The sequence below is a fragment of the Sphingomonas sp. 179-A 2A2 NHS genome, from assembly GCF_045371305.1.
GTDB lineage: Bacteria > Pseudomonadota > Alphaproteobacteria > Sphingomonadales > Sphingomonadaceae > Sphingomonas.
Genome location: NZ_JBIQDE010000004.1, coordinates 330,203 through 440,996 on the forward strand (window position 1 = coordinate 330,203; position 110,794 = coordinate 440,996).

At 65.5% G+C, this 110,794-nt stretch carries 106 protein-coding genes and 3 tRNA genes (2 of these 109 cut by a window edge); 63 read left to right on the top strand and 46 right to left on the bottom strand.

Translation table 11 applies throughout. The annotated features are described in order from the left end of the window. Positions 1-527: the 3' portion of a CTP synthase gene (locus tag ACH0AE_RS11060; RefSeq protein WP_294442765.1), read on the top strand. Its footprint begins 1,108 nt before the window's first position; only the last 527 of its 1,635 coding nucleotides appear in the window; the start codon falls outside the window, past its left edge; its stop codon occupies positions 525-527. After that, positions 520-1,089: an NUDIX hydrolase gene (locus ACH0AE_RS11065; RefSeq protein WP_294442764.1), complete on the top strand. Its 570-nt coding sequence runs from the start codon at positions 520-522 to the stop codon at positions 1,087-1,089. Before ACH0AE_RS11060 ends, ACH0AE_RS11065 begins: the two co-directional genes overlap by 8 nt. A gap of 173 nt (positions 1,090-1,262) precedes the next feature. Here ACH0AE_RS11065 and ACH0AE_RS11070 read toward each other — a convergent pair whose 3' ends face one another. Further along, on the bottom strand, positions 1,263-1,730 hold the full coding sequence (locus ACH0AE_RS11070; RefSeq protein WP_294442763.1) for an Hsp20 family protein: 468 nt from the start codon (positions 1,728-1,730) through the stop codon (positions 1,263-1,265). 213 nt (positions 1,731-1,943) lie between these two features. On the opposite strand from ACH0AE_RS11070, the gene ACH0AE_RS11075 reads away from it, so the two are divergent. The 5 genes from ACH0AE_RS11075 to ACH0AE_RS11095 all read left to right on the top strand — a co-directional run bounded on the left by ACH0AE_RS11075 (position 1,944) and on the right by ACH0AE_RS11095 (position 7,734). Then, on the top strand, positions 1,944-4,385 hold the full coding sequence (locus ACH0AE_RS11075; protein ID WP_294442762.1) for a TonB-dependent receptor: 2,442 nt from the start codon (positions 1,944-1,946) through the stop codon (positions 4,383-4,385). Between the two features lie 362 nt (positions 4,386-4,747). Further along, complete coding sequence (locus ACH0AE_RS11080; RefSeq protein WP_294442761.1) at positions 4,748-5,998, top strand: lipoprotein-releasing ABC transporter permease subunit; 1,251 nt, start codon at positions 4,748-4,750, stop codon at positions 5,996-5,998. Further along, on the top strand, positions 5,991-6,665 hold the full coding sequence (locus ACH0AE_RS11085; protein ID WP_294442760.1) for an ABC transporter ATP-binding protein: 675 nt from the start codon (positions 5,991-5,993) through the stop codon (positions 6,663-6,665). The genes ACH0AE_RS11080 and ACH0AE_RS11085 overlap by 8 nt, the downstream gene beginning before the upstream one ends. Further along, positions 6,662-7,258, top strand: coding sequence for a GNAT family N-acetyltransferase (locus tag ACH0AE_RS11090; protein ID WP_294442758.1), 597 nt, complete (start codon positions 6,662-6,664; stop codon positions 7,256-7,258). Before ACH0AE_RS11085 ends, ACH0AE_RS11090 begins: the two co-directional genes overlap by 4 nt. Next, positions 7,255-7,734: a glutathione peroxidase gene (locus ACH0AE_RS11095; protein ID WP_294442757.1), complete on the top strand. Its 480-nt coding sequence runs from the start codon at positions 7,255-7,257 to the stop codon at positions 7,732-7,734. Before ACH0AE_RS11090 ends, ACH0AE_RS11095 begins: the two co-directional genes overlap by 4 nt. Positions 7,735-7,787: 53 nt before the next feature. Here ACH0AE_RS11095 and ACH0AE_RS11100 read toward each other — a convergent pair whose 3' ends face one another. After that, entirely contained in the window at positions 7,788-8,363 is a 576-nt protein-coding gene (locus tag ACH0AE_RS11100) for an HdeD family acid-resistance protein (protein ID WP_294442756.1), read from the bottom strand. A gap of 89 nt (positions 8,364-8,452) precedes the next feature. Here ACH0AE_RS11100 and dnaE point away from each other — a divergent pair, with 89 nt between their 5' ends. Then, positions 8,453-11,944, top strand: a complete 3,492-nt coding sequence (gene dnaE, locus ACH0AE_RS11105; protein WP_294442755.1) for a DNA polymerase III subunit alpha — start codon at positions 8,453-8,455, stop codon at positions 11,942-11,944. Positions 11,945-12,022: 78 nt separating this feature from the next. Next, positions 12,023-12,868, top strand: coding sequence for a transporter (locus ACH0AE_RS11110; RefSeq protein WP_294442754.1), 846 nt, complete (start codon positions 12,023-12,025; stop codon positions 12,866-12,868). A gap of 14 nt (positions 12,869-12,882) precedes the next feature. Here the strand turns inward: ACH0AE_RS11110 and ACH0AE_RS11115 are convergent, their stop codons facing one another. From ACH0AE_RS11115 to ACH0AE_RS11135, 5 genes are all read right to left on the bottom strand, one after another. Continuing rightward, entirely contained in the window at positions 12,883-13,980 is a 1,098-nt protein-coding gene (locus ACH0AE_RS11115) for a PA0069 family radical SAM protein (RefSeq protein WP_294442753.1), read from the bottom strand. Positions 13,981-14,012: 32 nt separating this feature from the next. Next, entirely contained in the window at positions 14,013-14,219 is a 207-nt protein-coding gene (locus ACH0AE_RS11120) for a DUF2842 domain-containing protein (protein WP_294442752.1), read from the bottom strand. Further along, entirely contained in the window at positions 14,216-14,776 is a 561-nt protein-coding gene (locus ACH0AE_RS11125) for a 5-formyltetrahydrofolate cyclo-ligase (protein WP_294442751.1), read from the bottom strand. The genes ACH0AE_RS11120 and ACH0AE_RS11125 overlap by 4 nt, the downstream gene beginning before the upstream one ends. Positions 14,777-14,928: 152 nt before the next feature. Then, positions 14,929-15,255 (bottom strand): cell division protein ZapA, encoded by a 327-nt coding sequence (locus ACH0AE_RS11130; protein WP_294442750.1) that lies wholly within the window; start codon positions 15,253-15,255, stop codon positions 14,929-14,931. Next, positions 15,255-15,413 (bottom strand): hypothetical protein, encoded by a 159-nt coding sequence (locus ACH0AE_RS11135; protein ID WP_294442748.1) that lies wholly within the window; start codon positions 15,411-15,413, stop codon positions 15,255-15,257. The genes ACH0AE_RS11130 and ACH0AE_RS11135 overlap by 1 nt, the downstream gene beginning before the upstream one ends. A 150-nt stretch (positions 15,414-15,563) precedes the next feature. Between ACH0AE_RS11135 and gap the strand changes: the two genes are divergently transcribed. The 3 genes from gap (at position 15,564) to ACH0AE_RS11150 (ending at position 18,269) form a co-directional block, all read left to right on the top strand. After that, complete coding sequence (gene gap, locus ACH0AE_RS11140; protein WP_294442747.1) at positions 15,564-16,568, top strand: type I glyceraldehyde-3-phosphate dehydrogenase; 1,005 nt, start codon at positions 15,564-15,566, stop codon at positions 16,566-16,568. A 103-nt stretch (positions 16,569-16,671) separates the two neighbouring features. After that, positions 16,672-17,151 carry an MOSC domain-containing protein gene (locus ACH0AE_RS11145; protein WP_406875741.1) on the top strand — a complete coding sequence of 160 codons (480 nt, stop codon included), beginning with the start codon at positions 16,672-16,674 and terminating at the stop codon, positions 17,149-17,151. Next, complete coding sequence (locus ACH0AE_RS11150; protein WP_294442744.1) at positions 17,076-18,269, top strand: phosphoglycerate kinase; 1,194 nt, start codon at positions 17,076-17,078, stop codon at positions 18,267-18,269. Before ACH0AE_RS11145 ends, ACH0AE_RS11150 begins: the two co-directional genes overlap by 76 nt. 67 nt (positions 18,270-18,336) lie before the next feature. Here the strand turns inward: ACH0AE_RS11150 and ACH0AE_RS11155 are convergent, their stop codons facing one another. The 3 genes from ACH0AE_RS11155 to ACH0AE_RS11165 form a co-directional block, all read right to left on the bottom strand. After that, positions 18,337-19,953, bottom strand: a complete 1,617-nt coding sequence (locus ACH0AE_RS11155; RefSeq protein ID WP_294442743.1) for a choline dehydrogenase — start codon at positions 19,951-19,953, stop codon at positions 18,337-18,339. 106 nt (positions 19,954-20,059) lie between these two features. Next, positions 20,060-21,007, bottom strand: coding sequence for an NADPH:quinone oxidoreductase family protein (locus tag ACH0AE_RS11160; RefSeq protein ID WP_365927824.1), 948 nt, complete (start codon positions 21,005-21,007; stop codon positions 20,060-20,062). A gap of 8 nt (positions 21,008-21,015) precedes the next feature. Then, positions 21,016-21,621, bottom strand: a complete 606-nt coding sequence (locus tag ACH0AE_RS11165; protein WP_406875742.1) for a TetR/AcrR family transcriptional regulator — start codon at positions 21,619-21,621, stop codon at positions 21,016-21,018. Positions 21,622-21,695: 74 nt separating this feature from the next. On the opposite strand from ACH0AE_RS11165, the gene ACH0AE_RS11170 reads away from it, so the two are divergent. From ACH0AE_RS11170 to ACH0AE_RS11185, 4 genes are all read left to right on the top strand, one after another. Continuing rightward, positions 21,696-22,955, top strand: a complete 1,260-nt coding sequence (locus tag ACH0AE_RS11170) for an acetyl-CoA C-acetyltransferase (protein WP_294442740.1) — start codon at positions 21,696-21,698, stop codon at positions 22,953-22,955. Between the two features lie 58 nt (positions 22,956-23,013). Continuing rightward, on the top strand, positions 23,014-24,612 hold the full coding sequence (locus ACH0AE_RS11175; RefSeq protein WP_294442739.1) for an acyl-CoA synthetase: 1,599 nt from the start codon (positions 23,014-23,016) through the stop codon (positions 24,610-24,612). Continuing rightward, entirely contained in the window at positions 24,609-26,201 is a 1,593-nt protein-coding gene (locus ACH0AE_RS11180; protein WP_294442738.1) for an AMP-binding protein, read from the top strand. Before ACH0AE_RS11175 ends, ACH0AE_RS11180 begins: the two co-directional genes overlap by 4 nt. 119 nt (positions 26,202-26,320) lie before the next feature. Then, positions 26,321-27,268 carry an RcnB family protein gene (locus ACH0AE_RS11185; protein ID WP_406875743.1) on the top strand — a complete coding sequence of 316 codons (948 nt, stop codon included), beginning with the start codon at positions 26,321-26,323 and terminating at the stop codon, positions 27,266-27,268. Positions 27,269-27,337: 69 nt separating this feature from the next. Here the strand turns inward: ACH0AE_RS11185 and ACH0AE_RS11190 are convergent, their stop codons facing one another. Next, positions 27,338-28,126, bottom strand: a complete 789-nt coding sequence (locus tag ACH0AE_RS11190; RefSeq protein WP_294442736.1) for an SDR family oxidoreductase — start codon at positions 28,124-28,126, stop codon at positions 27,338-27,340. 140 nt (positions 28,127-28,266) lie between these two features. Here ACH0AE_RS11190 and ACH0AE_RS11195 point away from each other — a divergent pair, with 140 nt between their 5' ends. From ACH0AE_RS11195 to ACH0AE_RS11205, 3 genes are all read left to right on the top strand, one after another. Then, a complete protein-coding gene (locus tag ACH0AE_RS11195; protein WP_294442735.1) occupies positions 28,267-29,094 on the top strand; it encodes an SDR family NAD(P)-dependent oxidoreductase in 828 nt (275 codons plus the stop codon). Then, on the top strand, positions 29,091-30,611 hold the full coding sequence (locus ACH0AE_RS11200; protein WP_365927815.1) for an MFS transporter: 1,521 nt from the start codon (positions 29,091-29,093) through the stop codon (positions 30,609-30,611). Before ACH0AE_RS11195 ends, ACH0AE_RS11200 begins: the two co-directional genes overlap by 4 nt. A gap of 158 nt (positions 30,612-30,769) precedes the next feature. Beyond that, on the top strand, positions 30,770-31,342 hold the full coding sequence (locus ACH0AE_RS11205; RefSeq protein ID WP_406875744.1) for a CHAP domain-containing protein: 573 nt from the start codon (positions 30,770-30,772) through the stop codon (positions 31,340-31,342). Between the two features lie 6 nt (positions 31,343-31,348). Here ACH0AE_RS11205 and msrB read toward each other — a convergent pair whose 3' ends face one another. Next, positions 31,349-31,846, bottom strand: coding sequence for a peptide-methionine (R)-S-oxide reductase MsrB (msrB, locus tag ACH0AE_RS11210; RefSeq protein WP_294442776.1), 498 nt, complete (start codon positions 31,844-31,846; stop codon positions 31,349-31,351). Positions 31,847-31,937: 91 nt separating this feature from the next. On the opposite strand from msrB, the gene ACH0AE_RS11215 reads away from it, so the two are divergent. After that, a complete protein-coding gene (locus ACH0AE_RS11215) occupies positions 31,938-33,197 on the top strand; it encodes a glutamate-5-semialdehyde dehydrogenase (protein ID WP_294442734.1) in 1,260 nt (419 codons plus the stop codon). A gap of 19 nt (positions 33,198-33,216) precedes the next feature. Here the strand turns inward: ACH0AE_RS11215 and ACH0AE_RS11220 are convergent, their stop codons facing one another. Together ACH0AE_RS11220 and ACH0AE_RS11225 are read right to left on the bottom strand one after the other, a co-directional pair. Beyond that, complete coding sequence (locus tag ACH0AE_RS11220; RefSeq protein WP_406875745.1) at positions 33,217-33,663, bottom strand: PaaI family thioesterase; 447 nt, start codon at positions 33,661-33,663, stop codon at positions 33,217-33,219. Between the two features lie 39 nt (positions 33,664-33,702). Then, positions 33,703-34,485, bottom strand: coding sequence for an SDR family oxidoreductase (locus tag ACH0AE_RS11225; protein WP_294442732.1), 783 nt, complete (start codon positions 34,483-34,485; stop codon positions 33,703-33,705). Between the two features lie 171 nt (positions 34,486-34,656). Between ACH0AE_RS11225 and ACH0AE_RS11230 the strand changes: the two genes are divergently transcribed. Continuing rightward, the gene (locus ACH0AE_RS11230; protein ID WP_406875746.1) at positions 34,657-35,298 is read left to right on the top strand and encodes a TetR/AcrR family transcriptional regulator; all 642 of its coding nucleotides are present in this window, start codon (positions 34,657-34,659) and stop codon (positions 35,296-35,298) included. Here the strand turns inward: ACH0AE_RS11230 and ACH0AE_RS11235 are convergent. Then, entirely contained in the window at positions 35,281-36,591 is a 1,311-nt protein-coding gene (locus tag ACH0AE_RS11235; protein ID WP_294442730.1) for an isoprenylcysteine carboxylmethyltransferase family protein, read from the bottom strand. The genes ACH0AE_RS11230 and ACH0AE_RS11235 overlap by 18 nt on opposite strands. Before the next feature lie 84 nt (positions 36,592-36,675). On the opposite strand from ACH0AE_RS11235, the gene ACH0AE_RS11240 reads away from it, so the two are divergent. Then, positions 36,676-37,158: a GAF domain-containing protein gene (locus ACH0AE_RS11240; protein WP_294442775.1), complete on the top strand. Its 483-nt coding sequence runs from the start codon at positions 36,676-36,678 to the stop codon at positions 37,156-37,158. 3 nt (positions 37,159-37,161) lie between these two features. On the opposite strand, the gene ACH0AE_RS11245 is transcribed toward ACH0AE_RS11240, so the two are convergent. Beyond that, a complete protein-coding gene (locus ACH0AE_RS11245) occupies positions 37,162-37,830 on the bottom strand; it encodes a glutathione S-transferase family protein (RefSeq protein ID WP_294442729.1) in 669 nt (222 codons plus the stop codon). Between the two features lie 159 nt (positions 37,831-37,989). Here ACH0AE_RS11245 and ACH0AE_RS11250 point away from each other — a divergent pair, with 159 nt between their 5' ends. After that, positions 37,990-39,183: an RcnB family protein gene (locus ACH0AE_RS11250; protein ID WP_294442728.1), complete on the top strand. Its 1,194-nt coding sequence runs from the start codon at positions 37,990-37,992 to the stop codon at positions 39,181-39,183. Positions 39,184-39,304: 121 nt separating this feature from the next. Here ACH0AE_RS11250 and ACH0AE_RS11255 read toward each other — a convergent pair whose 3' ends face one another. Next, positions 39,305-40,612, bottom strand: a complete 1,308-nt coding sequence (locus tag ACH0AE_RS11255; protein WP_406875747.1) for a M20/M25/M40 family metallo-hydrolase — start codon at positions 40,610-40,612, stop codon at positions 39,305-39,307. Between the two features lie 130 nt (positions 40,613-40,742). On the opposite strand from ACH0AE_RS11255, the gene ACH0AE_RS11260 reads away from it, so the two are divergent. Further along, on the top strand, positions 40,743-41,540 hold the full coding sequence (locus ACH0AE_RS11260) for a hypothetical protein (RefSeq protein ID WP_294442726.1): 798 nt from the start codon (positions 40,743-40,745) through the stop codon (positions 41,538-41,540). A 53-nt stretch (positions 41,541-41,593) separates the two neighbouring features. Here ACH0AE_RS11260 and ACH0AE_RS11265 read toward each other — a convergent pair whose 3' ends face one another. Then, positions 41,594-42,046 carry a universal stress protein gene (locus ACH0AE_RS11265; RefSeq protein ID WP_294442725.1) on the bottom strand — a complete coding sequence of 151 codons (453 nt, stop codon included), beginning with the start codon at positions 42,044-42,046 and terminating at the stop codon, positions 41,594-41,596. 109 nt (positions 42,047-42,155) lie between these two features. On the opposite strand from ACH0AE_RS11265, the gene ACH0AE_RS11270 reads away from it, so the two are divergent. The 5 genes from ACH0AE_RS11270 (at position 42,156) to ACH0AE_RS11290 (ending at position 46,921) form a co-directional block, all read left to right on the top strand. Next, positions 42,156-43,523, top strand: a complete 1,368-nt coding sequence (locus ACH0AE_RS11270) for a pyruvate dehydrogenase complex dihydrolipoamide acetyltransferase (protein WP_294442724.1) — start codon at positions 42,156-42,158, stop codon at positions 43,521-43,523. Between the two features lies 1 nt (position 43,524). Next, complete coding sequence (locus ACH0AE_RS11275; protein WP_294442723.1) at positions 43,525-43,722, top strand: hypothetical protein; 198 nt, start codon at positions 43,525-43,527, stop codon at positions 43,720-43,722. Positions 43,723-43,725: 3 nt separating this feature from the next. Further along, entirely contained in the window at positions 43,726-45,126 is a 1,401-nt protein-coding gene (gene lpdA, locus ACH0AE_RS11280) for a dihydrolipoyl dehydrogenase (protein ID WP_294442722.1), read from the top strand. A gap of 146 nt (positions 45,127-45,272) precedes the next feature. Then, entirely contained in the window at positions 45,273-46,193 is a 921-nt protein-coding gene (locus ACH0AE_RS11285) for an aminotransferase class IV (RefSeq protein WP_294442721.1), read from the top strand. After that, positions 46,190-46,921 (top strand): HAD family hydrolase, encoded by a 732-nt coding sequence (locus ACH0AE_RS11290; RefSeq protein ID WP_294442720.1) that lies wholly within the window; start codon positions 46,190-46,192, stop codon positions 46,919-46,921. Before ACH0AE_RS11285 ends, ACH0AE_RS11290 begins: the two co-directional genes overlap by 4 nt. A 27-nt stretch (positions 46,922-46,948) precedes the next feature. Here the strand turns inward: ACH0AE_RS11290 and ACH0AE_RS11295 are convergent, their stop codons facing one another. Continuing rightward, a complete protein-coding gene (locus tag ACH0AE_RS11295) occupies positions 46,949-47,992 on the bottom strand; it encodes a COX15/CtaA family protein (RefSeq protein WP_294442719.1) in 1,044 nt (347 codons plus the stop codon). A 107-nt stretch (positions 47,993-48,099) separates the two neighbouring features. On the opposite strand from ACH0AE_RS11295, the gene ACH0AE_RS11300 reads away from it, so the two are divergent. Continuing rightward, positions 48,100-48,489, top strand: a complete 390-nt coding sequence (locus ACH0AE_RS11300; RefSeq protein ID WP_406875748.1) for a MerC domain-containing protein — start codon at positions 48,100-48,102, stop codon at positions 48,487-48,489. A gap of 3 nt (positions 48,490-48,492) precedes the next feature. On the opposite strand, the gene ACH0AE_RS11305 is transcribed toward ACH0AE_RS11300, so the two are convergent. Further along, a complete protein-coding gene (locus ACH0AE_RS11305) occupies positions 48,493-49,338 on the bottom strand; it encodes a class I SAM-dependent methyltransferase (RefSeq protein WP_294442715.1) in 846 nt (281 codons plus the stop codon). A gap of 44 nt (positions 49,339-49,382) precedes the next feature. Between ACH0AE_RS11305 and ACH0AE_RS11310 the strand changes: the two genes are divergently transcribed. The 5 genes from ACH0AE_RS11310 (at position 49,383) to ACH0AE_RS11330 (ending at position 51,794) form a co-directional block, all read left to right on the top strand. Beyond that, entirely contained in the window at positions 49,383-50,111 is a 729-nt protein-coding gene (locus tag ACH0AE_RS11310; RefSeq protein ID WP_294442714.1) for a ComF family protein, read from the top strand. 31 nt (positions 50,112-50,142) lie between these two features. Further along, positions 50,143-50,403 (top strand): glutaredoxin 3, encoded by a 261-nt coding sequence (gene grxC / locus ACH0AE_RS11315; RefSeq protein WP_294442712.1) that lies wholly within the window; start codon positions 50,143-50,145, stop codon positions 50,401-50,403. Then, positions 50,400-51,224, top strand: coding sequence for a carbon-nitrogen hydrolase family protein (locus ACH0AE_RS11320; protein ID WP_294442711.1), 825 nt, complete (start codon positions 50,400-50,402; stop codon positions 51,222-51,224). Before grxC ends, ACH0AE_RS11320 begins: the two co-directional genes overlap by 4 nt. Beyond that, positions 51,221-51,649, top strand: a complete 429-nt coding sequence (locus ACH0AE_RS11325) for a DUF1178 family protein (RefSeq protein ID WP_294442710.1) — start codon at positions 51,221-51,223, stop codon at positions 51,647-51,649. Before ACH0AE_RS11320 ends, ACH0AE_RS11325 begins: the two co-directional genes overlap by 4 nt. Positions 51,650-51,717: 68 nt before the next feature. Next, positions 51,718-51,794, top strand: a tRNA-Arg gene (locus ACH0AE_RS11330). A gap of 157 nt (positions 51,795-51,951) precedes the next feature. On the opposite strand, the gene ACH0AE_RS11335 is transcribed toward ACH0AE_RS11330, so the two are convergent. Continuing rightward, positions 51,952-52,359 (bottom strand): PRC-barrel domain-containing protein, encoded by a 408-nt coding sequence (locus tag ACH0AE_RS11335; protein ID WP_294442709.1) that lies wholly within the window; start codon positions 52,357-52,359, stop codon positions 51,952-51,954. 192 nt (positions 52,360-52,551) lie between these two features. Further along, entirely contained in the window at positions 52,552-52,872 is a 321-nt protein-coding gene (locus ACH0AE_RS11340) for an SWIB/MDM2 domain-containing protein (protein ID WP_294442708.1), read from the bottom strand. 179 nt (positions 52,873-53,051) lie between these two features. On the opposite strand from ACH0AE_RS11340, the gene fghA reads away from it, so the two are divergent. After that, positions 53,052-53,885 carry an S-formylglutathione hydrolase gene (gene fghA, locus ACH0AE_RS11345; RefSeq protein ID WP_294442707.1) on the top strand — a complete coding sequence of 278 codons (834 nt, stop codon included), beginning with the start codon at positions 53,052-53,054 and terminating at the stop codon, positions 53,883-53,885. 91 nt (positions 53,886-53,976) lie between these two features. On the opposite strand, the gene ACH0AE_RS11350 is transcribed toward fghA, so the two are convergent. Next, positions 53,977-56,964, bottom strand: a complete 2,988-nt coding sequence (locus ACH0AE_RS11350) for a TonB-dependent receptor (RefSeq protein ID WP_406875749.1) — start codon at positions 56,962-56,964, stop codon at positions 53,977-53,979. Positions 56,965-57,182: 218 nt separating this feature from the next. Here ACH0AE_RS11350 and folE point away from each other — a divergent pair, with 218 nt between their 5' ends. Genes folE through ACH0AE_RS11365 form a run of 3 tightly spaced genes read left to right on the top strand, consistent with a single transcriptional unit; the run spans position 57,183 to position 58,943 of the window. Then, positions 57,183-57,812, top strand: a complete 630-nt coding sequence (folE, locus tag ACH0AE_RS11355; protein ID WP_294441626.1) for a GTP cyclohydrolase I FolE — start codon at positions 57,183-57,185, stop codon at positions 57,810-57,812. A 41-nt stretch (positions 57,813-57,853) separates the two neighbouring features. Beyond that, the gene (locus ACH0AE_RS11360; protein ID WP_406875760.1) at positions 57,854-58,600 is read left to right on the top strand and encodes an SDR family oxidoreductase; all 747 of its coding nucleotides are present in this window, start codon (positions 57,854-57,856) and stop codon (positions 58,598-58,600) included. Then, positions 58,593-58,943: a dihydroneopterin aldolase gene (locus ACH0AE_RS11365; protein ID WP_294441625.1), complete on the top strand. Its 351-nt coding sequence runs from the start codon at positions 58,593-58,595 to the stop codon at positions 58,941-58,943. Before ACH0AE_RS11360 ends, ACH0AE_RS11365 begins: the two co-directional genes overlap by 8 nt. 4 nt (positions 58,944-58,947) lie before the next feature. On the opposite strand, the gene ACH0AE_RS11370 is transcribed toward ACH0AE_RS11365, so the two are convergent. Together ACH0AE_RS11370 and leuA are read right to left on the bottom strand one after the other, a co-directional pair. Further along, positions 58,948-59,550, bottom strand: a complete 603-nt coding sequence (locus tag ACH0AE_RS11370; protein ID WP_294441624.1) for a hypothetical protein — start codon at positions 59,548-59,550, stop codon at positions 58,948-58,950. Between the two features lie 248 nt (positions 59,551-59,798). Then, positions 59,799-61,457, bottom strand: a complete 1,659-nt coding sequence (gene leuA, locus ACH0AE_RS11375) for a 2-isopropylmalate synthase (RefSeq protein ID WP_294441623.1) — start codon at positions 61,455-61,457, stop codon at positions 59,799-59,801. Between the two features lie 266 nt (positions 61,458-61,723). Between leuA and ACH0AE_RS11380 the strand changes: the two genes are divergently transcribed. Further along, positions 61,724-62,119 carry a BLUF domain-containing protein gene (locus tag ACH0AE_RS11380; protein ID WP_294441622.1) on the top strand — a complete coding sequence of 132 codons (396 nt, stop codon included), beginning with the start codon at positions 61,724-61,726 and terminating at the stop codon, positions 62,117-62,119. 18 nt (positions 62,120-62,137) lie between these two features. Here ACH0AE_RS11380 and ACH0AE_RS11385 read toward each other — a convergent pair whose 3' ends face one another. The 6 genes from ACH0AE_RS11385 to miaA form a co-directional block, all read right to left on the bottom strand. Next, positions 62,138-62,773 carry a YceI family protein gene (locus tag ACH0AE_RS11385; protein WP_294441621.1) on the bottom strand — a complete coding sequence of 212 codons (636 nt, stop codon included), beginning with the start codon at positions 62,771-62,773 and terminating at the stop codon, positions 62,138-62,140. Positions 62,774-62,863: 90 nt separating this feature from the next. Beyond that, positions 62,864-63,574, bottom strand: a complete 711-nt coding sequence (locus ACH0AE_RS11390; protein WP_294441620.1) for a hypothetical protein — start codon at positions 63,572-63,574, stop codon at positions 62,864-62,866. A 129-nt stretch (positions 63,575-63,703) separates the two neighbouring features. Continuing rightward, positions 63,704-64,723 carry a ketol-acid reductoisomerase gene (ilvC, locus tag ACH0AE_RS11395; RefSeq protein ID WP_294441619.1) on the bottom strand — a complete coding sequence of 340 codons (1,020 nt, stop codon included), beginning with the start codon at positions 64,721-64,723 and terminating at the stop codon, positions 63,704-63,706. 134 nt (positions 64,724-64,857) lie between these two features. Further along, positions 64,858-65,373, bottom strand: coding sequence for an acetolactate synthase small subunit (ilvN, locus tag ACH0AE_RS11400; RefSeq protein ID WP_294441618.1), 516 nt, complete (start codon positions 65,371-65,373; stop codon positions 64,858-64,860). A 127-nt stretch (positions 65,374-65,500) separates the two neighbouring features. Beyond that, complete coding sequence (locus ACH0AE_RS11405; protein WP_294441617.1) at positions 65,501-67,246, bottom strand: acetolactate synthase 3 large subunit; 1,746 nt, start codon at positions 67,244-67,246, stop codon at positions 65,501-65,503. Positions 67,247-67,324: 78 nt separating this feature from the next. After that, the gene (miaA, locus tag ACH0AE_RS11410) at positions 67,325-68,251 is read right to left on the bottom strand and encodes a tRNA (adenosine(37)-N6)-dimethylallyltransferase MiaA (protein WP_294441616.1); all 927 of its coding nucleotides are present in this window, start codon (positions 68,249-68,251) and stop codon (positions 67,325-67,327) included. On the opposite strand from miaA, the gene serB reads away from it, so the two are divergent. Together serB and ACH0AE_RS11420 are read left to right on the top strand one after the other, a co-directional pair. Then, the gene (gene serB, locus ACH0AE_RS11415; RefSeq protein WP_294441615.1) at positions 68,244-69,125 is read left to right on the top strand and encodes a phosphoserine phosphatase SerB; all 882 of its coding nucleotides are present in this window, start codon (positions 68,244-68,246) and stop codon (positions 69,123-69,125) included. The two genes, miaA and serB, sit on opposite strands and share 8 nt — an antisense overlap. 34 nt (positions 69,126-69,159) lie before the next feature. After that, positions 69,160-70,488 carry an MFS transporter gene (locus tag ACH0AE_RS11420; protein WP_406875750.1) on the top strand — a complete coding sequence of 443 codons (1,329 nt, stop codon included), beginning with the start codon at positions 69,160-69,162 and terminating at the stop codon, positions 70,486-70,488. Positions 70,489-70,545: 57 nt separating this feature from the next. Here the strand turns inward: ACH0AE_RS11420 and ACH0AE_RS11425 are convergent, their stop codons facing one another. Further along, positions 70,546-72,825, bottom strand: a complete 2,280-nt coding sequence (locus ACH0AE_RS11425; RefSeq protein WP_294441613.1) for a glycoside hydrolase family 3 N-terminal domain-containing protein — start codon at positions 72,823-72,825, stop codon at positions 70,546-70,548. 152 nt (positions 72,826-72,977) lie between these two features. On the opposite strand from ACH0AE_RS11425, the gene ACH0AE_RS11430 reads away from it, so the two are divergent. The 7 genes from ACH0AE_RS11430 to ACH0AE_RS11460 all read left to right on the top strand — a co-directional run bounded on the left by ACH0AE_RS11430 (position 72,978) and on the right by ACH0AE_RS11460 (position 83,457). Beyond that, the gene (locus ACH0AE_RS11430) at positions 72,978-73,979 is read left to right on the top strand and encodes a LacI family DNA-binding transcriptional regulator (RefSeq protein WP_406875751.1); all 1,002 of its coding nucleotides are present in this window, start codon (positions 72,978-72,980) and stop codon (positions 73,977-73,979) included. After that, a complete protein-coding gene (locus tag ACH0AE_RS11435; protein WP_294441611.1) occupies positions 73,976-75,397 on the top strand; it encodes a glucoamylase family protein in 1,422 nt (473 codons plus the stop codon). Before ACH0AE_RS11430 ends, ACH0AE_RS11435 begins: the two co-directional genes overlap by 4 nt. Then, positions 75,394-76,923: a tryptophan halogenase family protein gene (locus ACH0AE_RS11440; RefSeq protein WP_294441610.1), complete on the top strand. Its 1,530-nt coding sequence runs from the start codon at positions 75,394-75,396 to the stop codon at positions 76,921-76,923. The genes ACH0AE_RS11435 and ACH0AE_RS11440 overlap by 4 nt, the downstream gene beginning before the upstream one ends. 118 nt (positions 76,924-77,041) lie before the next feature. Beyond that, entirely contained in the window at positions 77,042-80,137 is a 3,096-nt protein-coding gene (locus ACH0AE_RS11445; RefSeq protein ID WP_294441609.1) for a TonB-dependent receptor domain-containing protein, read from the top strand. A 26-nt stretch (positions 80,138-80,163) separates the two neighbouring features. After that, positions 80,164-80,841, top strand: a complete 678-nt coding sequence (locus ACH0AE_RS11450; protein ID WP_294441608.1) for a DUF6445 family protein — start codon at positions 80,164-80,166, stop codon at positions 80,839-80,841. Positions 80,842-80,844: 3 nt separating this feature from the next. Continuing rightward, positions 80,845-82,662, top strand: a complete 1,818-nt coding sequence (locus tag ACH0AE_RS11455; protein ID WP_294441607.1) for a family 43 glycosylhydrolase — start codon at positions 80,845-80,847, stop codon at positions 82,660-82,662. A gap of 66 nt (positions 82,663-82,728) precedes the next feature. After that, complete coding sequence (locus tag ACH0AE_RS11460; protein ID WP_294441606.1) at positions 82,729-83,457, top strand: SDR family NAD(P)-dependent oxidoreductase; 729 nt, start codon at positions 82,729-82,731, stop codon at positions 83,455-83,457. Positions 83,458-83,475: 18 nt separating this feature from the next. Here the strand turns inward: ACH0AE_RS11460 and ACH0AE_RS11465 are convergent, their stop codons facing one another. The 3 genes from ACH0AE_RS11465 to ACH0AE_RS11475 form a co-directional block, all read right to left on the bottom strand. Then, complete coding sequence (locus tag ACH0AE_RS11465; protein ID WP_294441605.1) at positions 83,476-83,907, bottom strand: PaaI family thioesterase; 432 nt, start codon at positions 83,905-83,907, stop codon at positions 83,476-83,478. A 68-nt stretch (positions 83,908-83,975) separates the two neighbouring features. Next, positions 83,976-85,739 (bottom strand): sensor domain-containing diguanylate cyclase, encoded by a 1,764-nt coding sequence (locus tag ACH0AE_RS11470; protein ID WP_294441604.1) that lies wholly within the window; start codon positions 85,737-85,739, stop codon positions 83,976-83,978. A 50-nt stretch (positions 85,740-85,789) separates the two neighbouring features. After that, positions 85,790-87,844 carry an NAD(+) synthase gene (locus ACH0AE_RS11475; protein WP_294441603.1) on the bottom strand — a complete coding sequence of 685 codons (2,055 nt, stop codon included), beginning with the start codon at positions 87,842-87,844 and terminating at the stop codon, positions 85,790-85,792. Between the two features lie 131 nt (positions 87,845-87,975). On the opposite strand from ACH0AE_RS11475, the gene ACH0AE_RS11480 reads away from it, so the two are divergent. The 3 genes from ACH0AE_RS11480 (at position 87,976) to ACH0AE_RS11490 (ending at position 91,722) form a co-directional block, all read left to right on the top strand. Further along, entirely contained in the window at positions 87,976-90,063 is a 2,088-nt protein-coding gene (locus ACH0AE_RS11480) for a glycoside hydrolase family 97 protein (RefSeq protein WP_294441602.1), read from the top strand. A gap of 77 nt (positions 90,064-90,140) precedes the next feature. Then, complete coding sequence (locus tag ACH0AE_RS11485; protein WP_294441601.1) at positions 90,141-91,052, top strand: fructose bisphosphate aldolase; 912 nt, start codon at positions 90,141-90,143, stop codon at positions 91,050-91,052. A gap of 4 nt (positions 91,053-91,056) precedes the next feature. Next, entirely contained in the window at positions 91,057-91,722 is a 666-nt protein-coding gene (locus ACH0AE_RS11490; RefSeq protein ID WP_294441600.1) for an O-methyltransferase, read from the top strand. A 25-nt stretch (positions 91,723-91,747) separates the two neighbouring features. On the opposite strand, the gene ACH0AE_RS11495 is transcribed toward ACH0AE_RS11490, so the two are convergent. Continuing rightward, a tRNA-Gly gene (locus ACH0AE_RS11495) sits at positions 91,748-91,821 on the bottom strand. Between the two features lie 269 nt (positions 91,822-92,090). Next, positions 92,091-92,176: transfer RNA gene (locus ACH0AE_RS11500), tRNA-Tyr, on the bottom strand. A 147-nt stretch (positions 92,177-92,323) separates the two neighbouring features. On the opposite strand from ACH0AE_RS11500, the gene ACH0AE_RS11505 reads away from it, so the two are divergent. Together ACH0AE_RS11505 and rlmB are read left to right on the top strand one after the other, a co-directional pair. Continuing rightward, positions 92,324-93,925 carry a M20/M25/M40 family metallo-hydrolase gene (locus ACH0AE_RS11505; protein ID WP_294441599.1) on the top strand — a complete coding sequence of 534 codons (1,602 nt, stop codon included), beginning with the start codon at positions 92,324-92,326 and terminating at the stop codon, positions 93,923-93,925. Beyond that, positions 93,925-94,668: a 23S rRNA (guanosine(2251)-2'-O)-methyltransferase RlmB gene (gene rlmB / locus ACH0AE_RS11510; protein WP_294441598.1), complete on the top strand. Its 744-nt coding sequence runs from the start codon at positions 93,925-93,927 to the stop codon at positions 94,666-94,668. Before ACH0AE_RS11505 ends, rlmB begins: the two co-directional genes overlap by 1 nt. Positions 94,669-94,744: 76 nt before the next feature. Here rlmB and ACH0AE_RS11515 read toward each other — a convergent pair whose 3' ends face one another. Then, complete coding sequence (locus ACH0AE_RS11515; RefSeq protein WP_294441597.1) at positions 94,745-95,062, bottom strand: 2Fe-2S iron-sulfur cluster-binding protein; 318 nt, start codon at positions 95,060-95,062, stop codon at positions 94,745-94,747. A 54-nt stretch (positions 95,063-95,116) separates the two neighbouring features. On the opposite strand from ACH0AE_RS11515, the gene ACH0AE_RS11520 reads away from it, so the two are divergent. After that, positions 95,117-95,746, top strand: a complete 630-nt coding sequence (locus tag ACH0AE_RS11520; RefSeq protein WP_294441596.1) for a DNA-3-methyladenine glycosylase — start codon at positions 95,117-95,119, stop codon at positions 95,744-95,746. Between the two features lie 17 nt (positions 95,747-95,763). Here ACH0AE_RS11520 and ACH0AE_RS11525 read toward each other — a convergent pair whose 3' ends face one another. After that, entirely contained in the window at positions 95,764-96,180 is a 417-nt protein-coding gene (locus tag ACH0AE_RS11525) for a DUF2147 domain-containing protein (RefSeq protein WP_294441595.1), read from the bottom strand. 24 nt (positions 96,181-96,204) lie between these two features. On the opposite strand from ACH0AE_RS11525, the gene mtnP reads away from it, so the two are divergent. Together mtnP and ACH0AE_RS11535 are read left to right on the top strand one after the other, a co-directional pair. Continuing rightward, the gene (gene mtnP, locus ACH0AE_RS11530) at positions 96,205-97,074 is read left to right on the top strand and encodes an S-methyl-5'-thioadenosine phosphorylase (protein WP_294441594.1); all 870 of its coding nucleotides are present in this window, start codon (positions 96,205-96,207) and stop codon (positions 97,072-97,074) included. 32 nt (positions 97,075-97,106) lie between these two features. Next, a complete protein-coding gene (locus ACH0AE_RS11535) occupies positions 97,107-98,423 on the top strand; it encodes an Nramp family divalent metal transporter (RefSeq protein ID WP_294441593.1) in 1,317 nt (438 codons plus the stop codon). Positions 98,424-98,448: 25 nt separating this feature from the next. On the opposite strand, the gene ACH0AE_RS11540 is transcribed toward ACH0AE_RS11535, so the two are convergent. From ACH0AE_RS11540 to ACH0AE_RS11550, 3 genes are all read right to left on the bottom strand, one after another. Continuing rightward, on the bottom strand, positions 98,449-99,228 hold the full coding sequence (locus tag ACH0AE_RS11540; RefSeq protein ID WP_406875752.1) for a tyrosine-protein phosphatase: 780 nt from the start codon (positions 99,226-99,228) through the stop codon (positions 98,449-98,451). A gap of 70 nt (positions 99,229-99,298) precedes the next feature. Then, the gene (locus ACH0AE_RS11545; RefSeq protein WP_294441591.1) at positions 99,299-100,024 is read right to left on the bottom strand and encodes a hypothetical protein; all 726 of its coding nucleotides are present in this window, start codon (positions 100,022-100,024) and stop codon (positions 99,299-99,301) included. Next, positions 100,021-101,232 carry a toxic anion resistance protein gene (locus ACH0AE_RS11550; protein ID WP_294441590.1) on the bottom strand — a complete coding sequence of 404 codons (1,212 nt, stop codon included), beginning with the start codon at positions 101,230-101,232 and terminating at the stop codon, positions 100,021-100,023. Before ACH0AE_RS11550 ends, ACH0AE_RS11545 begins: the two co-directional genes overlap by 4 nt. Before the next feature lie 202 nt (positions 101,233-101,434). Here ACH0AE_RS11550 and ACH0AE_RS11555 point away from each other — a divergent pair, with 202 nt between their 5' ends. Then, positions 101,435-103,822 (top strand): TonB-dependent receptor, encoded by a 2,388-nt coding sequence (locus ACH0AE_RS11555; RefSeq protein ID WP_406875753.1) that lies wholly within the window; start codon positions 101,435-101,437, stop codon positions 103,820-103,822. A 67-nt stretch (positions 103,823-103,889) separates the two neighbouring features. On the opposite strand, the gene ACH0AE_RS11560 is transcribed toward ACH0AE_RS11555, so the two are convergent. Further along, entirely contained in the window at positions 103,890-104,039 is a 150-nt protein-coding gene (locus ACH0AE_RS11560; RefSeq protein WP_294441635.1) for a hypothetical protein, read from the bottom strand. Here ACH0AE_RS11560 and typA point away from each other — a divergent pair. The 3 genes from typA to ACH0AE_RS11575 are packed head-to-tail and all read left to right on the top strand — an operon-like array spanning position 103,968 to position 107,614. Beyond that, a complete protein-coding gene (typA, locus tag ACH0AE_RS11565) occupies positions 103,968-105,785 on the top strand; it encodes a translational GTPase TypA (protein ID WP_294441633.1) in 1,818 nt (605 codons plus the stop codon). The two genes, ACH0AE_RS11560 and typA, sit on opposite strands and share 72 nt — an antisense overlap. Next, positions 105,785-106,849 (top strand): oxidoreductase, encoded by a 1,065-nt coding sequence (locus ACH0AE_RS11570; protein WP_294441587.1) that lies wholly within the window; start codon positions 105,785-105,787, stop codon positions 106,847-106,849. The genes typA and ACH0AE_RS11570 overlap by 1 nt, the downstream gene beginning before the upstream one ends. Positions 106,850-106,909: 60 nt before the next feature. Further along, on the top strand, positions 106,910-107,614 hold the full coding sequence (locus ACH0AE_RS11575) for a hypothetical protein (RefSeq protein WP_294441586.1): 705 nt from the start codon (positions 106,910-106,912) through the stop codon (positions 107,612-107,614). A 22-nt stretch (positions 107,615-107,636) separates the two neighbouring features. On the opposite strand, the gene ACH0AE_RS11580 is transcribed toward ACH0AE_RS11575, so the two are convergent. Then, the gene (locus ACH0AE_RS11580; protein ID WP_294441584.1) at positions 107,637-108,041 is read right to left on the bottom strand and encodes an EVE domain-containing protein; all 405 of its coding nucleotides are present in this window, start codon (positions 108,039-108,041) and stop codon (positions 107,637-107,639) included. A gap of 140 nt (positions 108,042-108,181) precedes the next feature. Here ACH0AE_RS11580 and ACH0AE_RS11585 point away from each other — a divergent pair, with 140 nt between their 5' ends. After that, entirely contained in the window at positions 108,182-108,538 is a 357-nt protein-coding gene (locus ACH0AE_RS11585; RefSeq protein ID WP_294441583.1) for a hypothetical protein, read from the top strand. A gap of 97 nt (positions 108,539-108,635) precedes the next feature. Next, positions 108,636-108,902 (top strand): DUF3297 family protein, encoded by a 267-nt coding sequence (locus tag ACH0AE_RS11590; protein WP_294441581.1) that lies wholly within the window; start codon positions 108,636-108,638, stop codon positions 108,900-108,902. A gap of 134 nt (positions 108,903-109,036) precedes the next feature. Here ACH0AE_RS11590 and ACH0AE_RS11595 read toward each other — a convergent pair whose 3' ends face one another. After that, entirely contained in the window at positions 109,037-110,014 is a 978-nt protein-coding gene (locus ACH0AE_RS11595) for a nitronate monooxygenase family protein (RefSeq protein WP_294441580.1), read from the bottom strand. 8 nt (positions 110,015-110,022) lie between these two features. Next, positions 110,023-110,794: the 3' portion of a LysR family transcriptional regulator gene (locus ACH0AE_RS11600; RefSeq protein WP_294441579.1), read on the bottom strand. It continues 137 nt past the right edge of the window; 772 of the gene's 909 nt are visible here — the last part of the coding sequence; the start codon falls outside the window, past its right edge; the stop codon is at positions 110,023-110,025.

A 110,794-nucleotide genomic window follows, 5' to 3' on the forward strand; every position in this document is an offset into this window, starting at 1 on the left:
TCGCGCGCGAGCGCGAGATTCCCTATTTCGGCATCTGCTTCGGCATGCAGATGGCGTGCATCGAGGGTGCGCGCGACCTTGGCGGTATCGAAGATGCGTCCTCGACCGAGTTTGGGCCTACCGAGGAACCGGTGGTCGGCCTGATCACCGAGTGGATGGGCCGCGACGGACTGGAGAAGCGCGAGGCCGAGGGTGATCTTGGCGGCACGATGCGGCTTGGTGCCTATGAAGCGAAGCTGGCGGGGAATAGCGTCGTCGCGTCGATCTATGGCGATACAACCATCTTCGAGCGTCATCGTCACCGCTACGAGGTGAACACGCACTACAAGGACGTGCTGGAGAAGGGCGGCCTCGTGTTCTCTGGGATGTCGCCGGACGGGACGCTGCCGGAGATTGTCGAGCGGCCGGACCATCCTTGGTTCGTTGGCGTTCAGTTCCATCCGGAGCTGAAGTCCAAGCCGTTCGATCCGCATCCGCTTTTCGCAAGCTTCATTGGCGCCGCGGTGAAGCAGAGCCGCCTTGTCTGACGATCCCGACCTGCCCGCGTGGCGGGTCGAGCGTTCGCGGCTGGCGTTCGATCATCGCTGGCTGCGGGTGCGCGCAGATGATTGCGTCACAGCGGAAGGGGTACGGGTCGCTCCGTTCTTCGTGACGGAGCACCCTGATTGGGCGATCGTCGTTGCTCTGGACGCGGATGGGCAGCTGCTGCTGGTCGATCAATATCGCCACGGCTGGGGGGTCGTCTCGCGGGAGCTGCCGACAGGCGCCGTCGATCCGGACGATGCGAACGCGATCGCTGCCGCCAAACGCGAGCTGCGCGAAGAGACCGGCTATGGTGGGGGCGAGTGGCGGCTGATCGCGACGCTCGCGCCTAATCCGTCGAACCAGTCGAACCGTTGCCATGTGGTACTGGCGACTGGCGTGGCCAAGGTCGGCGAACCGCAGAACGAGCCGACAGAACGCCTGCGGCTGGTTCGCCTACCCCTGAACGAGGCTATGTCACTCGCCCGATCCGGGGGCATCATCCAAGCGATGCACGTCGCAGCCCTCGCGATGGCATTGCCTGATCGCTGGAGCGCAGCCAGTTGAGCCGGGCCCGGCAAGGCATCTAAAGACTAAACGTGGCCGGCGGCGTGGGTGCCCGAACCATTAGCGACCCACTCCCGATAAGAAGTTAAGGCGCCCGAGCCTTCCGGCCCGGACGCCCCACGACGCCTCGAAAAGGGAGCAAAGAGGCGCCGAACAGTCAGGCGCTAAGCCTGTTAAGCGGCCTGTGCAGCCTCGTCGCGCTTGTCTTCCACGACCGTGGGCTTCGGGCCGGTCTTGATCGAGATGCTCTTCGGCTTCATCGCCTCGGGCACTTCGCGAACCAGATCGATGACCAGCAGGCCATCGTTCATCCGCGCGTCCTCGACGAACACGAAGTCAGCAAGCTCGAAGCGGCGTTCAAAGCTTCGGGTGGCGATGCCGACATGCAGGAAGTTCGGGCCGGTTGCCTTCTCATCCTTCTTGCCAGCGACAAGCAGCAGGTTCTGCTGGGCCGTGATCTCGATTTCGTCGCGCGAGAAGCCGGCCACCGCCAGCGTGATACGGTAGCGATCGTCGGCAAGACGCTCGAGATTGAACGGGGGATAGTTTTCCGAAGCCGTACGCGAATTGGCTTCGATGAGATCGAACAGCCGATCGAAACCGATGGTCGAGCGGCGATAAGGGGTCAGATCGAGACGCATCTTCAAGTCCTCCAGTGAGCGAGTTGAAAATCCGACGACGTGCGAATCGCCACGTTGCCGGTTGCGCGGCCCGTCAGCGGCACCGCGCAGAGCGAATTTTGGTGCGGTCAAGCGACTTTTCAAGAGGCTCGCACGATCAGCATTACATGGCGCTCGCGCACATATCCGACTAAACAGATGGGGATAGTGAGGATCTATGTAGAAGGGGGGATCATGAGGTTGACGTTCGTTTCGTTTCTGCTGCTCGCCGGCACGTCCACTGCGGCCCTGGCGCAGGAGGCTAATCCACCGCTGATCGATCCCACCCCCGGTTCCGATGATCGCACGGAGGAGACGGTGCAGCGGAGTTCGGTGGCGTCGGACATCGTCGTCACGGCGCGTCGCAGGCAGGAACAGGTTCAGGATGTGCCGATCCCGATCTCCGTCGTTGGGGTAAAGGAACTCGACAACACCGGCAGCTTCAACGTCTCTCGGCTTCAGCAACTGCAGCCGTCGCTGCAATTCTATTCCACCAACCCGCGCAACTCATCGGTGAACATCCGCGGGCTTGGCGCGCCGCTGGGCCTTACCAATGACGGCATCGACCAGGGCGTCGGTGTTTATATCGACCAGGTGTACCTCAGCCGCGTTGCCGCCGCGACGCTCGATTTCCTCGACGTGCAGCAGATCGAAACGCTGCGCGGCCCGCAGGGAACGCTTTATGGCAAGAACACCGTTGCGGGCGCGATCAACATCACGAGCAAGGCGCCCAGCTTCGAGTTCGAGGGACGTGCCGAGGTCTCTGTCGGCAATCTTGAGTTCAAGCAGGGCAAGGCATCGATATCCGGGCCGCTGAGCGACAATGTCGCGGTACGGCTTGGCACCGCCGTCACATCCCGCCGTGGCGCGATCTTCAACGTGGCGACGGGCAATTACGTGAACGAGCAGGACAACCTTGGCGTCCGCGGCGCCTTGCTGTGGCGGGCAGGCGACAACATGAATTTCACGCTGTCAGGCGATTACAGCCGGCAGAACCCGGAATGCTGCGCGCAGATCTTCGTTCGGCTGGGTTCCACCCAGCGGCCGCTCAACCGCCAGTTCGACGCGCTTGCAGCGGCGTTCGGCTATGAACCGGTAAGCCGTAATCCGTTTGACCGGCTGACTGATCTGGATGCCGACTTGAATGCGCTGAACGTGCTCGGCGGGGTCTCGCTCCGCGGCGAGATCGGCCTTGGCTCCGGTACGCTTACTAGCGTTACGGCATGGCGTTTCTGGGATTGGGGGCCAGCGAACGACCGCGACTTCACGGGACTGCCGGTCACGACCAAGTCGAACAACCCGACCAAGCAGAACCAATATACCCAGGAGTTCCGATACGCGGGAGAGGGGAAGAGCTTCGACTATGTCCTGGGCGTTTTCGCCTTCTACCAGGACATTCATACGACCGGCATTCAGCAGCAGGGGCCTGCGGCCAGCCGCTGGCTGATCAACCCGACCAATCCGCTGTCGAACGACCCCTCGGTGCTGAACGGCCTGACCGCGAACAACGACATTCGGCTAAAGAATTTCAGCGGCGCGATCTTTGGCAAACTCAACTGGAAGATCACGGACGCGTTGACGCTCTCGCCGGGCGTCCGCCTGAACTACGACGACAAGGTCGGCAGCTACGTCAGCATCGTGACCGACGGGCAGGGCAACCTGGTGCCCTATAGCGGCGGCACGGCGCGGCAGGCGGCACAGCGCGACGCGATCCAACCGCAGGCGTTCCGTGACGAGGCGTTCCGTGAATGGAACGTCTCTTATGACGGCACGATCTCGTACAAGCTTGCGCCCGATGTGCTGCTGTACGGCACCTATGCGCACACGTTCAAATCAGGCGGGCTGAACCTGAACGGCGTCCCGGTGGTGAATGGCGTCGTGCAGACCCAGTTGGCGCAGATCGCGCCCGAGAAGGTCGACCATTTCGAGATCGGCGTGAAATCACAGTTCTGGGATCGCCGCGTCACCTTCAACGTAACCGGCTTCTGGACCGACATCAAGGACTATCAGGCGATCGTCAACAATAGCTCGACCTCCACGCTTCGCGGCTATCTCGCGAATGCCGGCAAGGTACGGGTGCGCGGAATCGAGGCCGATCTGTCCGTTCAGCCGACTAGCGGCTTCACCTTCTACATCAACGGCGCCTTCAACGATCACGAATATGTCGACTTCAAGAATGCCCCGTGCCCGCCCGAGCTGTCGGGAGGCGGCACCGGGGCGGTGATCGGCGCTCCTGGGGTGCCCGGCGCGAACAGCCCGATCGTCTGCGACATTTCCGGCCAGTGGCTGCCGGGCATATCGAAATGGGCATTCTCCTATGGGGCGGAATATAGCGCCCCGGCCACGATCTTCGGCGAGCCGGGTGAGAGCTATGTCGCATTCGATGCCAACTCGAGAACGAAGTTCTCATCGAACGCCTCCCGCTCCATCTACACCGATATCGATGGGTATACGCTGGCCAATGCGCGGGTCGGCTTTCGTACGGACAACAAGCTCAACGCCTTCCTGTGGATGCGAAACGTCTTCGACAAGAAGTACTTCGATGTGCTCGCCACGACACCTGGCAACACCGGCCTCATCGCAGGCAACGTCGGCGACCCGCGGACCTACGGCCTGACGATCGGCATCAGCTTCTGAAGAAGCGGAACGGAACTGGATCCCGGCGGCAGCCGGGGTCCAGACGCAGCTGCTCGCCGATTGCCAAAAGACTCCGGATCTGGACAAGCAAACGCCCGGATCGTTTCCGACCCGGGCGCCTGCGTGACGATCACTCGTCAGCCCCCTTGTCGCCCCTCGTCCGCACGCCCATATCTAGGCGGGACTGAAGAGCGTTTTCCCCGAACCACGGCCTTTGCCTGTGTGCCAGTGATGTATGGCTATGTGTCTACGCCGGGCGCGTCCACGAAAATGAACGCCAGCTAAACCGATTGCCCACCTCCTGTGACGATTCCGCAACAGCAGCGTTGCCAGCCTTCGTCGCCGCCGGTAGAGCGCTGCCCATGATCCTGTCGCGCTACGAACGAACGATCGCGCGGCGCTATCTTCTTCCCGGGCGCGGCGAGCGGTTCATCGTTCTCGTCGCCGGCTTCAGCCTCGGCGCAGTGATGCTGGGTGTGGCCGCGCTCGTGATTGTGATGAGCGTCATGAATGGCTTCCGGGCCGAGCTCTTCGACAAGATTGTCGGGCTGAACGGCCATGCCGTGGTACAGGGGGTCGGCGGCCGATTGGCGGACTGGCGCGACGTGGTGCGCGCGGCGGAAGCAACGCCCGGCGTCACCAGCGCAGTGCCGTTGGTCGAACAGCCGCTGATGTCGACCTATAACGGACGTGTCGAAGCGGTACTGGTGCGGGGCATGCGGGTGCAGGATATCCGTTCCAATACCGCGATTGGCAGCAAGGTGATCATGGGCACAATCAGCTCGCTGACACCTGGGTCGAACCGGGTCGCGCTAGGCTCGCGGTTGGCGGAATCACTTGGGGCGACCGTCGGATCCGAAATCACGCTGATCAACCCGGCGGGCCAATCGACGCCGTTCGGCACCGTCCCGCGCTACGTCAATTATACCGTCGCCGCCATTTTCGAGATCGGCGTGTATGATTTCGACAAGGCTTATGTGATCATGCCGATGGAGGACGCCCAGACGCTGCTCCTCCTCGGTGACGCAGTGGGCATGATCGAACTGGAGACGGTGGATGCCGATCGCGTCGGCCAGATCCTTGCGCCGCTCGCCGACAAGGTCGGCCGCGTCGGTGTGATCAATGACTGGCGGCAGATGAATGCGCAGCTGTTCGAGGCGCTTGCGGTTGAGCGCGTCGCGATGTTCGTCGTGCTGTGCATCATCATTCTCGTCGCGGCGTTCAACATCGCCTCGTCTCTGATCATGCTGGTTCGAGCCAAGACGCGCGACATCGCGATCCTGCGGACAATGGGCGCGACACGCGGGGCAATGATGCGGATCTTCATGACGGTCGGTGTCACGATCGGTGCGCTCGGTATTGTTGCCGGCCTGATCCTGGGCGCGATCTTCCTCTTCTACCGCCAGGCAGTGGTGAACTTCGTCCAGTTCGTGACCGGCCAGAACCTGTGGGATCCTTCGATCCGGTACCTGACGGAGCTGCCGTCAAAGCCGGATCCCGTGGAAATCGTTGCGATCGTCGTGATCACCGCTCTCATGACCCTGCTGGCGACCGTGTATCCGGCGTACAAGGCGGCAAGCACCGATCCCGTTCAGGTGCTGCGCTATGAGTGAGCCGGTTCTTGAGACGCGCGGGCTTTCGCGTAGCTTCACCCAGGGTGGCGAGACCATTGAGGTCCTTCGCGGGGTGAACCTTTCGGTTGGCCCTGGTGAGATCGTGGCGCTGCTGGGCCCGTCGGGCTCGGGCAAGTCGACGCTGCTTCAGGCGGTAGGCCTCCTCGAAGGCGGCTTCGACGGATCGATCCGCATCGCCGGTGAGGAAGCGGCAAACCTCGATGCACATGGCCGCACGATGGTCCGGCGCGACCGGCTTGGGTTCGTGTATCAGTTCCATCACCTGCTGCCGGACTTCAACGCGCTGGAGAATGTGGTGCTGCCGCAGCTGATCCACGGGGCGGAGCGGGCGCCGGCCGAAGCGCGCGCGACGACCCTTCTGTCAGCGCTTGGCTTGTCGCATCGGTTGACACACCGGCCGAGCCAATTGTCCGGCGGCGAGCAGCAGCGGGTCGCCGTCGCGCGCGCGCTTGCCAATCGACCGGCACTCGTCCTCGCCGATGAGCCGACCGGCAATCTCGACGAGAATACCGCGGATCGCGTGCTCGGTGAGTTCCTTCGCCTCGTGCGTGAGGAAGGATCGGCGGCGCTGGTCGCGACCCATAATGAGCGGCTGGCCGCGAAGATGGATCGCGTTGTCCGCCTGCACGAGGGCATCCTGGAATGAACCCGTGGCGTGATCCGCCGGTGCTCGTCGGCCGGCACGTCACGCTGCGACCGCTTCTACCGGAACACCGGGACGCGCTCGCGGCTGCCGCAGCCGGGCTTACCGATCTCTTCTACGCCAACGTCTCGAACATGGCGGATCCCGACCAGTTCATGGCGGCGGCCTTCAAGGAGCGCGATTTCGGCCGATCGATGCCGTTCGTTGTTGAGTTGCCCGAGGGCAAGATCGTCGGCCTTACCCGCTATATGCGGATGAACGAGGCGCATCGGCGCGTCGAAGTCGGCGGCACCTTCTATGCGAAATCGGTGCAGCGCACCGGCGTCAATACCGAGGCGAAGCTGCTTCTGCTTCGGCACGCATTCGAGGTGCTCCAATGCAACGCGGTGCAGATCCGAACCGATTGGTTCAACCGCGCCTCGCAGCGCGCGATCGAGCGATTGGGGGCGAAACGGGACGGCGTTCTGCGTTCTCACCAAGTGATGGATGGGCGTGTGCGCGACATCGTGGTCTATTCGATTATCGCTTGCGAATGGCCGGGGGTTCGCCAGAATCTCGAGCATCTTTTGTCACGGCACGAGGAGGAGGGACGATGACCGCGATCACCGATTTCGAGGTGAAGGCCGCGGACGGCAGCGTCGCGTCTCTCGAAAACTATCGCGGCAAGGTGCTGTTGATCGTCAATACGGCGTCAAAGTGCGGCTTCACCCCGCAATATGAAGGATTGGAGTCGCTGCATCGCGAGTTCGGCGATCGCGGCTTCGAAGTACTGGCGTTCCCCTGCAACCAGTTTGGTGCGCAGGAGCCGGGGGATGCCGCCGAGATCGCCAACTTCTGCTCACTCACTTATGACGTCACGTTCCCGGTGTTCGCCAAAATCGACGTGAACGGCCCGCAGGCCGATCCCTTGTTCGAGGAATTGAAGGCCGCCGCGCCGGGGCTTCTCGGTTCCAAGGCGATCAAGTGGAACTTCACGAAGTTCCTGGTCGACCGGGAGGGCAGGGTCGTGTCGCGCTACGCGCCGACGACCAAACCCGAGGACATCCGCAAGGATATCGAAAAGCTGCTGTAAGCCGCCCACGAACGGATTTCGGCTGTGCTCGTGAGCCGGGCGGGGATCTCAGGTCAGAAACGGAAAGCTGTTGTTCCCGATTTCTGATCCACCCCAGCCATGATCGCCACCACGCCGCCGAACAGGAAGCTCATGCCCAGGATGAAGCCGGGGATGGTAAGCGCGGAGAGCGGCACGGTTGCGACAACCATTAGAGCGAGGAGAATGTTCACCACGCCGTAGAGCAGCATCATCCAACGTCGACGACGCATGCGGAAGGCGTACGCGATCTCGGTGATGCCGCGGACCAACAGCCAGGCGGCAAGCACAAGCGTTAAGGAGATTGCGCCGGTCAGTGGCCAGCCGACCGTGATGACGCCCGCTACAATTGAGATCAGGCCGAGAATGATCGTGTAACCACGGCTTTCCGCGCCGGTGCCACGAACTCCCGCGATAAGCGCGACGATCCCTGAGACGACGAAGGCGACGCCGATGAGCAGCGTCGCCGCAAGTGTTGCTGGGAAGGGCCAGATGAGCGCCAAGGCGCCGAATATGATTGAGATGACGCCGTATCCGATCATCCATCCCCAACCCGGGCCCGAGGATGACGCAAAACGACCGCCTGCTTCGCTCCGCCCGATATCGGTCATGGCAGATGCTCCTGTGCTGGCAGGCAAAACGAGCAAAGGGTGCGGCGGTTCCGCTGGTCGAATCATGCCGATCGGCGTAGCGTCCGTTGATGGCGCATTCCGGGTTCGTTCCGCTTCGTATCTTCTCCTCGTACACCATGCTCGACGGTGCGATCGAGCCGAAGGCGATCGCGAAGCGCGCGGCGCAGCTTGGTTTCCCCGCCGCCGCGCTGACGGATCGCAACGGGCTTTACGCGGCGATGGCCTATTCCGACGCTTGCTTCGACGCCGGGGTTCAGCCGGTTATCGGAACCATGCTGGGCGTCGCGCGACCTGACATGCCGGAAGGCGTGGCGCCGATCGTCGACTGGATCGCGCTCTATGCCCAGGACGAGCGTGGCTATGACAATCTATGCGAGCTGGTCAGTCGCGCTCATCTCGATCGGCCGATCGATCTTCCGCCGCATGTCAGCTTCCAGTCTCTCAGCGAATTCACCGACGGATTGATCGCCCTGACCGCGGGCGGGGAAGGCGGACTGGCCCGGTTGCTTGCGGAGGACCAGCCAGATCGCGCCGGGGCGTATCTTGATCGATTGGGTCGGCTCTTCCCCGACCGGCTGTACATTGAACTTGCCCGCCGGGGCGATGAAACCGAGGAGCGGGCCGAGGCCGCGCTCGTCGATCTAGCTTATGCGCGGGATCTGCCGCTCGTCGCCACCAATCCCTGTTGCTTCGCGGAAAAGACCTTCGGCAAGGCGCATGACGCGATGCTGTGCATTGCCAACTCCACCTATGTCGAAACCGAGGACCGGCCGAGGAGCTCGCCGGACGCCTGGATGAAGCCCGCTGACGAAATGCGCGCTTTGTTCGAGGATCTGCCCGAAGCAATCGCAAATACCATGGTGGTGGCGCAACGTTGTGCGGTGGCAGCGCCCAAGCGGAAACCGATCCTGCCCAGCCTCGCCGGTGACCGCGAGGGTGAGGCGGCGATGCTGCGCGAGGAGGCGCATGCAGGCCTCGACGCGCGCCTCAAACGGATCGCGGAACTTGCTACCGAGCCGCTTGGTGACGGCTGGCAGGATGCTTACCGTAAGCGTCTCGATTTCGAACTCGACGTCATCATCCAGATGGGATTCCCTGGCTATTTTCTGATCGTTGCGGACTTCATTAAATGGGCGAAGATGCACGATATCCCGGTTGGCCCAGGTCGTGGGTCTGGCGCCGGCTCGGTCGTCGCCTGGGCGTTGACCATTACGGATCTCGACCCGCTGCAGCTTGGCCTGCTGTTCGAGCGCTTTCTCAACCCCGAGCGCGTCTCGATGCCGGACTTCGACATCGACTTCTGCGAAACACGGCGCGGCGAAGTGATCCGCTACGTGCAGGAGAAGTACGGCCGTGATCAGGTGGCGCAGATCATCACCTTCGGTAAGCTCAAGGCGCGGGCCGTGCTGAAGGACACCGGCCGCGTGCTTCAGATGAGCTACGGTCAAGTCGATCGCCTGGCGAAGCTCGTGCCCAATCATCCGACCGACCCCTGGACGTTGAAGCGTGCCATCGATGGCGTGGCGGAACTCCATCGCGAGTACGCCAATGACAATCAGGTCCGGAACCTGCTGGACCTCGCGATGCAGCTTGAAGGGCTGCCGCGACATTCGTCGACCCACGCCGCCGGTGTGGTCATTGGGGATCGGCCGCTTTCCCAGTTGGTGCCGCTTTACCGCGATCCGCGATCCGACATGCCGGTGACCCAATTCGACATGAAATTTGTCGAAGGTGCGGGGCTGGTGAAGTTCGACTTCCTGGGCCTGAAGACGCTATCGGTTCTGAAGCGCGCCCTTCAACTGCTTGAGAAGCGCGGCATCCACGTGGATCTTGACGCTCTCTCCTGGGATGACGAGGCTGTCTACGCCCTGCTGCAGAAGGGCGATACGGTCGGCGTGTTCCAGCTGGAATCGGAGGGCATGCGCCGGACGCTGTCGGCCGTAAGGCCAACCAATTTCGGCGACATCATCGCCCTCGTCTCGCTCTACCGTCCCGGCCCGATGGACAACATCCCATCGTTCGGCCGCCGAAAGCAGGGGACTGAGCCAATCGAGTACCCCCACCCGTTGCTGGAGCCGATCCTCGCCGAAACTTACGGTATCTTCGTGTATCAGGAACAGGTGATGCAGGCGGCCCAGGTGCTGGCCGGGTACTCGCTTGGAGGCGCAGATCTTCTGCGCCGTGCCATGGGCAAGAAGATCAAGGCGGAGATGGACGCTCAGCGCGCGACCTTCGTTGAGGGCTGCGCCAAGCATAATCAAATTCCCAAGGATCGCGCGAACGCGCTGTTCGACTTGATCGACAAGTTTGCGGGCTATGGCTTCAACAAGAGCCACGCCGCTGCCTATGCGCTGCTCGCCTATCAGACGGCCTGGCTGAAGGCACATCACCCGCACGAGTTCTTTGCCGCGTCGATGGCCTACGACATCCATCAGACGGACAAGCTCGCCATCTTCTGTGACGACATGCGAAGAATGCAGGTCAAGTACCTGCCGCCAGACATAAATCGCAGTCAGGCTGACTTCGACGTGGAAGTGGATGAGGACGGTCCTGCCGTCCGCTATGCGTTGGCCGCGCTGAAGTCGGTGGGTGAAGGCGCAATGGAGAAGCTGGTCGCAGAGCGCCAGGAGAATGGCGCCTTTCAGCGGCTGGACGATCTGGCACACCGGGTTGATCCGCGGCTTATCAACAAGCGACAACTCGAAACGCTCGCCGCCGCCGGAGCCTTCGACGGGATCGAGCCCAACCGCGCCGGTGTGTTCGCCGTCGCCGAAACGATCCTGGCTGTTGCCGCGCGACAGCACGAGGCGCGCACGAGCGGGCAGCACGGACTGTTCGGCGATGCGGAGCCAGCCGGGGATGCAATCAAGCTGCCTAACGCTCGCTGGAGCATGTCCGAGCGGATTGAGCAGGAGAAAGAGGCGTTCGGCTTCTATTTCTCGGCGCATCCGGTGGATCGGCACGCCCACCTCGCCAAGGCGCACGGCGCGCGGCTCTATACGGCGCTCGCGGAACTCGCGATCCCTGATGACGGTACCCGAGCCGGTGCCACCATGGCGGTACTGGTGGAAGATGCACGGTGGCGTACCTCAGCGCGCGGAAAACGCTATCTGATGGCGACGCTCAGCGACCAGAGCGGGCAGTTCATCGCGACCTGCTTTGACGATGCGGTGGCGGCAGATCTGGAGGAAGCAGCACGCGCGGGCGGCTGCGGGCTCGCGACCGTCGAACTGGATCGGCGCCCAGGCGAAGAAACGCCTCGAGTGACGGTTAAAAGGCTACAACCGTTCGAGACGCTGGCGTCGATGGCCCGCTTCGTCATCGAGGTTGCGGTCAGCGAGCCAAGCGCGCTGCAGGCGCTGGCAGCGTTGCTTGAGCATCAGCGAGGTGCGCGCGGCGAGGTGATCGTTCGGGCACCGGTGGACGGCGGGGAGGCCACCGTGTTGCTAGGGCGCGACTTCTTGCTGGATCTGGAACTGGTGCACCGGATCGAAGACTTGTCCGGAGTGCGCGAAGTGGCGATGCGACAATCCGAAACCCGGCTTGCCCTCGTCAGTTGAGGCTCACATGGCGCTGAAGCTGTTCGGCACCATGTACGCCGGTTGAGCGCTCTGGCCCGAGCGGCGTGGGAGGGGACGATGCTGATCCTGCTTGCGGCGCTAGCCAATGCTTCGGTCATCCCGGTCGAAAAGGAGTCACTTGATCCGCCGGTAGAAATGGGCGCATCCGACCGAGCGTCCGAGGCAGCGCGTCAGCGCGAATTCACGACGGATCGGCCCGACGTCACTGACAATCCCTACACAATCGACACCGGCCGATTGCAGATCGAACTCAGCGCCGCGGAATACACGCTTGAGCGCGACCGCGCCCAAACTGTCGATGTGATGCCGCTCAGCATCCAATACGGCCTAAGCAGCAATGTCGATGTGCAGCTACTTTTCACGCCGTACCAGCGCCGTGCGGAAGGGGCAGGAGTGGATCGGGAGGTCACCCGCGGATTTGGTGACGAAACGATGCTTCGTCTCAAGATCAACCTGCAAGGTAATGATCATGACGGACTTGCTTTGGGGGTAATCCCCTATGTCAAGCTGCCGACGGGCAGCGGCGGCCTCTCCAACCATCATGTCGAGGGGGGCCTTATCATGCCCGTCGCCGTTGATCTGGCCAAGGACATCACTTTAGGCGGGATGATCGAGGCCGATCTCGTATATCACGACGAGACTGGCGATTACGGTGTGGACCTGATCCATAGCATCGCGCTCGAGCATCCCGTTTCCGGGCCGGTGAGCGCCTATGTGGAATATGTCGGCACGATCCCCAGCAATGCACCCGCCGGGCGGGCCAGTCATTATCAGGCGCTCGGGTCAGCCGGTCTTATACTCGAGGTGCAGGATGATCTTGCGCTGGATCTTGGCGCGCGCATCGGCTTCAGCGGGGATGCGGATCGTGCCGCGGTATTCGTAGGTGCGTCGAAGAGACTCTGACGCGCGTCGTGTGATCAGAACAGTTCGCCCTGTGCGCCAGGCGGTGGTTTGAACAGATCAGTGCGCAAGGCTATCCGCGCCGCGCGCTGCTCGATCCCATTTTTGCGTCGCGCGATAGCGAAGCGGGTTCTCAGCAGTTCGGCCCACGGGCCCTGGCCGCGCATTCGGCTGAAGAAGCCGGGATCATTGTCCTTGCCGCCACGAAGCGACTGGATGGTCGCCATCACCTTGCCGGCGCGATCCGGGAAATGCGTGTCGAGCCAAGCGCGAAACAGCGGCGCCACTTCCCATGGTAACCGGACCGGTATGAACGACACGTCTCGCGCGCCCGCCTCCGCCGCTCGTGCTACGATGGCCTCCACCTCATGGTCAGTGACAGCGGGGATCACCGGGGCCATGTTGACGTAGACGGGCACGCCGGCGTCAGCGAGGCGGCGGACGGCGAGAAGACGGCGCTCCGGATGGGGAGCGCGGGGCTCCAAGGTCATCGCAACACGGGGATCCAGCGACGTTACGGAAATGGCGACACCTGCCAGCCCTTTCTCGGCCATCGGCGTGAGAAGATCGAGATCGCGGACCACGCGATCCGACTTGGTCGTGATCACCAGCGGATGATCGCATTCCGCCAGCACCTCGATGATACTGCGGGTGATCCGCCACTTGCCCTCGATCGGCTGATAGGGATCAGTGTTCGTTCCCAGCGCCATCGGCTGGCACACGTAACTGCGCTCCCCTAGCTCGGCGCGTAGCAGCGCGGCGGCATCCGGCTTGGCGAAGAGCTTCGTCTCAAAATCCAGCCCGGGCGAGAGATCATGGAACGCGTGGCTTGGCCGGGCGAAGCAATAGATGCATCCGTGCTCGCAGCCGCGATACGGGTTGATCGAGCGATCGAACGGGATATCGGGAGAGCTGTTGCGCGTGATGATGGTTTTCGATCGTTCGATCGTCACCGTTGTACGGAGCGGGGGCGGGGCGCCATCGATCTCCTCTCGCACGTCCAGCCAATCACCGTCAGCCTCGGTTTGGGAGAGGTTGAAGCGCGTGCTTTCGGCATTCAGCGTCGCACCGCGCACCGCTCTTTTTCCCGTAACTTGTCCGCCGACCTGCGCCATCCGCGGAACATATAGCGAACATCAGTTGCGCGTCAACGCCAGTGGCCGAGTTCCATCCAGCGCAGCAGCGGCTTCAACGGTGTGATCCAGATGATCCCGGTCACGAGGTAGAACACCAACTGGAGCGCCCAATGCCACGCGCCGACCGTGCTCGAGAAACTGATAATCAGCGCGCACCACAGGGTGATGAGCGCCAGGATGATGAGCATGCCGACGGGTTTGCGCCAGGAGGCGTTCATGGCGTGATCCATTCCTTTTCGGTGACGATGGCGTGCAGTGGCACATCCCACGGATCAGCCGGGGTTTGCGCCACTTCCTGCACGGAGTAAGCGATGCCGACGCGAAACGCCTGTGGAAAATGTGCGAAGGCACGATCGTAATATCCCGCACCCTGGCCGACGCGGCCCAGACCACGGTCAAACGCCACTAGTGGAGTAATGATGAGGTCGGGCGCCACCTCAGCGGCGTCGGATGACGGCTGCTGCAACCCATACGGTCCGGCAGCGAGCAAGTCGCCGTGATTCCACGAGAGGAACCGCATCCGCGTGGCGCGATCGACAACATAGGGCAAAGCGATCGTGCAGCCGGCTTCGAGAGCGGCTTGGGCGAGTGGCGAAGGATCAGCTTCGCTACCGAACGGTACGTAGCTCGCAACGATCATGCCGGGCCGTAGCAAGCTGCGAAACGCCGCGGGCACGACGATCGCCGGACGGTCTTGGCCCAACGCGTCCCGCGCAGCGCGAGCGACGGCACGGATCGTGCGCTTGTCAGAAGGAAAGGGTGACGGGACCGCCATGGCCGTTTGCCGGGATATCCTCTGACGCCCAGTACGTCAGGTGGGGACCATGTACGTCGGGCCAGGGCCCGGGCAGGGACAGCCCCCGTGGATGATGAATAGCCTCAGGGATATGTTCAGGCTCGCACCGGGCAGTTCCCGTCGCGACCGATCTAGTCACTCGCGGGCTCGTGCTCAAGAGCTTCGGCGAGCTCTTCGAGGATATCGGCAACACTGGCCAGTACCGCGCCATCCGACGCAGGCTGCGCGGCGCGTTCCTGAGCCTGAGAAAGGTGACCCTGCGTCTCCACCAAGTCGTCAGCGAGCATCAGCGCGATCAGCAGCAGGACGCGCGCAGTGCCGCCGTCACCGGCGGCGCGCTGCGCCTGCTCCCAGCGTTCGTCGAGCATAGCGCCGAGCCGCTGAACCTGAGGCTCCTCACCATCGCGGCAATTCACCGGCCAGCGACTGCCACCGATTTCGAGCATTACGCGCGCCATCAGCGGGCATCCTTCGCGACCAGATCGTCGATTTCGGCGATGGCGGCAGCCACCTCCTCGCGCAGCACCTCGTGGCGCTGACGCAGGGCTGCAGTCTCCTGCGCACGGCGGTTGACCGCCGCCTCAATGCGCCTGATCGCGGCGTCGATCCGCGTCACAGCGTCACTTTCCGTCATTATCCCGGATTAGGATCGCGCCCGGGTAACGGCAAGCCCTCACCGCGTTATGAGGGCGACCACTGGTTGACGCGCGGCGCCTCCGGCGCTCAAAGGCGCGCGAGAATTCCGCGCCAAGGGAGAGTCGGCGAGATGACGAAGGTTGCGATCAACGGTTTCGGGCGCATCGGCCGCCTGGTGGCGCGCGCGATGCTGGAGCGGGGCGGCAGCGATCTGGAGCTGGTGACGATCAACGATCTCGCTGACGCCAAGTCGAACGCCTGGCTGTTCAGCCGCGATAGCGTCCACGGCAAGTATCCGGGCACCGTCGAGGCCGACGGCAACGACCTGGTGATCGACGGCAAGCACATCCGCGTGACCGCAGAGCGTGACCCGGCGAACCTGCCGCACAAGGAACTGGGCGTCGACCTGGTGCTGGAGTGCACCGGCTTCTTCACCGATCGTGCATCGTGCGAGAAGCACATTGCCGCCGGCGCCAAGAAGGTGCTGATCTCCGCCCCCGGCAAGAACGTCGACCTGACCGTCGTGTACGGCGTGAACCACGACAAGCTGGAGGCCGGGCACACGATCGTGTCCAACGCATCGTGTACCACCAACTGCCTGGCGCCGGTCGCCAAGGTGCTGAACGATGCGATCGGCATCGAGCGCGGCCTGATGACCACCGTGCACGCCTATACCAACGACCAGAAGATCCTCGACCAGATCCACCCGGACCTGCGCCGCGCCCGCGCCGCAGCGATGAGCATGATCCCGACCACCACGGGCGCGGCGCGCGCGGTGGGCGAGGTGCTGCCGGAGCTGAAGGGCAAGCTGGACGGTTCGGCGATCCGCGTCCCGACCCCGGACGGCAGCCTCGTCGACCTGACCTTCACCCCCGGCCGCGACACCAGTGTCGAGGAAGTCAATTCGCTGCTGAAGGCGGCCGCCGAGGGTCCGATGAAGGGCGTGCTGCACTTCACCGACGAGCCGCTGGTTTCGATCGACATCGTTCACACGCCTTATTCGTCGACCGTCGACAGCCTGGAGACGGCGGTGATCGACGGCAAGCTGGTGCGTGTCGTCAGCTGGTACGACAATGAATGGGGCTTCTCCAACCGCATGGTCGACACCGCCACGCTGATGGCGAAGCTGGGCTGATCCGTCGGGTCGCCCTGGTGTCACGCCGGGGCGATCACGCGATATGCGCATGGCAAACGGGATACTTGTCGGAATCGCGCGCCATGCGCGATCGCGAGCACCCATGGAGGTGCTGACCAATGCCGAGGTGACGCCCGAGGGCGGCATCGTCGGTGATTTTCGCGGCGCAATGAAGGGCAAGCCGTACAGGCGGCAGATCACCCTGATCGAGCGCGGCGACTGGGACCGGGCAATGGCGGATGTCGCGCACGCCATCAGCTGGGAAGAGCGGCGCGCGAACCTGCTGGTCGACGGCCTCGACCTGCCGCAGACGGCGGGTTGCCGGGTGCGGATCGGCGCGCACGTGGTCCTGGAGATCACGCGCGAATGCGATCCGTGCGAGCGGATGGAGGCGCTGGCCGATGGATTGCGCGCGGCGCTGACCCCCGACTGGCGCGGCGGCGCCTGCGCGATGGTAATAAGCGGCGGCCATATTGCCGTCGGTGATGAAATCAGGATCGAGGAATCATGGCCAAGTCATTCCGAACGCTCGACGACATCGGTGACATCCGCGGCAAAAAGGTACTCGTCCGCGAGGACCTGAACGTCCCGTTCGCCGACGGGCATGTCACCGACGACACGCGGCTTCGCGCCACCGTTCCGACCGTTAGCGAACTCGCCGACAAGGGCGCGATCGTGCTGATCCTGGCGCATTTCGGCCGCCCCAAGGGCGTGCCGAGCCCCGAATTGTCGCTGGCGCAGATCGTCAAGCCCTATGAGGCGGTGCTGGGTCGCCCGGTGCGCTACATCGACTGGGAAGGCGACGCGGCGAATGTCGCGATGCTGCAGCCGGGCGATATCGCGGTGCTGGAGAACACGCGCTTCTTCGGCGGCGAGGAAAAGAACGATCCGGCGGTGGTCGACCGCTTTGCTGCGCTGGGCGACATCTACGTCAACGACGCTTTTTCGGCGGCGCACCGCGCGCATGCCTCGACCGAGGGGCTGGCGCACAAGCTGCCGGACTATGCGGGGCGCGCGATGGAGGCGGAGCTCGACGCGCTGCAAAAGGCGCTGGGCGAGCCGGAGCATCCGGTGGCCGCGGTGGTCGGCGGCGCCAAGGTGTCGACGAAGCTCGCCGTGCTGAAGCACCTCGTCGGCAAGGTCGATCACCTGATCATCGGTGGCGGGATGGCCAACACCTTCCTGGCGGCGCGCGGCGTCAATGTCGGCAAGAGCCTGTGCGAGCATGACCTGACCGGCACCGCCGACGAGATCATGGAAGCGGCCGATCGCGCCGGCTGCACCGTCCATCTGCCCTATGACGTCGTGGTCGCGACGGAGTTCAAGCCCAACCCGCCGACGCGCACCGTGAACGTGCATGAGGTGGCCGCGGACGAGATGATCCTCGACGTCGGGCCGGCCGCCGTCGAGGCGCTGGGCGACGTGCTGAAGAATTGCCGGACGCTGGTGTGGAACGGGCCGCTGGGCGCGTTCGAGACGCCGCCGTTCGATGCGGCAACGGTGGCGCTGGCCAAGACGGCGGCAGCGCTGACAGTGGACGGCAGCCTGGTATCGGTCGCCGGTGGCGGCGACACGGTGGCGGCGCTGAACCACGCCGGCGTGGCGGACGATTTCACTTTCGTCTCGACGGCGGGCGGCGCGTTCCTGGAATGGATGGAAGGGCGCGAGCTGCCCGGCGTCGCGGCGCTGATGCGGAAGTAACTCTCCCGCGACGACGCTGAACCGCGAAAAGGCTCCCGTTCCGCCGCAGGAACGGGAGCCTTTTCGTTCAGGCGGCGAGGGCGCTTGGCTTCGACACCCCACGGATCATGTCTGCTGCCTTTTCGGCAATCATGATGGTCGGTGCGTTGGTGTTCGACCCGACCAGCGTCGGCATGACCGACGCGTCTACGACCCGGAGCCCTTGCAGCCCACGAACCCGGAGCTGCTCGTCCACCACGGCCATCTTGTCTCCGTCGGTGCCCATTTTGCAGGTACCCACCGGATGATAGATGGTCTCGGCGTTCGCCCGGACCCATGCATCGATCTCATCGTCCGACTGAACCGAGCGGCCTGGCGCAAATTCCTCGCCCCGATAGGGATCGAGAGCTGCCTGGTAGGCGACCTCCCGGCCGATGTGGACGCAGTCGCGCATGACTCGCCGGTCGACCTCGCTCGCTAGATAATTGGCATAGATGAGCGGATCGGCAATCGGATCACTGGACCCTAGCGTGATCCGACCCCGGCTTTCCGGTCGAAGCTGGCAGAGGTGAAGCGAGAAGCCGTCAGCCTTCACGCGAGTCTTGCCATGATCCTTCATGATTGCGAGCACGCCGTGGATCTGGACATCAGGACGCGACAAGCCTTCGCGCGAGCAGATGAACGCGCCTGATTCCAGGAACTGCTGGCGGCCGAGCCCCGTGCCGCGGGTGAGATATTCCAAGCCGACGCGCAGCTGCCGCAGCCCCTTGGTAGAGGAGAAAGCGGTCATCAGCCCGCGGCTGTACCAACTCATGATGATGTCGAGGTGGTCCTGCAGATTTTCGCCGACGCCATGGAGGTCATGGACCGGCTTTACGCCAACGTCGCGGAGAGCGGCGCCGTTGCCGATGCCGGACAGTTGCAGGATGTGCGGGCTCTGCACTGCACCGGCGCACAAAATAGCTTCGCCGTCGACCTCGACGCGCTGGATCGTCTTGTCCTTGATATAGTCCACTGCCACAGCGCGGCCGCCCGACGTGACCACTCCCATGGTGCGCGCATCGGTGATGACCGTCAGGTTCTTGCGCTCCGAAACAGGCCGCAGATAAGCGGCGGCCGTCGACCAGCGCTGCCCGTTGGCGATCGTCAGGTCGTAACGGCCAAAGCCCTCCTGATTGGCGCCGTTGAAATTGTCGCAGACCGGGTAGCCGGCCTGGCGCCCTGCCTCGATCAGCGCGTCATGAAAGGGGCTGTCGCTTTCCCCGCCGGAGATCGTCAGCGGGCCGTCTGCGCCATGCAAGTCGTCGATCCGGTGGTGACCCTCCAGCTTGCGGAAATAAGGAAGCACATCCTCCCATGACCACCCGGTGAGCCCAAGCTGCCGCCATTCGTCGAAATCCTGTGGGTGTCCGCGGGTGTAGACCATGCCGTTGATCGAGGACGAGCCGCCCAGGCCGCGGCCGCGCGGCCACCATAAGCGGCGGTTATTGAGGTGCGGCTCCGGCTCGGTCCAGAAGCCCCAGTTGTGCTTGCCCTTGGCCTTGATGAGGCTGCCAACGCCCGCCGGCATCCGGACCAGAAGTTCCTTGTTCGCGCCGCCGGCCTCAAGTAGGCAGACGCTAACGGCCGGATCCTCGCTCAGGCGTGCCGCGAGCGTGCAGCCGGCCGAGCCACCGCCGATGATGACATAATCAAAACCCGGCATCTTCCCCTCCACTTTGCATTATTCCCTCCTGATTCCGGGGGACTGCTATGACCTTGATGGTAACCGAGATCGACCTGCCTCCGCCACCCTGACAGGTTGGCGGGCTCTATGGCGTGAGGACGATCTTGCCGACCATCTGGCTGTGCTTCATTGCCTCGAACGCGGCACGCCAGTCAGCAAGCGGATACTCGGCGTGTACACGGGGACGGATCCGCCCTTCTTCCGCCAAGCGCCAGATGGCGTCCTGATTTTCCCGACCCTTATCCGGAAACTGACGGCCATACTCTCCCGCCCGAACGCCGATAACGGAAAAGCCCTTGATCAGCGGCATGTTCGTGGAGACGGTTGCGATCCGCCCCGAGGTGAAGCCCACCACGCATAGACGCCCGCCAAAGGCGATCGCGCGCACCGACTCGTCGAACACGTCGCCGCCGACGGGATCATAGATGACATCCGCGCCCTGGCCGGTCAGTTCCTTTACCGCGTCACGAAAGCCGGGGGCGGGCAGGGTGGCGTCTACCGGGTAGGATTGCTGAAGGATCCGCAGCTTCTCCTCTGACCGGGATGTTGCGATCACCCTGGCGCCGAGGGCCCTTGCAAGATCCACTGCCGCGAGGCCGACACCGCCAGTCGCGCCGTGAACCAGCACCCATTCGCCGGGCTCGACCTTAGCCAGGCGCACAAGCGCGACGTAGGCGGTTAGATACGCCGCGCCGACACCGGCGGCCTCCGCGAAGGAGAGATGCGCCGGCTTGCGCCGCACGGCGGTCGCATCAACAGAGACGAGTTCTGCAAATCCCCCGAGCCGAGTGCCAGCGACGACAGCTGCGCCCGGCTCGAATCCGTCGCCTGCCAGTACCTCGCCAGCGATCTCCATACCCGGCGAGAATGGAAGCGGCGGCTTCAGCTGGTATTCGCCCCGCGTCATCAACAGGTCGGGAAAGTTGAGCGCTGCCGCTTTCACGCGGATCAGAACCTGCCCGGGCGCGGGCGCAGGCTCCGGAACGTCGACAAGCCCGGTGCCGGAGAGATCCGGCGACAGGTTCGATACCACCAGTGCTCTCATGCCGATTCAGGCTTCGCGACCATGATATCGAGCAGCGAGTCGAACAACGTGCCCATGTCGAGATGGGGAGCGTGCACCTTGCTCAAGCCCAGGGTGATGAGGCCGTAGGCGCGAACCTCCGCTTCTGCCCGGGTGAAGCCGATCTGCATCAGATTACGAGCGAGGAAGTCGAGCATCAGCGCGTCGTGGCGCTGCACCGCCTCGCGCGCTCGCGGATCGCTTTCGGCCCACGCACGCATCGCGACCGCAAGCCGGGAGGATCCGCGCCGCCGCACCGTCTGTCCCAGCAGGCGAATGCGCCCGATCGGGTCCGGCGTCGCGCGTTCCAGCGCGGCGATCAGGTCGCTTACCTGGTCCTCGGCGAAATAGGCCGCGAGCTTGCCCTGGTAATCATCGAAGTCGCGGAAATGATGGTAGAAGCTGCCTGTGGAGACCTTCAGCTCCTCCGCCAGCGGGCGAAGCTTCAACGCCCTCAAGCCGCCCCGACGAAGCAGTGACTGCCCCGCTTCCAGCCAAGCCTGAGGCGTGAGGTCGGGGCTGCGAGATGCCGAAGGAGTCCGAACGGAAACAACTGGCTGCACGCTTGACATCCCATCTACCATAACGAAGGTTATGCTGGAAATCCGCGCCGGTAAAGGGCCGGTCGGGGTGAGATTCTTGGAGAGGTTTGGAAGCAATGGCCGACGCTTACATCATCGACGCCGTCCGCACGCCGCGCGGGATCGGGAAGCAGGGCAAGGGCGCGCTGGCGCACATGCACCCGCAGCATCTCGCCGCCACCGTGCTGAAGGCGCTGAAGGAGCGCAACAACCTGAACACGGCCGAGGTGGACGACATCATCTGGTCGACCAGTTCGCAGCGCGGCAAGCAGGCTGGCGACATGGGCCGCATGGCGGCGCTGGACGCGGGCTATGACGTCAAGGCATCCGGTACCACGCTGGACCGTTTCTGCGGCGGCGGCATCACCGCGGTGAACTTCGCCGCGGCGCAGATCATGAGCGGCATGGAAGATTGCGTCATCGCGGGCGGCACCGAGATGATGAGCCTGACTGCGGCGATGAGCCAGGAGGACATGGAGAGCGGCAAGCCGCCGCTGGGCATGGGTTCGGGCAACGAGCGGCTGAACCTGAGCCATCCGCAGTCGCACCAGGGCATTTGCGGCGACGCGATCGCCAGCATGGAGGGCTTCACCCGCGAGCAGCTCGACAATGCCGGCCTCGAGAGCCAGCAGAAGGCCGCCAAGGCGATTGCTGAGGGCCGGTTTAACAAGTCGATCGTGCCGGTGGTGGACGATGACGGCAACGTCGTCCTGGACCATGACGAATTCCCGCGTCCGCAGACCACCGCGGAAGGACTTGCGAGCCTGAAGCCGTCGTTTGCGGCGCTTGCGGACATGCCGTACAACAAGTCGGGCGACACGTTCCGCAAGCAGATTAATCGCAAGTATCCGGACCTGGAGATCCAGCATTTCCACCACGCCGGCAATTCGTCGGGCGTGGTGGATGGCGCGGCGGCCGTGCTGCTGGCGTCCAAGGAATATGCCGAAAAGATGGGCTGGAAGCCGCGGGCGCGGATCGTGGCGATGGCGAACGTCGGCGATGATCCCACGCTGATGCTGAATGCGCCGGTGCCGGCGGCGAAGAAGGTGCTGGAGAAGGCGGGCCTCAAGAAGGAGGACATCGACCTGTGGGAGATCAACGAGGCGTTCGCAGTGGTTTCCGAGAAGTTCATCCGCGATCTTGAACTGCCGCGTGACAAGGTGAACGTGAACGGCGGCTCGATTGCACTCGGCCACCCGATCGGCGCGACCGGATCGATCCTGATCGGCACGATCGTCGACGAGCTGGAGCGCCAGGAAAAGCGCTACGGCCTGGTCACCATGTGTGCCGCAGGAGGCATGGCGCCGGCGATCATCGTCGAACGCCTGGCCGCCTGATCGAAGCACGTAAGATGCCGCGAGCGGGCCGAAAGTGCCCGCCGCGGTGGAGGGAATAATGACGCATCCGTACAAGCACGCCGCCGCCACGCCCGACAAGCCCGCCTATATCATGGCGGGTTCCGGAGAGACGGTCACCTTCTCCCAGCTCGACACGCGCGCGAACCAGGGCGCGCATCTGATCCGATCGCTCGGCCTGAAACGGGGTGACGCAATGGCGATGATGATGGATAATTCGCCGCGCTATTTCGAAGTTGCCTGGGCAGCCGAACGTGCTGGCGTCTACCTCACCTGCATCTCGTCCAAGCTGATGGCGGGGGAGGCGGAGTACATCATCCGCGATGGTGAATGTCGGGCGTTCGTTGCGTCGAACGGAACGGCGGCTTGTGCGGAAGCGCTGTTGCCCATGATCGGCGACCTTGACCGGTTCATGGTCGATGGCGCGATCGAGGGATATCAGAGTTGGGAGGAAGCGTGTGCCGCGCAGCCGACCACTCCGATCGCGGATCCTTCCCCGGGCCAGATCATGCTTTATTCGTCGGGCACCACCGGCAAACCCAAAGGCGTCCGCTTCGCTCTGCCGGAGGAACCCTATGGCGAGAACGTCTCGCCGCTGATGATGATCGGACAAGGGCTGTACGGCTTCAACCCGGACATGGTCTACCTCTCGCCGGCGCCGCTTTACCATGCGGCGCCGCTGCGCTGGTCGATGGCAGTCCAGCAACTTGGTGGCACGGTCATCGTGATGGAGCGCTACGATCCGGAGAAAGCGCTGGAAGCGATCCAAACCTACAAGGTGACGCACGCGCAGTGGGTTCCTACCCATTTCATCCGCATGCTGAAGCTGCCGAAGGAAGTGCGCGAGAAATATGACGTTTCTTCGCTGAAGGCGGTCTGGCACGCTGCCGCGCCCTGTCCGATCCCGGTTAAGGAAGCGATGATCGAATGGTGGGGCCCCATCATCGGTGAATATTATGCCGGGACCGAGGGCAATGGCTTCCACAACATCCTGTCGCCCGAATGGCTGACCCATAAGGGATCGGTCGGCCGGAACCTGACCACGATCACCCACGTCTGCGACGAGGACGGCAATGAAGTGCCGCCGCGTACCGAGGGAACGATATACTTCGAGGCGCCGGTGACGGAGCTGAACCCCACCGGGGCGGCGCCGTTCAGCTATCACAACGATCCCGAGAAGACGAAGGACAGCACCAACGCCAAGGGCTGGACGACGTTGGGTGACGTGGGCTGGATGGATGAGGAAGGCTATCTCTACCTCACCGACCGCAAGAGCTTCATGATCATTTCGGGCGGGGTAAACATCTATCCGGCCGAGATCGAGAATTTGCTGATCACGCATCCCAAGGTGGCCGATGTGGCGGTGATTGGCGCGCCGCACGAGGAAATGGGCGAGCAGGTGGTCGCGGTGATCCAGCCGAAGGATCCGGGCGCGGATGACGAAGCATTGGCAAGCGAACTCGCCGAATTTGCGCGCGCGAACCTCAGCCACGTGAAATGCCCGCGCCGGTGGGACTTCCGCGCCGAGCTGCCGCGTCATGACACCGGTAAGCTCTACAAGCGGCTGCTCCGCGACGAATATTGGGGCAAGACCAAGCCCGCCGAGACGGCGCCGTCTCCTTCGGAGCAGGCGGCATGAGCTTCAACTTCGGTGACCTGATCGAGGCGGTCGGGGCCGCCGTGCCGGGTGACCGGGTGGCGCTGGCCCATGGCGAGCAGGTAATCGACTGGGATGGGCTCCGCATCCAGTCGAACAACCTGGCGCGCGCCCTGATCCATCGCGGTCTCCAACCCGGAGACCGCTTCGCCTTTTACGCTTATAATTCAGCTGACTATTTGATTGCGTTGATGGCGTGCTGGAAGGCGCGCGGCACGCACGTCAACGTCAACTACCGCTATGTCGCGGACGAGCTTGCGTACATCCTGGCCGACAGTGACGCGGCGGTGCTGGTCTATGATGCACGGCTGCGCGATTGCGTGTCCGAGGTGGTCGATCGATCGCCGTTGGTGCGCACCTATGTGGAGATTGGTGGCGATAGCGCGCCGCCCGCCTACGCTGAAGCGTTCGATGATCTGATTGCTGGCGACGGTGCGCCGCTCGGCATCGCACGCGATCCGCAGGACCGGTTCTTCATCTACACCGGAGGCACCACCGGCATGCCGAAGGGCGTAGTGTGGACCCATGCGGACCTGAACGCCATCGCCCACGGTGCGGCGGCAGCGGCAGGACTTCCGGTGCCGACCTCGGTGGAGGAGGCCGCGGCATTCGCGGCGGCCAATCCGGATTATCCGCGCACCGTTTGTGGTCCACCGCTGATGCACGGCACCGGCCTGCTCACCTCCTACGGTTCGCTGCTTGCCGGTGGCTTCGTTGCCACCCTGCCGAGCCGCAGCTTCCAGCCGACAGAGGCGCTGGATGCCATCCACCGCTGGAAGGCGAATCGGCTGGTGGTGGTGGGCGACGCCTTCGCCCGACCGATCCTGGAGGCGCTCGATGCCGAACCCGGGCGGTGGGACGTGTCATCGATGCAGCTTATCAATTCGTCCGGCGTGATGTGGACGCAAGGCGTGAAGGACGGGCTGATCCGCCACATGCCCGGCGCGACTTGCCAGGACAATTTCAGTTCGTCCGAAGCAATCGGCATGGGCGTGTCACTGACCACTAAGGATGGCACGGTGGAAACGGCAAAGTTTGTCGTGGGCCCGCGCTGCCGGGTGCTGGACGATGATGACAAGGATGTGGTGCCCGGATCGGGGGTGACGGGCAAGGTGGTGCTCGGCCCGCCTAATCCCGTCGAATATCACAAGGATCCTGAAAAGAGCGCGCGCACTTTCCGCGTGATCGACGGACTGCGATACACCGTGTCTGGCGATTACGCGCAGGTGGCGGAGGACGGCAGCGTCATACTGCTCGGCCGCGGCTCCGCCTGCATCAATTCGGCCGGAGAAAAGATCTTCCCGGAAGAAGTCGAGGAAGCGCTGAAGCTTTGCCCAAAGGTCGAGGATGCGCTAGTTTTCGCCATGGCGGACCCGAAATGGGGCCAGGCGGTCGCGGCAGTCGTTCAGTCATCGGCCGGCTTCGACGAAGATGTGACCCGGGACTCGCTTCGCACCCGGCTTGCCGGATACAAACTGCCGAAGCTGATCGTGGCAACCGACCAGTCGCTGCGCGCACCAAACGGCAAAGCGGACTATGCGCGGGCCAAGCAACTCGCTGGTGTTGCCTGACGGCACTAAATTCTTTCGCAATGCTGACATGTCGGTTCAGCCGACAGTCGCCACGGCTCGTCCATAAGGGTTTCATCAGCAGGGCCGGCAAAGTGCGCCGGCAGTGGAGTGAAATCAGAATGGGTAGGAAGATCTTGGCGGCGCTGCTCGCTGCGGCGTCGATCATGCCAGCAGCAGCCGTCGCGCAGGACCGCGGCGGGCCGCGGATGGAGCGCGGTCAGGGTCGGCCGTCGGGCGGCTTCGGCGCGCCGCAGCGTCAGGCGCGGCAGGGCGGCGGCTGGCAGCAGCGGGGCGAGCGGCCACAATCGTTCGCACCGCGCGCGCAGCGCCCTGGTGGGTTCGAGCAGCGTCAGCCGCGCGCTCAGAATGAAGCGCCGATCCCGCGCTTCCAGGGGCAACGCCCCGAGGGGCCGCGCGGTGATAGCGGGCCCCGAGGCTTTGATCGGCCGCAACCTGGGCCTGGCGCTGTGACGCCCACTCAGCCGCGATTGCCGCGCGAACGAGTGGACACGCCGCTCGGCGCGCGCCCGGACGGCTGGAACCGTGGACCTGATGGTCGCAGCGGCGCACGGCCCGATCGTCAGCCAGATCGTCGCTTCGACGCACAGCGTGGCTGGGACCGCAGCGGCGCCGACCGGAACGACCAACGCCGTTGGGATCGGGACCGCCGCGACCGGGTCGATGCTAATCGCTGGTATGGCGGTCGCGACGAGCGTCGCGGCTGGAACTCCGATTGGCTTTACAACGATGGCCGCGGGTGGAATCGCGATTGGCGACGTGACACGCGCTACGATTGGAATCGCTGGCGCGCCACCAACCGAAATGCCTTCCGCCTGCCGCGTTATTATGCGCCGTCCGGCTGGGACTATGGCTATCGCCAGTTTGGCATAGGCGCGGTGTTGTCATCGGTTCTGTTCGCCCAGAACTACTGGATCAATGATCCGTGGGCCTATCGTCTGCCGGAGGCGGACGGTCCCTATCGCTGGGTGCGCTACTACAATGATGCGCTGCTGGTAGATGTCTACTCGGGTGAAGTGGTCGATGTGATCAACGACATCTTCTGGTAGGTTCGTAACAAACTGATGTTCGTCCGGAGGAGCGGTGGTTGGCGGAAGCCGGCCACCGCCCCTTTGGCGTCAGGCGTCCAGGCTGCGGCCAAGCGACGCGTTGACGACGCCGCCGTCCACCACGAGCGTATCGCCGACGACATAATCGCTGGCGCGGCTCGCGAGGAAGATCGCGGCACCCGCCATGTCGGCTTCATTGCCGATGCGCTGCATCGGAATGCCTTTGGCCACTTCATCACCGTGATCGCGCGCGGCCCGATTCATCTCGCTAGCGAAGGCGCCGGGCGCGAGGCTGGTGACGATGATCGCATCCTTGATCAGTCGCGCCGCCATCCGCTTGGTCAGATAGATCAACGCAGCCTTCGATGCGTGATAGCTGTATGTATCCCAGGGGTTCAGCCGCAAGCCGTCGATGGAGGTGATGTTGATCACCTTGGAGGGCTTGTCATAGCTTGCCTCGGCTTTCAGCAGCCCGTGCAATGCTTGGGTCAGGAAAAACGGGGACTTGACGTTCAGGTCCATCACCTTGTCCCAGCCGCTTTCCGGGAACTCCTCGAACGGCACGCCCCAGGCGGCACCTGCGTTGTTCACCAGGATGTCGAGATGATCTTCCCGCTCCGCGATTGCTGCGGCCAAGGCGCGGCAGCCTTCCACGGTCGAGATGTCCTGCGGCAGGGGGATGCAGTTTGACCCGAGTTCGGCCGCGGTCTCCTCGCACGCCGCCACCTTGCGTGAGGAAATGTACACCTTGGCACCTTGTTCGATGAAGCCGCGCGCGATGATCTTACCGATCCCGCGGCTGCCGCCGGTGACGAGGGCGGTGCGGCCCTCGAGGCTGAAGAGATTATTGAAGCTCATCATTTCACTCCCGTTCCATCGCGCGCCTAGCGCGGCGTCCGACGACGAGCAACCGCCCTACCGCAAATTCGAACCGTGACAGATTGACGTGGATAAGTGCCATACTATGCTGCCGAAAAAACGAGATGATAGGATCGAGGATGCGGTTTTCGGGTAAGCGAGCCGTCGTCACTGGCGGGGCTTCCGGCATCGGGCGCGCCACCGCGCTCCGCCTGGCGGAGGAGGGCGCTGATGTGTGGATCGGCGATATCGACGAGGCGGCGGGACAAGACCTTGCTGCCACTTCCAACGGCAAGATCAGCTTCCGCCGCTGCGACGTCACTGAGGCGGACGACATTCGAACGCTGATGGAGGCGGCCGACTCGGCCGGTGGGCTCGACGTGTTGTTCAACAACGCCGGCGCGGGCGGAGCCCCGGAGAAGATTGACGAGATCTCGCCGGAGGATTGGGACCGCACACAGTCGTTGCTGCTGCGCTCCGTTGCGCTCGGCATTCGCTATGCCGCGCCGCTGATGGCGAAGCGCGGCGGCGGGGCGATCGTGAACACGTCGTCGGTATCGGCGCTCGGCACCGGATATGCGCCGACCGCATATTCCACCGCCAAGGCCGGCGTCCTGCATCTCTCGAAGATGGCGGCAGCCGATCTTGCCAAGATCAACGTGCGTGTGAACGCGGTGATACCCGGCTTCATCACGACCAATATCTTCACCCGGCATCTCGAGGTGCCGGAGGAGCAGCGCGAGCGCGCCAATCAGATAATCGCCCAGGTTGCCGCGAAGGCGCAGCCTGTGGCGCGCGCGGGGCGGCCAGAGGATATCGCGGCTGCCGTGGCCTATCTGCTGAGCGATGAAGCAGGTTTTGTCACTGGCACCCATCTGGTGGTGGACGGCGGTATCACGATCGGCACGCGGCCGAGCTGGGATCCGGAACAGCCCGGGCTCTTTGCGGCCTTGGAGTCGTTTCTGTGAGCGCCTCGATCGCAACCGGAGCCGCCGTCGCCACTCCGACGAGCGTGCCGCCTAGCCCCAGGCGGCTGCGCGGTCGCACGATGGCCAGCTATGGTTTCGGCGCAGCTGCGTACGGCGTTAAGGACTCGGGCTTCGGCACCTTCCTTCTTCTGTTCTACAATCAGGTGATCGGCGTGCCGGCGGCAACCGTCGGGTTCGTGATCATGCTGGCGCTCATCATCGATGCTTTCATCGATCCGACGGTAGGCATGCTCTCCGATCGCACGCAGACGCGGTGGGGACGGCGCCATCCTTGGCTCTATGGAGCGACGCTCCCAATCATGCTCGGCTGGGTGTTGCTGTGGAACCCGCCCGAGGGTTCGCAAGCGATGGTGCTTGGCTGGTTGTTCGTCATGGCAGTGCTCGTGCGAAGTGCGGTCAGCGCCTATGAGGTGCCTAGCCAGGCGATGGCTGCGGAGCTCAGCTCCGATTATGACGAGCGTACCCGCATCATGGCCTATCGCTTCCTGTTCGGGTGGGCTGGCGGCCTCATCATGCTGATTGCGGCTTATTGGATCTTCCTTTCCCCCACACCGGAGTTCCCGAACGGGCTGCTCAACCGCGCGGGATACAAGGGCTTCGCTATCGCTGGCGCGCTGTTCATGGGCGTCGCGATCCTTACGTCCGCGCTCGGCACGCATCGGGAGATCCCGAACCTTCCCAAGCCAGTGTTGGAGAAGCAATCGCTCGGAAAGCACTTCGCGGATCTGCGCGAGACGCTGCACAATCGCGCGTTCCTGATCCTGATGCTGGCCGGCCTCTTTGTGTTCACCAACCAGGGGATCACCTATGCGATCTCCAATTACCTTTACACGTACGTGTGGCGCTTCACGGCGGTGTCGATCGGTTCTCTGACGGTGCCGACGTTCGTGCCGCTAAGCTTCTCGCTGTTCGGCGGCGTGCTGGTTGCTTTCGTCGTTGCGCCCCGGCTCGGGCAGGTTGCAAGCAAGCCGAAGGTTGCCTCGACTGCTGCGATCCTGTCGGTGGCGATCGGCACTGCGCCTTACTGGTTACGGCTTGGCGGGATGTTCCCAACGCCGGAAAACCCGGCCATGTTGCCGATCCTGTTTGCGATGCTGGCGATCGCGACGGCGGCCAGCGTGACGGCGCATATCCTGGGTTCGTCCATGATGGCGGACGTGGTGGAGGATTCGGAACAGCGCACCGGTCGCCGATCGGAAGGCGTGTTCTTCGCCGGCGGCTTTTTCATCCAGAAGTGCACCAGCGGCGTCGGCATCTTCCTGACCGGCCTGATCCTAGCCGTCGCCAACTTCCCGGCAAAGGCGATCCCCGGGCAGGTTCCGGTCGGCGTGATTGATCGTCTGACGATCATCTACATCCTGGCTGCAACCACCCTGGCTTTGGCCGCCGCGTTCACTTACCGCGCGTTCCCGTTCGGGCGAGCGGAACATACAGCGCGGCTGGAGGCATTGAGGATGCAGGCGCTCGATTCGGAGCGGATCGAACCGGTTCCCTGAGCTGAAAACGGGCGGGTTTTGCCGTGAAGAGGCGACGAAACGACCGTTCGTCGGCGCGCAAACACCGTTCACCGGTTTCGGTTCCCCCGCGGCTTGGTATTTTTTCCTGACCTTCGTAGCTGCACTGCAACAGTCAACTTCGTGACCGGGGGGTCGCAGTGCAGTTCAAGAAGTTCACGGCGCGTGCAGCGCTGGTGCTATCGTGCGGCCTGATGACCGCTACTGGCGCCAATGCCCAGTTCTGGCAATGCGCGCCTTATGCTCGGGAAATCTCGGGCATCCAGATCCGCGGCAATGCCAACACCTGGTGGGGTCAGGCCGCGGGCCGCTACGAGCGGGGCAACCAGCCGAAAGTCGGCGCCGTCCTCTCCTTCCAGGCCACGCGCCGCATGCGCGTCGGACATGTCGCAATGGTCAGCCGCGTGGTGAGTGATCGTGAGATCCTGCTCACCCATGCAAACTGGTCGCGCCGCGGTGGCATCGAGCGTGACGTGCGCGCGATCGACGTGTCGCCGAACGGTGACTGGAGCATGGTGAAGGTGTGGTATGCGCCGCAGGGCGGGCTCGGCACTTCCGATTATCCCACCAACGGCTTCATCTATTCAGACCATACACCGGCCGGTACGCCCACCATCGGCGGATCCGACGCAGATGAGACCCGCATCGCGAACCTTGCGATTGCCACATCGGCGTCAGTCCCGATGAAGGGCGCGGTGACGATCGAGCCGTAAGCCCGCTCAGGCGGGGCGGAAGGTCATCGCCACGCCGTTCATGCAATAGCGTTTGCCGGTGGGCCTGGGCCCATCGTCGAATACATGGCCCAGATGGCCGCCGCAGCGGCGGCAGTGGACTTCCGTCCGTGTCATGCCGAGCGTGCTATCACGGCGGGTAGCGACCGCATTGGCGAGCGGCGCCCAGAAGCTTGGCCAACCTGTGCCGCTTTCGAACTTGGTTCGCGACGAGAACAGGGGCTGCGCGCATCCGGCGCACAGGAAGGTACCGGCTCGTTTCTCGTCGTTGTTCGGACTCGAATAGGGCCGTTCGGTCGCTTCCTTGCGAAGCACATCATAGGCAGCGGGCGGTAGCTTGGACCGCCACTGCGCGTCCGTCAGCCTAAACGGAAATTTCTCCGACGCTGCTTGAGCGGGATCAGCCCCGCACGCGCTGACCGCAGCCGCGATGGTGCCGCTCCCAAGCGCGATCAGGGCGCGGCGGCGATCAATCAGATGGTCCATCTTCAGAATATAAGCTTCGCAAGCGCGGCAGACAGTGGCGCATAGGGGAATTTGCTGCGGCCGCCGCAACTCGCGTGCTAAGCTTGCAACCATGCTGGACACTGTCTCCCCCGCCGCGATGATTGCGGGCATGGCTGCTCGTGCACGTGTCGCCGCGCACGACCTGGCTCGCACAACCACGGATCAGCGCCGCGCTGGGCTCCGTGCCGCTGCATCGGCGCTGCGCGACGCGGCGGACAGGATCATCGCTGCCAATGCCGTGGATGTTGCCCGCGGCGAAGCGACTGGGCTGAGTGGCGCGCTTCTCGATCGCTTGCGGCTTGATGCTGGAAGAGTGGCCGCCATGGCGGCAGGAGTTGAGACGGTCGCATCGCTCGCTGATCCCGTCGGCCAGGTGATCGACACGGTGACCAGGCCCAACGGCTTGGTTCTGTCGCGAGTCCGGGTCCCGATCGGCGTTATCGGCATCATCTATGAGAGCCGCCCGAACGTGACTGCGGATGCAGCGGCGCTTTGCGTCATGTCCGGCAATGCCGTGATCCTCCGCGGTGGATCCGAAGCGGTCGAGAGCAACGCCGCAATCCACGAGGCGCTGTGCGAAGGGTTGATAGCCGCGGGCCTACCCGCCGGCGCGGTGCAGCGTGTCGCCACCACTGACCGCGCCGCAGTCGGGGCGTTGTTGGCGGCGGAGGGCGCGGTCGACCTTGTCGTACCGCGCGGTGGCAAGAGCTTGGTCGCCCGCGTGCAAGCGGAAGCGCGGGTGCCGGTGCTCGCGCACCTCGACGGCATCAACCATGTCTTCGTCCATGGTTCGGCCGATCCGGCGATGGCGGAGCGCATCGTTGTCGACGCGAAGATGCGCCGTACCGGTATCTGCGGTGCGATGGAGACGTTGCTGATCGACGCCGCTTTCGCCGAGCCCGAACGGCTGGTCACAGCGCTCGCTAACGCCGGCTGCGAAGTACGCGGAAACGCGCGCATTTCGGCGCTCACCGGCGCCACGCTAGCCTCGGAGGCCGACTGGGACACCGAGTATCTCGACGCCCTTTGCGCGGTCGCGATTGTTGAGGGGCTGGACGGCGCGATCGATCACATCGCGCGTCATGGTTCCCACCACACGGACGCGATTGTTGCTGAGGATCAGGCCGTCGCGGAGCGCTTTCTGGCTGAAGTGGATTCGGCGATCGTCCTGTGGAACGCCTCCACCCAGTTTGCAGACGGGGGCGAGTTCGGACTGGGCGCAGAGATCGGGATTGCCACCGGGCGCTTGCATGCGCGCGGGCCGGTCGCGCTGGAGGGACTGACCACTTACAAGTGGATCGGCCGCGGAACAGGGCAGGTTCGCGGCTGATCCACCACTTCTTGGTCGTTCAGCGGGGCAGGTCAAAGATCAGCAAGGTCGAGGTGGCGGTGGCGCAGAGCTTGTTCTGGCTATGGTGTAGCGTTGCTTCGGCGAAGGCCACCCGACGACCCATGGAGACGATCCGGCCTTCGGCGCGCACCCGGCCGCTCTTCTCGGAGAGGCCGCGGTGATAGGCGATCTTCAGTTCGAGCGTGGAGTAGCCTTGGCCAGGGCGCATCTGGGAGTGGACCGCCACTCCGCAGGCGCTGTCGAGCAAGGTCGCCGCATAGCCGCCGTGGACCGATCCGAGCGGATTGAAGACGCTGCCGTCCGGCTCGCCTTCGAAGATGGCGGTGCCGCGCGTCACCTCGACAAGATCGATGTTCATCCGTTGGTTCATTGGCGGGCGCTGCCCGGCCATTAGCATGGACTGCAATTGTGCGAGACCATCCAGCTCGGCCGCTTCCTCATGCATCGACAAATCCTTCGTCTGTTTGGTGCAAAGCCCACAGGTTCAGCGGTACCGCGAGGCCACGTCGCGCCGGGACAGTCCCGGTGCCATGGCGAGGCGGGCTGACTGCATGGCCTGCCACTGGGTCTCGTCCGGCAGCGGCGGGATGGTGACGGTCTCGCCGCGATCGAAACCGACCAGCGCTGCGTCGACCAATTCGCCGGCATCCATGACGATTTCAGCGGGGAAGGCGTTCACGTCCTTGCCCGATCGCTCCCAGATCTCGGTGCGGGTCGCGCCGGGCAGAACGGCCTGAACGTGGACGCCCTTGTCGCCGACTTCACGGCTGAGGCCCTGGGTCAAGTTCAGGATGTAAGCCTTTGTGGCACTGTAAGTCGCCTCGAAGGCCTCCGGCGCCAGGGCGATCGTAGAGGAGAGATTGATGATCGCGCCGCGGTTGCGGGCGACGAAGGCCGGCAGGGCCGCGCGGGCCAAGAGGGTGGGGGCGGTGACGTTGATGGCGATCAACTGTTCGACCGCCGAAACCGGCGTATCGATGAGGGACCGTTCGAATGCGATACCGGCGTTGTTGACGAGCATCGTCAGCGTCTCGTCGGCGGTGATCCGCTGTTCCACGCGGGCAAGTTGAGTGCGATCGGCAAGATCGGCCTGGAGAACCTCGGCGTTGATGCCGGCTTCCGCGCGTAGTTTGCCAGAAACCGCTTCTAAGCGGCTGAAATCCCTCGCAACAAGGATGAGATCGTAGCCGCGTTTCGCTAGGCGATCGGCGTAGATGGCGCCGATGCCGGTGGAGGCGCCAGTGATGAGTGCAGTGCCTTGAGCCATGGCTCGTTCTCCTTCGAGCAGCGTATCGCATACTCGTATATGATGGCCGTCATATTATATGATGCTCATCATCTGTCGAGTCATACCTGTGTATGGCGAACTTGGCGGTGCCCTCACGGGGCGTACAATGGCGGTCGAAAAGCGGTTTGCGATGGGCGACAATGGAAGCCGATGGAGTTTGATGTGATAGGCGTGGCGCGTGATGGCAGCGGAATGGCTGGCGAAATGACGGCGAAGGACCGGACCCGCGCCCGAATCCTGGATGAAGCGGCCAGTGCGATGCGGGAGCGCGGTTCTGACGGGATCGGGGTCGCTGCGCTGATGAAGCGCGCCGGGCTGACGCATGGCGGCTTCTACGCCCATTTCGAGAACCGGGATGACCTGGTCTGCCACGCGGTCGATCGCATGTTCCGCGATTCGGCGGAGATCCTGAGACAGCATCTGGGACAGGAGGATGCGGCCCGTGGGCTCGCCGCGTTGATCGACGCTTATCTGTCGGACGAGTTGCTGCAGGCCGCGGACCGGGGATGTCCGCTGCCCGCGCTGAGCGGGGAAGCGATGCGCATGCCGGCGGCGGCCCGGGATCGGTTTCGCGAGGGGATCATCGCCTTTCGCGGAGCGCTGGCGAAGTCATTTGCGACGCTGGGGCTCCCGGAGCCGGACGCGCTCGCGGCGTCCGTTCTGGCGGAGATGGTAGGCGCAATGGCGCTTGCCCGGGCGCTGGGTGGCGATATGGCGGCCACGCAGCTTGCCGCGTCGCGTGAGGAGATCAAGCGGCGGCTGGAACTGGCGGCGTCAGACGGCGGCGCTTGATGAGGCCGCTGGTTCGCCGCGGCCGGTGATGAGGCGGAAGAAGCGCGGGACCGCGCCGTTGCGATCCATCCATGCGCTGTATTCCCGGTAGGCGGGATCGGCGAGCAGGTGCCGTTCCTCGGTGCGGGCGCGCCAGTAATAGATACCGCTGACGGCGCCCAAGATGATCGTCGCGCGTGCCGCGTCCACCAGCGAGCCCGTCGACAGGATCGGGATGGTCGAGATCCACCAGAACAGGTTCTTGGTGAGATACGCCGGATGGCGTGACCATGCATAAGGACCGTGGGTGAGGATGCCACGGTTGGTGAGGTTCGAGAAGCGCAGGCCGAAGGCGACCGTCGCCCAGGCATAGATGCCGGTGAGCACCACCAGCACCGCGCCGGTCAGCGCCAGCAGCAGCGGGTGGCCCTGCAGCCAATAGGTCCATTCCGCGGTGCCGGGATGATAGTCGAGCGGGCCCCCGGTATCCATCAGCAGGAAGGGCGGATAGCAGATGAGCGCTGCCATCCACCCGGCAGCATAAGGATTGGCGGTGCGGATATGCGCATCGAGCGGGCGCATCGTCAGCATGTAGCCGACGCTGGCGAAGGCGACGTCGATCACGAACATGAAGGTGATCAGCCACTGCGCCAGGGCCACCGGATCGGCGAGGATGCCGAAGGTGGGCGTGCGCACGAAATCACCGAAGCCCGGCGGCACGATCGCCAGCATGAAGGCGAGGAAGAAGGCCTTCACCCCCCAGGCGCGCAAGTGATTGTAGATCACCTCCGGCTCCGCGGTGCCGGTGTGCGTCAGCCATGCGCCGAACGCCCAGGCGCCGTCGCGCGGATCGACCAGCCGGCGATCCAACCAGATGACATAGGGGATGGAGACGAGGAACAGCCAGGGTGCCGCCGTGCCGAAGCACCACATGGCGAACTGGAAATTGCCTTCCCAATAGAAGCGCCCGGTGGCGTAGATGAGGGCGATCGCGGCCCAGGTTGCCCATAGCCCGACGAGCTTGATGAGGCTGATGTCGATCGTTTCGCGCAGCGGGCGGGCGTTTGCCCAGTCAATGCCCGTGGAGGGGTTGCGGTGCACCTTGTCGACGAGGAGCGACCACAGCACCATCGGGATGCCGCAGGCGAGGAGGTTCACCAGCGCTGCATAGGGCCCGTCCATGCCGTAATGGCGCGCGATCGCGATCCAGACGATGACGCCGGCGAGCCCCGCCAGCCCGACACCGTGCGACACCGCGGAGGCGGGACGTGAGTCGGCCCGCTCGGCGCTCGCGAAAGTGGCATCCTGGTACATGCACCGTGCCCCTAGCGCACAATCGTAAGGATCGCGTGAAAGAAGCGCTCGCGCAGCGTGGCGGCTGCTCCTACATCCGCCGCCATGTACCAGTTCGACATCGCCGCCGACGACAAGGCAGAGCTTTACCGGGACATCCTCTCGGCGCTCGACGCGCTGACCGCAGACGAGCCAGACGCGATCGCCAACATGGCCAATGCCGCTGCCTTATTGTGGCAGTATCTGCCGGACCTGAACTGGGCGGGCTTCTATCGGCTGGTGGGCGATGAGCTGGTGCTCGGGCCGTTCCAGGGGAAGCCGGCGTGCATCCGCATCGCAATCGGCAAGGGCGTCTGCGGCGCGGCAGCGGCGACGCTGGAGACGCAGCTGGTGGCGGACGTCCACGCCTTCCCAGGACATATCGCGTGCGATGCGGCCAGCGCGTCCGAACTGGTGGTGCCGATCGTGAAGCAGGGGCGGCTGATCGGCGTGCTCGATCTCGACAGCCCGCTGCCCGGCCGCTTCGATGCGGCGGATGCGGAAGGCGGCGAGCGGATCGCGGCGCTGCTCGCGGACCGGATCGGCTGAGGATCAGCGGTCGCCGGCGTCCGCCGCGCGCAAAGTTTCGAGGAACACGGCGCGCTGCGCGTCGAAGGCGCGGCGGTAGGCGGGCCGTGCCGCGCCACGTGCGATATAGTCGGCGAGGCTGGGGAAGCGGGCGAGGAGGTGACTGCCCTCCAGCCGGCGAAGCACAGTGATCATCAGCAGATCGCCTGCGGTGAAGGCGTCCTCCAGCCAGGCGCGGCGGCCGAGGCAGGCGGAGAGTTCGCCGAGGCGGCGGTCGACCCGCTCCTCGAGCATTGGCAGGCGCTCCGCCGCCCACGGGCGATCGCCCTCTAGGAGATGCGCCATCTCCAGTTCGACGATCGGCGGCTCGAGCGTGTTCAGCGCGCTGAACATCCAGTTGATCGCGCGGGCACGGCCGGCCCCCTCTGACGGAAGCAGGCCGGCGTGGCGCTGCGCGACGTGCAGCACGATCGCGCCGGATTCGAAGAGGGCGACGTCGTCCTCTTCAAAGGTGGGGATCTGGCCGAAGGGGTGGAGCGCGCGGTGCGGCGGCTGCTTCATTGCGGCGAAGGACAGCAGCCTGACGTCATAGGGTTGGCCGACCTCTTCGAGCGCCCAGCGAGCGCGCATGTCGCGCGCCTGCCCCCGGCCCTTGTCGGGCGAAGCGGCAAAAGCGGTGATGGTGATCGTCATCGCGAGCGTTCCTGTCGTCCCCCGGCGGGGTGTCTCTTCGCAGGACGCGCCCCAATTCGGGACGGGTACGGCGGTGGCGAGCACCCGAACCCAATGGTAAGTAAAAGGTTAAAATAGCGGGTGCGGCGCGGTCCACCGTGCATTTCGGGAGGCGAATTGATGCGAAACCTGTTGGTCACCACTGCCATGGTGTCGATGGCGATCGCCAGCGGCGCGACGGCGCAGGAACGGGTGGTCGTTCGCGGTCCGGCGCCTGCCGCCACCACGCCCGCCGCCGCCACGCCGGCGCCGACACGGCCGGTGGCGACGCCGCGGCCGGTGAGCGCCCCGCAGCCGCAGAACGGGCGCACCTGGACCACGACGACTGCAACGCCGAGCGCGGGCAACTGGCAGCGACCGCAGCGCCCGGCGGGGTGGAACAATGGCCGGCCCGGCGCCAACGGCCCGCGCTGGGGCGGGCGCATCCAGGGCCGCTGGTGGGGCGGCGCGCGCGCGCCTGGCGGCTGGGGCGCCTATCACCGGCCGGTGCGCGGCTGGACGCTGCCGAGCTATTGGATCGCGCCGCGCTGGTATGTGAACGACTGGGCGGGATATGGCCTGCCGCAGCCGCCCGTCGGCTATACCTGGTCCCGCTATTACAATGACGCGGTGCTGATCGATGATCGCGGCGCCGTGTACGACACGATCGGCGGGATCGACTGGGATCAATATGATCCGGAAGGCGTGGACTACACCTTCTACGATGACGGCAATCTGCCCGGCTATAGTGGCTATACCTCTTCTCCGCCGCCGCCGGCACGCGCCGGTGCGCCTTACGATTATCCGCGCGAGAGCAATGGCGTTGCCGGCGCAGCAGTGGGCGCGGCGATCGGTGGCGTCGCGGGCGCAGCGATCGCGGGACGGGGCGACCGGCTGGGCGGGGCGCTGATCGGCGGCGGCGTGGGCGCGCTGACCGGATATGCGGTGGAAAAGTCGGCCGACCGCGGCCGGCGTGCGCCGCCGCCGCCGCCACCGGCTTATGGTGCGGGATATCCGATGCCTGCCGTGGGCACGCGTGCGCCGTCACCGCCGCCGGCTTATGGGCCGGGATCGGCACCCATGCCGGCAATCGGCACGCGGGCGCCCTCCGCCCCCGCGCCGATCGTGACGGCCGGCCCGGGGACAACCGTCGTCACCACGACGACCACCAGCGGACCGCAGGCGACGCCGGGCTATTATGCCAACGGTTATTATTATCCGGGCACCAGCGTGACGACGGTGACGGTGCAGAGCCAGCCGACGGTGACGACCACCACGACCGAAACCTGGGACGATGCCGTGACGTACACGCGCTCGCGCCGGGGCGCGCGTTAGGCGCGACGATTAGACGGGCGATGTCGCGGCGGCTGAGCCGCGGCTGATCCCGGAAACGAGCTTGTCGGGGGGCAAGGGGGCGTCGTTCCGCGATCTGCGGTACGGCGCCTTTCCTATTTACTCAGCGGCGAGGCGCGCGGCCGGCGAAGGTGACGATGCTCTCCGCGCCGTTGGGGCCGATCGCCGAGACGCCGAAGAAGTGATCGTCGACCGAGACTTCCTTCAGCACCAGCTGAGTCGCGCCGGCAACCTCGCGATCGTCCGTCCAGGCCGGCTTGTCGTTGCGCCGCCAGTGGATCTTGTAGCGCGTGGCGCCGGGCACCGGCTGCCAGGCGACATTGGTGTCGCGGGTCAGCTCTCCGGCGACGCTGACGCCCGCCGGCGCGGCGGGGGCGGCGGCGAGCTGCGCGATCGTGGCGACGTTGATGGCCGTGACGCGCGCGAGATAGGGGAAGTCCATCCCTTCGATCGTGTCACCATAGACGCGGCCGTTCTCGGTACGCAGATCCTGGTGCTGGCGATCCCAATTCTCGGCACCCACGGTGAAGCGGACGGCGGGATAGCCCTGGCGCAGGAACGGTTCATGATCGCCGCCGCGGCCGAAGCGATCGGGGCGGCGATCGACGAAGACGTCGAACTTGCCGGGCAGCGTATCGGCGATGCCGTCGATCGCCTTGGCCAGCGCGCGGCTGGGGCCATCGTCCTCGCCGCCGATGGCGCGGCGCTCCATCGCCTCGGCCAGGCTTTCGCTGGCGCGGACACCTTCGGAGAAGACGCGCACGCGATCGGCGACTCGCAGGCCGTTCTGGCCGATCGAATTGCCGACGATATCGTTGTTGAGCATCGCATCGACCTGCCAGCCGCGCGCCTTGGCGGTCTCGGCCAGCAAGGTGGCGCCGAGCAGGCCCTGCTCCTCGCCCGAAAAGGCGACGTAGACGATGTTGGCGGCGAACTTCTCCTTCGACAGGATGCGCGCGGCCTCCAGCACCAGCGCAACGCCGCTGGCGTCGTCATTCGCGCCGGGGGCGTCGGAGGTCACGTCCATCACGTCGCTGACGCGGCTGTCGATATGGCCGCCGACGATGATGAAGCGGTTGGGATCGGTGCCGCGCTGGATGCCGAGCACGTCCTCGATCACGACGCCGTTGGGCGCGCGGGCGTTGACGAAGCGGCGCTGCAGGCGCTCGACCGTGATGCAACCGCCGCAGGCCGCGCCGATGCGCTCGAATTCGGACGCCACCCAGTTGCGCGCGGCGCCGATGCCGCGCTTCGGATCGGTCGCCGAAGAAAGCGAGTGGCGGGTGCCAAACGAGACGAGCTTCTCCACCGAGCCACGCAACCGATCGGGCGAGGGCGTGTCGCGTGCTGCAGCAGGGGTGGCGAGGAGCAGGGTGGCGAAGGGAATGGCGGCGGGCGAAATGCGGATCATGCCGGCTTGGTGGCGGCAATTGCGTGATCAGACAAGGTTCATTTGACGCGGTGGCCGATTACCGTATCGTAGGCAAATAATGAATGGTCGCCAGTGCGCGTTGTCATTTATTATACTGGGGGGAAGTCTGATGAAGAAGATGTTTGCGGCGCTGCTTGGCAGTGCGTTGCTGGCTGCCACGCCGGCCTTTGCCGATAGCCCACTTAGCGGAACGTGGAAGCTCAACCCGAAATCATCCGTGATGGACGTGAAGCCGGATGAATTCACGCTGAAAGATGGTAGCTATTCGTGTAAATCCTGCATGCCGAGCGCCTATACTGTGAAGGCGGACGGCGCGTTCCATGCGGTGCCGGATCGTCCTTACTGGGACGAGCTCGCGATCAAGGCGGTCGACCCGCAGACGGTGACGTTCCAGTTCCGCAAGGATGGCAAGGTTGTGGGGGAGAACCGCCGCGTCGTTTCCGCTGACGGGATGTCGACCGTGGTGACGGCGATGAATACCAACAACGCCGCGGGCGCGCAGGTGGAGCAGAAGACGGTCCAGACCCGTGTCGGGGCGCCGGTGACGGGAGCGCATCTGATCTCCGGTGCGTGGAAGACCGATCCTGCTTCCATCAACGTGACCGACAACGCCTTGCGCGCGACGTTCAACGTCGACGGTGACACACTGCGGATGACGTCTCCGATGGGCGAGACGCTGGAAGCGAAGCTGGGCGGCGATTATGCGCCGGTCGTCGGTGATCCGGGCAAGACGATGACCAAGGCCGCGCTGTTGGCGCCGAACCGGCTGCAACTTACCGACATGCAGAACGGCAAGGTCACGCAGGTGACGACCTATGACGTGTCAGCGGACGGCAAGACGCTGAACGTGGCGTGGACCGATCCGCGGGACGGGTCGAAGGGAACGTTGGTCGCCACCAAGGAGTGAGGTGGGCGTTCCTTCCCGGTCGGTGATCCGGCCGGGGAGGGTGCCGCCGCCGCTCAGCTCAGCCGGTCGATCGCCTCGCGGTCGAGGCTGCCGGGGATGATCATCAGCGGCACGGGGAGGGCGCCGACCTCACCCGCAAAGTGCGTGACGAGCGGGCCGGGCGCACCGTCCGCCGCGGCGCCAAGCACGAGCGCTGCGATCTGCGGGTTGCCGGCGATCAGCTCCCTGATGATCTTTGGCCCTTCGCCCTGGCGAACGGTGATGGCGGGGCGAAGGCCCGATTCCTCGATCAGCGTACCGGCGGCGCGGGCGACCAGCGCCTCGGCATAGCGCAACGCATCTTCCTCGATCGTTGCCTGCACGCCGCCGAAGGCGATGAACTCCTGCGGTTCGACGAGCGCGAGGATCTCGACCCCGCCGCCCGTCTTCACCGCGCGGCGCGCGGCGAAGCGCAGCGCGATCTCCGCCTCGGGCGTGTCGTCGATCACGGTTAGGTAAATACGCATTGCTGTCGGCCCCTCGTTGGCGCCAGCTTATCCGCCTGCGGGGTTGACCGCGCAAGGGCACGGCGCGAGAGACAGGGACCCTCCCCCCGGGACAAGTTCGAGGACCTTCATGCCGATCGAGATCAAGATGCCTGCTCTTTCTCCGACGATGGAGGAAGGCACGCTGGCCAAATGGCTGGTCAAGGAAGGTGACACCGTCAGATCGGGCGATCTGCTGGCCGAGATCGAGACCGACAAGGCGACGATGGAGTTCGAGGCGGTCGACGAAGGCGTGGTGTCGAAGCTGACCGTCGCCGAGGGCACCGACGGCGTGAAGGTCGGCGAGGTCATCATGGTGCTGGCCGAGGAAGGCGAGAGCGTGGCCGAAAGCGCGCCAGCCGCCGCGCCGGCTGCTGCCAAGGAAGAGCCGAAGAAGCAGGTCGACGCCCCGGTGGATCGTGAGACGGGCGAGCCGGTTTCGCCGCAGAACCCCGAGACGAAGCAGCCGGAAGCGAAGCCGCAGCCCGCGGCGCAAGCGCAGCCGCAGACGCAGACGCAGGCGCAGGCGCGTGCTGAAACGCCGCGTGCCGATGGCGAGCGCGTAAAGGCAAGCCCGCTGGCGCGCCGCATCGCCGCCGAGAAGGGCGTCGATCTGGCGGCGCTTACCGGATCGGGCCCGAACGGGCGGATCGTGAAGGCCGATGTGGAAGGCGCGCAGCCGGGCATCGCTGCGCCTGCCGCCGAGGCGGCCGCTGCCGCGCCGACTGCCGCCGCTGCTGCGCCCACGGCGCCGGCGCAGATCCCGGACGTGCCGCACGAGAAGACCAAGCTCAGCAACATGCGCAAGACGATTGCGCGCCGCCTGACCGAATCGAAGCAGCAGGTGCCGCATATCTACCTCACGGTGGACGTGCAGCTCGACAAGCTGCTGAAGCTGCGCAGCGAGCTCAACGCGAGCCTGGAAGCGCGCGGCGTGAAGCTCTCCGTCAACGACCTTCTCATCAAGGCGCTGGGCGTCGCACTGGTGCAGGTGCCCAAGTGCAACGTCATGTACACGCCGGGCGAGCTGATCACCTTCCAGCGTGCGGACATTTCGGTCGCGGTGTCGACCGCCGAGGGCCTGATCACGCCGGTGATCGCCGAAGCGGATACGGCGTCGCTCTCGTCGATCTCGACGCGGATGAAGGATCTTGCCGCTCGCGCGCGCGACCGGAAGCTCAAGCCGGAGGAATTCACCGGCGGCACCGCCTCGCTCAGCAACATGGGCATGTATGGCATCAAGCAGTTCGAAGCGGTCATCAACCCGCCGCAGGGCATGATCCTGGCGGTGGGCGCCGGTGAGAAGCGCCCCTATATCGTCGATGATGCACTGGGTGTGGCGACGGTGATGAGCGTGACCGGCAGTTTCGACCACCGCGCGATCGACGGCGCCGACGGGGCGCAGCTGATGCAGGCGTTCAAGCAGCTGTGCGAGAACCCGCTGGGGATGCTCGCCTGACATGAACCGCGCGCTTGCGGTTGAGTTGTTGCATCTCGCCGCCGGACTGGCGCTGACGCTGGCGATCTTCCGTGCCGGCGTCTGGGCCTATCCGCAGGGCGAAGATTCGCTCGATCCGGTGGGTTGGGCAACGATGCTGGCCGTGTTCGTGATGAGCGTGCCGGAACTCGTGAAGGCCGCGCGCAAACCAAGGAACTGAATTGTGGCAGACACTTACGATCTCGTCGTCCTCGGCTCCGGGCCGGGCGGCTATGTCGCGGCGATCCGTGCGGCGCAGCTTGGGCTGAAGACCGCGATCGTTGAGCGCGAATTGCTGGGCGGCATCTGCCTCAACTGGGGCTGCATACCGACGAAGGCGCTGCTGCGATCGGCCGAGGTGTTCCATTACATGAGCCATGCGAAGGATTTCGGCCTGACGGTCGAAGGCTTCGCCGCGGATCTCGATGCTGTGGTGAAGCGCTCGCGAGGGGTGGCCAAGCAGCTCAATCAGGGCGTCGCGCACCTGATGAAGAAGCACAAGATCACCGTCCACATGGGCGAGGGGAAGCTGACCGGTAAGGGCAAGCTGATCGTGACTGACAAGGACGGCAAGGCGAGCGAGCTTCAGTACAAGAACATCATCGTCGCGACCGGCGCGCGGGCCCGCGACCTGCCGTTCGCCAAGGCCGATGGGAAGCGCATCTGGACTTATCGCCACGCGATGACGCCGAGCGAGATGCCGACGAAGCTTCTGGTCATCGGATCGGGCGCGATCGGCATCGAGTTCGCCAGCTTCTACAACGACATGGGCGCGGACGTGACGGTGGTGGAAATGCTCGACCGGCTGGTGCCGGTGGAGGATGCCGACGTTTCGGCGCACCTGGAAAAGGCGCTGAAGAAGCAGGGCATGACGATCATGACCTCCGCCGGGGTGAGCGCGCTTCAGGTCAGCGACAAGGGCGTGACCGCGAAGCTGAAGGACAAGGCCGGCAAGGAGACGACGGTGGAGTTCAGCCATGTGATCGTCGCGGTGGGCATCGTACCGAACACCGAGAACATCGGGCTGAAGGAGCTTGGCGTCGCGACCGACGATCGCGGCTTCGTAAAGACGGACACGGCCTGCCGCACCAACGTGGATGGGGTATGGGCGATCGGCGATATCACCGCGCCGCCGTGGCTGGCGCACAAGGCGATGCACGAGGGCGTGATTGCCGCGGAGGCGATCGCCGGCGGCCACCCGCATGCGATGGACCCGCGCAACATCCCGGGCTGCACGTATTGCCGGCCGCAGATCGCCAGCGTCGGGCTGACCGAAGCGAAGGCGAAGGAAGCAGGCTACGAGGTGAAGGTCGGCAACTTCCCCTTCATCGGCAACGGCAAGGCGATTGCGCTCGGCGAGCCGGAAGGCTTCGTGAAGACGGTGTTCGACGCGAAGACCGGCGAGCTGCTGGGCGCGCACATGATCGGCGCCGAGGTGACCGAGCTGATCCAAGGGTACACGATCGGCAAGACGCTGGAGACGACGGAGGCGGAGCTGATGAACACGGTGTTCCCGCACCCGACGATCAGCGAGACGATGCACGAGGCGGTGCTGTCCGCCTACGGGCGGCCGCTGCATATTTGAGTGGGCAAAGGGGGGGCGGCCCTCCCCCGCCCGACTGTTCGCACTGAGCCTGTCGAAGTGCGGCCATTGAGCGATCTGCCTGCGGCCCGTGCTTCGACAAGCTCGGCACGAACCGGATAGGCGGACCGTCTTAGCAAGGAACCACCATGACCGAACACGCCACCGGCACGCATGTGTTCACCCCCGATCCGCGCAACGACAACGTGCTGATCGACGTGAATGGCGAGCTGTTCCCCCGGCCCGAGGCGAAGGTTTCGGTGTTCGATTCGGGCTTCATGCTTGGCGATGGCGTGTGGGAGGGGCTGCGCGTCTATGGCGGCAGGATCGCCTTCCTCGACCGGCATCTCGATCGGCTGTGGCAGGGCGCGAAGGCGATCATGCTGGACATCGGCATCTCGCGCGACGAACTGGTCGGGCGGCTGCGGCGGGTGCTCGAGGCGAACGAGATGACCGGCGACGGCGTCCACATCCGCCTGATGGTGACGCGCGGCATCCGGTCGACGCCGTATCAAGACCCGCGGGTCGTGATCTCGCCGGCGACGATCGTCCTCATCCCCGAGTGGAAAGCGCCCGCGCCCGGCACTGCGACGCGGATGCTGAACCTGTTCACCGTCCATGTGCGCCGCGGCTATCCGGACGTGCAGGACCCGAAGCTCAATTCGCATTCCAAGCTGAACTGCATCACCGCCTGCATCCAGGCGGCGCAGGCCGGCGCGGACGAGGCGCTGATGCTGGATCCGCACGGCTTCGTCGCGACATGCAATTCGACGCACTTCTTCATCGTGCGCAATGGCGAGGTATGGACCTCCACCGGGGATTATTGCCTGGACGGGATCACGCGGCGGATCGTCGTCGAGACCGCGAAGGCGGCGGGCATCCCGACCTATGAGCGCAACTTCTCGCTGACCGACGTCTATGGCGCGGACGAGGCGTTCACTACCGGCACATTTGCGGGCCTGGCGCCCGTGGGGACGATCGACGGGCGGGTGATCGGCACCGGGCGGGGGCCGATGGTCGAGCGGTTGCAGGGCCTGTATCGCCAGGCCGTGGAGCGCGAACTCGCGTGACGGTTCGCATCGCCATGTGGTCCGGCCCGCGCAACATCTCCACCGCGATGATGCGCAGCTTCTCCAGCCGGCCGGACTGCGCCGTCAGCGACGAGCCGTTCTACGGCTGCTTCCTGAAGGCGACCGGCGCCGACCATCCGATGCGCGAGGTGGTGATCGCCGACATGGATTGCGACTGGCACTCGGTTGCCGCGACGCTGGCGGGGCCGGCACCGGGCGGCGAGCCGGTCTGGTACCAGAAGCACATGCCGCACCACATGGTGGGGCCGATCGCGCCGGACGACCTGACGGGCGTGACCCATGCGTTCCTGATCCGCGATCCCGCGCGGATGGTCGCTTCCTATGCGGCGAAGCGCGAGGCGGTGACGGCCGAGGATCTGGGTGTCGCGGCGCAGCGGGCGTTCTTCGAGCGCGAGGCGGAGCGGATCGGGCGGGCGCCGCCGGTGGTGGATGCGGCGGACGTGCTGCGCGATCCGGCCGGCACGCTGGCGTTGCTGTGTGCGGCTTTGGGGATCGCCTGGACCAAGGCGATGCTGGCGTGGCCGGCGGGCCGGCATGCGGCAGACGGCATCTGGGCGTCGCACTGGTACGGCCGGGTCGAAGCGTCCACGGGCTTCGGTTCGCCGGAAGGCGAGGCCGGAGGGTTGCCCGAGGCGCTCGCCCGGATCGCCGACGCGTGCCAGGCCGATTACGAGGCGCTGGCGCGCTATCGACTTCACGCCGGTTGAGCCGCCGCAGCGCCCCGGTAGTGGCGGTTAGCGGGCCGCCGAGCGGCTGATCGCGTGCGCCGCGGCGACGGCGGCGATCAGCAGGATGGCGGCGTTGACCTGGTGCGCGACCGCGATGGCGATCTGGACGCCGGTGAGCAGGGTGGCGATGCCAAGCACGATCTGAAGCCCGACAAGCAGGATCACGGCGGCCCAGGCGTTCACCGCGCCGCGGCGGCGGGCAGCGAAGGCGAGCGCGATCAGCGCGCCGGCGCTGACGAAGGCGAACCAACGGTGGACGAACTGCACCACCACCGGATTGTCGACCACGTTGATCCAGGCCGGCTGCATCATCGGCACGTTGGCCGGGAAGAAGCTGTCGCCCATCAGTGGCCAGCTGCTGAAGGCGTACCCGGCGTTGAGACCGGCGGTGAAGGCGCCGAGCACGATCTGGGTGGTGAGCAGCAGCAGGGCGACTGCGGCGAGCGGCCGCAGGCCGGCCGGGCGCGCGGACGGATCGCGGGCGAGATCACGCAGATCAAGCGCGGTCCAGACGACGCCGCCAAGGATCACGAGCGCGGCCGTTAGGTGCACCGCGAGGCGGATGTGGCTGACGTCGGTTCGCTCCGACAGGCCGGATGCCACCATCCACCAGCCGATCGCGCCCTGCAGGCCGCCGAGCGCCAGCAGCACCAGGAGCCGCGGGCCGTAACCGCGCGGAATGGCGCGGCGGACCGCGAACCACAACAGCGGCAGCGCAAAGGCGAGGCCGATCACGCGGCCCAGCAGGCGGTGGACATATTCCCAGAAGAAGATCTGCTTGAAGCCATCCAGCGTCATGCCGCGGTTGATCTGCTGATATTCCGGAATGCGCTGGTAATTGGCGAATTCGGCCATCCACTGCGCCTCGTTCAAGGGCGGGATGATGCCGCTGATCGGCTTCCACTGCGTGATCGACAGGCCCGATTCGGTCAGCCGCGTAATGCCGCCGACTGCCACCATCGCCACGATCAGGAAGGCGACGAAGTACAGCCATCTGACGAGGGCTTGCGGCTGGGCCGACACGCGGAAACCGGGGCTGGGGTGGAGCATGAAGCCCTCTAAGCACATGGCGTGGCGCGGGCAATGGCGGGCGGGCTCGGCGGGGTGAGTTAATGTGATATTGTAACCCGCCTATAACCGCGCTACATGGTCGATCGATGACAACGATCACCCGCCTTTCTCGTCCGATCGGCCTCGACCGGATCGCGATGTACGTGTCGGGCCTGTGCATCGTTCATTGCGTGGCGAGTGCGGTGTTCTTCGCGATGCTCTCCACGGTCGGCGGGCTTCTCGGCAACCCGATCTTCCACGAGGTGGGGCTGGGCATCGCCATCGTGCTTGGCGCGATCGGCCTGGGCCGGGGCGCGATGCAGCACGGTTACCTGCTGCCGCTTGCCACCGGCTCGCTGGGGCTCGGCATCATGGCCGGCGCGATGACGCTGCCGCATGACACGGCCTTCCTGGAAGGCGGCGAGGCGCTGTGGACCATCATCGGCGTCGGCATCCTGGCTTTCGGCCACGACCTCAACCGCCGCGCCGACAATTAGGCTTCAGCCTCCCGTCTGATCGCGCTTCAGCGCCGCGGCGAGCGATGCCGTGGCGCTGCCGCGCCGTGCCGGCTGCGGCTGATCGGGCGAGGGTGCCCAGCCGGTGAGGAAGATGATCTCGAATCGCTCCGACGTGCGCCCGTCGGGATCGGCGGCTTCGGCAAAAGCATTGGCGGCGCGGGCGAGCGCCATGCGGCTGAGCGGCTGACGTTCGACCAGCAGGTTCGTCCCCGCCATGCCGCGCAGATCCTCGATCAGCCGGCCCAGCCCCCCATAGCGGACGCGCAACGTTTCGACGTCCGCCACCGGCAGCGCGAAGCCGGCGCGCATGAGGAGATCGCCGGCCGAGCGCACCTCGATCTGCGGATGGAGGCGGGCCGCCGGGCGCTCGGCCTCGGCCACACGGAAGCCAGCGCGGAGCGCGGTCAGTGAACCGGCGCCGAGCATCGCTCCGAGGAACAGGCCGTCGGGCCGGAGCACGCGCCGTATGAGGCTGAGCGCGCCGGGGACGTCGTTGACCTGGTCCAGCACACCGGCGGAGACGACGAGATCGAACGAAGCGTCGGCGAAAGGCAGGCGATCCTCGTCACCCTGCACGCCGCCAGCCATGCGCGCGAAGGCGTGGCCGGCATCGAGCCGCGCCGCCCGTGCGCCGGCCGGCGGCTGGAAGCTGCCATCGAAACAGCCGAGATCGAGCACGTCTGTGAAGCTGCGGCGGACGCTCGCGAGGCGCTCCTCGATCCCGTCCAGCATCGCCGCGCGCAGGAAATCATGTGCGGCAAAGCCTGACGCGGCACGGTCGCGGCGCTGGCGGCGGGCGGATCGATCGAAAATCTCGGGCGTGCTCATGCGGCGGCTTGTGCGCGCGCGGGCGAGGGGGAACAAGGGTTGCGATGCCCATCCCGCTGATCGAGCCGGTGATTTCGCTGGCGCTGCCGCCGCGCTGCCCCGGCTGCGGGATCGTCACCACCGCAGACCATCGCTTTTGCGTGACCTGCTGGAGCGCGCTTCGTTTCCTGGCGCCGCCGTGGTGCGCGAGTTGCCACGCGCCGTTCGCTTATGATCGTGGCGCGGACAGCCGGTGTGCTGATTGCATCGCCGATCCGCCGCGCCACGCGGGGCTCGATGCGGCGGTCGTCTATGGCGATATCGCGCGGACGGTGGCGCTGCGCCTGAAATACGGCGGGCGGGCCGCCTTTGCCGAGACGGCGGCGCGGCTGATGCTGCGCCATCTGTCGGCGGATGCCGATCTGATCGTGCCGGTGCCGCTTCATCGCTGGCGATTGTGGTCCCGCGGCTACAATCAGGCCGGGCTGATCGCCGGCGCACTTTCACGAGCGAGCGGCGTGCCTGCAAACGGGGCACTTCTCAACCGCACGAAAGCTACGCCGGTGTTGCGCGGGTTGGGCGCGAAGGATCGGCGCAAGGCAGTGCAGGGGGCCTTTGCCCTGACGCCGCGTGCCGCCGGGCCGATCAATGGCAAGCGGATCGTGCTGGTCGATGACGTGCATACCAGCGGCGCGACAGCGAGCGCATGCGTTGCCGCCCTGCTGCGCGGCGGCGCGGCGCAGGTATCGATCCTGTGCTGGGCACGGGTGCTGGACGACGCCGCGGCGGATTGACAATCGCCCGTCGCGTCCACAACTCGCGGATATGGCCCAGGTAGAAATCTACACGAAGGCGTGGTGCCCTTATTGCACCCGTGCGATGCAGCTCTTGGCGTCGAAGGGCGTCGAGCCGACCGAATATGACATCACGCTTGGCGGGCCGAAGCGCGTCGAGATGATCGATCGGGCCGGCGGGCGCACCACCGTGCCGCAGATCTTCATCGACGGGAAGCATGTCGGCGGATCGGACGATCTGGCCGCGCTGGAGCGTGCCGGCCAGCTTGATGCGATGCTCAGCCCGCCATGAGGGCAGGGATCCTCCAGATGACGAGCGGGATCGATCCCGCAGCCAATGCCGCCACGATTACCGACGCGATCCGCGCCGCCGCCGATGACGGTGCGGCGATGCTGTTCACGCCTGAGATGTCGGGCCTGCTGGATCGTGACCGGCAGCGCGCGGCTGCGTCGATCGTCGCAGAGGACGACGATCGCGTTCTGGTGGCGGTGCGCGATGCGGCTGCGCGCGCCGGGATCTGGGTACATCTCGGCAGCCTGGCATTGCGGCGCGACGACGGCTGGCTGGCCAATCGCGGCTTCGTGATCGACGGCGCCGGGGCGATTCGGGCGCGCTACGACAAGATCCATCTTTTCGACGTCGACCTGCCGACCGGCGAAAGCTGGCGCGAATCGGCTGCCTATGCGCCGGGCGAGGGGGGCGTGGTGGTCGATACGCCGCTCGGTCGGCTTGCGCTGACGATCTGCTACGATCTGCGCTTTCCGGCCCTGTTCCAGGCGTTGAGCGACGCTGGCGCAACGATCATCTCCGTGCCTGCGGCCTTCACGCGACCAACGGGCGCGGCACATTGGCATGTGCTGCTTCGCGCACGTGCCATCGAGTCGGCCGCATTCGTGATCGCGGCGGCGCAAACGGGCGAGCATGAGGACGGCCGAGCGACCTACGGCCATTCGCTCGCGATCGATCCCTGGGGTGAGGTGCTGTGCGACATGGATGATGCGCCCGGGCTCGGGTTCGTCGAGATCGCTCCGAATCGCGCGGCGGACGTGCGTGCGCGCATCCCGGTGATCGCGCATCGCCGCCCGGTGCCGCCGGTGACGGTGGCGGAATGATCGTTTTCGATCTGCGATGTGCCAGCGGCCACGTGTTCGAGGCGTGGTTCGGCTCTTCCAGTGCCTTTGAAGAGCAACGCGAGCGCGCGCTGGTCGCCTGCCCGATGTGCGGCGACACGGCGGTCGTGAAGGCAGTGATGGCGCCGAACGTCGCGCCAAAAGGCAATGCGCGGACGCCCAGCCCGCCGGCCGAGGTAAAGGCGGCGCTGCAGGCGCTGGCGGCCGCACAACGCAAGGTGCTTGAGGGGTCGCGCTGGGTCGGCGGAGAGTTCGCAACACAGGCGCGCGCGATGCATGCCGGTGACCAGCCGCACGAGACGATCCACGGCCAAGCCACGCTTGCCGAGGCGAAGGCGCTGGTCGACGAAGGCGTGCCCGTTGCGCCGCTGCCGCTGCCGATCGTGCCGCCGGAAAAGGCGAACTGAGCCGCGCGATGTGGCGTGCGGCGGGGCCGATTGACCGCCCCCCGCGCACACCGTAGCTAGGCGCCCGTGCCCCCGTAGCTCAGCAGGATAGAGCGACGGTTTCCTAAACCGCAGGTCGTGAGTTCGAATCTCGCCGGGGGCACCATGCTGCCGCTGCCGGCAGCTGGCAGGTACAGTGGTCCGGTGACGACCCGGAGCTAATGCGAATAGAGCGATCGCGTCGTGCGCGCCGCGACGCGACCCGTCGCGACAGTCGGGTTGCTTAATCCACCCCGATGCGCTGAGGCGGCGGGGCCGGCGGTTCAGCGTGGCCGCCGTTTCACCTCGGGCAGAGCTTGGAGCTGCTGCTTCGTCATGGTAGTGGACAGATCGGTGTCATCGCCCCGCTTGACCGGGGTCAGGCCTTCGATCGGCACATGAACGTAGCGATCGGGGGTCGTGTCTTCGACCTCGACCAGCAGGCGTTCGACTTTGCCCGAGGGGCCGCGAACGACCTCTTCGACTTCGCCGATTTCCGCTCCATCCGGGCCGATCAGATCAGCGTCGAGCAGCTGAGCCTCGGTGAGGCCGAGGGCGACGGCCTCTGCGCCGGCGATGGCAGCGGCTTGCTGGGCGTCGCGCTCCCTCTTCTCTTCGGCCGCACGGCTCTCGCTGTTACATCCAGCAAGCAGAGCGGTGGCAAAGGCGGCGGTAAGCAGCGGTTTTTTCATCGGTCGTTCCTCTCACCAGAGGTGGGGAAACGCCGTGGTGGAGCGAGACGTTCCGGTGGGGAAGCCAACCGGCTGGAGTAGGTACGCCGGCGCGCGTGGCGAGCCATACCGCCGTGGGTGCAGTGGATCGAACGCGCAGCCGACCGGGGGCGCTGCCGCGGCCGCGCCCCCGGGGAGACGATGTCGTCTCGATCAGGCCTTTACGTGCGCGGAGATGTACTTGTTCATCTCGAACATCGTCACCTTGTCCTTGCCGAAAACCTTCTTGAGGTTGTCGTCGGCGAGGATTTCGCGCTTGTTTTCCGGGTTCTGCAAGTTCTTGGACTTGATGTATTCCCAGACCTTGCTGATCACTTCGCTGCGCGGCAGGCGATCATTGCCGACAACGGCGCCGAGTTCGGGCGAGGGCTGAACCGGGGCGTGGATGCCACCAGTCTTCGGCTTGGCATCTCCACTCTTCGCAGCGCCGGCCTTCGCCTTGGTCGCCTCTCCGGTCTTGGTCTTGGTAGCCATTGCATTCCTTCCTGTTGCGCCGGTTATTCGGCATCCGCGGAATCACGCTTGCGAAGCGCGATCGTTGTTCTGCGCCGGTCGGGCGCGCTTGTCACGCCCTTGCAGCACCGTCCAGCGTTGATCGTCTCGCTAACGCACGAACACCGCGCTAGGTCGCGCGCTAGTAGATGGAGACGCAAATGGAAACGGTCAGCGAGAGCAAGGCGTTTGGCGGCACCCAAGGTGTGTACCGCCATCGCGCCGCGACGACGGGGACGGACATGACGTTCTCGGTCTATGTGCCGGCGCATGTGGAAGGCGAGCGGCTCCCCGTGCTGTGGTACCTCTCCGGCCTCACGTGCACGCACGCCAATGTTACCGACAAGGGCGAGTATCGCCGCGCCTGCGCCGAGCACGGCATCATCTTCATCGCGCCCGACACCAGCCCGCGTGGCGGGGGCGTGCCGGACGACGACAGCTGGGACTTCGGCCAGGGCGCGGGCTTCTATGTCGATGCCATCGAGGAGCCGTGGGCGGCGAACTTCCGCATGCGCAGCTACATCGAGGACGAACTGCCCGGCCTGATCGCGACCGAATTCTCGATGGCTGACCTGGCGCGCCAGTCGATCACCGGCCATTCGATGGGCGGGCATGGGGCGCTGACCATCGCGCTGCGTAATCCCGGCCGCTTCCGCAGCATATCCGCCTTCGCGCCGATCACGTCGCCGCTGCATTGCCCGTGGGGCGAGAAGGCGCTGGGTGGATATCTGGGGCCGGACCGCGCGCTGTGGCGGCCCTATGACGCCTGCGCGCTGATCGAGGACGGCGCGCGGGTGCCGGAGATCCTGGTCGACCAGGGCGAGGCTGATGGGTTCCTGGCCGAGCAATTGAAGCCTGAATTGCTGGAAGCGGCATGCGCGGCGGCGGGCATTGGTCTGACGCTGCGGCGACAGCCGGGCTACGACCACAGCTACCATTTCATTTCGACCTTCATGGCCGATCACGTCGCCTGGGCGGCGGCGCGCCTGCGCTGACGCGCGCAACAAAGATGGGCGGCCCCGCGAAGGCGCCGCCCCAGTTTGCCGTTCGGAAACACTGCCCCGGGAGTGCGGGGCAGGCTCCATCTTAGAACTTGAAGCCCGCGGCCACGCCGTAGCGGCGCGGTTCGAGGGTGAAGATGTTGGTGAACAGGCCCGACGACTGGTCGGTCAGGTAGAGGCCCGTGGTGGCGTTGTTATCGAAGATGTTCTGGATGAACCCGCGAACGAACCAGCGATCGTCCACGCCGTTCAGCTGGATCTGGGCGTTCGCCTGCTCATAGCCTTCGATACGATTGATGCGCCCGTTGAAGATGTGGCCGTAGCTCTCGCCCGTGTAGGTAAGGTCGAAGCGCGGGACGAGCGACATGCCGTTCGAGAAGTCGAACGTCTTCTGCACGCCGGCCGAGAACTTCACGACCGGCGCCTGCGGCAGCGAATTGCCCTTGATGCTGACGCCGACGCCTTCCGAGACGCTGATTGTGGAGCCGGCGGGCAGCAGGCCGAGCACGGCCGGGTTCGCCGACTGGGCGGCCAGCACGTCGCAGAGGCTGAAGGCGCCGGTCGCCGCGCCGACGTTTGCATCAGCCGGGAACGGCGTGGGCCCACGCAGGCCCAGCCCCGTGTTCACCGCGGTCACGAAGGCCTGGGCGACCGCCGCGTTGTTGCCACGGACGACGCAGTTGAAGGCGGCCTGAAGGTCCTTGATGATGACGGTGTTGGGGTTTCCGCCCGACACGTCTCGCTGGTTAATGAACGGATCGTCCGTCGTGACCTTCGTCTTCAGGTAGCTGGCACCGATGTTGATCGCCCAGTCCGGCGCTGGCCGGAAGAAGGCGTCCGCCTCGACGCCGTAGATGTCGGCATCGATATTGTCGTTGATCGACGAGCGGGCCACGATGCGGCTGAGCTGCAGGCCCTTGTACTTATAATAGAAGCCCGTGAGGTTCAGGGTGAAGCGGCCGTTGTCGAAGGTGTTCTTCGAGCCGATTTCGAAGGCGTTGATGATTTCCGGACGGAAGGAGTCCGGGATCACCAGGTTCGGCACCTGGACCGGCGGGTTGAAGCCGCCCGACTTGTAGCCGCGCGAGTAGGACGCGTAGATCAGATTGTCGTCGGTGATCTTGTAATCGACGACGGCGCGGCCGGTGAATTCGTCGAACGTACGGCGACGGATCGCGAACTGCTGAATCCCCGGCGTGACGGGGTCGGCATCATAACCTGCTGCGCCCGGCGCATCGAAGGCGCTGCCCGTCTGCGTGAAGGGAACCGGGAAGCTTGCCAGCGTTGAGCGCGAGCGGACGAACTTGCGGTCGTTGTTGTAGCGCAGGCCGAGCGTTAGCTTCAGCTTGTCGGTGAAGTCGAAATAGGTCTCACCGAAGATGCCGTAGGACTTCAAGCGGAACTCAGGCGTCGCGTTCCAGAAGTATGGCGTGGCGGAGAAGGACGGCGCGCGGCCCGCGCCCGCGGCCTGCACGGTGCCGAGAATGCCCGTCACGTAGTCAATGGCGAAGGCGTTGACGTAATAGTCGCCGTTGCGGACCTTGCCGTCGACATAGATGCCGCCGAGCAGGAAGTTGAACATGCCGTCGAAATCGGAGGTGATGATACCTTCGACCGACCAGTCCTTCGTCTTCTGGGTCGAGCGGTCATAGGCGTTCGGGACGGGGCCGCAGTTGCTGAACCCGCCGTAGACGCCGAGGCCCGTGCCGCGCGGTGCCGAGGTGCACAGATCACCAGTCGGGCCGTTCGGGAACAGCGCGCGCGCGATCGGCGCAAAGTAAGCCGCCGGGATCGGGCCGAGGCCATTCGCCGCCGCAAACGCCACGTTGTTGAGCGACGGCTGGATCAGCGAGCGATTGGCAACGCCAAGGTTATAGTCCTGCGAGGAATCGACCGACGTCTCATGATAGAGGCCGGTCAACTGGAGGCGGACCGGACCGAAATTGTGATCGATCCGCGCCTGGAACGTCGTCTCGTCCGTCTTATAGGTGGGATTGAAAGCGGTGTAGACTTCGCGCGGATCGGGCAGGATCGGGTTGCCGGCATAGGCGTCCGGCCCGTACACGCTGCCGAGGCCGAGCGCCTGGCCGAGCAGCGGGCTGCCGAACGCAATCGACAGAAATTCGCGGCTGCCCAGCGTGCCGGTGAAGCCCGAGTTGGTATTGGTGCGGCCGAAATCGCGGCGGTTGTTGAGACAGCCCAGAACGCCGGTCGGATCCGTCTGGCACAGCTGCTTCTGGATGCGCAGGCGGTTATCGTCTTCCTTGAAGTACGACGCGAGGATGTCGACGGTCGTATCGACCGATGGCTCCCACCGGATCGAGCCGCGGACCGAGTACATGTCTCGGCCGTCGATCCGCGTGTCGTTGTACAGGTTCTTCGTATAGCCGTCGCGATTGAGGTAGAAGCCGGCCAGGCGAACGGCCAGCGTTTCGCCAAGCGGCACGTTGATCATCGCCTTGGCGCGGATCGAATCGTAATTGCCATATTCGGCCTCGGCCGCGGCAGCGAAGCGATCCGTGCGCGGCTTGGCGGTGATGAAGTTCACCACGCCCGACGAAGCGCTGCGGCCGAAGAGCGTGCCTTGCGGGCCACGCAGAACTTCGACGCGCTCGAGATCGAAATATTCGGTTTCGAAGATGCGGGTGCCGAGCAGCGGGGAGCCATTAAGGTGGATCGCCGTCGCCGCGTCGCACGAGATGCCGACGCACAAGTCACCAACGCCGCGGATGGTGAAGCTGGACCCGGTGAAATTGCCCTTGGAGAAGGTGACGTTGGGAAGCGTCAGCTGCAGATCCGACGCATTGTCGATCTGCTGCGCTTCGAGGGCCGCGGCCGAGAATGCGGTGACCGCGATCGGCACTTCCTGCAGCGTCTGCGCCTGGCGCTGCGCGGTAACCACAATGTCCGCGCCGTAGCCACCGGCATCCTGTGGGCTCGCCGAGGCACCTGTCGGCGCCGTATTCGTAGGTGCGGTATCCTGCGTTCCGGTCGCCGCCTGAGCGGCAGCATAGCTCGGCAACGTTGCGATCAGCGCGAGCGCGGTCGCGGCAAACAGATCCATCTTGCGCATTGGCATCCCCTCCTAGAGCCGCGCCGGCTTCTGCCGGTCTGCGGTAGTTCCACTGTGCGGTATGGAACGTAGCGCGCGAAATTTTCGCCCGTCAAATGAATTTGCGCGAGAAGCGTTCGGGGTGCACAGAGCAGTGACTGAAATGAAACAGTAGCGAAACCGAACCGATCCTGTCGGCGCGCGGGATCGCTTTGTAGAATAGAGGGTTTGTCTCGGAAATGACTGCAAACGGATCGCCCGAGGATGGGGACCTTATAGGCAGCGACGGAAAGATCGTCGTGCCCGATCACGTTGCCGATGCAATAAAGACGCTGATCAAATGGGCTGGCGACGATCCCGAGCGGGAAGGCCTGATCGACACGCCCAGGCGCGTGGCGCGGGCGTGGAAGGAATATTGTGCGGGCTACGCCGATGATCCGTCGCACCACCTGTCGCGAGTCTTCGAGGAAGTGGGCGGTTACGACGAGATCGTCCTGTTAAGGGACATTCCGTTCCAGTCGCATTGCGAACATCACATGGCGCCGATCATCGGCCGGGCACACATCGCCTATCTGCCGAAGGACCATGTCGTGGGCATTTCGAAGCTGGCGCGCGTGCTGCACGCCTTTGCGCGGCGGCTGCAGGTGCAGGAGCGGCTTACTGCGGAGGTCGCCGACTGCATCTGGAACGGCCTGAAGCCGCAGGGTGTCGCGGTGGTGATCGAGGCGAGCCATGCGTGCATGACGGCGCGCGGCGTGCGCACGCCGGGTGTCTCGATGGTCACCAGCCGGATGATGGGCGTGTTCCGCGATGACGAGCGCAGCCGCAGGGAAGTGCTGGCGCTGATGGATATGCAGGGCCGCGCGTGACGCGGGCCGGCAGCGACGGGACGGCTGGGCTGGGCACTGTGATGGTTACCGGCGGCGCCAAGCGGCTCGGCGCGGCGATCGCGCGGGCCTGCGCGGCGGCCGGTGCGCTGGTCGTGGTGCACTACGGCACGTCAGCGGCGGAGGCGGAAGCGCTGACGGCTGAGATCGGCGGCGTCGCCGTTGGAGGAGACCTGTCGCGGACCGACGAGATCGGTGCGCTGTTCGACCGCGCCATTGCCGCAGCGGAAGGCCCGATCACCGGGCTGGTCAATAGCGCATCGTTGTTCGAGGAGGATCGGCCCGAGGCGATCGATCCGCAGCTTGCCGCGCGCCTCTATGCGATCAATTGCACGGCGCCCGCGATGCTGGGTGCCGCGCTCGCGGCCCAACCGGGGCTGGAGCAGGGTGCGATCGTCAACCTGCTCGATCAGAAGCTCGCCAATCCCAATCCCGACTTCTTCTCCTACAGCCTGACCAAGTACGCACTTGCCGGCGCGACCGAGATGATGGCGATGGCCTTTGCGCCGCGGGTACGGGTGAATGCCGTTGCGCCCGGCCTGACGCTGCCGAGCGGCGACCAGACCGAAGACGAATTCGATCGGGTCGCGCGCGAGAACCTGTTGCGGCGGCCTGTAGGGGCCGATCAGGTGGCGGCGGCGGTCGTCTACCTCCTCGGGGCGCCGAGCGTCACCGGCCAGACGATCCATGTTGATAGCGGCCAGCGCTTCCTGAAGCGGACCGGCGACGTGATGTTCGAGACGCGGCGGCCGGAGCGGCGCGATGGCTAATTATACCATCATCCTTGATCGCCTGGACGTGCCGATGCGGCTTGGCATCCATCCGCACGAGGCGGAACCGCAGCGTGTGCGCCTGTCGGTGGAAATGGCGGTCAGCTACCCAAGCCCGCCCACTGCCGATGCGATCGAGGAAGTGCTGGATTATGATTTTGTCCGCACGGGGATTCACGAGCTGGCGCGTGGGCCCGGCTTTGCGTTGCAGGAGACGCTGGTCGAAGCGGTGGCCGCGCTTTGCCTCTCCGACTTGCGGGTGCGCCAGGTTCGGGTGCGCTCGATGAAGCTCGACGTTTATCCCGATGCGCGGGTCGGTTGCGAGATTGTGCGCAGCCGCTGAGCCATCAGACATATTGCTCCGCCGAGCCGACGGTGACGAGCGTTACGCAGAGCAATGCGAGGAACAGCACGTTCCAGCGGCGCGAACGGACGATCATCAGAAGCGCGAACAGAATGAGCGCGAAGATCCCGCCTAGATCGTAGACCATCTCGGCCAGGCTGCTGGTGGCCTCCGCTTCGGATGCGGGCGCTGGATGAAGTTCGCTCAGCGCGATGATACCGATCCAGCTGCAGACATTCGCGGTGAGGAGGCCGCCGACCACCATCCGCTTCTGCCGGTCGTACCAATCGTCGAAGTCGGGCCATTCTTCCGGGGTGTCTGGGAATATGAGCGTGGCGGCGAGATAATAGATGCCGACCATCACCAGCACCGAGACCAACGTGATGTAATTGGCGTCGATCTGCTCGCGTGAGTACCAGGCGAGAAGCCAGAAGCTCGACAGGTCAAGCATCGCAACGCAGCCGAGCAATGGTGAAAGCCAGCCGATGCGGACGGCCGCCGTGCCGCGCTTCAACTTCAGCGCGCGGGAGAAGCCGCCGAGCACTTCGGAAATGGCGAGGCCGAGCAGCAGGCCGTAAACCGCAAAGACCAGCTCGAATGGGCTCATCGTCGGTGATCTTTCGCGGCGCCGGATGGCTGAGGGTCACGCGTAATGCTCAGCGCTGGGCCGCTAAGATTATCGCAATATCAAGCCGCGATTATTTGAAGGGCAGGGATCAGGATCAATATAGCGAACGCCTGAGTCAGCCCGGCGTAGCTCGATATTGTGCCGATCTGAGGCGTTTCGGGGTCGGGCTGCGAGAATTATTTTCCAGTGACTGGAGGGCAGCGCCATGATGACGCTGCCTCCGATGGTTACGCGCGATTGGCGGCGCTAAGCACGGCGCGCACGCTGGCGGTGGCGACATCGGTATCGATGCCGACGCCCCATACGGTGCGGCCATCCGCGGTGCGGCACTCAACGTAGGCGGCCGCCTGGGCGCCGGCGCCGTGGCCGATCGCGTGCTCGGCATAGTCGACCACGTCGAGCGTCGGACCGGTCGATTCGGCGAGTGCAGCGATGACGCCTGAGATGAGGCCGTTGCCGCGGCCGGAGAGCGAGCGTTCCTCGCCGTCGATCGCGACGCGGCCGACGAAGCGGCGATCGCCAACGCTGCCCGTCTCGTCATAATCACGCAGCACGAAGCGATCCTTGTCGCCCGGCAGGTACGTGCGCTCGAATGCGCCCCAGATGTCGGCGGCGTTCAACTCGCGGCTTGTCTCGTCGGCCAGCGCCTGGACGTGCCGGCTGAAATCGGCCTGCAGGCGCTTGGGCAGCTTCAGGCCCTTGTCCTGTTCGATCACCCAGGCGACGCCGCCCTTGCCGGACTGCGAATTGACGCGGATCACTGCCTCATAGCTGCGGCCGAGGTCGGCCGGGTCGATCGGCAGATAAGGGACTTCCCAGAAATCGTCGTTGCGCGCCTGTTGTGCCGCAAAGCCTTTCTTGATCGCGTCCTGGTGGCTGCCGGAAAAGGCGGTGAACACGAGATCGCCGGCGTAAGGCGTACGCGGGTGAACCGGGATGTTGGTGGCATATTCCACCGTCTTCACGATCCCGTCGATATCGCTGAGATCCAGCCGCGGATCGACGCCCTGGGTGTACATGTTGAGCGCCACGGTCACGAGATCGCAATTGCCGGTGCGCTCGCCATTGCCGAGCAGACAGCCCTCGACGCGGTCGGCGCCGGCCATCAGGCCCAGCTCGGCCGCGGCGACGCCGGTGCCGCGATCATTGTGGGTGTGGAGGCTGATCACCACCGCCTCGCGGTTCGGGATGTGGCGGCCGAAATATTCGATCTGATCGGCGTAGACGTTGGGCGTCGCGCATTCGACCGTCGCCGGCAGGTTGAGGATGATCGGGCGCTCGGCGGTCGGCTGAAGCACGTCCATCACCGCGGCGCACACTTCGATGCTGAAATCCACCTCGGCGGTGGAGAACGTCTCGGGGCTGTATTCGAAATGCCAGTCGACGTTAGGCTGCTTGGCCGCCTCGTCCCGCAGCACCTTCGCGCCCTCGATCGCGATCGCCTTCACTTCTTCGCGGCTCATGCCGAACACGATGCGGCGCCATGCGGGGCTGACCGCATTGTAGAGGTGGACGATCGCGGAATGCGCGCCCTGCAGGCTCTGGAAGCTCGTTTCGATCAGGTCGCGGCGCGACTGTGTCAGCACCTGGATCTTCACGTCCTCGGGGATGCGATCCTGCTTGATCAGGCCGGAGATGAAATCGAATTCGGTCGCGCCGGCAGACGGGAAGCCGACCTCGATCTCCTTCAGGCCGACCTTCACCAGAAGATCGAAGAAGCGGGTCTTCTTTTCCGCATCCATCGGGTCGATCAGCGCCTGGTTGCCGTCGCGAAGGTCGGTCGACAGCCAGCGCGGGGCGCGGGTGATCACCTTCGACGGCCAGGTGCGGTCCGGCATGTTGATGGTCGGGAAGGGGCGGTACTTGGTCGATGGATCGCGCAGCATGGTTGGTCCGCTTCGCTGGAGGGGCGTCTTTTCGTCTCGTCTGGCCCTTAGGCGGATCGCGTGCCGCCCGCTGGGCGCACGTCGCTGGTCGCGCCTAAGGGCGCGTAAGTCGAAGGAGAAGAACGGCGCCCGTGCGGATCATCGACACGGCGGTTGCCGCATAATCGAGCGCATGTCCAGCCTTCAGGAATTTTGACGTTTACGTAAGAACTTGGCGGTTAGCGCTGGGTGCGCGCCGGGGGGCGTGTTCAGCCAAGGGACCCAAGTTGCGCCAGCTTCTCTATATCAGCACTGCCTCCACCGGCGCGTCGATCGAGGTCGGGGCGATCCTCGCGACGTCGCAGCGCAACAATCGCCGCGACGGGGTCACCGGCCTGTTGTGGACCGACGGCTACCGCTTCCTCCAGGTTCTGGAAGGCGGCGACGCGGCGGTTCAGGGTGTGTTCGACCGGATCCGCGCTGATCCGCGCCACCGCGCGATCGTGGTGTTGCACGACAGGGCGATCGAGGCGCGCGAGTTCGGCGCGTGGGAGATGGCGCGCCGTGGGCCGACCGACACGGCCGACGATTTCGATGCGCGGATGAACCGGCACCTGGAATCGGCCTCCGCCTCCGTCCGCGGCACGTTCGAAGGACTGATCGCCGCCCGAAGTGCCGCGTAACGGAGGGAGCGCCGCCGCTTACTTCTCGAACGCGGCGGTGATCTTCAGCTTCACCTCGTCCGATACCATCGGGATGCCGTAGCCGATGTTGAACTCGCTGCGGCGGATCGTGGTGTTCGCGGTGAAGCCGACGGTTTCCTTGCCGCCCATCTGCGCCGGCATCTTTCCCGCGCCATAGAATTGCGCGTCCAGCGTTACCGGCTTGGTGACGCCGTTCAGCGTCAGATTGCCGTCGATCTTCGCATTCTGGCCGCTGGGCGTGACGCGAGTCGACACGAAGCGCGCCGGGGCGGGCGAGGCGCCGAAGAAGTCCGCCGACTTGCCGGCGTCAGCAGGCTTCAGCAGATGCTTGGTGAGCCCGGCGCTGGCAGTCGTGACTTCCGCCACCGGGATCGAGACTTCGACCTTGGACGCGCCGAGGTTCTTCGGATCGAGCGTCAGCGTGCCGGTGATGTTGCCGAACAGCCCGAAGTACGGCGTGAAGCCGAGGTGATCGACGGTCCATTCCACCAGAGTGTGTCCAGCGTCGGCGGTGTAGGTGCCGCCAGTGACCGCGGCGACGTTCTTGGAGCCGGGTGCCGTCATCGGCGCCTGCTGGGCGACGACGGCGCCGGTAAACAGGGCGGACAGAAGGAAAGCATGGGCGATGCGCATGTGAAGGACTCCCCGAGATGATCGTTACGCGACAATCAACCACAACGCTTCGAACGCAGAAAGGTCCGCGGCCGAAACGATCGATTTCGTCTATTCGCTGACACCAACCACGAGATCGAACTTGATGCGCACCCAGGCGCCGATCATCGGGCGGCCGTTGACGCGCGGCGGGCGGACCAGGAACTGCCACGAGGCCTGGCGCAAGCCGCGCGCGATGCCGGAACCGGGGCTCTCGCCGATCTCGCGGCAATCCTCCACGTGATTGCGCTCAATTGTGCGGCAGGCAATCATGCCCCAGCCGGTCTGCGCGCGCTGCGGCAGATAGGTGACGAGCTCCGCGCGGGTCGGTTCGCGCACCCATTCCGCGTTGTAGAGCGTCTCGCCGTTCGGCCCGCCGCCGCCTCCGCCGCCCCCTGGTTCGGCGCGCGCGGTCTCCGTCCCAGCGCCCGGCTCCGCACTTGCCTTGGGGAAGCGGCCGATATTGGACGCGGCGAAGTCTGCGCGGGAGAGGTTGATCACGCCGGGCAGTTCGATCGGGGGTGGCGGCAGGGGCGGGGGAGGCGGCGCGGTGCGCTGCGGTTCCGAGCGGCGCGGCGTGGTTGCAGCCCGCGCTTCTTGGCGCTGGGCGGGAGCGGCCTTTGGCCCGGGCGGGGCGACATCAAAGGTGGATAGCGCGCGCCCGCCGCCTGGCGGGGGGAAGCTCATCGCGCCCATCCGCAGCAGGACGAGGATCAGCAATGCGGCGAGGCCGAGCGCGATGGCCGAGGACGCGAGCCGGCTGCGCCAGGACGGGCGGGCCAAATACGTCGCATGAGTGTGAGACGCCGGCCGCATCGAAGGCGCGCCTAGCCGTTCAGTGGCGCGCCGACAATTGCCGAAGGTAATGCAACGCGCCCGGGAAGCGACCGAGCCTCCCGGGCGCGGAAAGGATTAGTTCTTTTCCTTGTCGACCAGCTTGTTCGCGCCGATCCAAGGCATCATCGCGCGCAGGTTGCTGCCGACCTGTTCGATCGGATGCGCGGCGGCCGCCTTGCGCGCCGCCTTCAGTTCCGGCTGGCCGGCGCGGTTGTCGAGCACGAAGTTCTTCACGAAGCGGCCCGACTGGATGTCGGCGAGGACGCGCTTCATTTCCTTCTTCGTCTCGTCCGTGATGATCCGCGGGCCGGTGGTGATGTCGCCATATTCGGCCGTGTTGCTGATCGAATAACGCATGTTGGCGATGCCGCCCTCGTACAGCAGGTCGACGATCAGCTTGGTCTCGTGGAGGCACTCGAAATAGGCCATTTCGGGGGCGTAGCCGGCCTCGACCAGCGTTTCGAACCCGGCCTGGATCAGGTGGGTGATGCCGCCGCACAGCACGGCCTGCTCGCCGAACAGGTCGGTCTCGCACTCTTCCTTGAAGTTCGTCTCGATGATGCCCGAGCGGCCGCCGCCGACGCCGCTGGCATAAGCGAGCGCGATGTCGTGCGCGTTGCCGCTCGCGTCCTGATGGACGGCGATGAGGCAGGGGACGCCGCCGCCCTTCACATATTCGCTGCGCACCGTGTGGCCCGGGCCCTTGGGTGCGATCATGATGACGTCGATGTCTGCCGGCGCCTCGATCAGGCCGAAGTGGACGTTGAGGCCGTGCGCGAAGGCAAGCGCGCTGCCGGGCTTCATGTTGCCCTTCAGGTCATTCTCCCAGATCGCGGCCTGATGCTCGTCGGGAGCCAGGATCATAAGGATGTCGGCCCAGCCGGCCGCTTCCTTGTTGCTCAGGACCTTGAAGCCGGCTGCTTCGACCTTCTTCGCGGTCGGCGAGTCTTCACGAAGCGCGATGGCGACTTCCTTCACGCCGCTGTCGCGCAGGTTCTGGGCATGGGCGTGGCCCTGCGAACCATAGCCGACGATGGCGATCTTCTTGGAAGCGATCAGGTTCAGATCGGCGTCGCGATCGTAATAGACACGCATTGGTAGGTACTCCCTTTGAGTTCTGGGCATCCCGCCGGACCTATTTCAGCATCCATCGTGCAACATCGGCGGGGCCGAATGTGAAGAGACGGGCGCTGCGAGAGGTCCGGGAGGACGAAGCCTCTGATGAAACGTTATGCCGCGTCCTTGCCGCGGGCGATGGCGACGATGCCGGTGCGGGCGACCTCGATCAGGCCGACTTCGCCCATCAGCTCGACGAACTTGTCGATCTTCTCGATGCCGCCGGTCACTTCGAACACGAAGCTGGAGGTGGTCGCGTCGACCACCCGCGCGCGATAGACATCGGCAAGGCGGAGCGCCTCGATGCGGTGATCGCTGACGCCGCGCACCTTCACCAGCGCGAGCTCGCGCTCGACGTGCGCGCCCTCAGCGGTGAGATCGCGCACCTTGTGAACCGGCACCAGCCGATCGAGCTGCGCCACGATCTGCTCAAGCATCGGCTTGCTGGCCGACGTGACGATCGTGATGCGGCTGACGGCCTTGTCGGCGGTGATCTCACTCACCGTCAGGCTTTCGATATTATAGCCGCGCGCGGTGAACAGGCCGGCGATGCGCGCCAGGATGCCGGGCTCGTTGTCGACGATGACGGCGAGCGTATGCCGCTCGGCGGTTTCGGATTTGATGTGCACTGCTTCTTCCTTCTCCCCTCCCGCTTGGACCCCGTCAAAGCACTACTTTGATGGGAGCCCGATGGGAGGGGGCGGGGGAGGGATGTCTCGGGTGGTGAAGGTGCCTGCGGGGAGGACTTCCTGTGGCTCAGACCAGCGCCTTGGCCTCGTCGTCCATGGTGCCCGACACTTCGTTTGCCTGCAGGATCATGTCCGTATGGGCGGCGCCGCTCGGGATCATGGGGAAGCAGTTGGCGAGCTTCGCCACCATGCAATCCACCATCACCGGGCCGTCATGTGCGAGCATGTCTGCAATGCCCCGATCGAGCTGGTCGGGATGCTCGATGCGGATCCCCTTCCAGCCATAAGCCTCGGCAAGCTTCACGAAATCGGGCAGCGAATCCGAATAGCTTTCGGCGTAGCGGCTCTCATAGGTGAGTTCCTGCCACTGGCGGACCATCCCCATATACTCGTTGTTGAGGATGAAGATCTTCACCGGCAAACGGTATTGCGTCGCTGTCGCCAGTTCCTGGATGTTCATCTGGATCGAGGCCTCGCCGGCGATGTCGATAACGAGCGCGTTGGGATTGCCGAGCTGCGCACCGATCGCGGCCGGCAGGCCATAGCCCATCGTGCCGAGGCCGCCGGACGTCAGCCACTTGTTCGGCTTTTCGAACCCGAAATGCTGCGCAGCCCACATCTGATGCTGGCCGACCTCGGTGGTGATGATCGGATCGCGCGCACGGGTTGCCTCCCACAATGCGCGGATCGCGCGCTGCGGCATGATGACCTCATCGTCCTTCGGGAAGTTGAGGCACTGAACCGCGCGCCAGCCCTCGATGCGGCGCCACCATTCGCCCGTGTCGGGCTTCGGGTGCTGCCGCGCCTTCCAGATGCGGACCATGTCCTCCATCGCGTGGCCAGCATCCGCGACGATGCCGAGATCGATCCGCACCGTCTTGTTGATGCTCGACCGGTCGACGTCGATGTGCACCTTGCGGCTGTTGGGCGAGAAGGCATCGAGACGCCCGGTGACGCGGTCGTCAAACCGCGCCCCGATCGCGACGATCAGGTCCGCCTGGTTCATCGCCATGTTTGCCTCATAGGTGCCGTGCATGCCCAGCATGCCCAGGAACTGCGGCGAGGTGGCGGGGTAGGCGCCGAGGCCCATCAGCGTCGAGGTGACGGGCGCGCCGGTGATCCGCGCGAGCTCCTGGAGCAGCTGCGACGCGCCGGGCCCGGAGTTGATGACGCCGCCGCCGGTATAGAGGATCGGGCGCTCGGCCGCGGCGAGCATGTCGACGACCTGCTCGATCTCGCTGCGCTCTGCCTTCACCGCCGGACGGTACGTCTTGTGCTGGATCGGACCGGGCCTGGTGTAGCGCGCGGTCGCGACCTGGACGTCCTTCGGGATATCGACGACCACCGGGCCCGGGCGGCCAGAGGTGGCGATATGGAACGCCTCATGGATCACGTCGCCTAGGCGCGCGGGATCCTTCACCAGATAATTGTGCTTCGTACAGTGGCGCGTGATGCCGACGGTATCGGCCTCTTGGAAAGCGTCAGAGCCGATCAGCGTCGTCGGCACCTGACCGGTGATGACGACCATCGGGATCGAATCGAGCAGCGCATCGGTGATGCCCGTGACGGCGTTCGTCGCCCCGGGGCCGGAGGTGACGAGCACCACGCCCGGCTTGCCGGTGGAGCGGGCATAGCCTTCCGCCGCATGGGTCGCTGCCTGCTCGTGCCGTACCAGGATGTGGCGAATACGCTTCGAACGGAAGAGGGCGTCGTAAATCGGAAGGACGGCACCGCCAGGATAGCCGAAGATGACGTCCACGCCGAGATCGCACAGCGCCTCGACCAGGATGTCTGCTCCGCTCTTCTCAGTCACGTCCAATTCCCTTCTGCCGTTACAGGACGGTGTTTAGCCGTCCGCGGCAGGGCCGGCTACGGCACCAAAAATTACGTGTCAACGCCAAAGTTTGAAATAATATTCCAATCTTTGCATCGGCAACTCTGTAATACGTGGCCAACCACGCGGCGGCTGGTGCCGAAACCAGGTATATTGGCGCTTGGCGTAGCGCCGCGTGGCGGCGCGCGCCTGCTCCAACGCGGTGGCGCGATCGATCGCCCCCTCCAGCATGGCGGCGATCTCCGGCACCCCGATCGCGCGCCGGATCGGCGCGTCGGCCGGCACGTCACCGCGCGCGAGCAGCGCCTCGACTTCCTCGACCGCGCCGCCATCGAACATCTCCGCAAGCCGCGCATCGACCCGCTCGTTCAGCGTCTCGCGCTCCGGCAGCACGATGAGCGGTGACAGGTCGACCTGGTCGCCGATCCCGCCGGCGCGCGCATCCTGCCATGCGCTGAGCGGGCGCCCGGTCGACCGGATCACCTCAAGCGCGCGCGCGACGCGGCTGGTGTCGGCCGGCGCCAATCGCTGTGCCGCGGGCGGATCGGCGAGCGCCAGCGCGGCATGCGCCTCGGCAACCGGCATGGCGCGCACGTCCTCCCGGATCGCGGGATCGATCGGGGGCACAGGCGCGATCCCTTCGATGAGGGTACGGATGTAGAGCCCCGTGCCGCCGGTGAGGATCGGCAGTCGGCCTTCCGTGATGATGGCGCAGATTGCGGCGCGCGCATCGGCTGCCCAGCTGGCGGCGGAACAGGCGACCGCGCCATCGACATAGCCGTAGAGCCGGTGTTCGGCGCGGGCCTCGTCCGCCGCGCTCGGCCGCGCGCTGATCACCCGAAGATCACGGTAGACCTGGCTCGCGTCGGCGTTGACGATCACGCCATTCGTCCGCTCCGCCAGTTCGAGCGCCAGCGACGACTTGCCGCTGGCGGTCGGCCCTGCGATGAGCGCCAGCTTCGGAAAGGGACCAGTCTTGTTCACCGCAACGCTGATAGCAGCCGGGCGCTTGTCGCCCCAGACCTTGTCGGACGCGCGCGATCGGCTCGCCGCAACTGGGTGTGCGCCCACCACGACGGGCTGGCTCGACGAGGGGGACGCGGCAGACATCGTGTTCGGCTTCGCCCCGGATGTCGCGCGGCAGACGCTGGAATGCACCTACGACGGCGTCGATGTCGTGGTGCAGCCGATGGCGGGACGCGAGAAGCGCCTGCTGGTGGCCGACATGGACTCCACCATGATCACCGTCGAGTGTATCGACGAACTGGCGGACTATGCCGGGATCAAGCCGCAGATCGCAGCGATCACCGAAGCGGCGATGCGCGGCGAGCTGGATTTCGCGGCCGCTCTGGACGCGCGCGTGGCGCTGCTGAAGGATCTCGATGCCGGAGCGATCGATCGATGCCGGAATGAGCGGGTGCGGCTGATGCCGGGCGCCGTGACTCTGGTGCGCACCATGCGCGCTCGCGGCGCGACCGCGATCCTGGTGTCAGGCGGGTTCACCGCCTTTGCCGAGCCGGTCGCCGAGGAAATCGGCTTCCACCGCGCCATCGCCAACCGGCTGGAACTCGCCGACGGCCGGCTGACCGGCACCGTTGGCAAGCCGATCGTCGATTCCTCGACCAAGGAGCGCACCTTGCGCGAAGCGCGCGCCGAACTGCTGTTGGCGGACGATGCGACACTGGCGGTGGGCGACGGGGCGAACGACCTCGCCATGATCAACATCGCCGGCCTTGGCGTGGCATATCGCGCGAAGCCGATCGTGGCGCAGGCCGCAGCGGCGCGGATCGATCATAATGATCTGACCGCATTGCTCTGGGCGCAGGGCATTGCGCGCAAGGACTGGCTCGGCGCCTGACCGCGGCACCGAGCGCACTCGGTCGCGATCAGCGATGAGCGCGCCTCGCCCTTCTTTCCTCCGCCTCGCCGCGTTCGCGGGCGGGGACTTCGCGTTCAATCTCTACTGGCAGAGCGTCATGCTCTACCTGCTGTTCTATTATACCGACGCGCTTCAGCTCGACATCGGGCTGGCCGCGACCGTCTATCTGGCGGCGTCGGCGTGGGACGGGGTGGTGAGCTTCCTGGTCGGGATCGCGGCCGACCGGCGCGGCTCCGCGCGGCGCTTTAGGCTGGCGCTGACGATCGGGGCCGTGCCGCTGGGGCTGGCGTTTGCCATCGCCTATATGCCGCCGCCGGTGGCGGGCGTTACCGGGTTCGCCTTCATACTCGTCGGCCACATCCTGTTCCGTACCGCTTACGCGCTGGTCAACGTGCCCTATCTCGCCATGTCGGCGCGGGTGAGCGCCGACAGCGCGGACCGCTCGCTCGTCGTCGGTTTGCGGATGCTGGCGGGCACGGCGGCGGCAGTGGTCGTCGCGATGGGCACGGTGCCGATCGGCGGCTGGCTGAACGGCGCTGAGGGGCCGCGCGCGTTCCTCGACGCGGCGCTGCTGTTCGCGTTCATCGCCACCGTGATCCTGATCGCGGTGGGCGCCACCTTCCGCGACGCGGCGCCGCCCGCGCCGGTGGAGCGGCTTTCGGTTTCCGCCTGTGTCGCCAGCCTCGTGCGCAACCGCGCCTTCGTCACGCTAAGCGCGGCGATGATGGCGATGATCGTCGCCGCGACGATCCTCAACAAATCGGTGCTGTATTACTTCAAATATGTCGGCGGGGACGAAGCCGCCGGGCAATTGACGCTAGCCGCGATGATGACGGTGAGCGGGGCGGCGGTGCCGGTGTGGATGCTCGTCGCCCGGCACACGGGCTCGCGCGCCTTATGGTTTGTCGCCACCGGCCTGTGCGCGGTGCTGTTGGCGCTTTTCGCCGCGACTGACGTGGCGCGCGCCGGGCTGACGCAGGCGTTGCTCGTGGCGCTGCAGGCGTCGATCGTCGGACTGCATTTCGCTTTTTGGGCGCTGCTGCCGGACACGGTGGAATATGGCCAGCGTGTCACCGGCGTTCGCGTCGAAGGGACGGTCTTCGGCGTTGCTGCGCTGCTCCAGCGGATCGCGATCGGCATGGCGACGGCGATCCTCGGCTGGAGCTTCGAGGGGGCGGGCTACATTCCCAATGTGGCGCAGAGCGAAGCCACGCTGGCGGGCATGCGCCTGTCGATCGCGCTGATCCCGCTCGCCTTCTTCTGCCTGTCGGCCTGGCTGATGTGGCTGAACCCGCTGTCGCGTGGCGCGCATGACCGGATCGTACGCGAGCTGGCGAATTAGCTTCTTGTCACCCCGGGAACGCGCCCGGGGTGACGATGTTCAGGTCAGGGGATCAGATCAGGCCTTCACCAGATCGAACGTGCCATGGACCCCGTCGGCCTGGGCGGAAGGTGCGATCCACAGATCAAAGGTGCCCGGCTCCACGGTCGGCTTCAGCTCCAGCCCGATAAACTCGAGGTCCGCGCGGCGCAGCGTGAACGTGACCTTTTCACTCGCACCCGGTGCCAGTGCGATCTTGCGGAACGCCTTCAGCTCACGCACCGGTCGCGTGACGCTGCCCACCCGGTCGCGGATGTAGAGCTGCACCACCTCTTCCGCCGCACGCTTGCCCGTGTTGGCAACGGTGGCGGAGACGGTGAGCGTGCCGTCCCAGCCCATCGACTGCGGCAGCTCGAGCCCGCGATACTCGATCACGCCATAGGTGAGGCCGTGGCCGAAGGGGTAAAGCGCGGTGTTGGTGGTCGTGCGATACCGCGCGCGATACGGCTCGGTCAGATTCGGCGCCGGCCGCCCGGTCGCCTTGTGGTCGTAGTAATACGGCGACTGCCCCGAATCATGCGGGAAGCTGACCGGCAGGCGGCCCGACGGGCTGTATGCCCCGAACAGGACGTCGGCGATGCCGTTGCCCGATTCCGAACCGAGGAACCAGGTGACGAGGATCGCCGGCGCGTCCTTGACGGCACCCTCCAGTGCAAGCCCACGGCCGTTTTTCAGCACCACGACGATCGGCTTGCCGGTCTTCGCCACGGCCTCGGCCAGCGCCTGTTGCGGTGCCGGCACGACGATCTCGGTGCGTGACTGTGCCTCGCCCGACATGTTCTCGGATTCGCCGATCGCGAGCAGCACGACGTCAGCGGCATTCGCGGCGGCGACGGCGGCCTCGATCCCGCCGGGCAGCGGCTCTTCCACCTTGGAGCCGAGCGTTACCGTCACGTTGCTCGTACCAGCGGCCGCGCGCACACCCTCGGCGAGGTCGACTGCCTGGGCATTGTCGCCATAGACCACCCACGGACCGTTGAGGTCATGCTTGCCCTCCGCGAACGGGCCGATGATCGCGATCTTGCGGCCGGTGCGGGGCAGGGGCAGCAGATCGCCGTCGTTCTTCAACAGCACGATCGACTTGCGCGCAGCTTCTCGCGAAACGGCGAGATTCGCTTTGGTGCGGGTGCGCGCCTTTTCGCGCTTCGGATCGATGCGGCGGAACGGGTCATCGAACAGGCCGAGCGCGTGCTTCACGGCGAGCACGCGGCGGACGGAACGGTCGAGCCGCTCCTCCGGCACGTCGCCATCACGAACGAGCGCGGGGAGATGCAGGAAGTAATTGTTGCTCTGCATCGACATGTCGACGCCGGCGAGGAAGGCGATACGCGTCGCGTCACGCGAATCCTTGGCAAAGCCGTGCGCGATCATTTCCTCGTCGCCGGTGTAGTCGCCCACGACGAAGCCCTTGAAGCCCCACTCGCCGCGCAGCAGCGTGTCGAGCAGCCACGGATTGCCGTGCGCCGGCACCCCTGAAATCTCGTTGAACGATGCCATCGCGGAAAGCGCGCCAGCATCGAACCCGGCCTTGTACGGCGGCAGATATACCTCGCGCAGCGTGCGCTCTGAAACGTCGACCGTGTTGTAGTCGAGGCCGCCTTCCGCCGCGCCATAAGCAGCGAAATGCTTGACGCAGGCCATCATCGCGTCGTTCGCCTTCAGGTCCCGCCCCTGGAAGCCGCGGACGCGCGCGGCGGCGAAGAGTTCACCCAGGCGCACGTCCTCGCCAGCGCCCTCCATCGTCCGGCCCCAGCGCTGGTCGCGAGCGACGTCCACCATCGGGAAGAACGTCCAGTCGATGCCGGCGCCCGCAGCTTCGGATGCGGCGACGCGCGCCGTCCGCTCGGCCAGGTCAGGCTCAAAGCTCGCCGCTTCGCCCACCGGCACAGGGAAGATCGTGCGATGGCCGTGAATCACGTCGGCCGCGAAGATCAGCGGGATCTTGAGGCGCGATTCGCGCATCACGGCGCTTTGCATCCGGCGCGCCATGGCGGCGCCATTGCCGTTGAACACGCCCGTCAGCTTGCCGGCGACCGCGTCTCCCAATTGGCCATCGAAGCTGGGGCCGGAGGATGGGGGATTCAGGGTGGTCGCGACACCGCCACTCCACGCAGCGGCCATCAGATTGAGCTGGCCCGCCTTTTCCTCCAGCGTCATCTTCGCAATCAGCGCATCGACCGATGCCGGCACGTCCAGCTCGGCTGCCTGCAGCAGTGCTCGCGCCGGGCTTGCCGCCCAGGCCATGATCGCGCTTGCGCCAGCCAGTGCGGCACGCCGCGAGATGCGAAGATCAGACATAACCCTCCTTCTTCAGCCGTCGAACCAGGCGTCCGCGACCATGATAACGTTCTCAATAACTTGCGTCGCGGAATTGCCGTTGACGCCCCTGTAACCGGTTACGTAGACGGCGGGGCGAGTGAATTGCAATCGATAAAGAAGGGGGGAGAGCGATGGGGGAAGCAACGATCCGCGATGTCGCGCGCCGTGCGGCCGTGTCGGTTGCGTCGGTATCCCGCGCGCTGAATGGGCTGGCGAACGTTCACCCCGATACCCGCGCGCGCGTGCTCTCCGCAGCGCAGGATCTTGGTTACGTGCCGCACGCCGGTGCGCGCAGCCTCAGCCTGGCGCGCACCCACGCAATCGGCGTCGTGCTTCCCGATCTGCACGGCGAGTTCTTCTCCGAAGTCGTGCGCGGCCTGGATCGTGAGGCCAGCGCCCATGGCTATCACCTGCTCTTGTCGAACATGCACGACGATGCGGGGCACGCGGGCCAGGCCCTGCGCGCGATGCGCGGGCGGGTCGACGGCCTTGTCGTGATGGCGCCGCACATCGATGACGCCGCGCTCGCCGCGATGCTGCCGCAGAGCCTGCCGACCGTGATGATCAACAGCGCTGGTGGCTCTGGTCGTCATTCGCTGCGCATCGATAATCGCACCGGCGCGCAGGCGATGGCGAACCATCTGGTGGCGCTTGGCCGGCGCAACATCGTCCATATCGCCGGACCGGAAGGGAATACCGACGCGCAGGAGCGGCGGGAGGGGTTCCTTGCGGCGGTATCGGGTGACGTGACGGTGCGCGTGGTGACAGGTGACTTTACCGAAGCGTCGGGTGAGCGGGCGATCGCCGGGCTGATCGAGGAAGGCGCCACTTTCGACGCGATCTTCGCCGGCAACGACATGATGGCGCTCGGCGCACTGCAGGCGCTGCGGGCTGCCGGCGTCGTGGTGCCGCAAGCAGTGGCGGTCGCCGGCTTCGATGACGTACCGCTCGCCCGCTACCTCTCACTCACCACGATCCGCGTTCACATGGCGGAGATCGGTGCCCGCGCAGCGGCGCGGCTGATCGACGCACTCGACGGGCGTCCGTCAGACCCCTCCACCGAATTGATTCAGCCCGAACTGGTCGTCCGCGCCACCACGGCGGCACCTCAAGATGTACGGAACAATCCATGAAGATCGGACGTCGAACTTTCCTGGCGCAAGGCGCGGCGGCTGGCGCGGCGACCATGGCTGCCGTCCCTGCGGCGCAGGCGCGCGCCGCTTCCCGGCCAACGCTGCCGGCCTTTTACGAGGACATCGAGCGGCGCACCTTCAACTGGTTTCGAAAGACGGTGAACCCCGCCAATGGCCTCGTGCCTGATCGCTGGCCGACGCCCAGCTTCTCCAGTATCGCAGCGGTCGGCTCTGCGCTCACCGTCTGGCCGATCGGTGTCGAGCGCGGCTGGATCTCGCGGCCAGAGGCGCGGGACCTGACGCTTGCAGCGCTGCGCTTCTTCGACAAGGCACCCCAAGGCGATGCCCCGACGGGCACCGCGGGCAATCGCGGCTTCTTCTATCACTTCCTCGATATGGAAACCGGGCTCCGGTACCGCGATAATGAGCTGTCGAGCGTGGACTCCACGCTATTGTTCCTCGGCATGCTCTTCGCTGCCGGCTGGTGGACCGGGAATGATCCCGCGGAGGCGGAAATCCGGCGGCTCGCCACCGACATCGTCGATCGTGCGGACTGGGCATGGTTCCAGAACGGCCGCCCCGTCGTGTCGATGGGCTGGCATCCGGGACGCGGTTTCCTCGATGCGGTGTGGCAGGGGTACAATGAGGGGATGATGACCGTCATCCTGGCGCTCGGTTCCGGCCGGCACCCGGTGAAGGACGGCGCGTGGGAAGCGTGGTGCGCGCCCTATCCCAGTTGCTGGCGGGGCGAGGGCGAGACGCGGCACCTCGCCTTCGCGCCGCTGTTCGGCCACCAGTACAGCCAGATGTGGATCGACTTTCGCGGCATCCGCGACGCAGCGATGCGCGAGGCGGGGTTCGATTACTTCGAGAACAGCCGCCGCGCGACCTATGCCAACCGCGCCTATTGCATCACCAACCCGCAGCAATGGGACGGCAACTCGGGCGACCTGTGGGGGCTCACGGCGTGCGACGGCCCCGGCAATTTCGAGCTGCCGTTCAAGGGGCGAACAGCGACGTTCTACGGCTATGCCGCGCGTGGGCCGCTGGGGCAGCCGGACGAACGGGACGACGGCACGATCGCGCCGACCGCCGCGCTTGGCAGCCTGCCGTTTGCGCCCGAGATCGTGGTGCCCGCCGCTCGCACGCTGCTGAAGGTGCCGGGGCTCTACCGGGAGTATGGCTTTGCCGATTCGTTCAACCCAAGCTTCCGCTACATCGACGCGAAGATCGAGACGGGCAGCGTCGATCCCAAGACCGGCTGGGTCGCGCGGGACTATCTGGGCATCGATCAGGGGCCGATCGTGATCATGGCGGCGAACTATCGCCATGATACGGTGTGGAAGGTGATGCGCCAGTCGCCGGTGATCCGGCGCGGGCTGGAGCGCGCCGGGTTCACGGGAGGATGGCTGGGATGAACGCGCCCGAGACGAAGATCCGCAAGATCACCATCGTCGGCGGTGGCACCGCGGGGTGGATGACCGCGGCGCTGCTATCGCAACTGTTCAATGACGGCGGATTCGACATCAAGCTGATCGAGTCGGACGAGATCGGCACGATCGGGGTGGGCGAGGCGACCATCCCCGCGATCCGCAACTATCACGCGCTGGCCGGACTGGATCAGGTGGCGATGATCCGGGCGACCCAGGCCACGTTCAAGCTGGGCATCGAGTTCGTTGACTGGCGCGCGCTGGGGCACAGCTACATCCATGGCTTCGGCAAGATCGGCCAGGATCTGCTCTGGCTGCACCCGCATCAGTTCTGGCTGAAATACGCCGCTCGCGGCCAGACCAAGCATTTCGATCATTACGCGCTGAATTGCCTCGCCGCGCGCCAAAACCGCTTCTGCCTGCCCGATCCGCGCAACCCCGGTTCGCCGCTCGCCGATCTTGACTACGCTTATCACTTCGACGCCTCGCTGTTCGCGCGGTTCCTGCGCGCCCATGCCGAGCAGCGCGGTGTCACCCGAATCGAGGGGCGGATCGTCTCGGCCGAGTTGCGGCCTGAGGATGGGCATGTCGATCACGTGCTGCTCAGCGACGGGCGCCGCGTGGACGGGGAGCTCTTCATCGACTGCTCCGGCATGCGCGCGCTGCTGCTCGGGCAGACGCTTGGCGTCGGCTATGAGGAATGGTCGCACTGGCTGCCTTGCGACCGCGCGCTCGCGGTGCCGTGCGAAAGCGTCGTGCCGCTGACGCCGTACACGCGATCGACCGCACGCGCCGCTGGCTGGCAGTGGCGGATCCCATTGCAGCACCGGATCGGCAACGGCCATGTCTATTCCAGCGCGCATATCAGCGACGATGAGGCAGCGGACGTGCTGCTCGCGAACCTTGACGGGCGAGCGCTCGCCGATCCGCGGCCGGTGCGCTTCACACCCGGCCGGCGCGACAAATCGTGGGAACGCAATGTCGTCGCGATCGGCCTGTCGAGCGGCTTTCTCGAGCCGCTGGAATCAACCAGCATCCACCTGATCCAGACCGCCATTCTGCGCCTCGTCGCACTGTTCCCGGGTGCGGGCATCAATGCGGCCGACGTTGCCGAATACAATCGCCAGACCTCGTTCGAATTCGAGGATGTGCGCGACTTCATCATCGCGCACTATAAAGTGACGGAGCGCGAGGATACGCCGTTCTGGGCCTATGTCCGCAACATGGACATCCCGGATTCGCTCAGCGCGCGGCTTGAGCTGTTCCGCACCTCCGCCCGCTTCTTTGGCCAGCAGAAGGCGGAGCTGTTCCGGGAGGAAAGCTGGGTCCAGGTGCTGCTGGGGCAGGGGCTGCAGGCGCAGCATGATCCGATGGTTGATCTCATTCCCGATGAGCAGGCACTCGGTTTCTTGCGTGATATCGAAGAAGTGATCGCAGATGTTGCGCAGGCGATGCCAGATCATGCCGCGTTCATCGCAAAGCACTGTCGCGCGCCGGCAACACCGCTAAACTGAATGTCGCGACTCGCTTGACAGCCCGTAAGTACTGGCGCTTGAGAGCCGCCCCGCGTGCAGTTCTTGTTTCGCGCGGTGTGTAACCGGTTACAGGGATCGGTTGGGGAGGATTTCGGAAATGCGTTCTCATCTGCACTCGCGCCTGGGGCTGACGCTCGGCATCTCGCCGATCGCTGTCGCCGCATTGCTTGTTGCACCGCCGGCGCTTGCGCAGGCGGCGGCGTCGATCCGCGGCACGGTCGCGGGTGCGCCGGCCGGCACGGTCGTGACGGTGACTGACACCAACACCGGCCAGCGTGTTGCCGGCCGTACTGGCGCGAACGGCGTCTACGTCATCAGCGGGTTGCGCCCGGGCACGTACCGCGTCGAAGTGGAAGGCCGCCAGACGCAGAACGTGGTGCTGCCGGTCGGCCTCACCATCACCTATGACGTGCCGGCCGTCACGGCAGCGCAACCGGAGAATGGCGCGCCTTCCGACGGGGCGGTCTCGGGGGCGGACATCGTCGTCACCGGCACGCGCCAGCAGGAAGTCCGCAGCGCCACGATTTCCACCAGCGTCAGCCAGACTCAGATCGAGAACCTGCCGCAGAACGACCGCAACTTCCTGAACTTCGCCGCGCTGGCGCCGGGCGTGAACGTGTCGCCCTCCGCCGGTGCGCGCCGCGTGCAGGCGGGTGCAACGAGCGCCGACAATATCAACGTGTTCATCGACGGCCTCAGCCTCAAGAACCCGGTCAATCACGGCGGCGTCGCGGGCCAGAACTTCTCGCTGGGCAACCCCTTCCCGCAGTCGGCCATCCAGGAGTTCAAGGTCGACACCCAGAACTTCAAGGCGGAATACGAACAGGCTGGCTCCGCCATCATCACCGCGGTGACCAAGACCGGCGGTACCGAATTCCACGGCGGCGCCTTCGGCGAGTGGCAGCCCAAGGCATTCATCGGCCGCCCCTACTTCGATCGCCCGGGCAAGGCGAACAACCCGAACGGCACCATTCCGAAGCCCGATTACAATCGCTGGCAATATGGCGCGGACCTCGGCGGCCCGATCGTCAAGGACGTGCTTCACTTCTTCGCCGCCTTCGAGGCGACCGATCAGCGGCTCGCGTCCGACACGATCAACCTGCAGACCTCGCAGGGCGTGCCGGAGGCCATCGCGAGCCGCTACAACGGCAGCGCGCCCAAGGAGTTCAGCCAGCGGCTGTATTTCGGCAAGCTGACCTTCTTCGCGACCGACGTCGATACCGTAAACCTCAGCGCGTTCCTGCGCCGCGAGAGCAACCTCAGCGATTTCGGTGGCACTTCCGTGCCCGAGCACGGCCACTTCCTGGAGAGCAACAACGATCTCTACCAGTTCGAGTGGACGCGCCGCGGCGATAACGTCCTGAACGAATTCACCGTTGCCTATCAGAAGGTGTTCAACGGCACGCCGCGCGTGAGCCAGGGGCCGGAGATCATCCTCAGCGCCCCCGTCGCGCCGCCCGCGCTGTCGCCCAACTTCGATACGATCGCGGCGCTCGGTGCCAACGCGTTCGAACAATATGACCGCCAGCGCACGCTGACGATCAAGAACAACATCACCGTCACTGGCGACACGCACGTCATCAAGGGCGGCGTGCGCCTCGCGTTCAACAAGCTGTCGCGCGAAGAGGACAATCGTACCAACGGCACGTACTTCTTTAACGGGCCGACCTTCACGTCGTTCGACGCTTCGACGCCCTACGGTGCCTCGATCTCGACCATCCCGGTGCAGCCGGCGCGCACCAACAATACGCAGGTCGGGGTGTTCATCCAGGACGATTGGACGCCCGACGAGCATTGGACGATCAATGCCGGCATCCGCTGGGATTTCGAAACCGACGCGAAGAACGAAGACTTCGTCACGCCGGACAATATCGCCAACGCACTGCGCAATTATGCCGGCTGGAAGGCGGCCGGGATCAATCCTGAGGACTATATCAACAACGGCGATCGCCGCCGCCCGTACTGGAAGGCGTTCCAGCCGCGCGTCGGTGTTTCCTATGACGTCAACGGCGACCGTGATCTGATCCTGTTTGCTGGTGCCGGCCGTTACTACGATCGGCCGCTGTTCATCACCTCGGGCATCGAGACGCTGAAGGCACTTTACCAGTCGGTCTCGACGCTCAACTTCTGTGACGGCCCCGGCATCGCCAGCTGCGCGGACGTGCGCGCGCAGAACAACGGCCAGCTGCCGCGGACCTTTACCACCTGGAACCCGGCGCTGCGCGATGTCGACAACCTGCGCGCTGCTGCGATCGCGCAGGGGCAGGGCGGTGACGTCTGGCTGCTCAACAACAAGACGAAGCTGCCGTTCTCGGACCAGTTCAACGTCGGCATCCGCAAGCGCTTTGGCCAGGTGCAGACGTCGCTCTCGTTCAGCCACATCCGCGGCCACAACGTGTTCCAGTTCGTGCGCGGCAACCGCTATTCGAACGGCTGGTACACGCGCCTGCTGCAGCGGGATGCGGCGGGCAACGTGATCGGCTGCACCAACGGCGGCAACACCTGGATCCAGGATCAGATGCCGGACGTCGACTTCGCCGCCTGCCCGGCGACGCAGGGCGATCTGCCGGGCTTCAACGGCAAGTTGAACATCGGCCAGAACAACGGCAAGTCGGTGTACAACGCCGTCTATATCACGGCCGAGAAGCCCTATTCGGAAAGCTCAGGCTGGGGGTTCACCACGTCGCTGACGCTGCAGCGCCCGCGCACCAATGTGGCGCAGGAGCTTGGTTCGGACGAGTTCTTCAACGGGCCTGACCAGACCGCCTATGGCTGGCAATATGTGCCGGGGACGGAGAAGTATCGCTTCGTCGGCACCGGCATCGTTCGCCTGCCGCTGGACGTGAGGTTCTCCGGCACGCTGACGCTCGGCTCGGGCCCTGCGTTCGGCAACATCATCTTCGGCCTGCCGAACCAGCCGCAGGAGGCGTGCTGCTACGGCAACCTGGGTGGCCGCTTCTTCCCCAAGGAGACGTTCGCTTACGCCAACCTCGATCTTCGCCTGGCGAAGAACTTCGAACTGCCGTGGGGTCATGACTTCGAGGTGAGCTTTGCAGCGTTCAACGTGTTCGACACGGTGAACCGCAACTACAGCGCCTGGGGTGCCGGCTCGGGCCAGAACCCGACGCTGGAGGAGAATGGCACCGTGGGCAACGCGCGCAGCTTCCAGGCCGGCGTCAAGTACCGGTTCTGATGCATGGGGCGGGGCAGGAACGGAGAATGACCCCGCACCTGCTCCGCATCGGTGCGGGCGCGCACCCGGTCGTCGTGGTCGACACCGCGACTGGCGCGCCTGACGCGGCGGTGGCGATCGCTGCCGCGCTTGCGCCCTTTCCACGAGGGCCGAACCCCAACTACCCGGGCGTTCGGCGAGTGATCGAGGAGGCCGACGCAGCAGCCTTTGGCTATGTCACCGGGCTGCTCGAGGCACTGGCGCCGTTCATTGCCGGCGGGTTCGACTGCGGTGGCTTCGATCTCCTGGAAGCCAGCTTCTCGATTGTGACCACGCCGCCCGCGGTGCTTCGGCCCGGCCAGCGCATGCCGCATTTCGATTCCACCGATCCGCGCTACCTCGCCGTGATGCACTATCTCGGCGATGTCGCCGGCAGCGGCACGGCTTTCTACCATCAGAGATCGACCGCGATCGAGGTTGTTACTGACGACAATGCAGCCGCCTTCCTTGCGGATGCGCAACGTCATGCGGCCGCTTTCGAAGGCTATGTCTCCGGAAGCAATGCGGCCTTCGAGGAGATCGGCCGGGTCGACGGAAACCGCGACCGTGTCGTCATCTACCAGGGTGCGCTCCTCCATTCCGGCATCATTCCCGCCACCATGCCGCTCGATCCCGATCCACGGCGGGGCAGGCTGACCACCAACATCTTCGTCAGGACTCGTTAGTTCATGCGCATCGCTGCCGCCGCCGCGGCCCTGTTCGCCATTGCCTCTGCCGCGACTGTGGGTGCCGAGCCCGCCAGGCGAACGTACATCAACCCGATCGACCTCGATTATCGCTACAATTGGGAGCAGACGAGCGAGGGCATCTCGTATCGCACCGGCGCCGACCCGGCGATCGTGCGCCACAAGGGCGCCTATTACATGGTCCAGACGCTGGCCGACGGGTACTGGCGCTCGACCGATCTGGTGAAGTGGACCTTCATCAAGCCCAGCATGTGGCCGATGCGCTCGATCGTCGCGCCCGCCGTGCTTTCCGATGGTGAGCGGCTGTACATCATGCCCTCCCGCATGGAAGGCGGGGTGATCCTGGTCAGCGACGCGCCGGAGACGGGGAAGCTCGACTATCTCACCCGCCGGTCACCCGAACTGCCCAACGCAGTGCGGCCGGGTGTCGAGGATTACATGAAGCCGGGTCAGATCGCGCCGGGCCCGTGGGATCCCGGCCTGTTCAAGGACGATGACGGCCGCTGGTATCTTTACTGGGGGTCATCCAACGTCTTCCCGCTCTACGGTATCGAACTCGATCCCAGGAACCGCCTGTCTTACGTCGGCAAGGCAACCGAGCTCTTCAAGCTCGATCCGGCCCGCCACGGCTGGGAGCGGTTCGGCCAGGATCATTCCGGCGGCCTGCCCGATGGCACCCCGATCAAGCCCTTCATGGAGGGCGCGTGGATGACGAAGGTGAACGGTCGCTACTACCTGCAATATGGCGCGCCCGGGACCGAGTATAACGTGTACGCCAACGGCACGTACGTGTCAGACAAGCCGCTCGGGCCCTTCACCTATCCGAACTGGAACCCGGTTGCCTACAAGCCCGGTGGATTCGTCGAGGGGGCCGGGCACGGCTCCACCTTCGACGATGCGCATGGCAATTGGTGGAATTCGGGCACGCCGTGGCTCGGCTACAATTGGACGTTCGAGCGGCGCATTGCGATCTTCCCGACCAAGTTCGAAGCGGACGGCCAAATGTGGTCGTCCACTCGCTTCGGCGATTTCCCGCACTGGGTGCCAAACGCGAAGGTCAATGACCCGACCAGCCTGTTCACCGGCTGGATGCTCCTTTCGTATCGCAAGCCCGTCACTGCTTCCTCGACCCTTCCGGGCTTCGGCGCGGCGACGGTGACAGACGAGAACCCGCGCACCTTCTGGGTGGCCGCGGCAAACCGCGCGGGTGAGACGCTGACGCTCGATCTTGGCGCCGCAAAGACGGTGCGGGCGGTGCAGGTGAATTTCGCGGATTACAAGTCCGGCCGGTTCGGGGACGCACCGGATATCTACACCGAGTTCACCATCGAGGCATCGCCCGACGGCCGGAACTGGCAGAAGATCGCCGAAACAGAAGCACCGCGGCGCGATCGACCGAATGCCTATTTCGAGCTCGCCCGCCCGGTCACGACCCGGTTCATCCGCTACGTGCACGGCCATGTCGGTGCGGCTAACCTCGCCATTGCCGACATCCGCGTCTTCGGCAGCGCGAACGGGAAGGCGCCGGCCGCACCGGCAGGTGTCACTGCGCGCCGCGATGCCGATCAGCGCAACGCGCATATCAGCTGGCGCCCCGTCAAGGGGGCGACCGGCTACAACGTGCGCTGGGGCGTCAAACCGGATCGCCTGACCTTCACCTATCAGGTTTTCGCCGACGAGCCGGGTGCGGGCGCCAAAGAGATCCGTTCGCTGAACGTCGGCCAGCCCTATTGGGCGACCGTCGAGGCTTTCAACGAAAGCGGGGTTTCGCCTATCGCTCCTGTAACAATGATTCGCTGAACAGGAGAGTGAGAGATGCGGCCGATCCCCAAGATAGAGTCGCGTCTCGATGGTTCAGGAGCGATCGTGACCGGTGCGGCGAGCGGCATGGGGCGCGCAACCGCCATCCTGCTCGCACGCGCCGGCGCGCAGGTCGCCGTCACCGACGTCAGCCAGGAGGCGGCGCAAGCGGTGGCGGATGAGATCGCGGGCGAGGGGCTGTCCGCCCGTGCCTGGGCGCTCGACGTCGCCGATCACGCGGCGATCAACCGCGTCGCGCAAGAGGCGGCGGAGGCGTTCGGCGACATCTCCGTCATCGTCAACAACGCCGGCATCTCCGCCAATCTGCCGATCGACGATGCTGGTTACGACGCGCAATGGGACCGGCATCTTGCGATCCTGCTCACCTCGCACCAGCGGCTGATCCGTGCGGCGTTGCCGCACCTGCGCCGTTCGAAGGCTCCGCGCATCGTCAACATCGCCTCGACCGAGGGGCTGGGCGCGACAGCTGGCTTCAGCGCCTATTCGGCGGCCAAGGCGGGGGTGATCGGCCTCACCCGCAGCCTGGCGGTGGAGCTCGGCAAGTCGAGCATCACGGTCAATTGCATCTGCCCCGGTCCAATCGAGACGGGGATGACGCAGGGCATCCCGGATGAGGCGAAGCAGACCTATGCCGCCCGCCGCACGGCGCTCCGCCGCTACGGCCTGCCGGAGGAAGTGGCCTTCATGACGGTCAGCCTGTGCGCACCTGCCGCGAGCTTCGTCACTGGTGCGATCATCCCGGTCGACGGCGGGCTGATGGCCCGCAATGCCTGACGGGAGCGGGGCACCGGCTTACTGAGCGGCGGCCTTCGATGCCTGTTCCACCCGGTCGCGCGCGGCGAGCATCAGCGTCGAGCTTGCCTTGGCGAGAACCTTGCCGTTCGTATCGAGCAGGCGGCCCTCGAAGAAGCAGGTGCTTCGTCCGCGCCGCTCGACCCAGCCTTCGGCCACGACCAGCCCGGGGCGCGCGGGCGCGAAGAAGCTGACCTTCAGTTCCAGCGACATCGGCACCACGTCCGGCCCGCTCATCGCGATCGCGGCATGGGCCATCGCCGCATCGATCCAGCCAGTGACGAACCCGCCCTGAACGACGCCGCCGGAATGGCACATGTGCGTGCCGGCGCGATACTCCAGCACGGCGCGGCCGGCGGAATCCATTTCGACGATGCGTTCAAGCCCTAGGGTTCGGCTCAGTTCGTGGGCTGCCGGATCGCTGTCACTCATTCGCCTCTCCTTGTTCTGAAAGGCGACAGTGTCGCGCGCCGCGGGCGGCCGCAAGCGCGCAGTCCGGATCAGGCCGCGAGCGTCAGCTGGTCGCGGCCCGACCTTTTGGCTTGATAGAGGGCACGGTCTGCGGCTCGCAGCACTTCGCTCACCGAATTGCCCTCGGCATAGCGGGTGACGCCGCCGCTCACGGTAACCGCGACGATCTGGTCGTCGATGCGCAGCCGTGCTTCACCGATCGCACGCCGCAGGCGATCGCAGACGAGGCGCGCCTGCTCAATCGTTGCCTCCGGCAACACCACGGCGAATTCCTCACCGCCCAATCGCGCGACGATATCCTGATCACGCACGCTGGACCGGGCAATCGACGCAAACCGGCGAAGCACATCGTCGCCAACCGCGTGCCCGAACGTGTCGTTGACCTGCTTGAAATGATCGAGGTCGAACAAGGCGACGCATCCGCCAGCACCCGAGGCGAGCCGCGCGCCAAGCTCCTCGTCCAGGCCACGGCGGTTCATGATGCCTGTCAGTGGATCGGTGAGCGCGGCACGGGCCAGCCGTTCCTCGTGGGCGCGCCGGTGAGTGACGTCCCGGATTGCGCTGACCACCCCCGCGACGCCGCCCTCGTCATCGATCACGGCGCGGCTGTGCGTTTCGAACCAGCGGACCTCCCCGTCCGGCGAGAGAGCACGGTATTCGCTGATCGTGGTTCCTTCCTGCTCCTCGATCGTACGACGGAACGACGCCATCGCCCGCACGGCGTCGTCAGGGTGGAGGAGGATGGTGAATGGCCGTCCGATGAGATCAGCCGGTTCCTGGCCGAAGATCTGGCGGATCGAGGAGGATACGAAGCGAAGGCGCCCTTCGGAATCGGCGTTCAGCACGATATCAGTCGAATGCTCGGTGATCAGGCGATATCGCGCCTCGCTTTCGCGAAGGCGGCGGAACAGATCGGCCCGCCGTTCCAGTTCAGCGTTGGCCGGCAGCACCGTCAGCATCGCACAGGCGACATAGAGCTGGAGGAACAGCACTCGGGTACCAACCGGCGCGTTCATCAGCGCGATCGGGCCATGGCCCTGCATCGTCAGCCACCCGCCGATGATGGCGAGAATGAGGATCGACAGCGCCGTGGAGACCGGCCCACCCCGAAACGTCGCGAGGATGATCGGGAGCATCGGGAGGTAGAGCAGCGGGAACTCGTCCTGGGTGAAGGTCGCGAGCGTCACGACGGTGACAAACACCAGCAGGCCGCACAGCTCGATCACCTTTGCGCTGCCCATGCGGGCGATCAGCCGCCGTGCTTCGCCGCGCATCACCATCATTGCCATCGGCATGAAGGCCAACGTGCCGAGTGCATGGCCCGTGAACCAGTGCAGCGCGGGGGTGGAGAACGAGCTGCCGAGGATCAGCGCGCTCGACGTGCCAGCCATGATCGCTCCTGCGAGAGGGGCCGCAAGGCCGCCGGACAGGACGAAGACGACGAGATTGCGGTGCGCGCCCAGAGAGGAGCGGCGCGCCGCAAAACGATGCATCAGCAATGCCCCGATGATGCTCTCGCCCATGTTCGCGATGCCGAGCGGCACTGCCATCGCCGGGCCAAGCCCGATCGTGGCGGTCACGACCGCATTGGCGACAAAGCAGACTGCGATCGGCAGTGGCCAGTTACGTCGTGACAGCGTGATCAATCGCGCCGTCAGGATCGCATTAGCGATCCAGAGGAACGCAACCCCGCCATCGAAACGGGTAAGTCCAACCGTTCCCGCAACGGCAATAAAGTACGCGATGCCAAGTCCAGCCGTAGCGGCTGCCCTCCGTTCACGTCCCTTCACCATCCCCCCGTGCTAGCGCGCGGGAGTAAATATCACGTTTCCAAGAGAAAAACTTACATGTTTCCGGGCCCGTTCGCGTCGAGCTCCTGAAGCCAGATCTTCGCGGTGCCGTCCGACGGCGCACGCCAGTCTCCGCGTGGGGAGACCGCACCGCCCGCCGACACCTTTGGCGAGTTAGGCAAGGTCGAGCGCTTGAACTGGCTCAACTGGAAGAAGCGGAAGAGGAACTTCTCCAACCAGTGCTTGATCGAGGTAAGCTCGTAGGCGGTTCGACCTTCCTCCGGATAGCCGATCGGCCAGCGACCGGCCTCGGCATCGCGCCACGCATGCCAGGCGAGGAAAGCGATCTTCGACGGCGCAAGGCCGTGGCGAAGCACGTAGTGCGCGAAGAAGTCATTCAGCGGATAGGGCCCAATCTTGCTCTCGGTGCTTTGCAGCGCGCCGCTTGCATCCGCCGGCACCAGCTCGGGCGAAATCTCGGTGGAGAGGATCGCGTCCAGCACGGCGTCCGTCTCGCGGTCATATTGATCCGTCGCAATGCACCAGCGGATCAGGAACTGGATCAGCGTCTTTGGTACGCCCGCGTTCACACCGTAGTGGCTCATGTGATCGCCGACGCCGAAGGTGCACCAGCCAAGCGCGAGCTCGCTGAGGTCACCCGTGCCGACGACGAAGCCGTTTCGCTGGTTGGCGATGCGGAACAGATAGTCGGTGCGCAGGCCTGCCTGCACGTTCTCGAACGTGATGTCGTACACCGGCTCGCCCTTGGCGAACGGGTGCCCAAGTCCTTCCAGCAGGGTGCGCGCCGCCGGGCGGATGTCGATTTCCTCCGGCGTGACGCCGAGCGCGCGCATCAGCTTCCAGGCGTTGCCCTTTGTCCCTTCGCTCGTCGCGAAGCCGGGCATCGTGATGCCGAGGATGTCGGATCGCGGCCGACCGAGGCGGTCGAGCGCCTTGGCCGCGACGATCAACGCGTGGGTCGAATCAAGCCCGCCCGACACGCCGATCACCAGCTTCTCGACGCCGGTGGATTGCACGCGCTTCAGCAGGCCTTCGACCTGGATGTTGAACGCTTCGTAGCAGTCCTCGTCAAGCCGCTCAGGCGTGTCCGGCACGAAGGGGAAGCGTCGGATCGCGCGTCTCAGCCCGACATCCGCGAAGTCGGGCTGATGCTCGAAATGCACCCGACGGAACCTGGTCTCGGGTTGCCCGGCGAAGGTCGCCGCGTCGCCGAAGGTTCCGACGCGAAGCCGCTCCTGCGTCAGCCGCTCGCAGTCGACGTCGGCGATCACCAACTCAGGGTCCAGCGCGAAGCGGGTCGATTCCGCCAGCAACTCGCCCAGCTCATGCACCGTTCCCTGGCCGTCCCAGGCCAGGTCGGTCGTGCTCTCGCCCGGGCCGGCTGCGGAATAGACGTAGGCGCACACCGCGCGTGCCGACTGCGCGCTCGACAGCATCGTCCGCTCGCGCGACTTGCCGATCACCACGTTCGACGCGGAGAGGTTGCAACAGACCAGCGCCCCGGCCAGCGCTCCCATGGTCGACGGGGGGGTGGGGGACCAGTAATCTTCGCAGATCTCGGCGTGGAAGATGAAGTGCGGCAGGTCCCGCGCGGCAAAGACCAGGTCGGTCCCAAACGGAACCGTTTCCTCGCCGATCTCGATGCTGAGCCCGGTGAGGCCAGCACCGCTCGAGAACCAGCGCTTCTCATAATATTCGCGGTAATTGGGTAGGAAGGTCTTCGGTACGACGCCCAGGATCCGGCCGTGTCCGACCGCGACCGCGCAATTGTACAGCCGCCCGTTGCGCAGCAGCGCCGCGCCAACGACCAGCACAGGACGAAGGTCGCTGGTCGCGGCGGCTACCGCACGAAGAGCATCCACCGTCGCGCTCTGCTGCGCCGATTGCAGGTGCAGATCGTCGATCGCATAGGACGTGATGTTGAGTTCGGGGAAGACGACCAGGTCCACCGCTTCCTCGTGGGCGCGACCGGCAAGCGCAATCGTCGCCTCGGCATTGGCGACCGTGTCGCCAACGCTCGCCATTGGGGTCGCCGCGGCGACGCGAAGCATACGGTGATGGTGGATCGAGCCGAAACGTGCGTTCATTCTGCGGTCGTTACCTTATCTTGCCCGTGCTGTGCCACCGCTCCCGCCTTGCCACGTCGAATGATCGCGGTAGGCAGGTGGTGCCGCCGAGACGCCAACGAACGGGCGGCGCTTAAGTGTCGGAGAGAAAGATGAGATTGCTGGCGCCGCTCGCATTGACGTTGAGCGGATTGACGATCGCGGCTCCCGCAGCGGCGCAGGACAATCTGTCGAACAAGGCGACCGCCAATGTCGTCGCCAAGGCCGCGTCCCCCAACGGCCGAATTACCGTGACGGTCAGCCTGGATGGGGAAGGCCGGGCAAGCTACGCCGTCCAGCGGGACGGCAAGCCGCTGCTGAACGACAGCCGCCTCGGCTTCCTCTTCACCGACGCGCCAAAAATCGACCGGGCGATGACGCTTGCGGGCACCGCGACGGATACGGTCGACACCACATGGCGCCAGCCGTGGGGCGAATGGGCGACGATCCGCGATCATCACAACGAACTCACCGTCCGGCTGCGCGAGGCGAAGAACCTGCGCCGCGAGATCGGCGTCACCTTCCGCCTGTTCGATGACGGGGTCGGCTTCCGCTACACCCTGCCGCAGCAACCGAACATGCGCCGCGTCAACATCGCGGGCGAGCTGACCGAGTTCGCCTTTGCGGAGGGCGGGACGGCCTGGTGGAAGCCGGCGTATCTCTGGAACCGCGAGGAATATCTCTACAAGAAAACGCCGCTGGATGGTGTCGGCACCGCGCAGACGGTGATGACGGTGAAGCTCGACAGCGGCACGCATGTCGCGATCCACGAGGCGGCCCTGATCGATTATGCCGGCATGAATCTGCGGCGCAGCGACCGGCCAAATGCCTTCATCGCTGATCTGACACCTGGCTCGGGCGCACCATCCGTCTCGCGCGATGCCGGCTTCTCGACGCCGTGGCGGACGATCGCCATCGCCGATGACGCGCCCGGCCTCTATTATGCCAGCCGCATCGGCCTCAACCTCAACGAGCCGAACAAGCTGGGCGACGTATCCTGGGTCAAACCGGGCAAGTTCGCGGGCGTCTGGTGGAACATGATCACCGGCCATTGGACCTGGGCACGCGGGCCCAAGCACGGCGCCACGACAGCGAACGTGAAGCGCTACATCGATTTCGCGGCGGCCAACAATATCCCGGGCGTGCTGGTGGAGGGCTGGAACGTCGGCTGGGACGGTGACTGGTTCGGCAACGGCAAGGACATGCAGTTCGACCAGCCGACCGAGGACTTCGATGCTGCCGAGCTGCAGCGCTACGCCGCCGCCAAAGGCGTGTACCTGATCGGCCATAACGAGACCGGCGGCTCGGCCAGCCATTACGACGGCCAGCTCGAACGCGCCTTCGCTTATGCTCAAGCGCACGGCATTCCGGCGGTGAAGACTGGCTATGTCACCGATGCCGGCGAGGCGGAGCGGATCGATCCCGATGGCTCGCAGCATCGCGAGTGGCACGAAGGTCAGTGGATGGTGAACCACTACCTGCGCGTCGTCACCACCGCGGCCAAGTACAAGGTGTCGATCGACACGCATGAGCCGGTGAAGGACACCGGGCTTCGCCGCACCTATCCGAACTGGATCTCGCGCGAAGGTGGCCGCGGCATGGAATATATGAGCTGGGAGGCGAAGAACCCGCCGGAGCATGAGGCGAACCTGGTCTTCACCCAGCTGCTAGGCGGGCCGATGGATTTCACCCCCGGCATCGTCAGCCTGAAGGGGTCGAACGACAGCGACATTCCCTCGACGCTCGCCAAGCAGCTTGCCAATTACGTGGTGATCTATTCGCCCGTCGTGATGGTCGCCGACACGCCGGAGGCATACGCCCGCTACCCCGAAACGCTGCCCTTCATCCGCGCCGTGCCGACCGACTGGAGCGATACGCGCATCCTGAACGGTGAGGTCGGTGATTATGTCACCGTCGCGCGCAAGGCGAAGGCATCGGACGACTGGTTCCTCGGCGCCGTGGGGGACGAGCAGGCGCGCAGCACAACCGTCACGCTCGATTTCCTCGATCAGGGCCGCACCTATACCGCGGCGATCTTCCGCGATGGTCCGGGCGCGGACTTCCGCACCAAATCGCGCCACTCGATGACCGTCGAACGCCGCGAGGTACGCAAGGGTGACCGCTTGAGGATCGAACTTGCGCCGGGCGGCGGACAGGCGATCCACTTCATCGCATCCGATCCGGCGAAGCGCCGCCGGTGATGGTGCACCGCGCCTAGCCGAATCGCACGATGCCGCCTACGACGCCGGGGAATAGTCAAGCACGAAGAGGGGAACACATGACGCCTGCCGAGATGACCGCCAAGATCGCCAACGGCGAAGGGTTCATCGCTGCGCTCGACCAGTCGGGCGGATCCACCCCCAAGGCACTGAAGGGCTATGGGATCGAGGAAGGCGCGTGGTCGAACGATGAAGAGATGTTCGGCCTCATCCACCAGATGCGCAGCCGCATCATTACCTCGCCCGCCTTCACCGGCGACAAGGTGATCGGCGCGATCCTGTTCGAGCGCACCATGGATGGTGAGGCCGGTGGCAAGCCCGTCCCGCAGGCGCTGCAGGACCGCGGCGTCGTGCCGTTCCTGAAGATCGACAAGGGCCTGGAGGACGAGGCGAACGGCGTGCAGCTGATGAAGCCGATGCCCGGCCTCGACGCTTTGCTCGATCGTGCTGCCAAGCTCGGCATCTTCGGCACCAAGGAGCGCTCGGTCATCAACCTCGCCAACCGCGAGGGCATCGCTGCCGTGGTGGCACAACAGTTCGAAGTGGCGCAGCAGGTGCTCAGCCACGGCCTCGTGCCGATCATCGAGCCCGAGGTGAACATCAAGAGCCCGGAGCGCGCTGAAGCAGATGCGATCCTGCTCGACGAGCTTACCAAGGCGCTCGATTCGATGCCGGGCACCGACAAGGTGATGCTGAAGCTTTCGCTGCCGACAAAGCCGGATCTGTTCCTCCCGCTGGTCGAGCATCCGCGCGTGCTTCGCGTCGTCGCTCTGTCGGGCGGATTCAAGCGCCCCGAGGCGTGCGTGGAACTCGCCAAGAACCATGGCGTGATCGCAAGCTTCAGCCGCGCGCTGCTCGAAGACCTGCGTTCCGGCATGACCGACGCGGAGTTCAACAAATCGCTCGGGTCGGCAATCGACGAGATCTGGGCAGCGTCGGCCCGCAAGACCCCGGCCGTAGCCGCGGCCTGATCCGATGGTCGAGCGCAAGGGAGACCCCGATGCGCTCTGGACGGCGGTCGATGAATACATCGTCGACCGCCTGATCCCCGACGATCATCCTGCCACGCGCGCGGCGAATGCCGCGGCAGGCCTGCCGGACATCGACGTGTCGGTGCCACAGGGGAAATTCCTCCATCTGCTCGCCCGCGCGATCGGCGCTCGTCGCGTACTCGAAGTGGGCACGCTCGGCGGGTATTCCACCATCTGGCTGGCTCGTGCGGTGGGTGAGGGCGGCGGCGTCATCTCCCTGGAGATCGATCCGCATCACGCCGCGGTCGCCGTCGGGAACCTGCAGCGCGCAGGCGTCGCAGAGCGCGTGTCGGTGCTCGTCGGCGATGCCGTGGAGACCCTGCAAGGGCTGGAAGGCCCGTTCGACCTCGTCTTCATCGATGCCGACAAGCCGTCGAACGTCGCCTATCTGACCGCTGCGCTTCGCCTCTCCCGCCCCGGCACGGTGATCATCGTCGACAACGTCGTGCGCGAAGGTGACGTGCTGGATGCCGCCAGCGACGATCCGCGCGTCATCGGCACGCGCGCCCTTTTCGATGCCGTCGCTGCCGAACCGCGGCTCAGCGCCACGGCGATACAGACGGTGGGCGGAAAGAAGTGGGACGGCTTCCTGATCGCGCTGGTCGACTGATCAGGGCCTAGCCGCTCGAGGCGGCTGGAGCGGGTAACGGGAATCGAACCCGTGTATTCAGCTTGGAAGGCTGCTGCACTACCATTGTGCTATACCCGCGCGCCGCATCGAGCGTGTGCGCACTGCCACGACCGATCGGTGGCGGTCAACTGCCCATCGAAGGGGAATTGTCGCCGGTGGAGCCGATCCGATCGGATCCGTGCCGATCGTATGGTGAGGGGAGGAGACGCCCGCTTATTGCGGGGCATTCCGATGGGGCTGATCGTCGCGAGAGCAGCCGTCTGATCGGCCACGTGCGTTCGATCTTGCCCTCGTCATCATCGCTGTCGGAGACCGGCAGGCACCTCGTCACCGGCGCCGCGGTAAGTTGGTGGAAGGGACTGGATTCGAACCAGTGTACACTTGCGTGGGCAGATTTACAGTCTGCTGCCTTTAACCACTCGGCCACCCTTCCACCGGGCCGCTCGTCAAAGCGAGGGCGCCCAATGCCGAAGCCGATGCGCCCTGTCAACGCACCTGTCGCATCTTCTCATCACGGTTGCGCCTGGCAGGGGCAGGCAATAGCAACGGCGCCCTGAAACCTAAGGGGATTACGTCGTTGATGCGCCACCTTCTTCTCGCCACGGCCATGATCGCGGCGCCTGCCGTCGCGCAGGATCGTGCCGCGACCGCGCGAATCATGGACGAGGGGCTGGCGCATTCGCAGGTGATGACCACCGCGCAGCACCTCACCGACGTGATCGGCCCGCGCCTCACCAATTCGCCGCAGATGCGTGCCGCGGAAGCGTGGACGCAGGCGAAGTTCGCCGAATGGGGGCTGAAGAACGTCCGCAAGGAAGGTTTCGGTTTCGGCCGCGGCTGGTGGATCGAGGGCTCCAGCGTGCGGATGGTCACGCCGCGCCCGATCCAGCTCACCGCCATTCCGATCGCCTGGACGCCGCCGACGCAGGGAACATTGTCGGCGCCGATCGTGGTTGCACCGATGAAGACGGCCCGCGATTTCGCGCGGTATCGCGGGCAGCTGGCTGGCAAGATCGTGCTCGTGTCGCCGCCGGGAACGGGGTTGGAAAGCACCCGCCCGCCGTTCCGCCGTTACACCGACGAGGAACTGGGCAAGCTCGGCGAGTACAAGTTCCCGCGCCATGATCCTGCCGCCGACGCGAAGGAACTGCGCGAGGCCGATTTCGAGAAGCAGCGCGACGCCTTCCTGAAGGCGGAAGGGGCGCTTGCTTATGCCACCATCTCGTATCGCGATGGCAAGCTCGTCCACGGCGAAGGCTATATGTTCGAAGCCGGCAAGTCGCCGTCGCTGCCGGGCGTCGAGATCGCGGCGGAGGATTACCGCCGCCTCGCACGCCTCGCCAAGACCGGCGCTGCGCCAACGCTCGAGATCGTCAGCAACGTCCGCTACGACGATAGCGATACTCAGGCGTACAACATCTTCGCCGAGATCCCCGGCACCGATCCAAAGGCGGGCTATGTGATGGCCGGGGCGCATTTCGACAGCTGGGTCGCCGGGGACGGCGCGAGCGACAATGCGGCGGGCACGGCCGTCATCATGGAGGCGGCGCGCATCCTCTCGAAGCTGGGCGTGCGGCCGAAGCGCACCATCCGCTTCGCATTATGGAACGGCGAGGAGCAGGCATTGCTCGGCAGCCTGGCGTGGGTCGAGAAGAACCTTGCAACGCGCGGCGGCCCGAACGACCCGCCACTGGTCGGCGAGCGGCGGTACTTCGAATGGTCCAAGCGCTGGCCGATCACCCCGCGCCCGGGGTTCAACGATCTCGCGGCGTACTTCAACGTCGACAATGGCTCGGGCCGTTTCCGCGGCATCTATGCCGAGAACAACCCCGCCGCCGCGGAGATCTTCCGTGACTGGTTGGCACCGTTCAGCGGCCTCGGCATGACGACCGTCGCCATTGGCCGCACCGGCGGCACGGACCACGTGTTCATCCAGTCGGTCGGCGCGCCGGGCTTCCAGTTCATCCAGGATCCGCTCGACTACAACAGCCGGGCGCACCATTCCTCGGCCGACACTTTCGATCACCTGAAGGAAGAGGATCTTCGTCAGGGTTCGACGATCCTCGCCGCGTTCCTGCTCAATGCCGCCAATGCCGAAAAGGCGTTGCCGCGCCCGCCGATGCCGACGAAGCCGGCAGTCACCGATCCCTTTGCTTATCCCGATCCCGAGGACGATAATTGATGGCACGCCGTGGTCACCGCCCGAGCCAGGCCCCGGCCGGCCGCCCCCGTTTCTGGGGGCGCCACGCCGTCACCGCCGCGCTCGCCAATCCGGAGCGCACCGTGCGCAAGCTGTGGGGCACGCGGGAGGCGCTTGCCAGCCTGTCGCTGCCGCCACTGCTCCCGGTCGTCTATGCCGATGTCGCCGATCTCGGCCGTATGGTGCCAGCGGATGCGCCGCACCAGGGCCTGGTGATCGAGGTCGATCCGCTGGAGGAGATCTGGCTCGGCGACTTGCTCGAGCAAGGTCGTGACGACCGGCGCCCGCTGGTGATCCTCGATCAGGTCACCGATCCGCATAATGTCGGCGCCGTGCTTCGCTCGGCGGCGGCGTTCGACGCGCTCGGCATCGTCACGCAGGATCGGCATGCCCCGCCCGAATCGGGGGCACTCGCCCGCTCCGCCTCCGGCGCGCTGGAGACCGTGCCGTGGGTGCGCGTGGTGAACCTTGCCCGCGCGCTCGACGAGATTTCCGAAGCCGATTTCTGGCGCGTCGGCCTCACGGGCCATGCGAACCAGACGTTGGGCGAGGTGATCGGCGACGCGCGGATCGCGATCGTCTTGGGCGCCGAGGGCGAAGGCATGCGCCAGAACACGGAGGCGCATTGCGATCAGCTGGCGAAGCTGCCGATCAGCCCGAAGGTCGAGAGCCTGAACGTGTCCAACGCCGCGGCGATCGCGCTCTACGCCATCACCACGCGTTGACCGGTCGGCGCCCCTCTGCCGCGCGGAGGGGCAGGCGCCCGCGCAACCTTGGTTGCGGCGGGCGCCGGGTGTCTGATCAATCCTCTTCGGCGATCCGCACCTTCAGCCCATCGAGGCTGGCGTCGAACGGCACCTGGCACGACAGGCGCGAATATTCGTCGCGGCTGCTGGACGAATCGAGCAGGTCGTTCTCGTCCTCGGTGATCGGCGGCAGTTTGGCCGCAAATTCCGGGTCGACATGGATATGGCAGGTCGCGCAGCTGCAGCAGCCGCCACACAGCGCCAGGATCTCGTCGATCCCGGCATCCCGGATGACTTCCATGACAGACAGCCCCGCCGCGCCGTCGATTTCGCGTTCTTCCCCGTCGCGCAGCGTGACGATAAGCTTCGGCATCATGTTCTCCCCGCAAGTTTGTGCGACCCATGCCTTCCTTCGGCGCGCCTCGCAATGGGGCTGAACGAGCGTGATCTGCACGCGGCGGTCGATTCGCTGGGTGAAATAGAGCCCGCCTTCGCCGCGGCGGTGGCCCGCGTCGGCTATCCGCCGCCCCGCATCCGCGAGCGTGGCTATGCCACCCTGCTACGCACCATCCTCGGCCAGCAGGTGAGCGTGAAGGCGGCGGATGCGATGTGGCGAAAGCTGGACGAGGCCGTCGGCGGGGCAGGGGATCCCGCGCTGATCGCAGCGGCGGCCGACGAGACGCTGCGTGCCGCCGGCCTCTCGCGCCAGAAGGCGGCTTACGCGCGCAGCCTTGCGGAAGAGGTCAGCTCCGGCCGTCTCGATTTCGATCGCCTGCCGGAGGATGACGAGGCCGCCATCGCGCAGCTCGTCCGCGTGAAGGGGATTGGTCGCTGGTCAGCCGAGATCTATCTTCTGTTCGCTGAGGGCCGGCCCGATATCTGGCCGGCGGGAGATCTCGCGGTTCAGATCGAGATCGGCCGCATCCTCGGCCACGACAGCCGTCCGAGCGAGAAGCTGATCCGGGAACTGGCGGAGCCGTGGCGGCCGCATCGCGGCGCGGCGGCGATCTTCGCCTGGCACCATTACAACACCGGGTCGGCCGCCTCGCCGCTGTAGCTCGGCGCGGGTGTCGCTCAGCGCGCCGGGCGCCAGACCTGCGTCTGGCACAGGAACGAGATGCAGCCCTTCACGCGCAACGTGCCGTCCTCGCCGCGGCTGACGATCGACTTGTAGCTCTTGCCGTTACGCGGGTCATAGATGCGCCCGCGCCAATCATTGCCCGCGTCCTTGAAGTCCGACAGGATCGGCATGCCCACGATCGGGCGATTACGGAGCGCGGCGTTGGGGTTGTTGACGTCGGTCGTCGGCGCATTCGGCTTGGCCTTTACCACCGTCGCGATTCGGCCGCACGTCGCCCCGCCGCACGGGCCCACCTGCACGATCGCGCTGCCATCTTCCGTCAGCCAACGCCCCGCGATTGGTTGGGCGGCATGCGCGGTCCCGGCAAGAGACAAAGCGATTAAGGCGGCGGCAGCGCGAATGATCGTCATGCGTTGGAGTATCGGAGGAAAGCGATGAACGGGCAATGGACGATCGGTATCATTGGCGGCTCCGGCCTTTATGCCATCGATGATCTTGAAGATGCCGAATGGCGCCGCGTGGAAACGCCATGGGGCGAGCCGTCGGACGAAATCCTCTTCGGGCGCATAGCGGATGTTCAGTTGCGGTTTCTGCCGCGGCACGGTCGCGGCCACCGCATTGCACCGGGGGAGACCCCCGCACGCGCCAACATCGATGCGTTGAAGCGCGCCGGCTGCACCGATCTCCTGGCCATCTCGTCGGTCGGCTCGCTGCGGGAGGAATTGGCGCCGGGGCGCTTCGCCGTCGTCGAACAGTTCGTCGACCGGACGGTGCACCGCCCGCAGAGCTTCTTCGGCACAGGTCTTGTCGCTCACGTGTCGATGGCCGATCCGGTTTGTGAGCGATTGTCCGCCTTCGCTGCGGCAGCGGTTCAGGCGGCGGGGGCGCAGGTGACGGAGGGGACCACCTATCTCGCCATGGAAGGTCCGCAATTCTCCACCCGGGCCGAAAGCGAAATGTACCGCCAATGGGGTTGCGACGTCATCGGCATGACGGCGATGCCCGAGGCGCGGCTCGCCCGCGAGGCGGAGCTGCCGTACGCTCTCATCGGCATGGTTACCGATTACGATTGCTGGCGCGAAGATGAAGCACCGGTCGAGGTCGACGAGATCGTCGAGCAGATGATCGCCAACGGCGCGATCGCGCGCCACGCGGTGTCAGCCTTCATCGCGGCGTTGCCGGAACGGCGCACGCCATCGCCGATCGACACGGCACTTAACGGCGCGATTCTGACCGCAACCTCGCAGCGGGATCCGGCGCTGCTCGCGCGCAACGCCGCCATTCTTGCGCGACTGAACGGTTGAAACCCGCAGATCGCTCACGCATTGCAGCGCGGATGACACCGCCGCCTGCCGCAGAGCTGATGCGATCGCTGCCGGAAGTCCATTCGTCGATCCGCGTTCCGGAAGGGGCGGGGTTCTGGCGCCGGCTTTTCGCGTTCGCCGGTCCCGGCTGGCTGGTTGCGGTCGGCTATATGGATCCGGGCAACTGGGCGACCGACATCGCCGGCGGCTCGGCCTTCGGCTATACGCTGCTCAGCGTCATCCTGCTGTCAAACCTGATGGCGATCGTGCTTCAGGCACTGTCGGCGCGGCTCGGCATCGGGGCCGGGATCGATCTCGCGCAGGCGTGTCGCCGGCATTACTCGCGACCGGTTTCGCTGGTGCTGTGGGTGCTGTGCGAGATCGCGATCATCGCCTGCGACCTTGCCGAGGTGCTGGGCACGGCCATCGCGTTGAAGCTCCTGTTCGGGCTGCCGCTCGTCGCGGGCGTCTGTGTCACGGCGGTCGACGTGTTCCTGATCCTCGCGTTGCAACGCTACGGCTTCCGCCGTCTGGAAGCCTTCGTCGCGGCGCTGCTCATCGTCATCGCTGGCTGCTTCGCGCTCGAGCTTGCCTGGGCCGGCCCCGATTGGGGCGCTGCCGCCGCCGGCCTCATCCCCTCGACCGAGATCGTCAGCAACCCGCTGATGCTCTACATCGCAATCGGCATTCTCGGTGCGACGGTGATGCCGCACAACCTCTACCTCCACTCCGCGATCGTGCAGACGCGGGCCGTCGGCGCCGGACAGGAGAAGAAGCGCGACGCGCTGAAGATGGCGACGATCGATTCGACGGTGAGCCTCGGCCTGGCCTTCTTCATCAATGCGGCCATCCTCGTCCTCGCCGCTGCGACCTTCCATGTCGCCGGCCGCACCGAGGTGGCCGAGATCGAGGAAGCGCATCAACTGCTCGCGCCGATGCTGGGCGTCGGGGCGGCAAGCGCCGTATTCGCGATCGCGCTGCTTGCCAGCGGCCAGAATTCCACTGTCACGGGTACGCTTGCTGGGCAGATCGTGATGGAGGGCTTCCTCGATCTGCGCCTCCCGATGTGGTTGCGCCGCCTCATCACCCGTGGGCTGGCGATCATCCCGGCGGTGATCGGCGTCGCCATCGCCGGCGATTCTGGCGCCACGCAGTTGCTGGTGCTGAGCCAGGTGGTGCTGAGCCTTCAGCTGCCCTTCGCCGTGCTGCCGCTCGTCGCCTTCACCGGCAGCCGCGGGGTGATGGGCGACATGGCCGCCCCGCGCTGGCTGCTTGTGATCGCGTGGTTCATCGCTGCCGTGATCGTCGCGCTGAACGGCTGGATGCTCTGGGGCATGGCGACCGGCTGAGGCAGCCGGTCAGCCGATCACGCGCTCAGGCGATCAGCCGCTCGCGAAGTGCCTCGCGGCGTGCCGCGTTCACCCCCAGCACTTCCTCGGCATAGCGCTCGGTACCGCCGAAGCGTTCATTGATCGAGCGGGTCGCCGCGTCGAGGTACATGGGATCCACGCCCATCAACGTCTCGATCGCTTCGTCGGTGATCTGCGCGCCATAGCGTTCGCGGATCGAATCACCGGCCGCGGCGATGCGCCGCTTCTGGTCACCTGCCGCATTGGTCAGCAGGTAATCCGCCATCACATCGTCTTCGTGAACGCCGAGCAGCCGGTGGAGCAGCGCGGCGGCGAGGCCCGTCCGGTCCTTCCCCGCGAGGCAGTGCAGCAGGCTCGCCCCGTCGCGCGTCGCCAGCGCCTCGAAATACAGCGTCAGTGAGCGCACCAGTACGTCGCGGAACGGCATGTTCACATACAGCCGGGTCATCGCCGCCCGTGCTTCGTCCGCCGTCGTGATGCCACGCCCGGCTTCCTCGTGCGGCGCGAGTTCCGATCCTGCTGTCTCGCCCGGTGCGAACAGCACCAGGCCGTCGAAGTCGTCGTGGCGCAGGCATGGCATCATCTGCCGTTCGCTGTCGCCGCGCAGGTCAACCACCGTCGCGATGCGCAGCTCCGACACTTTCGCCAGATCGTTCGGCGTGGCGCCGCCATGCTGCCCGGAACGCCACAAAACGCCTGATTTCAGCCGCCCCTCGCGCCCGGCATAACCGCCATAGTCGCGGAAGTTGTGGATGCCTTCGAAGATGCGGACGCGGTCGTTCATGCCGCATCCGCTACCTTATTCATATGACGATGTCGCGTCGTTTAATGATCTTGGCTTAGCAGCCCCTTGATCAGGCCGGATCACCGTCGCGATACTTCATCTCGAGGAAGCGGCCGCGGGTTTCCAGAGAGTCGAGGTCGCCCCGTGCCAGTTCCTCGGTCATCTGCCCGATCTCGCGCTCGATCAGCTCCAGCCCCTCGACAAGCTGGCGATCGGGCGTCTTGCCGTTGCGCTCGGTCCCGCGCAGTTCCAGCGGCACGCGCTGATAATCGCGCACGAAATCGGGCAGCTGCTCACCCACCAGCCGGCGGATGTCGGCGGCTGCCGGCGTGTCGTCACCCACCGTCTGCAGCTGCTTGCCCAGCGTATCGAGGCGCAGGCCGATCCGATCCGCCACCTGCACCGCCGGGGCGGGCAGGGCGGGGCGCTGTGCGTCGAGCCAGCGCGTCGTCTGCGTCGGCAGCGCCTTGATGTCACTGCGCGCCAGCTTCTCCACCGTCACCGGGCGCGGCCCGGGTGCGAACGCGATGGCGAGCGTCACCGCTGTCATCACCATCAGTACCGCCAGCGCGCCGAAGATGCCCAGCGGCACCACGGCCAGCCCGATCACTGCCGCCGCGATCAGGATCGCGGCATTGGCCGCACCGATCGCGGCTGCACGCTTGGCGACGCTTCGTCCGCCGCGCCGCGGGCGCCGCTGTACCGCGCTCGACATGCCTTCGAACGACTGCAGGCGCACGCGATCGAGCGCCTGGCGCGCGCCGGCGATCGCGTCATTGGTCTCGTACGAGGTCACAGCGCCTCCAGCTTGAACGTCTCCGGCGAGGAGCCGAGCCGGTTCTGCGCCGCGCCTTCTGCCCGGGCGATGTAACCGCGCGATTTCTCGACCTCGTTCGACAGCGTATCAACGGTCGACTTCATCGAATCGAGCGCCTTCAGCTTGAACGTGTCAATCGCGTCCATCGTCTCGTAGATATTCTGGAACGCGCGCTGCAGCGTCTCGAGCGGGATCGCCGAGGAGGCGGCCTGTTCATGAATGCGCGCGGTATTGTCGCGCAGCAGCTTGCCGGTCGAATCGATGATGTTCGCGGTCGTAGTGTTAAGCTGCGTGATCTGCTCCAGCACCAGCTTCTGGTTGGTCATTGCCTGCGCCACCGTCACCGCGGTGCGCAGCGCGGCGACCGTGGTGGTGGATGCGCGATCGACGCCCTTGATCAGCTCGACATTGTTCTTCTTGACCAGATCGAGCGCCAGATAGCCCTGCACCGTCACCGCCATCTGCGTCAGCAGATCCTGCGTGCGCTGGCGGGCGTAGAACAGCGCGCTCTCGCGGATCGCCTTGGCCTTGGCGGGGTCCGTCGCATCGAGCTCGTTCGCCTTGTCCTCCAGCTTCTGGTCCAGCATCCGCGACATCTGGATCATCTGTTCAAGCTTGCCCATCGCGGTCCACAGGTTGGCCCGCTCGGTATCGATCGAGGCGTTGTCCATCAGCAACTCGTCCTTGCCTGAAGCGAGGCTCTTCAGGATCGAGGCGATGTGCGTCTGGCTGGATTTGTAGCTGTCGAAGTAATTGCGCGCCTTGTTGCCGAACGGGATCAGGCCGAACAGCTTCTGCGGCGCTGTCAAATTGCCGCGCTTGCCGGGATCGAGATCCTCCACCACGCGGCGCAGCTGGGCGAGATCCTTGCCCACGCCAGTCTCCTGATCCATCGCCCGCACCGGCCGATCGAGGAAGCGGTTGGACTGTCCCGCGGCGTCGCGGATTTCCTTCGCGCCCATGTTGGTGATCGCGTCCACCACCTTGCCGAATTCGGGGCTGTTCGCGTCGCGCTCCATCAGCTGCTGCACGGCGTAATCCGCGCGTTCTTCCAGCTTGGATTTCACGCTATCGTCGACCGGCACCAGGCCAGCGGCCTTCTCCGCGGCCACCGGGGGCACCGGATCGGGCGGCGTCAGCTTCAGCGCCGGCTCGGTAGCGGTGATCGTCTCGGGGGTCGTCGCCATAAATATCCTCCAGCGTCACCACCACGATGGCGGCAGACGGTGCCTCGTTCAAGTGTATCAGTGATATAATACGCTCAGTAAACGCGCGCAAAGGCCGGGCGGTTTCGCTCCCTGTCGCGCAATTGGCACGGAACGGTAACGAAGGTGCCACCTGCCGGACGTAGCGGCCGCTCACCACAGCCAGAACAACCGGGGGACCATTATGAACCGCGCCTTCTCGGGCGGCGTCGTCGCGACGCTGCTCGCCTGCTCTTCGGCTGCCGCGCTTGCCCAGGCGCAGGTGCCGGCGGATGATGCGGAGATCGTCGTCACCGCGCAGAAGGTGGAGCAGAGGATCGAGGACGTGCCGCTCGCCGTCACCGCGGTCACGCAGGAGCGGATGCGCGAGATCGGCGTCAATTCGCTGTCCGAAGTGGCGCTGTTCGTCCCCGGCCTGCGCGTGCAGGAGCAGAGCGCGAACAACCCCGGCTTCGTGATCCGCGGCATCACCTCGGACTCGGGCTCGTCGCAGCAGGGCGCGCGCGTCACGCTCTACTATAACGGCGTTGACATCAGCCGTTCGCGCGGGGCGTACCAGGACCTGTTCGATCTCGAGCGGCTGGAAGTGGTGAAGGGCCCGCAGGCGACGCTGTTCGGCACCGCCGCCGCGATCGGCGCGGTCAGCATCGTGTCCGCTAGGGCGCAGCCCGGCTTCTCGGGTGAATTGCTGGCGAGCTACGGCAATTATGACCGCACGCAGGTGTCGGGCTTTCTCAATGCCGGCAACGATACGCTCGCCGCGCGCCTGGCCTTCGCCTACAAATATCGCGACGGCTATGTCCGCAACATCGCCGGCGATCCGGATGTGCCGAACCAGAACCAGGGCCGGGTCGATCAGGACGATCTGAACGGCCAGGATCAGCGCGGCATCCGCGGCTCGCTTCGCTGGACGCCGTCCGACGCGGTCACCGCCGATCTCGTCCTCACCTATGACGGGCAGCGCAATCTCGGGACGGCCTTCAAGAGCCGCGTGTTCGCGCCCACCGGCGGGCAGACCGGCGACTTCGGCTATCCCGAGCTTTCCGGCTCGCCGTTCAGCCAGGAGGTGCTCGGCAAGCGCAAGCTCGGGCTCGACCGTGACGTCTATGACGCGAACCTGACCGTGAACGTCGATGTCGCGCCCGGCGTCACCTTCACCACCGTCAACGGCTATCGCCGCTTCAACGCACTGGAGACGTTCGACGCCGATGGCGGCCCGGCCTGGTACCTCGAATTCGCGGAGGATGCGAAGGGTGACCAATGGAGCCACGAAGGACGCTTCAACTTCACCGGCGAGCGCTACCGCGCCTCGTTCGGCTGGAACGCGTTTTTTGAAAACGGCTATCAGCGCGTGCCCTTCTCGACCGAGGAGGGGACGTACATCGCTTGTTCGATCGCCGCACCTTATGCGGAGGTGCGCGCCGCGCTTAACGCCGCCGGCCTGCCGACGGGTACCAATTGCATCGCGCCCAACGGTACGGTTCTCGCCGCGCGCGCCACGCAGATCCTGTCGCGCGGCGCCGCGACGGTGGTGCCCTATGCGTCGGAATTCACCAATTACGGCAACAACGACACCTATTCGGTGTTCGCCGACGCCACCTGGATCCCGACCGACGCGCTTGAGGTGACGGCCGGCGCGCGCGTGCTGATCGAGGACCGCCAATCCGGCTACAGTGCGATCCAGCCCAATTCGGTGCTGCTAGCCCCGCTCGGCGTGCGCACCAGCCTGCTCGGCACGGTCGGCACCGGCGGCGCGAAGTTCCAAGCGGAGCGCAGCTTCGCCGCGGTGCTCCCCCGCGTGAACGCGCTGTACCGTGTGACCGACGACCTCAACGTCTTCGCCACCGTCAGCAAGGGCCGCCGCTCGCCGGTGGTGCAACTCGGCTCCGCCGCCGGCCCGGCCGGCGCGATTCCCGCGCTTCAGATCGTGCCGGAGGAAACCGTCTGGAACTACGAAGCCGGCATCAAGGCGGGCAGCCGCACGCTCTCGGGCACGCTGTCGGTCTTCTACCAGACCTATGACGATTTCCAGGTCAGCGTCACCGACCCCACCGGCCGCGTCACGACGCAAAGCGCCGGCACCGCGAACAACCTCGGCGTTGAGCTCGAAGGCACCTGGCGTCCGACCAGCTTCCTCAGCGTCTTCGGCAGCTTCGGCTACATCGACGGTGGGATCGGCGACAAGCCGCTGCCCGGTGGTGGCACCAACGCCTTCGCCGGCAACCGCTTCCGCCTCCAGCCGGAGATCATCGCCGCGGGCGGCGCGACCCTCCGCCTGCCGCTGCGTGACGGCATCAGCGTCTATGCAACGCCGTCGATCAGCTATCAGAGCAAGGTCTTCTTCGAATTGCCGAACCGGGAGGGGATCAGCCAGGATGGCTATGCGCTCGTCAACTTGCGCGCCGGCATCGAGTTTGCTGACGGTCGCTATCGCATCGGCGGCTTCGCTCGGAACCTCGCTAACGAACGCTACCTGATCGATGCCGGCAATACTGGCGGTACGTTCGGCACGCCCACCTATATTGCCGGTGAGCCGCGCTTCTATGGCATCGAGCTGTATGGCCGCTTCTGAATGACGGCCTGATCACGGGATATCCCGGGCGGAATACAGGTTCTTCTGCCTGGTTTATTCGCCGGCTCTAGCCGCAGCGCAGCAAATAGGCTAACGGCGCCCGAACGCCGCGAGGGCCGCGGCCATTCCAGGAATTCCGATGCAGTTGCGCAATATCGCCATCATCGCGCACGTCGATCATGGCAAAACCACTCTCGTTGACCAGCTTTTCCGCCAATCCGGCACCTTCCGAGAAAATCAGCGCATCGAAGAGCGCGCGATGGATTCGAACGATCTCGAGAAGGAGCGCGGGATCACCATTCTCGCCAAGCCGACATCGATCGAGTGGGAAGGCGTGCGCATCAACATCGTCGACACGCCCGGCCACGCCGACTTCGGCGGTGAGGTGGAGCGTATCCTCTCGATGGTCGACGGCGTGATCCTGCTGGTCGATTCGTCGGAAGGCGCGATGCCGCAGACTAAGTTCGTGACTGGCAAGGCACTCGCCCTTGGCCTTCGTCCGATCGTGGTCGTCAACAAGGTCGACCGTCCGGACGAGCGCATCCAGGAAGTGCTGGACGAGGTGTTCGACCTCTTCGTCAGCCTCGACGCGACCGACGAGCAGCTCGATTTCCCGGTGCTCTATGCGTCGGGCCGTAACGGCTATGCCAGCGAGGATCCGTCGCGCCGCGAAGGTACGCTGACCCCGCTGTTCCAGAAGATCGTCGATCACGTGCCGCCGCCGGCGCTCGACGTCGATGCGCCCTTCACCTTCCTGGTGACGCTGCTCGATCGTGACAACTTCCTTGGCCGCGTGCTCACCGGCCGGGTCACCTCGGGCACGGTGAAGGTCAACCAGCCGATCCACGCGCTCGACATGGATGGCAAGGTGATCGAAACCGGCCGCGCGTCGAAGATCATGACCTTTCAGGGCCTGGAACGCGTGCCGACCGAAGAGGCACGCGCCGGCGACATCATCAGTCTCGCAGGTCTCACCGTCGCGACCGTGTCGAACACGATTGCTGACATCACGGTCACCGAGCCGATCCAGGCACAGCCGATCGATCCGCCCACGCTGTCGATGCGCTTCGCCGTGAACGATTCGCCGATGGCTGGCCGCGAAGGCACCAAGGTGACGAGCCGCATGATCCGCGACCGTCTGTTCCGCGAAGCCGAATCGAACGTCGCCATCAAGGTGACCGAATCGGCCGACCGTGACAGCTTCGAAGTCGCCGGCCGCGGCGAGCTTCAGCTGGGCGTTCTGATCGAGACGATGCGCCGCGAGGGCTTCGAGCTCGGCATCAGCCGCCCGCGCGTGCTGTATCGTGAGGACGAGAACGGCAAGCGCACCGAACCGTACGAGACCGTCATCATCGACGTCGACGAGGAGTACTCGGGCACGGTCGTTGAAAAGATGAACCTGCGCAAGGCAGAGCTGACCGACATGCGCCCGTCGGGCGGCGGCAAGACGCGCATCACCTTCTCCGCGCCGTCGCGCGGCATGATCGGCTACCACGGCGAGTTCCTGTCGGACACGCGCGGCACCGGCATCATGAACCGCCTGTTCGAGAAGTATGGCCCCTACAAGGGCCCGATCGAGGGCCGGAAGAACGGCGTCCTCATCTCGAACGGCGCGGGCGAGGCCCAGGCTTATGCACTCGGCCCGCTCGAGGATCGCGGCATCCTGTTCGTGGGCCACGGCGAGGCGCTCTACGAGGGCATGATCATCGGCGAGAACGCCAAGACGGATGACCTTGAGGTCAATCCGATGAAGGCGAAGCAGCTGACGAACTTCCGTGCTTCGGGCGGAAAGGACGATGCGATCCGCCTCACCCCGCCGAAGAAGATGACGCTGGAACAGGCGATCGCCTACATCGACGACGACGAGATGGTCGAGGTGACGCCGAAGACGATCCGCCTGCGCAAGCGCTTCCTCGATCCGCACGAGCGCAAGCGCCAGAAGCGTTCGGCTGAAGCGGCCTGATGACAATGCCGATCAGCGCCGCACCCATCCGGGCCGGCCTGATCGGCTTTGGTTACGCGGGGCGCGTTTTTCACGCCCCGCTGATCGCCGCGACCGACGGCATCACCCTCGCTGCGGTCGCATCCTCCCGCCCCGATGACGTTCGGGCGGCGCTTGGTGATGTGGCGGTGCTCGACACCGCGGACGCCCTGATCGCGCGCGACGATATTGAGGTCGTCATCGTCGCCAGCCCCAATGACAGTCACGCTCCGCTCGCGCTTCAGGCGCTTGCCGCCGGCAAGCATGTCGTCGTCGAAAAGCCCTTTGCTTTGTCGCTCGACGAGGCCCGCGAGGTGGTCGATGCCGCGACGCGTGCCGACCGTCTGCTGACCGTATTCCATAACCGCCGCTGGGACAGCGACTTCCTGTCGGTGAAGGCGACGATCGAGCGCGGCGCCATCGGTCAGGTGGTCCACTTCGAAAGCCATTTCGATCGCTTCCGCCCCATGGTGCGAGATCGCTGGCGTGAGCGCGCGGTGCCCGGCGGCGGCATCTGGTACGATCTCGGGCCGCATCTCATCGACCAGGCACTCCAGCTGTTCGACCTGCCACAGGCGGTGGAGGCGAACATCGCCACGTTACGCCCCGGCGGTCAGGCGGACGATTGGGCGCACGTTGTCCTCATCTACCCCGACAAGCGCGTGATCCTTCACGCCAGCATGCTCGTCGCGGGCGGCAGTGCGCGGTTCACCGTCCACGGCACCGGCGGCAGCCTCGTCAAGCAACTTGGCGACCCGCAGGAGGGTCAACTGCTGGCCGGCGTTCTTCCCGGTGCGCCCGGCTGGGGCGAGGACGCTGACCCGATCATCATTCACGATGCGGAGGGAAGCCGCCCGCTTCCCGCCATCAGCGGTGATCAGCGCGGCTTATACCGCGGCCTCGTCGCCGCCACCCGCGGGGAGGGGGAGAACCCCGTCCCGGCTCGGCAGGCACTGGAAGTCATGGCGGTGCTGGAAGCGGCGATCCAATCGTCGCAAGCCCGCCGCGCCGTAGCGTTACGGCGTGGGCCGGCCGCAACGCTTTGAAACTGGAGTGGGGCTTGCCCCTTCGGTAACCCGGTTCGACCATGAACATCGGGAGACTTCATGCGCATGCTTCGCGCCCTGTTGCCGTTCGCGCTGATCGCCGGCTCCGCTCATGCGGAAACCTATCCCTCGATCCCCGAGCCGATGATCTTCGACATGGTTCGCCCATTGGGAGCGAAGCGCGGCGAGCTTGAAGTCAACGTGCTGGCACAGACCGGCTCTCCCTTCCGCGCGTCGAAAACGGAATGGGCTCCCGAAATCGAATATGCCTATGCCGATGGCCATGCGATCGAGTTCGAACTGCCGTTTGATGGACGTCACCTCGCCGCATACAAGCTTGGCCTGCAATCGACGCTGGGCGCCTCGGCGGATGGCCGCAGCGCGCACGGCTTGCAGTATCTCGGCATCTATCACCGCGAGAGCGGCCGCTACACCAACACGCTGCTCTACATGGCCGGGCACCGCTTCAACGATCGCTGGAGCACGATGAACATGATCGGGCTTGACGACATTCGGCCGGGCGGAGGGCACGGCAGCAACGCCTTGCTGCTGAACCACGCGTTGTTCTACGATGCGAAGCCCGGCACGATCGTCGGGGCGGAACTCAACGTCGCTGGCGGCGCGGAACGCAGCGTGAAGCTGAGCCCCCAGGTCCACCGGCGGATTTCCCATGCCGCCAACGTGCAATTCTCGATCGGCGTCGAGAAGCTGCGCGAGCGGCGCGCGCGCCCGACCGCCGGGCTCCGCGCGATCCGCGAATTCTGAGACAGGAGGGGCAGGGCGGGGCTCAGCCGAGCCCGCCCAGTTCCATCAGCACCTTCCATTCCTCGTCGCGCACCGGCGTCACGGAGAGGCGGCTCTGGCGAAGCACCTCAAGCGAGGCGAGGCGGGGATCGCTCTTCATCGTCGCCAGCGGCACCGGCGCGGGCAGCTTCTGCAGCGGCTTCACCGCCACCGATGCCCAGTCGCCCTTTTCGCCATCGGGCCGCCAAGCGCGGACGATTTCCATCGTTCCGACCGCAGCCTTTTCTTTGTTCGAATGATAGAAGATCGCCTGATCGCCAGGCTCCATTTCCTTCAGGAAGTTGCGCGCGGTATAGTTGCGAACGCCGTCCCACTCGGTCTCGCCATCCCGCACCAGATGATCCCAGCCGTAAACATCAGGCTCTGAACGCAACAACCAATACCGCATCAAAATCTTCCTAAACCTCTTGTGAACGCCACATTCCGAACGGGTTCAGCCCGACTCGCGCATATCACCGAAACACGCTCGCAGGCTCGCGCGTTATCATCTTCGAGGCGGACCGAGCGTTTAGTTTGAGGAGGTTCGAGATGAGTGGATTTTTCAAGAAGGCGGGCCTCGGTGCTGCAATGGCGGCGAGTGCTCTGGTAGCGGCAGCGCCTGCCGATGCGCAGCGCTGGCACCGTCATTATGATCGGGGCAACGATGCCGCAACCGGCGCCATCATCGGCGGCGTGATCGGCCTTGGCCTGGGCGCGGCCATCGCGTCGCAGAACAACCGTGGCCCGTATTACGACGGCTATGACGGCTATTATCGCGGCGGCTGGGGTCCCCGTCCGCGCTATTATTACAATGACTATCGCGACAACTATCGCCCGCGGTGCTTCCGCCAGTGGCGCTGGGATCCTTATTACGGTGGCCGGGTGCCGGTGCGCGTCTGCCGCTGATCATATTGCGTGTCACGCAGGGGGCAGCGCGGGGACTTGGGTCTCCGCGCCGCTTTTTTCTTGGGCTGCGCGTGGTGATCGGTTAGGCGCGCCGGCCATGACCGATACTCCGCCAGACCGTCTCTCGATCGACCCGTCCAGCCCGCATTTCGACCAGTCCGTGCTGGAGCGCGGCATCGGCATCCGCTTCAAGGGTGCCGAGCGCACCGACGTCGAGGAATATTCGATCTCGGAAGGCTGGATCCGCGTCGCACTGGGCAAGAAGGTGGACCGCCACGGCCGCCCGCTGACGATAAAGCTGACCGGCCCGGTCGAAGCCTATTTCCATCGGCCCGCTGAGGGCGAGGGCGGCGAAGAGGCCTGACGAGATCGCCGGCATCACCGGCGTTTGTCAAAACCGGTTACCCGGGACATGGTCCGGGGTACAACTGTTCTTCTTCTAAAAGGCTGCCCCAGCAGTGTGGGCCGGCGCCAATCGCCGGCCCCTGACGGGGAAGGTCAGGCCGCAACCAGCGCGAGGCGCGCCTTCGCCGCCAGATATTCCTTCTCCATCCGGTCGATCCGCTCGGCGACGGTTTCCACTTTCTGGACCGCGCCGATGCCCTGGCCCGAACCCCAGATGTCGCGCCACGCCTTGGCCTTGGCCGGCTCGCCGTTCGAATTCTGGCCGAAGTTCATCGTCTTGTAATCGCCTTCGGGCAGATTGTCCGGGTCCAGCCCCGCACGCTCGATCGAGCCGCGCAGGTAGTTGCCGTGCACCCCGGTGAAGAGGTTCGAATAGACGATATCGGACGCGCGGCCCTCGACGATGCCGTTCTTGTAGCCCTCGTCGGCATTCGCCTCGACGGTCGCGATGAACGGCGAGCCGATATAGGCGAAGTCGGCGCCCATCGCCTGCGCCGCCAGCACCGCGTCACCGGTCGCGATCGAACCGGACAGTGCGACCGGGCCATCGAACCACTGGCGGATCTCGCTCACCAGCGCGAACGGCGAGAGGCGGCCCGCATGGCCGCCCGCGCCGGCGGCAACGGGGATGAGGCCGTCCGCACCCTTTTCCACGGCCTTGCGGGCGAAGCGGTCGTCGATCACGTCATGCAGCGTGATGCCGCCCCAATTGTGCACCGCCTGGTTCAGCTCTTCGCGGGCGCCGAGCGAGGTGATCGTGATGGGCACCTGCCACTTCTCGCACGTGGCAAGATCGGCCTCGAGGCGATCGTTCGACTTGTGGACGATCTGGTTCACCGCGAACGGCGCGGCGGGCCGGTCGGGGTTGTCGCGGTTGTGCGCCGCCAGTTCCTCGGTGATCCGGTGCAGCCACTCGTCGAGCAGCCCCTGCGGGCGTGCATTGAGCGCCGGGAAGGACCCGACGATCCCCGCCTTGCACTGGGCGATCACCAGATCGGGCCCGGAAATGATGAACAGCGGCGAGCCGATGATCGGCAGACGCAGGCGGGAAAGGATCGCAGGAACTGACATAAGTTTTATTATGTCGGCGCAGAAACGGCCTGTCCAGCAGGGTGCGTCAGCGTGAACAGCCGATCGTAGAGGAAGTCGGCAACCGTGCGTATCCGCGGCTGGTGGCGCAGCCGCTCGTGGATCAACAGCCACATGCCGCGCGGCGCCCTTGGCGTCGGGAAGCAGAAGAACAGGTCCGGCTCGCGATCGGCGACGAGGCGTGGGAGGGCGGAGAACCCCATTCCGGCGCGCACCGCCGCGAGCAGCCCCAGGGACGTATTGTGCTGCATCACCATCGAATCGACCAGGCCGGTCCGGCGCAGATACTCGCCGTATGCACGCCATACGCCTTCCTCGCCGCCGCCGATGATCGGGCGACCGTGCATCTCGCGGATCGATCGGGGTACGCCATTCGCCTCGGCGAACCCGCGGCTGCAGTAGATCCCCCATTCGTCGTCCGCGATGCGGCGACCGACCAGCCCGGCGCCGCTCGGCGTCTCCGCGATTCGCACCGCGATGTCCGCGGCACCAGCCGCGAGGTCCCGCACTTGGTCGGAGGTATCAAGTTCGATCCGGATATCGGGATGCGCATCATGGAACTCGCGCAGGACTGGAGACAGCACCGTGACCGCGAATATCTCGGATGCCGTGAGGCGGACGACGCTGCGGTTCGCCCGCGCCCGCGCTTCCGCCTCCTTGGCAAACGCCTCCACCGCATCCGCCGCTCGCTTTGCGCTCTCCAGCAGTGCGTCGCCGTCGGGGGTCAGCAGATATCCCGCCTGCCGCCGCTCGAACAGGCGC

Excerpts from the sequence above, each read along its gene's own strand:
- ACH0AE_RS11070 (WP_294442763.1), bottom strand. The coding sequence starts at position 1,730 with ATGCGTCTCGATCTGACCCCTTATCGCCGCTCGACCATCGGTTTCGAT.
- ACH0AE_RS11075 (WP_294442762.1), top strand. The coding sequence starts at position 1,944 with ATGAGGTTGACGTTCGTTTCGTTTCTGCTGCTCGCCGGCACGTCCACT.
- ACH0AE_RS11080 (WP_294442761.1), top strand. The coding sequence starts at position 4,748 with ATGATCCTGTCGCGCTACGAACGAACGATCGCGCGGCGCTATCTTCTT.
- ACH0AE_RS11085 (WP_294442760.1), top strand. The coding sequence starts at position 5,991 with ATGAGTGAGCCGGTTCTTGAGACGCGCGGGCTTTCGCGTAGCTTCACC.
- ACH0AE_RS11090 (WP_294442758.1), top strand. The coding sequence starts at position 6,662 with ATGAACCCGTGGCGTGATCCGCCGGTGCTCGTCGGCCGGCACGTCACG.
- ACH0AE_RS11095 (WP_294442757.1), top strand. The coding sequence starts at position 7,255 with ATGACCGCGATCACCGATTTCGAGGTGAAGGCCGCGGACGGCAGCGTC.
- ACH0AE_RS11100 (WP_294442756.1), bottom strand. The coding sequence starts at position 8,363 with ATGACCGATATCGGGCGGAGCGAAGCAGGCGGTCGTTTTGCGTCATCC.
- dnaE (WP_294442755.1), top strand. The coding sequence starts at position 8,453 with ATGGCGCATTCCGGGTTCGTTCCGCTTCGTATCTTCTCCTCGTACACC.
- ACH0AE_RS11110 (WP_294442754.1), top strand. The coding sequence starts at position 12,023 with ATGCTGATCCTGCTTGCGGCGCTAGCCAATGCTTCGGTCATCCCGGTC.
- ACH0AE_RS11115 (WP_294442753.1), bottom strand. The coding sequence starts at position 13,980 with ATGGCGCAGGTCGGCGGACAAGTTACGGGAAAAAGAGCGGTGCGCGGT.
- ACH0AE_RS11120 (WP_294442752.1), bottom strand. The coding sequence starts at position 14,219 with ATGAACGCCTCCTGGCGCAAACCCGTCGGCATGCTCATCATCCTGGCG.
- ACH0AE_RS11125 (WP_294442751.1), bottom strand. The coding sequence starts at position 14,776 with ATGGCGGTCCCGTCACCCTTTCCTTCTGACAAGCGCACGATCCGTGCC.
- ACH0AE_RS11130 (WP_294442750.1), bottom strand. The coding sequence starts at position 15,255 with ATGGCGCGCGTAATGCTCGAAATCGGTGGCAGTCGCTGGCCGGTGAAT.
- gap (WP_294442747.1), top strand. The coding sequence starts at position 15,564 with ATGACGAAGGTTGCGATCAACGGTTTCGGGCGCATCGGCCGCCTGGTG.
- ACH0AE_RS11145 (WP_406875741.1), top strand. The coding sequence starts at position 16,672 with ATGGAGGTGCTGACCAATGCCGAGGTGACGCCCGAGGGCGGCATCGTC.
- ACH0AE_RS11150 (WP_294442744.1), top strand. The coding sequence starts at position 17,076 with ATGGCCAAGTCATTCCGAACGCTCGACGACATCGGTGACATCCGCGGC.
- ACH0AE_RS11155 (WP_294442743.1), bottom strand. The coding sequence starts at position 19,953 with ATGCCGGGTTTTGATTATGTCATCATCGGCGGTGGCTCGGCCGGCTGC.
- ACH0AE_RS11165 (WP_406875742.1), bottom strand. The coding sequence starts at position 21,621 with ATGGTAGATGGGATGTCAAGCGTGCAGCCAGTTGTTTCCGTTCGGACT.
- ACH0AE_RS11170 (WP_294442740.1), top strand. The coding sequence starts at position 21,696 with ATGGCCGACGCTTACATCATCGACGCCGTCCGCACGCCGCGCGGGATC.
- ACH0AE_RS11175 (WP_294442739.1), top strand. The coding sequence starts at position 23,014 with ATGACGCATCCGTACAAGCACGCCGCCGCCACGCCCGACAAGCCCGCC.
- ACH0AE_RS11180 (WP_294442738.1), top strand. The coding sequence starts at position 24,609 with ATGAGCTTCAACTTCGGTGACCTGATCGAGGCGGTCGGGGCCGCCGTG.
- ACH0AE_RS11185 (WP_406875743.1), top strand. The coding sequence starts at position 26,321 with ATGGGTAGGAAGATCTTGGCGGCGCTGCTCGCTGCGGCGTCGATCATG.
- ACH0AE_RS11190 (WP_294442736.1), bottom strand. The coding sequence starts at position 28,126 with ATGAGCTTCAATAATCTCTTCAGCCTCGAGGGCCGCACCGCCCTCGTC.
- ACH0AE_RS11195 (WP_294442735.1), top strand. The coding sequence starts at position 28,267 with ATGCGGTTTTCGGGTAAGCGAGCCGTCGTCACTGGCGGGGCTTCCGGC.
- msrB (WP_294442776.1), bottom strand. The coding sequence starts at position 31,846 with ATGGACCATCTGATTGATCGCCGCCGCGCCCTGATCGCGCTTGGGAGC.
- ACH0AE_RS11215 (WP_294442734.1), top strand. The coding sequence starts at position 31,938 with ATGCTGGACACTGTCTCCCCCGCCGCGATGATTGCGGGCATGGCTGCT.
- ACH0AE_RS11220 (WP_406875745.1), bottom strand. The coding sequence starts at position 33,663 with ATGCATGAGGAAGCGGCCGAGCTGGATGGTCTCGCACAATTGCAGTCC.
- ACH0AE_RS11225 (WP_294442732.1), bottom strand. The coding sequence starts at position 34,485 with ATGGCTCAAGGCACTGCACTCATCACTGGCGCCTCCACCGGCATCGGC.
- ACH0AE_RS11230 (WP_406875746.1), top strand. The coding sequence starts at position 34,657 with ATGGAGTTTGATGTGATAGGCGTGGCGCGTGATGGCAGCGGAATGGCT.
- ACH0AE_RS11235 (WP_294442730.1), bottom strand. The coding sequence starts at position 36,591 with ATGTACCAGGATGCCACTTTCGCGAGCGCCGAGCGGGCCGACTCACGT.
- ACH0AE_RS11240 (WP_294442775.1), top strand. The coding sequence starts at position 36,676 with ATGTACCAGTTCGACATCGCCGCCGACGACAAGGCAGAGCTTTACCGG.
- ACH0AE_RS11245 (WP_294442729.1), bottom strand. The coding sequence starts at position 37,830 with ATGACGATCACCATCACCGCTTTTGCCGCTTCGCCCGACAAGGGCCGG.
- ACH0AE_RS11250 (WP_294442728.1), top strand. The coding sequence starts at position 37,990 with ATGCGAAACCTGTTGGTCACCACTGCCATGGTGTCGATGGCGATCGCC.
- ACH0AE_RS11255 (WP_406875747.1), bottom strand. The coding sequence starts at position 40,612 with ATGATCCGCATTTCGCCCGCCGCCATTCCCTTCGCCACCCTGCTCCTC.
- ACH0AE_RS11260 (WP_294442726.1), top strand. The coding sequence starts at position 40,743 with ATGAAGAAGATGTTTGCGGCGCTGCTTGGCAGTGCGTTGCTGGCTGCC.
- ACH0AE_RS11265 (WP_294442725.1), bottom strand. The coding sequence starts at position 42,046 with ATGCGTATTTACCTAACCGTGATCGACGACACGCCCGAGGCGGAGATC.
- ACH0AE_RS11270 (WP_294442724.1), top strand. The coding sequence starts at position 42,156 with ATGCCGATCGAGATCAAGATGCCTGCTCTTTCTCCGACGATGGAGGAA.
- ACH0AE_RS11275 (WP_294442723.1), top strand. The coding sequence starts at position 43,525 with ATGAACCGCGCGCTTGCGGTTGAGTTGTTGCATCTCGCCGCCGGACTG.
- ACH0AE_RS11285 (WP_294442721.1), top strand. The coding sequence starts at position 45,273 with ATGACCGAACACGCCACCGGCACGCATGTGTTCACCCCCGATCCGCGC.
- ACH0AE_RS11295 (WP_294442719.1), bottom strand. The coding sequence starts at position 47,992 with ATGCTCCACCCCAGCCCCGGTTTCCGCGTGTCGGCCCAGCCGCAAGCC.
- ACH0AE_RS11300 (WP_406875748.1), top strand. The coding sequence starts at position 48,100 with ATGACAACGATCACCCGCCTTTCTCGTCCGATCGGCCTCGACCGGATC.
- ACH0AE_RS11305 (WP_294442715.1), bottom strand. The coding sequence starts at position 49,338 with ATGAGCACGCCCGAGATTTTCGATCGATCCGCCCGCCGCCAGCGCCGC.
- ACH0AE_RS11310 (WP_294442714.1), top strand. The coding sequence starts at position 49,383 with ATGCCCATCCCGCTGATCGAGCCGGTGATTTCGCTGGCGCTGCCGCCG.
- grxC (WP_294442712.1), top strand. The coding sequence starts at position 50,143 with ATGGCCCAGGTAGAAATCTACACGAAGGCGTGGTGCCCTTATTGCACC.
- ACH0AE_RS11320 (WP_294442711.1), top strand. The coding sequence starts at position 50,400 with ATGAGGGCAGGGATCCTCCAGATGACGAGCGGGATCGATCCCGCAGCC.
- ACH0AE_RS11325 (WP_294442710.1), top strand. The coding sequence starts at position 51,221 with ATGATCGTTTTCGATCTGCGATGTGCCAGCGGCCACGTGTTCGAGGCG.
- ACH0AE_RS11335 (WP_294442709.1), bottom strand. The coding sequence starts at position 52,359 with ATGAAAAAACCGCTGCTTACCGCCGCCTTTGCCACCGCTCTGCTTGCT.
- ACH0AE_RS11340 (WP_294442708.1), bottom strand. The coding sequence starts at position 52,872 with ATGGCTACCAAGACCAAGACCGGAGAGGCGACCAAGGCGAAGGCCGGC.
- fghA (WP_294442707.1), top strand. The coding sequence starts at position 53,052 with ATGGAAACGGTCAGCGAGAGCAAGGCGTTTGGCGGCACCCAAGGTGTG.
- ACH0AE_RS11350 (WP_406875749.1), bottom strand. The coding sequence starts at position 56,964 with ATGCGCAAGATGGATCTGTTTGCCGCGACCGCGCTCGCGCTGATCGCA.
- folE (WP_294441626.1), top strand. The coding sequence starts at position 57,183 with ATGACTGCAAACGGATCGCCCGAGGATGGGGACCTTATAGGCAGCGAC.
- ACH0AE_RS11360 (WP_406875760.1), top strand. The coding sequence starts at position 57,854 with ATGGTTACCGGCGGCGCCAAGCGGCTCGGCGCGGCGATCGCGCGGGCC.
- ACH0AE_RS11365 (WP_294441625.1), top strand. The coding sequence starts at position 58,593 with ATGGCTAATTATACCATCATCCTTGATCGCCTGGACGTGCCGATGCGG.
- ACH0AE_RS11370 (WP_294441624.1), bottom strand. The coding sequence starts at position 59,550 with ATGAGCCCATTCGAGCTGGTCTTTGCGGTTTACGGCCTGCTGCTCGGC.
- leuA (WP_294441623.1), bottom strand. The coding sequence starts at position 61,457 with ATGCTGCGCGATCCATCGACCAAGTACCGCCCCTTCCCGACCATCAAC.
- ACH0AE_RS11385 (WP_294441621.1), bottom strand. The coding sequence starts at position 62,773 with ATGCGCATCGCCCATGCTTTCCTTCTGTCCGCCCTGTTTACCGGCGCC.
- ilvC (WP_294441619.1), bottom strand. The coding sequence starts at position 64,723 with ATGCGTGTCTATTACGATCGCGACGCCGATCTGAACCTGATCGCTTCC.
- ACH0AE_RS11420 (WP_406875750.1), top strand. The coding sequence starts at position 69,160 with ATGAGCGCGCCTCGCCCTTCTTTCCTCCGCCTCGCCGCGTTCGCGGGC.
- ACH0AE_RS11425 (WP_294441613.1), bottom strand. The coding sequence starts at position 72,825 with ATGTCTGATCTTCGCATCTCGCGGCGTGCCGCACTGGCTGGCGCAAGC.
- ACH0AE_RS11430 (WP_406875751.1), top strand. The coding sequence starts at position 72,978 with ATGGGGGAAGCAACGATCCGCGATGTCGCGCGCCGTGCGGCCGTGTCG.
- ACH0AE_RS11435 (WP_294441611.1), top strand. The coding sequence starts at position 73,976 with ATGAAGATCGGACGTCGAACTTTCCTGGCGCAAGGCGCGGCGGCTGGC.
- ACH0AE_RS11440 (WP_294441610.1), top strand. The coding sequence starts at position 75,394 with ATGAACGCGCCCGAGACGAAGATCCGCAAGATCACCATCGTCGGCGGT.
- ACH0AE_RS11445 (WP_294441609.1), top strand. The coding sequence starts at position 77,042 with ATGCGTTCTCATCTGCACTCGCGCCTGGGGCTGACGCTCGGCATCTCG.
- ACH0AE_RS11450 (WP_294441608.1), top strand. The coding sequence starts at position 80,164 with ATGACCCCGCACCTGCTCCGCATCGGTGCGGGCGCGCACCCGGTCGTC.
- ACH0AE_RS11455 (WP_294441607.1), top strand. The coding sequence starts at position 80,845 with ATGCGCATCGCTGCCGCCGCCGCGGCCCTGTTCGCCATTGCCTCTGCC.
- ACH0AE_RS11465 (WP_294441605.1), bottom strand. The coding sequence starts at position 83,907 with ATGAGTGACAGCGATCCGGCAGCCCACGAACTGAGCCGAACCCTAGGG.
- ACH0AE_RS11470 (WP_294441604.1), bottom strand. The coding sequence starts at position 85,739 with ATGGTGAAGGGACGTGAACGGAGGGCAGCCGCTACGGCTGGACTTGGC.
- ACH0AE_RS11475 (WP_294441603.1), bottom strand. The coding sequence starts at position 87,844 with ATGAACGCACGTTTCGGCTCGATCCACCATCACCGTATGCTTCGCGTC.
- ACH0AE_RS11480 (WP_294441602.1), top strand. The coding sequence starts at position 87,976 with ATGAGATTGCTGGCGCCGCTCGCATTGACGTTGAGCGGATTGACGATC.
- ACH0AE_RS11485 (WP_294441601.1), top strand. The coding sequence starts at position 90,141 with ATGACGCCTGCCGAGATGACCGCCAAGATCGCCAACGGCGAAGGGTTC.
- ACH0AE_RS11490 (WP_294441600.1), top strand. The coding sequence starts at position 91,057 with ATGGTCGAGCGCAAGGGAGACCCCGATGCGCTCTGGACGGCGGTCGAT.
- ACH0AE_RS11505 (WP_294441599.1), top strand. The coding sequence starts at position 92,324 with ATGCGCCACCTTCTTCTCGCCACGGCCATGATCGCGGCGCCTGCCGTC.
- rlmB (WP_294441598.1), top strand. The coding sequence starts at position 93,925 with ATGGCACGCCGTGGTCACCGCCCGAGCCAGGCCCCGGCCGGCCGCCCC.
- ACH0AE_RS11515 (WP_294441597.1), bottom strand. The coding sequence starts at position 95,062 with ATGCCGAAGCTTATCGTCACGCTGCGCGACGGGGAAGAACGCGAAATC.
- ACH0AE_RS11520 (WP_294441596.1), top strand. The coding sequence starts at position 95,117 with ATGGGGCTGAACGAGCGTGATCTGCACGCGGCGGTCGATTCGCTGGGT.
- ACH0AE_RS11525 (WP_294441595.1), bottom strand. The coding sequence starts at position 96,180 with ATGACGATCATTCGCGCTGCCGCCGCCTTAATCGCTTTGTCTCTTGCC.
- mtnP (WP_294441594.1), top strand. The coding sequence starts at position 96,205 with ATGAACGGGCAATGGACGATCGGTATCATTGGCGGCTCCGGCCTTTAT.
- ACH0AE_RS11535 (WP_294441593.1), top strand. The coding sequence starts at position 97,107 with ATGACACCGCCGCCTGCCGCAGAGCTGATGCGATCGCTGCCGGAAGTC.
- ACH0AE_RS11540 (WP_406875752.1), bottom strand. The coding sequence starts at position 99,228 with ATGAACGACCGCGTCCGCATCTTCGAAGGCATCCACAACTTCCGCGAC.
- ACH0AE_RS11550 (WP_294441590.1), bottom strand. The coding sequence starts at position 101,232 with ATGGCGACGACCCCCGAGACGATCACCGCTACCGAGCCGGCGCTGAAG.
- ACH0AE_RS11555 (WP_406875753.1), top strand. The coding sequence starts at position 101,435 with ATGAACCGCGCCTTCTCGGGCGGCGTCGTCGCGACGCTGCTCGCCTGC.
- ACH0AE_RS11570 (WP_294441587.1), top strand. The coding sequence starts at position 105,785 with ATGACAATGCCGATCAGCGCCGCACCCATCCGGGCCGGCCTGATCGGC.
- ACH0AE_RS11575 (WP_294441586.1), top strand. The coding sequence starts at position 106,910 with ATGCGCATGCTTCGCGCCCTGTTGCCGTTCGCGCTGATCGCCGGCTCC.
- ACH0AE_RS11580 (WP_294441584.1), bottom strand. The coding sequence starts at position 108,041 with ATGCGGTATTGGTTGTTGCGTTCAGAGCCTGATGTTTACGGCTGGGAT.
- ACH0AE_RS11585 (WP_294441583.1), top strand. The coding sequence starts at position 108,182 with ATGAGTGGATTTTTCAAGAAGGCGGGCCTCGGTGCTGCAATGGCGGCG.
- ACH0AE_RS11590 (WP_294441581.1), top strand. The coding sequence starts at position 108,636 with ATGACCGATACTCCGCCAGACCGTCTCTCGATCGACCCGTCCAGCCCG.
- ACH0AE_RS11595 (WP_294441580.1), bottom strand. The coding sequence starts at position 110,014 with ATGTCAGTTCCTGCGATCCTTTCCCGCCTGCGTCTGCCGATCATCGGC.